Source organism: Pseudomonas fluorescens, assembly GCF_002022275.1.
Taxonomy (GTDB): Bacteria; Pseudomonadota; Gammaproteobacteria; order Pseudomonadales; family Pseudomonadaceae; genus Aquipseudomonas; species Aquipseudomonas fluorescens_AJ.
Genome location: NZ_MSDF01000014.1, coordinates 88,099 through 202,328, shown reverse-complemented (window position 1 = coordinate 202,328; position 114,230 = coordinate 88,099). Strand labels below are relative to the sequence as shown.

General features: G+C 60.2%; 99 protein-coding genes, 2 pseudogenes and 1 riboswitch (1 of these 102 running past the window's edge). Of the genes and pseudogenes, 45 read left to right on the top strand and 56 right to left on the bottom strand.

Going from position 1 to position 114,230, the window contains the following annotated elements; all coding sequences use genetic code 11:
• The 4 genes from BFW87_RS09080 to ahcY all read right to left on the bottom strand — a co-directional run.
• Positions 1-1,757 carry the 5' portion of a DEAD/DEAH box helicase gene (locus tag BFW87_RS09080; protein ID WP_078739533.1) on the bottom strand. Its footprint begins 148 nt before the window's first position, so 1,757 of the gene's 1,905 nt are visible here — the first part of the coding sequence; it begins with the start codon at positions 1,755-1,757; its stop codon lies beyond the left edge, outside the window.
• Positions 1,758-1,978: 221 nt separating this feature from the next.
• Positions 1,979-2,770, bottom strand: coding sequence for a substrate-binding periplasmic protein (locus BFW87_RS09075; RefSeq protein WP_078739532.1), 792 nt, complete (start codon positions 2,768-2,770; stop codon positions 1,979-1,981).
• A gap of 117 nt (positions 2,771-2,887) precedes the next feature.
• Complete coding sequence (gene metF / locus BFW87_RS09070) at positions 2,888-3,733, bottom strand: methylenetetrahydrofolate reductase [NAD(P)H] (protein WP_078739531.1); 846 nt, start codon at positions 3,731-3,733, stop codon at positions 2,888-2,890.
• Positions 3,734-3,899: 166 nt separating this feature from the next.
• Positions 3,900-5,309, bottom strand: a complete 1,410-nt coding sequence (gene ahcY / locus BFW87_RS09065; RefSeq protein WP_078739530.1) for an adenosylhomocysteinase — start codon at positions 5,307-5,309, stop codon at positions 3,900-3,902.
• Positions 5,310-5,330: 21 nt separating this feature from the next.
• Positions 5,331-5,437: riboswitch (S-adenosyl-L-homocysteine riboswitch) on the bottom strand.
• A gap of 198 nt (positions 5,438-5,635) precedes the next feature.
• On the opposite strand from ahcY, the gene BFW87_RS09060 reads away from it, so the two are divergent.
• The 3 genes from BFW87_RS09060 (at position 5,636) to BFW87_RS09050 (ending at position 8,994) form a co-directional block, all read left to right on the top strand.
• Positions 5,636-6,028 (top strand): acyl-CoA thioesterase, encoded by a 393-nt coding sequence (locus BFW87_RS09060; RefSeq protein WP_016977737.1) that lies wholly within the window; start codon positions 5,636-5,638, stop codon positions 6,026-6,028.
• A gap of 99 nt (positions 6,029-6,127) precedes the next feature.
• Positions 6,128-8,038: a patatin-like phospholipase family protein gene (locus BFW87_RS09055; protein WP_078739529.1), complete on the top strand. Its 1,911-nt coding sequence runs from the start codon at positions 6,128-6,130 to the stop codon at positions 8,036-8,038.
• A 68-nt stretch (positions 8,039-8,106) separates the two neighbouring features.
• On the top strand, positions 8,107-8,994 hold the full coding sequence (locus tag BFW87_RS09050) for a formate/nitrite transporter family protein (RefSeq protein WP_078739528.1): 888 nt from the start codon (positions 8,107-8,109) through the stop codon (positions 8,992-8,994).
• On the opposite strand, the gene BFW87_RS09045 is transcribed toward BFW87_RS09050, so the two are convergent.
• Complete coding sequence (locus BFW87_RS09045) at positions 8,988-10,247, bottom strand: cation:proton antiporter (protein WP_078739527.1); 1,260 nt, start codon at positions 10,245-10,247, stop codon at positions 8,988-8,990. The genes BFW87_RS09050 and BFW87_RS09045 overlap by 7 nt on opposite strands.
• A 194-nt stretch (positions 10,248-10,441) precedes the next feature.
• Between BFW87_RS09045 and BFW87_RS09040 the strand changes: the two genes are divergently transcribed.
• Positions 10,442-10,828, top strand: a complete 387-nt coding sequence (locus BFW87_RS09040) for an MAPEG family protein (RefSeq protein WP_078739526.1) — start codon at positions 10,442-10,444, stop codon at positions 10,826-10,828.
• Between the two features lie 135 nt (positions 10,829-10,963).
• On the opposite strand, the gene mltA is transcribed toward BFW87_RS09040, so the two are convergent.
• Positions 10,964-12,148, bottom strand: coding sequence for a murein transglycosylase A (gene mltA, locus BFW87_RS09035; protein ID WP_078739525.1), 1,185 nt, complete (start codon positions 12,146-12,148; stop codon positions 10,964-10,966).
• 129 nt (positions 12,149-12,277) lie between these two features.
• Here mltA and BFW87_RS09030 point away from each other — a divergent pair, with 129 nt between their 5' ends.
• Entirely contained in the window at positions 12,278-12,727 is a 450-nt protein-coding gene (locus BFW87_RS09030) for a c-type cytochrome (RefSeq protein WP_078739524.1), read from the top strand.
• 6 nt (positions 12,728-12,733) lie between these two features.
• On the opposite strand, the gene BFW87_RS09025 is transcribed toward BFW87_RS09030, so the two are convergent.
• From BFW87_RS09025 to BFW87_RS09005, 5 genes are all read right to left on the bottom strand, one after another.
• Positions 12,734-13,129, bottom strand: a complete 396-nt coding sequence (locus BFW87_RS09025; protein WP_078739523.1) for a DUF1090 domain-containing protein — start codon at positions 13,127-13,129, stop codon at positions 12,734-12,736.
• Between the two features lie 71 nt (positions 13,130-13,200).
• The gene (gene ligB, locus BFW87_RS09020) at positions 13,201-14,865 is read right to left on the bottom strand and encodes an NAD-dependent DNA ligase LigB (protein ID WP_078739522.1); all 1,665 of its coding nucleotides are present in this window, start codon (positions 14,863-14,865) and stop codon (positions 13,201-13,203) included.
• A gap of 95 nt (positions 14,866-14,960) precedes the next feature.
• Positions 14,961-15,311 (bottom strand): hypothetical protein, encoded by a 351-nt coding sequence (locus tag BFW87_RS09015; RefSeq protein ID WP_078739521.1) that lies wholly within the window; start codon positions 15,309-15,311, stop codon positions 14,961-14,963.
• Between the two features lie 212 nt (positions 15,312-15,523).
• Complete coding sequence (gene metK, locus BFW87_RS09010) at positions 15,524-16,714, bottom strand: methionine adenosyltransferase (RefSeq protein WP_078739520.1); 1,191 nt, start codon at positions 16,712-16,714, stop codon at positions 15,524-15,526.
• A gap of 19 nt (positions 16,715-16,733) precedes the next feature.
• Positions 16,734-17,729 (bottom strand): ArsR/SmtB family transcription factor, encoded by a 996-nt coding sequence (locus BFW87_RS09005; protein WP_078739519.1) that lies wholly within the window; start codon positions 17,727-17,729, stop codon positions 16,734-16,736.
• Between the two features lie 259 nt (positions 17,730-17,988).
• Between BFW87_RS09005 and tkt the strand changes: the two genes are divergently transcribed.
• The 6 genes from tkt to fba all read left to right on the top strand — a co-directional run bounded on the left by tkt (position 17,989) and on the right by fba (position 24,370).
• Positions 17,989-19,986 carry a transketolase gene (gene tkt, locus BFW87_RS09000; RefSeq protein WP_078739518.1) on the top strand — a complete coding sequence of 666 codons (1,998 nt, stop codon included), beginning with the start codon at positions 17,989-17,991 and terminating at the stop codon, positions 19,984-19,986.
• A 159-nt stretch (positions 19,987-20,145) separates the two neighbouring features.
• Positions 20,146-21,201, top strand: coding sequence for an erythrose-4-phosphate dehydrogenase (epd, locus tag BFW87_RS08995; protein WP_078739517.1), 1,056 nt, complete (start codon positions 20,146-20,148; stop codon positions 21,199-21,201).
• A 17-nt stretch (positions 21,202-21,218) separates the two neighbouring features.
• A complete protein-coding gene (locus BFW87_RS08990) occupies positions 21,219-22,382 on the top strand; it encodes a phosphoglycerate kinase (protein ID WP_078739516.1) in 1,164 nt (387 codons plus the stop codon).
• A gap of 29 nt (positions 22,383-22,411) precedes the next feature.
• Positions 22,412-22,639 carry a hypothetical protein gene (locus BFW87_RS08985; RefSeq protein WP_078739515.1) on the top strand — a complete coding sequence of 76 codons (228 nt, stop codon included), beginning with the start codon at positions 22,412-22,414 and terminating at the stop codon, positions 22,637-22,639.
• A gap of 61 nt (positions 22,640-22,700) precedes the next feature.
• Positions 22,701-23,036, top strand: coding sequence for an MliC family protein (locus tag BFW87_RS08980; RefSeq protein WP_078739514.1), 336 nt, complete (start codon positions 22,701-22,703; stop codon positions 23,034-23,036).
• Positions 23,037-23,305: 269 nt separating this feature from the next.
• A complete protein-coding gene (fba, locus tag BFW87_RS08975; RefSeq protein WP_003177554.1) occupies positions 23,306-24,370 on the top strand; it encodes a class II fructose-bisphosphate aldolase in 1,065 nt (354 codons plus the stop codon).
• Between the two features lie 60 nt (positions 24,371-24,430).
• Here the strand turns inward: fba and BFW87_RS08970 are convergent, their stop codons facing one another.
• Together BFW87_RS08970 and BFW87_RS08965 are read right to left on the bottom strand one after the other, a co-directional pair.
• Positions 24,431-24,724: a fructose-bisphosphate aldolase gene (locus BFW87_RS08970; RefSeq protein ID WP_078739513.1), complete on the bottom strand. Its 294-nt coding sequence runs from the start codon at positions 24,722-24,724 to the stop codon at positions 24,431-24,433.
• A 477-nt stretch (positions 24,725-25,201) separates the two neighbouring features.
• Positions 25,202-25,867 carry a polysaccharide lyase family 7 protein gene (locus BFW87_RS08965; RefSeq protein ID WP_078739512.1) on the bottom strand — a complete coding sequence of 222 codons (666 nt, stop codon included), beginning with the start codon at positions 25,865-25,867 and terminating at the stop codon, positions 25,202-25,204.
• Positions 25,868-26,177: 310 nt separating this feature from the next.
• Here BFW87_RS08965 and BFW87_RS08960 point away from each other — a divergent pair, with 310 nt between their 5' ends.
• From BFW87_RS08960 to BFW87_RS08950, 3 genes are read left to right on the top strand one after another with little or no spacing between them, the layout of a single operon-like run.
• The gene (locus tag BFW87_RS08960; RefSeq protein ID WP_078739511.1) at positions 26,178-28,283 is read left to right on the top strand and encodes a putative bifunctional diguanylate cyclase/phosphodiesterase; all 2,106 of its coding nucleotides are present in this window, start codon (positions 26,178-26,180) and stop codon (positions 28,281-28,283) included.
• Positions 28,284-28,325: 42 nt separating this feature from the next.
• Positions 28,326-28,826, top strand: coding sequence for a M48 metallopeptidase family protein (locus BFW87_RS08955; RefSeq protein ID WP_078739510.1), 501 nt, complete (start codon positions 28,326-28,328; stop codon positions 28,824-28,826).
• A gap of 19 nt (positions 28,827-28,845) precedes the next feature.
• Positions 28,846-29,142 (top strand): winged helix-turn-helix domain-containing protein, encoded by a 297-nt coding sequence (locus BFW87_RS08950; protein WP_078739509.1) that lies wholly within the window; start codon positions 28,846-28,848, stop codon positions 29,140-29,142.
• A 106-nt stretch (positions 29,143-29,248) separates the two neighbouring features.
• On the opposite strand, the gene BFW87_RS08945 is transcribed toward BFW87_RS08950, so the two are convergent.
• On the bottom strand, positions 29,249-29,701 hold the full coding sequence (locus BFW87_RS08945) for a GNAT family N-acetyltransferase (RefSeq protein ID WP_078739508.1): 453 nt from the start codon (positions 29,699-29,701) through the stop codon (positions 29,249-29,251).
• 196 nt (positions 29,702-29,897) lie between these two features.
• Between BFW87_RS08945 and BFW87_RS08940 the strand changes: the two genes are divergently transcribed.
• Positions 29,898-30,635: a substrate-binding periplasmic protein gene (locus BFW87_RS08940; protein ID WP_078739507.1), complete on the top strand. Its 738-nt coding sequence runs from the start codon at positions 29,898-29,900 to the stop codon at positions 30,633-30,635.
• Positions 30,636-30,723: 88 nt separating this feature from the next.
• Here BFW87_RS08940 and yccS read toward each other — a convergent pair whose 3' ends face one another.
• The 10 genes from yccS to betI form a co-directional block, all read right to left on the bottom strand.
• On the bottom strand, positions 30,724-32,907 hold the full coding sequence (gene yccS / locus BFW87_RS08935) for a YccS family putative transporter (RefSeq protein WP_078739506.1): 2,184 nt from the start codon (positions 32,905-32,907) through the stop codon (positions 30,724-30,726).
• A 203-nt stretch (positions 32,908-33,110) separates the two neighbouring features.
• Positions 33,111-34,289, bottom strand: a complete 1,179-nt coding sequence (locus BFW87_RS08930) for an NAD(P)/FAD-dependent oxidoreductase (protein WP_078739505.1) — start codon at positions 34,287-34,289, stop codon at positions 33,111-33,113.
• 132 nt (positions 34,290-34,421) lie between these two features.
• Entirely contained in the window at positions 34,422-35,759 is a 1,338-nt protein-coding gene (gene dbpA / locus BFW87_RS08925) for an ATP-dependent RNA helicase DbpA (protein WP_231999012.1), read from the bottom strand.
• 130 nt (positions 35,760-35,889) lie between these two features.
• Positions 35,890-37,317, bottom strand: coding sequence for a multidrug transporter subunit MdtD (gene mdtD, locus BFW87_RS08920; RefSeq protein ID WP_078739504.1), 1,428 nt, complete (start codon positions 37,315-37,317; stop codon positions 35,890-35,892).
• A gap of 36 nt (positions 37,318-37,353) precedes the next feature.
• On the bottom strand, positions 37,354-38,244 hold the full coding sequence (locus BFW87_RS08915) for an alpha/beta fold hydrolase (protein WP_078739503.1): 891 nt from the start codon (positions 38,242-38,244) through the stop codon (positions 37,354-37,356).
• 405 nt (positions 38,245-38,649) lie between these two features.
• Positions 38,650-39,966 (bottom strand): TldD/PmbA family protein, encoded by a 1,317-nt coding sequence (locus BFW87_RS08910; RefSeq protein ID WP_078739502.1) that lies wholly within the window; start codon positions 39,964-39,966, stop codon positions 38,650-38,652.
• Positions 39,966-41,408: a TldD/PmbA family protein gene (locus BFW87_RS08905; protein WP_078739501.1), complete on the bottom strand. Its 1,443-nt coding sequence runs from the start codon at positions 41,406-41,408 to the stop codon at positions 39,966-39,968. Before BFW87_RS08905 ends, BFW87_RS08910 begins: the two co-directional genes overlap by 1 nt.
• A gap of 179 nt (positions 41,409-41,587) precedes the next feature.
• Complete coding sequence (gene betA, locus BFW87_RS08900) at positions 41,588-43,282, bottom strand: choline dehydrogenase (RefSeq protein WP_078739500.1); 1,695 nt, start codon at positions 43,280-43,282, stop codon at positions 41,588-41,590.
• 195 nt (positions 43,283-43,477) lie between these two features.
• Complete coding sequence (gene betB, locus BFW87_RS08895) at positions 43,478-44,950, bottom strand: betaine-aldehyde dehydrogenase (protein ID WP_078739499.1); 1,473 nt, start codon at positions 44,948-44,950, stop codon at positions 43,478-43,480.
• 110 nt (positions 44,951-45,060) lie between these two features.
• The gene (betI, locus tag BFW87_RS08890; RefSeq protein ID WP_078739498.1) at positions 45,061-45,654 is read right to left on the bottom strand and encodes a transcriptional regulator BetI; all 594 of its coding nucleotides are present in this window, start codon (positions 45,652-45,654) and stop codon (positions 45,061-45,063) included.
• A gap of 378 nt (positions 45,655-46,032) precedes the next feature.
• On the opposite strand from betI, the gene BFW87_RS08885 reads away from it, so the two are divergent.
• Positions 46,033-47,967 (top strand): BCCT family transporter, encoded by a 1,935-nt coding sequence (locus BFW87_RS08885; RefSeq protein ID WP_254865872.1) that lies wholly within the window; start codon positions 46,033-46,035, stop codon positions 47,965-47,967.
• A gap of 187 nt (positions 47,968-48,154) precedes the next feature.
• Here the strand turns inward: BFW87_RS08885 and choV are convergent, their stop codons facing one another.
• The 3 genes from choV to BFW87_RS08870 all read right to left on the bottom strand — a co-directional run bounded on the left by choV (position 48,155) and on the right by BFW87_RS08870 (position 51,192).
• Positions 48,155-49,333, bottom strand: a complete 1,179-nt coding sequence (gene choV / locus BFW87_RS08880) for a choline ABC transporter ATP-binding protein (protein ID WP_078739496.1) — start codon at positions 49,331-49,333, stop codon at positions 48,155-48,157.
• The gene (gene choW / locus BFW87_RS08875; protein WP_078739495.1) at positions 49,330-50,175 is read right to left on the bottom strand and encodes a choline ABC transporter permease subunit; all 846 of its coding nucleotides are present in this window, start codon (positions 50,173-50,175) and stop codon (positions 49,330-49,332) included. Before choW ends, choV begins: the two co-directional genes overlap by 4 nt.
• A 69-nt stretch (positions 50,176-50,244) precedes the next feature.
• Positions 50,245-51,192, bottom strand: coding sequence for a choline ABC transporter substrate-binding protein (locus BFW87_RS08870; RefSeq protein ID WP_078739494.1), 948 nt, complete (start codon positions 51,190-51,192; stop codon positions 50,245-50,247).
• A 414-nt stretch (positions 51,193-51,606) separates the two neighbouring features.
• Between BFW87_RS08870 and BFW87_RS08865 the strand changes: the two genes are divergently transcribed.
• Together BFW87_RS08865 and BFW87_RS08860 are read left to right on the top strand one after the other, a co-directional pair.
• Positions 51,607-52,983 (top strand): L-serine ammonia-lyase, encoded by a 1,377-nt coding sequence (locus BFW87_RS08865; RefSeq protein WP_078739493.1) that lies wholly within the window; start codon positions 51,607-51,609, stop codon positions 52,981-52,983.
• 509 nt (positions 52,984-53,492) lie between these two features.
• A complete protein-coding gene (locus BFW87_RS08860; protein ID WP_003216915.1) occupies positions 53,493-54,596 on the top strand; it encodes a GlxA family transcriptional regulator in 1,104 nt (367 codons plus the stop codon).
• Between the two features lie 95 nt (positions 54,597-54,691).
• Here BFW87_RS08860 and BFW87_RS08855 read toward each other — a convergent pair whose 3' ends face one another.
• From BFW87_RS08855 to BFW87_RS08830, 6 genes are all read right to left on the bottom strand, one after another.
• Entirely contained in the window at positions 54,692-54,955 is a 264-nt protein-coding gene (locus tag BFW87_RS08855) for a hypothetical protein (RefSeq protein WP_078739492.1), read from the bottom strand.
• 365 nt (positions 54,956-55,320) lie between these two features.
• Positions 55,321-56,481 (bottom strand): gamma-butyrobetaine dioxygenase, encoded by a 1,161-nt coding sequence (locus tag BFW87_RS08850; RefSeq protein ID WP_078739491.1) that lies wholly within the window; start codon positions 56,479-56,481, stop codon positions 55,321-55,323.
• A 12-nt stretch (positions 56,482-56,493) separates the two neighbouring features.
• Positions 56,494-56,970, bottom strand: coding sequence for a thioesterase family protein (locus BFW87_RS08845; RefSeq protein WP_078739490.1), 477 nt, complete (start codon positions 56,968-56,970; stop codon positions 56,494-56,496).
• Positions 56,971-57,087: 117 nt separating this feature from the next.
• Positions 57,088-58,053: an L-carnitine dehydrogenase gene (locus BFW87_RS08840; protein WP_078739489.1), complete on the bottom strand. Its 966-nt coding sequence runs from the start codon at positions 58,051-58,053 to the stop codon at positions 57,088-57,090.
• Between the two features lie 146 nt (positions 58,054-58,199).
• The gene (locus BFW87_RS08835) at positions 58,200-59,087 is read right to left on the bottom strand and encodes a 3-keto-5-aminohexanoate cleavage protein (RefSeq protein ID WP_071484923.1); all 888 of its coding nucleotides are present in this window, start codon (positions 59,085-59,087) and stop codon (positions 58,200-58,202) included.
• Between the two features lie 78 nt (positions 59,088-59,165).
• Positions 59,166-60,110 carry a choline ABC transporter substrate-binding protein gene (locus tag BFW87_RS08830; protein ID WP_078739488.1) on the bottom strand — a complete coding sequence of 315 codons (945 nt, stop codon included), beginning with the start codon at positions 60,108-60,110 and terminating at the stop codon, positions 59,166-59,168.
• A 193-nt stretch (positions 60,111-60,303) separates the two neighbouring features.
• Between BFW87_RS08830 and BFW87_RS08825 the strand changes: the two are divergent.
• The 4 genes and pseudogenes from BFW87_RS08825 to BFW87_RS31450 all read left to right on the top strand — a co-directional run bounded on the left by BFW87_RS08825 (position 60,304) and on the right by BFW87_RS31450 (position 65,159).
• Positions 60,304-61,268, top strand: a pseudogene (locus BFW87_RS08825) (GlxA family transcriptional regulator).
• Positions 61,269-61,343: 75 nt separating this feature from the next.
• Positions 61,344-61,775, top strand: coding sequence for a pyrophosphatase (locus BFW87_RS08820; protein ID WP_078739487.1), 432 nt, complete (start codon positions 61,344-61,346; stop codon positions 61,773-61,775).
• On the top strand, positions 61,762-62,934 hold the full coding sequence (locus tag BFW87_RS31455; protein ID WP_139372413.1) for a hypothetical protein: 1,173 nt from the start codon (positions 61,762-61,764) through the stop codon (positions 62,932-62,934). The genes BFW87_RS08820 and BFW87_RS31455 overlap by 14 nt, the downstream gene beginning before the upstream one ends.
• Positions 62,934-65,159: a hypothetical protein gene (locus BFW87_RS31450; RefSeq protein WP_139372412.1), complete on the top strand. Its 2,226-nt coding sequence runs from the start codon at positions 62,934-62,936 to the stop codon at positions 65,157-65,159. Before BFW87_RS31455 ends, BFW87_RS31450 begins: the two co-directional genes overlap by 1 nt.
• A gap of 61 nt (positions 65,160-65,220) precedes the next feature.
• On the opposite strand, the gene BFW87_RS08815 is transcribed toward BFW87_RS31450, so the two are convergent.
• From BFW87_RS08815 to BFW87_RS08805, 3 genes are read right to left on the bottom strand one after another with little or no spacing between them, the layout of a single operon-like run.
• Positions 65,221-65,637 carry a DUF3010 family protein gene (locus BFW87_RS08815; protein WP_078739486.1) on the bottom strand — a complete coding sequence of 139 codons (417 nt, stop codon included), beginning with the start codon at positions 65,635-65,637 and terminating at the stop codon, positions 65,221-65,223.
• Between the two features lie 40 nt (positions 65,638-65,677).
• Positions 65,678-66,160 (bottom strand): hypothetical protein, encoded by a 483-nt coding sequence (locus BFW87_RS08810; protein WP_078739485.1) that lies wholly within the window; start codon positions 66,158-66,160, stop codon positions 65,678-65,680.
• A gap of 40 nt (positions 66,161-66,200) precedes the next feature.
• A complete protein-coding gene (locus BFW87_RS08805) occupies positions 66,201-66,602 on the bottom strand; it encodes a lysozyme inhibitor LprI family protein (protein WP_078739484.1) in 402 nt (133 codons plus the stop codon).
• A gap of 220 nt (positions 66,603-66,822) precedes the next feature.
• On the opposite strand from BFW87_RS08805, the gene BFW87_RS08800 reads away from it, so the two are divergent.
• The 6 genes from BFW87_RS08800 (at position 66,823) to etfB (ending at position 74,462) form a co-directional block, all read left to right on the top strand.
• Entirely contained in the window at positions 66,823-67,800 is a 978-nt protein-coding gene (locus tag BFW87_RS08800; RefSeq protein ID WP_078739483.1) for a dipeptidase, read from the top strand.
• 76 nt (positions 67,801-67,876) lie between these two features.
• Positions 67,877-68,407 carry a DUF5943 domain-containing protein gene (locus tag BFW87_RS08795; protein WP_016972865.1) on the top strand — a complete coding sequence of 177 codons (531 nt, stop codon included), beginning with the start codon at positions 67,877-67,879 and terminating at the stop codon, positions 68,405-68,407.
• A gap of 15 nt (positions 68,408-68,422) precedes the next feature.
• Positions 68,423-70,483, top strand: coding sequence for a dimethylglycine demethylation protein DgcA (dgcA, locus tag BFW87_RS08790; protein ID WP_078739482.1), 2,061 nt, complete (start codon positions 68,423-68,425; stop codon positions 70,481-70,483).
• Positions 70,484-70,517: 34 nt separating this feature from the next.
• Positions 70,518-72,461: a dimethylglycine demethylation protein DgcB gene (gene dgcB, locus BFW87_RS08785; RefSeq protein WP_078739481.1), complete on the top strand. Its 1,944-nt coding sequence runs from the start codon at positions 70,518-70,520 to the stop codon at positions 72,459-72,461.
• Positions 72,461-73,681, top strand: coding sequence for an electron transfer flavoprotein subunit alpha (gene etfA, locus BFW87_RS08780; RefSeq protein ID WP_078739480.1), 1,221 nt, complete (start codon positions 72,461-72,463; stop codon positions 73,679-73,681). The genes dgcB and etfA overlap by 1 nt, the downstream gene beginning before the upstream one ends.
• Before the next feature lie 10 nt (positions 73,682-73,691).
• Positions 73,692-74,462 carry an electron transfer flavoprotein subunit beta gene (gene etfB, locus BFW87_RS08775; RefSeq protein WP_078739479.1) on the top strand — a complete coding sequence of 257 codons (771 nt, stop codon included), beginning with the start codon at positions 73,692-73,694 and terminating at the stop codon, positions 74,460-74,462.
• 845 nt (positions 74,463-75,307) lie between these two features.
• Here etfB and gbcA read toward each other — a convergent pair.
• Positions 75,308-76,603 (bottom strand): glycine-betaine demethylase subunit GbcA, encoded by a 1,296-nt coding sequence (gbcA, locus tag BFW87_RS08770; RefSeq protein ID WP_078739478.1) that lies wholly within the window; start codon positions 76,601-76,603, stop codon positions 75,308-75,310.
• Between the two features lie 284 nt (positions 76,604-76,887).
• Between gbcA and gbcB the strand changes: the two genes are divergently transcribed.
• Positions 76,888-77,988, top strand: a complete 1,101-nt coding sequence (gbcB, locus tag BFW87_RS08760) for a glycine-betaine demethylase subunit GbcB (protein ID WP_078739477.1) — start codon at positions 76,888-76,890, stop codon at positions 77,986-77,988.
• 289 nt (positions 77,989-78,277) lie between these two features.
• Here the strand turns inward: gbcB and BFW87_RS08755 are convergent.
• The 3 genes and pseudogenes from BFW87_RS08755 to BFW87_RS08745 all read right to left on the bottom strand — a co-directional run bounded on the left by BFW87_RS08755 (position 78,278) and on the right by BFW87_RS08745 (position 80,315).
• Positions 78,278-78,811: pseudogene (locus BFW87_RS08755) on the bottom strand (REP-associated tyrosine transposase).
• 89 nt (positions 78,812-78,900) lie between these two features.
• Positions 78,901-79,101 (bottom strand): hypothetical protein, encoded by a 201-nt coding sequence (locus tag BFW87_RS08750; protein ID WP_078739476.1) that lies wholly within the window; start codon positions 79,099-79,101, stop codon positions 78,901-78,903.
• 173 nt (positions 79,102-79,274) lie between these two features.
• On the bottom strand, positions 79,275-80,315 hold the full coding sequence (locus tag BFW87_RS08745; RefSeq protein ID WP_078739475.1) for a threonine aldolase family protein: 1,041 nt from the start codon (positions 80,313-80,315) through the stop codon (positions 79,275-79,277).
• 90 nt (positions 80,316-80,405) lie between these two features.
• Here BFW87_RS08745 and BFW87_RS08740 point away from each other — a divergent pair, with 90 nt between their 5' ends.
• From BFW87_RS08740 to fdhA, 8 genes are all read left to right on the top strand, one after another.
• Positions 80,406-81,134, top strand: coding sequence for a TraX family protein (locus BFW87_RS08740; RefSeq protein WP_078739474.1), 729 nt, complete (start codon positions 80,406-80,408; stop codon positions 81,132-81,134).
• A gap of 258 nt (positions 81,135-81,392) precedes the next feature.
• On the top strand, positions 81,393-82,646 hold the full coding sequence (glyA, locus tag BFW87_RS08735) for a serine hydroxymethyltransferase (RefSeq protein ID WP_078739473.1): 1,254 nt from the start codon (positions 81,393-81,395) through the stop codon (positions 82,644-82,646).
• Between the two features lie 22 nt (positions 82,647-82,668).
• Positions 82,669-83,919, top strand: a complete 1,251-nt coding sequence (locus tag BFW87_RS08730) for a sarcosine oxidase subunit beta (protein ID WP_010207084.1) — start codon at positions 82,669-82,671, stop codon at positions 83,917-83,919.
• Positions 83,920-83,934: 15 nt separating this feature from the next.
• A complete protein-coding gene (locus tag BFW87_RS08725) occupies positions 83,935-84,237 on the top strand; it encodes a sarcosine oxidase subunit delta (protein ID WP_073525868.1) in 303 nt (100 codons plus the stop codon).
• The gene (locus tag BFW87_RS08720; RefSeq protein ID WP_078739472.1) at positions 84,234-87,251 is read left to right on the top strand and encodes a sarcosine oxidase subunit alpha; all 3,018 of its coding nucleotides are present in this window, start codon (positions 84,234-84,236) and stop codon (positions 87,249-87,251) included. Before BFW87_RS08725 ends, BFW87_RS08720 begins: the two co-directional genes overlap by 4 nt.
• A gap of 130 nt (positions 87,252-87,381) precedes the next feature.
• Positions 87,382-88,014 (top strand): sarcosine oxidase subunit gamma, encoded by a 633-nt coding sequence (locus tag BFW87_RS08715; RefSeq protein ID WP_078739471.1) that lies wholly within the window; start codon positions 87,382-87,384, stop codon positions 88,012-88,014.
• A gap of 120 nt (positions 88,015-88,134) precedes the next feature.
• A complete protein-coding gene (gene purU / locus BFW87_RS08705) occupies positions 88,135-88,992 on the top strand; it encodes a formyltetrahydrofolate deformylase (RefSeq protein WP_049711205.1) in 858 nt (285 codons plus the stop codon).
• A 185-nt stretch (positions 88,993-89,177) separates the two neighbouring features.
• A complete protein-coding gene (gene fdhA / locus BFW87_RS08700) occupies positions 89,178-90,377 on the top strand; it encodes a formaldehyde dehydrogenase, glutathione-independent (protein ID WP_078739470.1) in 1,200 nt (399 codons plus the stop codon).
• Positions 90,378-90,427: 50 nt separating this feature from the next.
• Here fdhA and BFW87_RS08695 read toward each other — a convergent pair whose 3' ends face one another.
• The 5 genes from BFW87_RS08695 to BFW87_RS08675 form a co-directional block, all read right to left on the bottom strand.
• Positions 90,428-90,793: a hypothetical protein gene (locus BFW87_RS08695; protein ID WP_078739469.1), complete on the bottom strand. Its 366-nt coding sequence runs from the start codon at positions 90,791-90,793 to the stop codon at positions 90,428-90,430.
• Between the two features lie 138 nt (positions 90,794-90,931).
• The gene (locus BFW87_RS08690) at positions 90,932-91,192 is read right to left on the bottom strand and encodes a hypothetical protein (RefSeq protein WP_254865861.1); all 261 of its coding nucleotides are present in this window, start codon (positions 91,190-91,192) and stop codon (positions 90,932-90,934) included.
• Positions 91,193-91,481: 289 nt separating this feature from the next.
• The gene (locus tag BFW87_RS08685) at positions 91,482-91,877 is read right to left on the bottom strand and encodes a DUF3757 domain-containing protein (protein ID WP_078739467.1); all 396 of its coding nucleotides are present in this window, start codon (positions 91,875-91,877) and stop codon (positions 91,482-91,484) included.
• 330 nt (positions 91,878-92,207) lie between these two features.
• Entirely contained in the window at positions 92,208-92,885 is a 678-nt protein-coding gene (locus tag BFW87_RS08680; protein WP_078739466.1) for an anti-sigma factor, read from the bottom strand.
• On the bottom strand, positions 92,882-93,508 hold the full coding sequence (locus BFW87_RS08675; protein WP_078739465.1) for an RNA polymerase sigma factor: 627 nt from the start codon (positions 93,506-93,508) through the stop codon (positions 92,882-92,884). The genes BFW87_RS08680 and BFW87_RS08675 overlap by 4 nt, the downstream gene beginning before the upstream one ends.
• A 151-nt stretch (positions 93,509-93,659) precedes the next feature.
• On the opposite strand from BFW87_RS08675, the gene BFW87_RS08670 reads away from it, so the two are divergent.
• The gene (locus BFW87_RS08670) at positions 93,660-94,232 is read left to right on the top strand and encodes a DUF2780 domain-containing protein (RefSeq protein WP_078739464.1); all 573 of its coding nucleotides are present in this window, start codon (positions 93,660-93,662) and stop codon (positions 94,230-94,232) included.
• Here the strand turns inward: BFW87_RS08670 and BFW87_RS08665 are convergent.
• On the bottom strand, positions 94,229-95,116 hold the full coding sequence (locus BFW87_RS08665; protein ID WP_078739463.1) for an acyltransferase: 888 nt from the start codon (positions 95,114-95,116) through the stop codon (positions 94,229-94,231). The genes BFW87_RS08670 and BFW87_RS08665 overlap by 4 nt on opposite strands.
• A 278-nt stretch (positions 95,117-95,394) precedes the next feature.
• On the opposite strand from BFW87_RS08665, the gene rloA2 reads away from it, so the two are divergent.
• The 4 genes from rloA2 to creD are packed head-to-tail and all read left to right on the top strand — an operon-like array spanning position 95,395 to position 99,436.
• Positions 95,395-95,895: a retropepsin-like aspartic peptidase RloA2 gene (rloA2, locus tag BFW87_RS08655; RefSeq protein WP_078739461.1), complete on the top strand. Its 501-nt coding sequence runs from the start codon at positions 95,395-95,397 to the stop codon at positions 95,893-95,895.
• 8 nt (positions 95,896-95,903) lie between these two features.
• The gene (gene creB, locus BFW87_RS08650) at positions 95,904-96,572 is read left to right on the top strand and encodes a two-component system response regulator CreB (RefSeq protein WP_078739460.1); all 669 of its coding nucleotides are present in this window, start codon (positions 95,904-95,906) and stop codon (positions 96,570-96,572) included.
• Positions 96,572-98,011 (top strand): two-component system sensor histidine kinase CreC, encoded by a 1,440-nt coding sequence (gene creC, locus BFW87_RS08645; protein WP_078739459.1) that lies wholly within the window; start codon positions 96,572-96,574, stop codon positions 98,009-98,011. The genes creB and creC overlap by 1 nt, the downstream gene beginning before the upstream one ends.
• Before the next feature lie 51 nt (positions 98,012-98,062).
• Positions 98,063-99,436 (top strand): cell envelope integrity protein CreD, encoded by a 1,374-nt coding sequence (gene creD, locus BFW87_RS08640; RefSeq protein ID WP_078739458.1) that lies wholly within the window; start codon positions 98,063-98,065, stop codon positions 99,434-99,436.
• A 162-nt stretch (positions 99,437-99,598) separates the two neighbouring features.
• On the opposite strand, the gene BFW87_RS08635 is transcribed toward creD, so the two are convergent.
• The 8 genes from BFW87_RS08635 to BFW87_RS08600 all read right to left on the bottom strand — a co-directional run bounded on the left by BFW87_RS08635 (position 99,599) and on the right by BFW87_RS08600 (position 108,617).
• Entirely contained in the window at positions 99,599-100,228 is a 630-nt protein-coding gene (locus tag BFW87_RS08635) for a glutathione S-transferase (RefSeq protein WP_078739457.1), read from the bottom strand.
• Between the two features lie 166 nt (positions 100,229-100,394).
• On the bottom strand, positions 100,395-100,577 hold the full coding sequence (locus BFW87_RS08630) for a hypothetical protein (RefSeq protein WP_078739456.1): 183 nt from the start codon (positions 100,575-100,577) through the stop codon (positions 100,395-100,397).
• On the bottom strand, positions 100,574-101,677 hold the full coding sequence (locus tag BFW87_RS08625; RefSeq protein ID WP_078739455.1) for a PepSY-associated TM helix domain-containing protein: 1,104 nt from the start codon (positions 101,675-101,677) through the stop codon (positions 100,574-100,576). Before BFW87_RS08625 ends, BFW87_RS08630 begins: the two co-directional genes overlap by 4 nt.
• Positions 101,678-101,739: 62 nt before the next feature.
• Positions 101,740-104,148, bottom strand: coding sequence for a TonB-dependent siderophore receptor (locus BFW87_RS08620; RefSeq protein ID WP_078739454.1), 2,409 nt, complete (start codon positions 104,146-104,148; stop codon positions 101,740-101,742).
• A gap of 208 nt (positions 104,149-104,356) precedes the next feature.
• Positions 104,357-105,319: a FecR domain-containing protein gene (locus BFW87_RS08615; protein WP_078739453.1), complete on the bottom strand. Its 963-nt coding sequence runs from the start codon at positions 105,317-105,319 to the stop codon at positions 104,357-104,359.
• A complete protein-coding gene (locus BFW87_RS08610; protein WP_078739452.1) occupies positions 105,316-105,834 on the bottom strand; it encodes an RNA polymerase sigma factor in 519 nt (172 codons plus the stop codon). The genes BFW87_RS08615 and BFW87_RS08610 overlap by 4 nt, the downstream gene beginning before the upstream one ends.
• A gap of 156 nt (positions 105,835-105,990) precedes the next feature.
• Positions 105,991-106,698, bottom strand: coding sequence for a 3'-5' exonuclease (locus tag BFW87_RS08605; RefSeq protein ID WP_078739451.1), 708 nt, complete (start codon positions 106,696-106,698; stop codon positions 105,991-105,993).
• Positions 106,695-108,617, bottom strand: a complete 1,923-nt coding sequence (locus BFW87_RS08600) for a putative nucleotidyltransferase substrate binding domain-containing protein (RefSeq protein WP_078739450.1) — start codon at positions 108,615-108,617, stop codon at positions 106,695-106,697. Before BFW87_RS08600 ends, BFW87_RS08605 begins: the two co-directional genes overlap by 4 nt.
• 245 nt (positions 108,618-108,862) lie before the next feature.
• Between BFW87_RS08600 and BFW87_RS08595 the strand changes: the two genes are divergently transcribed.
• Both BFW87_RS08595 and BFW87_RS08590 read left to right on the top strand, forming a co-directional pair.
• Complete coding sequence (locus BFW87_RS08595) at positions 108,863-109,309, top strand: response regulator (protein WP_078739449.1); 447 nt, start codon at positions 108,863-108,865, stop codon at positions 109,307-109,309.
• 120 nt (positions 109,310-109,429) lie between these two features.
• Positions 109,430-109,846: a hypothetical protein gene (locus BFW87_RS08590; RefSeq protein ID WP_078739448.1), complete on the top strand. Its 417-nt coding sequence runs from the start codon at positions 109,430-109,432 to the stop codon at positions 109,844-109,846.
• A 111-nt stretch (positions 109,847-109,957) separates the two neighbouring features.
• On the opposite strand, the gene BFW87_RS08585 is transcribed toward BFW87_RS08590, so the two are convergent.
• Positions 109,958-112,135 (bottom strand): malate synthase G, encoded by a 2,178-nt coding sequence (locus BFW87_RS08585; RefSeq protein WP_078739447.1) that lies wholly within the window; start codon positions 112,133-112,135, stop codon positions 109,958-109,960.
• A gap of 388 nt (positions 112,136-112,523) precedes the next feature.
• Here BFW87_RS08585 and BFW87_RS08580 point away from each other — a divergent pair, with 388 nt between their 5' ends.
• Positions 112,524-113,036 (top strand): glycine cleavage system protein R, encoded by a 513-nt coding sequence (locus BFW87_RS08580; protein WP_078739446.1) that lies wholly within the window; start codon positions 112,524-112,526, stop codon positions 113,034-113,036.
• A gap of 223 nt (positions 113,037-113,259) precedes the next feature.
• Here the strand turns inward: BFW87_RS08580 and rarD are convergent, their stop codons facing one another.
• Positions 113,260-114,144, bottom strand: a complete 885-nt coding sequence (gene rarD, locus BFW87_RS08575) for an EamA family transporter RarD (RefSeq protein ID WP_078739445.1) — start codon at positions 114,142-114,144, stop codon at positions 113,260-113,262.
• Between the last annotated feature and the right edge of the window lie 86 nt (positions 114,145-114,230).

The following is a 114,230-nucleotide window of genomic DNA, read 5'->3' as shown; positions in this document are numbered from 1 at the left end:
GGCTCGGACGAACGAGGCTGGTCGTCACGGGCCGGACGACGGTTGTTGCTGTTGCGCGAGTCTTCACGACGTGCCTGACCGTCACGCGGTGCGCCGTTACGCGGGCCGCTGCGCTTGGCAGGCGGCGTACCGGTGGTGCCGCCGCTGCTGTTGCGCGGGCCGTTCTGACGGCCGCCCTGTGGCTGGCCGCCACGTGGGGCGCCGCTGCCAGTACCGGCACCTGCGCCTTGTGCCGGAGCACCCGGACGACGACCACGGCCCTGGGCCGGTTTGGCCTGTGGCACGTAGTCAACGCGGTTACCGAAGTTATCCACGTCGTCGTCAAGGAACTCGTCCGGCGCGCGGTCGGCGGCGGCACGTGGTGGCTGGCTCGGCTGGCGCTGTTCGCGGGCCGGGGTGCCTTCACGGGGCTTCTGCTCGCGGGCCGGGCGTTCGCCACGGCCGCTGTTGGCAGGCGCTTTTTCTTTGCCGCCCTTGTCTTTGCCCTTGTCGCGACGACCACCGCCACCACCGCCGCCATTCGGGCCATCGCCCTTCGGACCGCGTGGGTTGCGTGGGTTACGCACGTCCGGACGCTCGCGCGCTTCAGGCTTTTCAGCCTCCACGGAACTGGCATCGAAGCCCATCAGGTCGCCGTCGGCGATTTTCTGCTTGGTCATGCGCTCGATGCTTTTCAGCAGTTTTTCTTCGTCCGGTGCAACCAGGGAGATGGCCTCACCCGAACGACCGGCACGGCCGGTACGGCCGATACGGTGCACATAGTCTTCGTCGACGTTTGGCAGCTCGAAGTTGACTACGTGTGGCAACTGGTCGATATCCAGGCCGCGGGCGGCGATATCGGTAGCAACCAGGATGCGCACGGAGCCGGCCTTGAAGTCGGCCAGGGCTTTGGTGCGCGCGTTCTGGCTCTTGTTGCCGTGGATGGCGACGGCGGTGAGGCCGTGCTTGTCCAGGTACTCGGCCAGACGGTTGGCGCCGTGCTTGGTGCGGGTGAACACCAGCACCTGTTCCCAGGCGCCTGCGGTGATCAGGTGGGCCAGCAGCGAGCGCTTGTGGCTGGCGGCCAGGCGGAAGACGCGTTGTTCGATACGCTCGACCGTGGTGTTCGGCGGCGTGACTTCGATGCGTTCCGGGTTGTGCAGCAGCTTGCCGGCCAGGGCGGTGATGTCTTGAGAGAACGTTGCCGAGAACAGCAGGTTCTGACGTTTGGCCGGCAGGCGGGCGAGGACCTTTTTCACGTCATGGACAAAGCCCATGTCGAGCATGCGGTCGGCTTCGTCCAGCACGAGGATTTCCACGTGGGACAAGTCGACGCTGCCTTGGCCGCACAGGTCGAGCAAACGACCCGGGCAGGCTACCAGCACGTCCACACCACGGGACATGGCCTGAACCTGTGGGTTCATGCCGACGCCGCCGAAGATGCAGGCGCTGACGAACTTCAGGTCGCGGGCATACAGCTTGAAGCTGTCGTGCACCTGGGCGGCGAGTTCGCGGGTAGGGGTCAGGACCAGTACGCGCGGTTGGCGCGGGCCGTGACGCTGGGATTTGTCCGGGTGACCATTGGGAAACAACCGCTCCAGAATCGGGAGGGCGAAGCCGCCGGTTTTACCAGTACCTGTCTGAGCCGCAACCATCAGGTCGCGACCTTGCAACACGGCGGGAATGGCCCGCTGTTGCACCGGAGTAGGCTCGGTATAGCCCGCTGCCTCGATGGCGCGGACTAAAGCCTCGGAGAGACCGAGGGAAGCAAAGGACATGAGTAATCCTGTTTTAGTTAGGGCTTGGCCCAAAGGGATAATCTTGCCGGGCGTGAATGGCGCTTAGGGGAGCGAAATCCCGTCCGGTCCTGCTGCGTCTGGCGGGCACTCCACCGGCTCGCGCGGGCTGAAAGCTGCGCAGTAGCTGGGTTGGGTGCCTTTTTCAAGACCTCAGCGGCCGGGCGTAAGCCTGGCGGAAAGGCCGGAGTATAACAGAGCAATCACGGCGCGCCGCTTTCCTGCTGCTCAACGGTGTGTTCTGACGCGGTAATGGCCTGGATTCCACCATATTTGGCACTCAAGACAGCGTACGCCGGTTCCTGTTTGAAGCGTTTGAGCTCGGCGGCAAAGCGCTGCACCAGCAGGTCCATGCCGGCGCCACGGCGCACGGCGAGAAATTGCTGCTGGCGGCTGACCACCAACGGCGCCTGGCTGATCTTGCCTTCCAGGCCCAGGGCCTTGATGACATGCTGGCCGACTCGGCGATCGGTGATCACCAGGTCGATGCGCCCCAGCGCCAATTTGCCGAAGTTCGCCTCATGGCTGGGCGCCGGCTCGCGGTTGAACAGGCTGGATTCGCTGAACGCTTCGCCGTACAGGTAACCTGGCGACGTGCCGACAGTCAGGCCGCGCAGGTCGTCGAGCGTCTCGACCGGATGCGGGCGTTCGTTGGCGTAGAACAGCGCAAATTCAACGTCTGACAGCGGTTCGCTGGGGTACAGCAACAGGGTGTCGCGGTCGTGGCTGTGGAAAATATCCAGTGCGCCATCGGCATGGCCTTGGTCGAGCATCGCCAGGCAGCGTTTCCAGGGCAGGAATTGCCATTCGACTTCAACACCCAAGCGCTGAAACACAATCACCGTGGTTTCATAATCCAGCCCGCGCATGGTGCCTTTGTCTTCGTACACATAAGGCGCCCAAGGCTCAGTGACAATGCGCAGTTTCTCGCCGAAAGCACTGAGGCTCAGGAGAGTAAAAAGCACGGCGGTCAACAACTTGAGAATGACGGGCATGCCCTGAGATTACGACGGCCTTGCCTTAAAGAGAAGCTCTGGCATGCGCATTGGCGGGCAGGGGCGGAACAAAAAGGCCCTCGTCGAGACGAGGGCCTGGGCACTGGCGGGAAAACCTCAGCGTGGCAGCTTGAGATTGTTCCAGATAGCCAGGCTCGGCTCAGCCTGGTTCAGGGTGTAGAAGTGCAACCCTGGCGCGCCGCCTTGCAGCAGGCGCTCGCACATTTCGCTGATGACCTGCTCGCCGAATGACTGGATGCTTTTGACGTCGTCGCCATAGGCTTCCAGTTGCTTGCGCACCCAGCGTGGGATTTCAGCACCGCAGGCGTCGGAAAAGCGCGCCAGCTTGCTGTAGTTGGTGATCGGCATGATGCCCGGCACGATCGGAATGTTCACGCCCATCGCCCGTACACGCTCGACGAAGTAGAAATAGCTGTCGGCGTTGAAGAAGTACTGGGTGATCGCGCTATTGGCGCCAGCGTTGGCCTTGCGCACGAAGTTCTGCAAATCGTCTTCGAAGTTGCGCGCCTGGGGGTGCATCTCCGGGTAAGCCGCCACTTCGATGTGGAAGTGATCGCCGCTTTCTTCGCGGATGAAGCTCACCAGGTCATTGGCGTAGCGCAGCTCACCGCTGGCCATGCCCATGCCGGACGGCAGGTCGCCACGCAGGGCGACGATGCGCTTGATACCGGCGCCTTTGTATTGGGTCAGCAGGCTGCGCAAGTCGGCCTTGCTGTCACCCACACACGACAAGTGCGGAGCGGCAGGCACTTTGACCTGGCTTTCCAGCTGCAGCACGGTGTTGATCGTGCGGTCACGGGTCGAGCCGCCGGCGCCGTAGGTGCAGGAGAAGAAGTCGGGGTTGTAGCTGGCCAACTGCGTGGCAGTGGCCATCAGTTTTTCATGCCCAGCATCGGTCTTGGTCGGGAAGAACTCGAAGCTGTAGCGACGGTCTTGGGACATGGTAATACCCTTGGGAACTCGAAAGCCTGTGAGGCATGTGGGCGCCTGGCTTTTGTGGGAGCCGGGCTTGCCCGCGATGCAGGCACCTCGGTATTTCAGGTATACCGAGGTGATGCTATCGCAGGCAAGCCAGCTCCCACCTTAAAGCTGGCGCCTACAGGGCTGCTTAGTAGCGGTAAGCGTGCGGCTTGAACGGACCTTCAACGGTCACGCCGATGTAGTCGGCCTGGGTCTTGGTCAGTTGAGTCACCACGCCGCCGAAGCCGCGGACCATTTCCAGGGCCACTTCTTCGTCGAGTTTCTTCGGCAGTACTTCCACGGTCAGGCGCTCGGCTTTCTGAGCGGGCGACAGGTCGGCGTATTTCTGTTCGAACAGGAAGATCTGCGCCAGTACCTGGTTGGCGAACGAGCCATCCATGATGCGGCTTGGGTGGCCAGTGGCGTTACCCAGGTTAACCAAGCGGCCTTCAGCCAGCAGGATCAGGTAGTCGTCGTTCTGTGGGTCGAAATCGCCAGCGCCGGTACGGTGAACCTTGTGTACCTGTGGCTTCACTTCTTCCCATGCCCAGTTCTTGCGCATGAAAGCAGTGTCGATTTCGTTGTCAAAGTGGCCGATGTTGCAGACAACAGCGCGCTTTTTCAGGGCTTTGAGCATGTTTGCGTCGCAAACATTCACGTTGCCGGTGGTGGTCACGATCAGGTCGATCTTGCCCAGCAGGGCTTTGTCGATGCTGGCTTCGGTGCCGTCGTTGATACCGTCGATGAACGGCGAAACCAGTTCAAAGCCGTCCATGCAGGCTTGCATGGCGCAGATCGGGTCAACTTCGGAAACTTTAACGATCATGCCTTCCTGACGCAGGGACTGGGACGAACCCTTGCCCACGTCACCGTAGCCGATCACCAGGGCTTGCTTGCCCGACAGCAGGTGGTCGGTACCGCGCTTGATGGCATCGTTCAGGCTGTGACGGCAGCCGTACTTGTTGTCGTTCTTGCTCTTGGTCACCGAGTCGTTGACGTTGATGGCCGGGATTTTCAGCTCGCCCTTGGCCAGCATGTCCAGCAGGCGGTGCACGCCCGTGGTGGTTTCTTCGGTCACGCCGTGGACGCGGTCCAGAATCTGCGGGTATTTCTTGTGCAGCAGCTCGGTCAGGTCGCCGCCGTCGTCGAGGATCATGTTGGCATCCCATGGCGCGCCATCTTTCAGGATGGTTTGCTCCAGGCACCACTCGTACTCTTCTTCGGTCTCGCCTTTCCAGGCGTAAACCGCGATACCGGCGGCGGCGATAGCAGCAGCGGCCTGGTCTTGAGTCGAGAAAATGTTGCAGGACGACCAACGCACTTCGGCACCCAGGGCAACCAGGGTTTCGATCAGCACGGCAGTCTGGATGGTCATGTGGATGCAGCCGAGGATTTTCGCGCCCTTGAGCGGCTGCTCACCGGCGTATTTGCGGCGCAGACCCATAAGGGCAGGCATTTCGGATTCGGCGATGAAGGTTTCGCGACGGCCCCAGGCAGCGAGGGACATGTCGGCGACTTTGTAGTCGGTAAAACCAGCAGGCGTGTTGACAGCGCTCATGAAGAGCCTCCATTCGTAGTGTGCGAATGGGCGCCGTTGTGCGTTTAGTATCAGGCCGAATACACCAGGCCGGACAACGCCCCATCCGAGCCTGACAGGTTGAACCTGCTGCAGCGCCCCTCGGACAGGTGGCGGGAGAACGGTATCAATGGGAGATGACCGTTTTGAAACGGTGGCGATTATAGCCGTGTACGCGGCACTTCCCAAGCCTTTCTGTCGGCCGGATGAAGATCGCTCATGGGCGTGATAGGCAATGGCTCATAGAGCTTGCGCCCGGGCTCTGCCATGATGTCTCCCATCATTTCGCAAGACGCTTTGGAGTGACCATGAACTTCCACACCCGCAAATGGGTAAAACCCGAAGACCTCAACCCCAATGGCACCCTGTTCGGTGGCAGCCTGCTGCGCTGGATCGACGAAGAAGCGGCCATCTACGCGATTGTCCAGTTGGGCAACCAGCGTGTAGTAACCAAGTACATCTCCGAAATCAACTTCGTCAGCGCCTCGCGCCAGGGCGACATCATCGAGCTGGGCATCACCGCCACCGAGTTCGGCCGCACCTCCATCACCCTGACCTGTGAAGTGCGCAACAAGATCACCCGCAAAAGCATTCTGACCGTGGAAAAAATGGTCTTCGTCAACCTGGGTGAAGACGGCTTGCCCGCGCCCCATGGCCGTACCGAAATCAAATACGTGAAAGACCAGTTTCAGGATGAGTAACGCTGTCGCGGTTTGATTTGCGTAACCAAATCATTCTGCGCGGATCCTTCCCAGGCCCTCTCGTCACTCAGGACTACATCCTGATGAGAGTGCCTTTGTATGAGTATTTCCAGCCCGGTCATTTCCCGGCCTTCGATTGGTGATACGCCGACGCAGCGCCCCGTCCAGCAAGAAGCTGCGAAAACGCTTCTGCTGCACGAAGCCGGTGAGCGCAAGGTCACCCTCAACCGTGACGATAGAGGCCGGATCGATCTGACGTTGTCGCCGCCACCAGTTACGCAGTTGGTACTCAGCGGCGGCGGCGCCAAGGGGGTTGCCTACCCGGGGGCCGTCAAGGCCTTGGAGGAAAACAACGCGTTGACGGGGATTCAGAGTGTTTCCGGATCGTCGGCGGGCGCTATCTCGGCCGCACTCCTGGCCAGCGGCATGACAGCGGATGAGTTCACTGAGCTGTCGAACAGCCTTGACCTGTCCGCGCTGATGAACAGTAACAATCCGATAGTGCGCAAGCTTCAAGAGATCAGTTCAACCGCCGGTAAGTGGTTTGGCAAGTTCAGCGAAAAAATCCAGACAGCGCTCACGGTTCTTCCGCGCTTGGGAACCGAGGCGGAGCGGTTGGAAGAGTTGGTCAGGAGCCAGTCACGCGCCACAGTGCTCGCGCGTATTGGCGAAGCGCCCTCCAAGGCGAGCCTGCCCGAGGTGAAAGCCATCGCTGACAAGCTCAATGCCGGTGGCGCAGTGACATTTATGGATTTGCAGGTGTTGAGCCGACATATTCCGACCATCAAGGCACTCAATATCACCGGTACCGGTACGTTTGAGGGGCGCTCACAATTGGTGGTCTTCAATGCCAGCCTGACCCCGGATATGGATATTGCGCGGGCTGCGCATATTTCTGCGTCCTTACCGGTGGTGTTCAAGGCGCCCGTTGAACAAGGGCACGGGTTTCAGGCCAGCGGCGAGACCACCGCTTTCCAGGACGGCGGCCTGATGCTCAACACGCCGGTTGATGGCCTTTACCAGCGCCAGTTCCCGGATAGCCCGCTGAGCCGCACTGAGCAACTCATTCTGACATTCGAAACCATGCCGCTTCAGTCCCGCGGCGGCTATGGCAGTGCCGCCGCAGACTCGGCGCTGGGCGTGAACTTCGCCGCGAATGAACAACTGAACCAGGCAAGGCTGAAAAAAGTCTATGCCGATCAGACGGTGCAGATGCCCCTGAAGACGGAGCAGGGTGACTACAGCGGGTTTTTCAGCGGGACTGTCAATTTCGCCCTGCCGGACGCCGCCAAAAAAGACCTGCAAGACAACGCGCATAAAGCCGTGAGCGGGCATCTGCAGCAGCGGTCCCAAGCTCGCGAAGCGCATAGGTTTGATTCCATCGAGTATGCCGTGTTGGCGATGGACGATGAGCTGTTCGCCAGTGTCGAAGGCACATTGGCTGAGGATGACGCCTCGCGTGATGTGCTGCGTTTCAGGCGAGAGGCCAAAGAGCTGCTGGCGCAGGTCAATCAGGCGATAACCGAAGCGAACCAGACCAGTGACCGCCTGGAAATCACGCCGCGCCTGGCGTCTGCACTGCGTAATCTGGATGCCCTTATCACTCATCCGGCGTATGCGCAGTGGCTGGCCAAGCAGCTTAACGCGCCAGATAGCGCCAACTTCCAGCAACTGTTGCAGGTCGCCGCCAAGCTTCCACGCGATACGGTGTCGCGGGTACTGCTCGGTGCGGTGGATGAAATGCAGAGGCGGAATGTTGCGGTTGTCGCCTTCAATTTCATTCGGGATGTGATTTACCCCGCGTTGTTTCAACCGGGCCAGCCCGACTCAAATGTCGAGTTGCTGCGACGTGCAGAGCGTGATCTGGGCCGGGCGACCACGGCCGAGGCGGTTAACCGGGTGCTTGACGAGCTGGTTGAACGCTACGCAGCGCGCAGCAAAGCGTCGGAAAACCTGTCGCCCTCCACCGTGGTGAGCAGAGCGAAAGCCTGGCGCATGCGGGTTAAGTGAACGGGCCACTGAACAGCCATCGTCGCGGCGTGTCGTAGCTACAGGCACCCCTCGGACTCTGGTACATCATGGCCACTCAAGCAGACGGCAAAACCCCCAACCTGTCGCAGGAAGAACAACAGGACGTGGACAAAAACCAGCCGCCCCGCGCGGCTGTGCTCCATGAAATCATCCGCACCCAGGGCGACCAGGAGCTGGAGCGCAATGTGGCGGCGCTGTGGTGGTCGGCGCTGGCTGCCGGGCTGACCATGGGCCTGTCGCTGATGGGCATGGGTTTGCTCAACTCACGCTTGCCCGATGGCGAAGGGTTCAAGGTGATCGCCAGCTTCGGCTACTGCGCGGGGTTTCTCGCGGTGATCCTGGCGCGCCAGCAACTGTTCACCGAAAACACCCTGACCGCCGTGTTGCCGGTGATGAGCAAACCGACGCTGGCCAATGCCGGGCGGCTGTTGCGGCTGTGGACGGTGGTATTGGTGGGCAACCTGTGCGGCACCTTGCTGGTGGCCTATGTGATGCTGCACTTGCCGATCTTTGATACGAAGACCGATCTGGCCTTTCTTGAAATCGGTCGCAAGGTCATGGAAAACGACCCCGGTCAGATGTTCGCCAAGGGCATTATTTCCGGCTGGATGATCGCCACGATGGTGTGGATGATCCCGTCCATGGAAAGCGCCAAGATGTTCATCATCATCCTGATCACCTACCTGATGGCGCTGGGAGACTTCACCCATATCGTCGTCGGCTCGGCGGAAGTGTCCTACCTGGTGTTTGCTGGCGAATTGCCGTGGAGGGACTTCTGGATGGTGTTCGCCGGGCCGACCCTGGCGGGCAATATCATTGGCGGCAGTTTTATCTTCGCGCTGATCAGCCACGCGCAGATTCGCAGTGAAAGCAGCCTGCCAGGGAAAAAGGCTGCGGACCCGAGGCATCCGCAGCAGATAGACAAGGGTCAGTGATGCTCCGGCGTGGCCTGGGGCTCGTCCCGGGTCACGCGCTTGACCAGCTTGCCGATGCTCAACCCCTGCAACAGGATCGACGACAGCACCACGATGTAGGTGATGCTCAGTAGCAAGTCGCGCTCCGGGCCCAGCGGCAGGGCCAGCGCCAATGCTACCGACACACCGCCGCGCAACCCGCCCCAGGTGAGGATACGGATAGTGCCACGCGGCACCGTGCGCCAGCGGCGCAGCAGCAGAATCGCGGGGGCCACCGTGAGCAGGCGTGACAGCAGGATCGCCACGGCCAGCAAGCTGGCGGCAAACACGTGCAGCCAGTTGAACGGCAACAGCAGCAGCTCCATGCCGATCAGCGCAAACAGCAGGGCGTTGAGCATGTCGTCGAGCAACTCCCAGAAACCGTCCAGGTAGCGCCGTGTCATGTCGTTCATCGCCAGCTTGCGGCCCAGATTGCCGATGATCAAACCGGCGACCACCATCGCAATCGGTGCCGAAACGTGAAGTTCGGTGGCCATCGCCGAGCCGCCGATCACCAGCGCCAGGGTCAGCATTACTTCAATCTGATGCTGCTCGATGCTCTTGATCATCAGGTACACCAGGTAGCCGATCAGGCCGCCGAACACCACGCCGCCCACTGCCTCGTGAACGAACAGCATCGCGGTAGCGCCTACCGTCGGCGTCTCGCCCAGCTGTGCGATGCCGAGCAACACGGTAAACACCACCACGGCGGTGCCGTCGTTGAACAGCGATTCACCGACGATGGTGGTTTTCAACGGTTTCGAGGCATTGGCGGTTCGCAGCACACCGAGTACGGCGATCGGGTCAGTGGGCGAAATCAGCGCACCGAACAGCAGGCAGTAGAGGAAGCTCACGTGCCAGCCAAACAAGGCAAAGATGTAGTACGCCAGGCTGCCGATCACCACGGTGGCGATCAATACGCCGAAGGTCGCCAGCAAACCGATGGGCCAGCGATAACTGCGCAGGTCGCTGAGGTTGACGTGCAAGGCGCCGGCGAACAGCAGGAACGAGAGCATCCAGTTCATCAGCAAGTCGCCGAAGTCGATCTGGCCGATCAGTTGCTGGATGCGCTCCTCCAGGCCCGGGTAGCCGATAAAGCTCAGGCCTTGCAGGATCAGCGAAAACAGCAGGGCGGTGACCATCACGCCGATGGTCGGCGGCAGGCCGATGAAACGGTAGTTCACATAGGTGAGCAGGGTGGTAAGGCAAATGAAGGCGGCGACAAGTTCAAGCATCCGGGGTCCTTGGAAGTTGGGGTGAAACGGTCAATATGGGGGGATGGACCGCAATAGCGGCCTGATGTTGCAAGGTTTACGCAAAAGCCTGATAGAACCTTTCTGTATGCAGTCGCTCATAGCGGGTGAGTGCGGCGTGACGCTATTAGTGCTAAAACTCTAACTTCTGACTAAAACGACAAAAGGAATCAGTGATGACGGTCGCTTTCTGGTGTGTATTGATCGCAATTTTCCTGCCTTATTTGTGCACAGGGGTGGCCAAGTTCAGCGGCGGCAAGTTCGGGCCACGGCACAACCACGACCCGCGGGCGTTCCTCGATACCGTCGAAGGCGTCGCCAAGCGCGCGCACAACGCGCAACTCAACAGCTTTGAAGTGACGCCAGCGTTTGCGGCGGCGGTGATCATTGCGCATCTCGCCGGTACGGCTTCGCTGGTGACCATCAATGTGCTGGCGGTGCTGTTTATCACCAGTCGCCTGCTGTACATCATTTGCTACCTGGCGGACTGGGCGATGTTTCGCTCGCTGGTGTGGGCGGTGGGCATGGCGCTGATTGCGAGCTTCTTTTTTGTGTCGATCTGACGGTTGACGCAGAACCTCTGTCAAGATCGTTCCCACGCTCTGCGTGGGAATGCCGCCCTGGACGCTCTGCGTCCGCTTGTGACGCGGAGCGTCACGGTATGCATTCCCACGCGGAGCGTGGGAACGATCAGGGTGTCAGGTTCCGGCAGGTGCATCCGGCACGTGCGGCAACGCCGCACCTTTTGGCCACAACATCCAGATCTGCCCCTGCTGCTTCATGTTCCCCGCCAGTTCCCCGGCCGCCTGGCCGGTGCCCCAGAACAAGTCCGCACGCACTTCACCGGTGATCGCGCCGCCAGTGTCCTGTGCGGCAACAGGTCTAGTGATCGGCGAGCCATCCGGCTTGCTCGTCGACAACCACAACAGGCTGCCCAGCGGAATCACTTTGCGGTCCACCGCCACGCTGTAGCCGGCGGTCAGCGGCACGTTCAGCGAACCGCGTGGGCCTTCGTTGCTGTCCGGGCGGGCGCTGAAGAATACGTAGCTCGGGTTACTCGCCAGCAGTTCAGGAATGCGTTGCGGGTTGGCCTTGGCCCAGGCGCTGATGGCGCCCATGGTCACGTCTTCTTTCTTCAATGCGCCTTGCTCCACCAGCCAACGGCCGATAGGACGATAGGGGTAGCCATTCTGGTCGCCATAACCGATGCGCAATTGGCGACCGCCCGCCAGTTGAATGCGGCCTGAGCCCTGGATTTGCAGAAACTGCAGGTCCATCGGGTCGGTCAGCCAGGCAATCGGCTTGGCGCTGGAGCCTTGACCGTTGATGGTGCTCGCATCGTCATAAGGCTTGAGCACGCGGCCTTCCAGGCGACCCCGCAGGCGCTTGCCCTTGAGTTCGGGGTAGATGCTTTCCAGGTTGACGATGATCAGGTCATCCGGCACGCCATACACCGGCACGTGGGCGGTGGCGGTTTCGGTCAGGCTGCCGGGGTAGACCGGTTCGTAGTAGCCGGTGATCAAGCCGTTCGGCGTGTTGTCGGCCGAGCGCAGGCCAAACACATCCAGGCGCTCTTTGAGGAAGCCGCGCACCGCCACGGCATTGCCCGGTACTGCGGCCGCTGCTGCGCAGGTTGCGCCCCAGACGGGGTCGGCCTTGAGGCGTTGGCAGGCGCTGCGCCAGGATTCAAAACCCGCCAGCAAGTCGCTGTCGGAGACGGCTGGCAGGGCTTCCCATGGAGCACTTACATAAGTGGCAACCGCATGGGGTTTTACAGTTTCATCTTTGCCGGTGTCCTTGCCGCCATCGCAGCCGGCCAGCAGCGCGATCATGGGTAGAGCCCACGCCAGGCGGCGGCTCCAGGGTTTCAACGTGACATTCATACAAATAATTCCTGAAGCGATTGCCCGCGTGTTCACGCGCTCGGGCAACCCTTATTATTAATAGGGCTATTGGTCTTTGCGGGCGGGGCGAGGATACTGGCCGCCGTTTCCCGTGACCCTGAAGCCGACATGACTGTTAAACGACTGACCGTAGTATTGCTGGCCTGCCTGACACTGTCCGCCTGCGGCGGCGTCGATCCGAATTCGCCCCTGGGTCAGCGCAAGGCGATCTTCAAGCAAATGCTCAAGACCGGCGAAGACCTGGGGGGCATGCTGCGTGGGCGCATTCCTTTCGATGGCGCCCGGTTCGCCGAGGGCGCGGTCAAGCTTGACGCGTTGTCCCATGAGCCCTGGAAACACTTTCCGAGCGTTCGCGAAGAAGACCACACCAGCGCCAAAGACGCGGTGTGGCAGCAACAGGCACGCTTTCAGGAACTGGCGCGAAACCTCGAAGCGGCCACCGGTGAATTGGTGATCGCAAGCCAGGTCCAGCCTTACAAGGCCAGCAACCTGGGGCCAGCCGTGCAGAAAGTCGAAGATGCCTGCACCGCCTGCCATAAACAATTTCGCGACCACTGACCGGTTTTACTCGTCGAGTTGTTCGACAGCGTCCTGCAACTCTTTGCGCGATTGTGCGAGCTTGTCTTTGCGCTTGTTGATCTTGTCCGCGTCGCCTTTTTTCATCGCCTTGTCGAGGTCTGCCTGACGGCGGCTGACTTCATGCTTGGCATCCAGCACCTTGTTTTCGCGCTCTTTGCGCAAGGACGCATCGGTGCAGTTGGCGGTGACTTCACTCAGGGCTTTTTCCAGGCCAGCTTGTTGCTCACTGTTGCCGTGGGCCTTGGCCTGTTCGATCTGAGTGTTGATGGCTTGGCGTTTGGCGGCGCAGCCGGTGAGTTGAGGGGCTTCTTCGGCCGCCAGCAACGGCGTGGACATGAAGCTTGCGACGGTCAGCAAAGCAAGTGGGGCGAGAAATTTCATGTAGAGCTCCAGTGTCGCAATCGAAAGGCAGGGTGACTTCTGCCGATGGTTTAAAGGTGATCGGGCCGGGATTAAAACCCGTCTACTCCCGCCACGCGTAATGTTTCAGCCAATGCCTGTACGTGTGGGTCGCGAAAAAAAGCGCTCAGTTGCGCTGCGCGACCCGGGCCGATGCCGTCAGTGGCCAGCCAGGCTTGGGTGTCTTTGGAGGCCAGCGTCTGCCAGTCGCCTTCCAGGTTGTTACGGGCCGCAGGCGGCACGCCCAGGGCCTTGAGCCATTGTGCAAAGGGCCGTTGCCGCGCGCTCTGAAGGCTGTCGAGCACCCGCGCACGGCTGCGGTCGCCGAAGCCTTCAATGTTAGCAAGCTCTGCCGCATCCAGGGTTAACCAATCGAGAAAGCCTGCGATCAGACCGGCCTGGATCAATACGTTCCAGGTCTCGCGGCCCATATGCGGCAGGGCCAGGCCCTGATTTCCACTGAGCCACGTCAGGCGCGACAGTAATTGCTCCTCACAGCCCGGGTCCAACTGCCAGCAACTGAGGGCGTGATAGGCCCGGGCATCGGGTGCTTGCACCTCAACCCGTGTGGCGTTGCGCAGAATCACCTGGTCGAGCCGGGGAATTACCTGGCCGGCCAGGCTGATGGACACCTGATCGCCCGGGCGTATATCCAGCGTCTGCCAGCGTTTCAGCGAGCCGACGCTGACGCGGCTGATCTGACGATCGTCCAGGCGCACCGGTTCCAGCTCCAGAATGGGGGTGATGCGCCCGGTACGGCCAATCTTGAAATTCACCTTGCGCACCAGGGCCAGTGCCTTGGCGGCCGGGTACTTCCAGGCGACGGCCCAGTAAGGTGTGCTGGCTTGCCAGCGCTTGGCGGGTGCGCGCAGGGCCTGGTGCAACACCACGCCATCACTGGCGAAAGGCAGGGCGTGGTTGTACCAGTAAGTACGCCAGTGCGCGGCGTCGGCGATGTTCTGGATGGGTTGGCTGTAGCGTTGGCTGTCGGTGAAACCCAAGCGGGCGAGGGTGGCCAGTTGTTCGGCGAAGTCGGCCGGACCGTCGGGCCAGGCCCAGACGAACAAACCGATCCCGGCCGCCTCAACGTCGCTTAACTCCAGACGGTTCATCAACCCGGCAACTTTGCTGCGGGCATTCAGCCCGCCGGTTGCGGACTGCACCTGCTCGTGGAGGCGCCAATAGAGTTCGCCTTGCAGCGTCAGGTCGATGGGGGCCGGCAGTTGCTGGACGATGCCGGGAATCTTGCGTGCAGCGGCTGACCAATCCTGGCCGAGCAGGCCGTCGCCCCGGCTGATGACCTGGCTCAAGAGGCCCTGGCGATAGACCAGGGTCACCGCAACGCCGTCGACCTTGGGTTGAATCCATACGTCGTGCCGTGTGCCAAGCCAGTCGGCAACGGCCGATTCATCCAGCAGTTTATCCAGGCCGGTATGCGCCACGGGATGAGGCTGCGTGCCGCGTGAACTCGCCAATGGCTTGTCAGCCTGGGGCGCCGCCTGCGCAAAGCATTCGCGCCAGCGGGCTAGGCGCTGGCGGGCCTGGTCGTAGAGTTCGTCACTGACGGGCGATTGGCCGAGCCGGTGGTAGCTGTCATCCCACTGTTTGATCTGCCCGGCCAGGCTGGAAACCTGAGACCGGTCTTCTTCCGGGCAGCCTTCAGCCCAGGCCAGAAGAGGCAGGGCGCTGAATAAAAGAGCAATCAGTAAACGCATCATGAGCATCCTTGCTCGGAAAGGGTGCTCAGCCTAAGTGATCCATGCGGCCACAAAAAAGCCCCGGCGGGGCGGGGCTTTTTACCGGGTGTTTCTGCTTACTTGAACAGGCCACCCAAGGCTTTCACTGCGTCGTTGTTTTGCGCCTTGGCCTGCTGCTTTTGCTGGCTGGCGTCCACCTTGGCCTGGGACTCGGCGATTTTGTTGCAACCTTTGTTGACCTGCTCCAGTGCGGCTTCATACGCCTTCACTTTCAACAGATCGTTCTTGGCGTTGGCCGCGTTGATCTTTGTTTGCAGGTCTTTGGCTTGTTGCTGGCAGTCGCCGGAATTGCCGCCGCCCAATTGAGACGTCAGGGCGCCACCCAGTGCGCTCAGGTCGGCAGCGTGAGCCGGCAGGGCAAACAGGCTGAGCAAAAGGGCGGCAGGGGCGAGCGTGGAAATGCGCATGAAAAACCTCACTGTTCGATTGCCTGCGCACATGTCTATCCCGGGCTGGCGCAGGGCAATATCCAAATAGGTAAGGGCCCGAGAGGGCGCGGATTCTAGAGGGCCACTATTTGGCCTGCAAGGTTTGGATCCAAAAAAACCGAAAACACGTCCATGGGGCATAAAAAAGCCCCGCCAGGCGAACCTGGCGGGGCTGTGTGTACCGTGAGCGTTTACAGGCCGGCGGCGGTGCGCAGGTCGTTGGCGCGGTCGGTTTTTTCCCAGGTGAACGTGGTGAAAGTGTCGTCGCCGACAGTCTTCTGCGCAGGGGTACGACCGAAGTGGCCGTAGGCTGCGGTTTCCTGGTACATCGGGTGCAGCAGGTCGAGCATGGTGGTGATGGCGTACGGGCGCAGGTCGAAGATCTCACGCACCAGCTTGACGATCTTGTCATCGCTGATCTTGCCGGTGCCGAAGGTATTCAGCGAGATCGACGTAGGCTGGGCCACGCCGATAGCGTAGGAAACCTGAATCTCGCAGCGCTCGGCCAGGCCGGCTGCGACGATGTTCTTGGCCACGTAACGACCGGCGTAGGCGGCCGAGCGGTCAACCTTGGACGGGTCTTTACCCGAGAACGCGCCACCGCCGTGACGGGCCATGCCGCCGTAGCTGTCGACGATGATCTTGCGACCGGTCAGGCCGCAATCGCCTACCGGGCCACCGATGATGAACTGGCCGGTCGGGTTGATGTGGAACTGGGTGTCTTTGGTCAGCAGTTCGGCAGGCAGCACGTGCTTGACGATCAGCTCCATCACGCCTTCGCGCAGGTCGTTGTAGGACACGTCCGGGTTGTGCTGGGTCGACAACACCACGGCGTCGATACCGACGACTTTGCCGCCTTCGTAACGGCAGGTTACCTGGGACTTGGCGTCCGGGCGCAGCCACGGCAGCAGGCCGGATTTACGGGCTTCGGCCTGGCGCTTCACCAACTGGTGGGAGAAGGTGATCGGCGCCGGCATCAGCACTTCGGTTTCGTTGCTGGCGTAGCCAAACATCAGGCCCTGGTCGCCGGCGCCCTGGTCTTCAGGTTTGGCGCGGTCCACACCCTGGTTGATGTCCGGGGACTGCTTGCCGATGATGTTCATCACCGCGCACGTCGCGCCGTCAAAGCCCACGTCGGAGCTGGTGTAGCCGATGTCGGTGATCACATCACGAACGATCTGCTCAAGGTCCACCCAGGCGGATGTGGTGACTTCACCGGCGATGATCGCCACGCCCGTTTTCACCAGAGTCTCGCACGCCACACGGGCGAACTTGTCTTCAGCAATGATGGCGTCCAGCACCGCGTCAGAAATCTGGTCGGCGATTTTGTCCGGATGCCCTTCAGACACGGACTCGGAGGTGAAAAGGGAGTATTCGCTCATCTCGATGTTTTCCTGATATTTACCGATGGTGAGTGTCGCCAGCCGGTCGCTGAAAATGGCGGACCTGAATCTGGAAACCATTACGTAAACCTACATAGAGGCTTTCCCCGGGAACGAGTCCCGCAGCGGTGGCCCAACGGGCCAGATCGTCCTGTTCAAAACCCAACCAGAGATCACCGCAGGCCTCCTTGGCCCAATTCTGGTTGTGGCTGCATAAATCCGTAACCAGCAGGCTACCGCCGGGGTGCAGCAACCCGGCCATTTGCTTGAGGGCGTCGGCGGGGGCGGCGAAATGGTGCAAGACCATGTTCAGCACCACGCAATCGGCCCGCAGGCTGGTGTCATTCAGGGCGTCGGCCAACTGCAGGCTGACATTGCCCAGCGCTTCGCGCTCACACAGCTGGCGCGCCAGTTCAAGCATCGCCGGGCTGTTGTCGAGTGCCGTGACCTGCTGAAAGCGGCGCGCCAGTTCCGGCAGAAAACCGCCGTCGCCGGGGCCGACTTCCAGCGCGGTCGCCTCATCACTGAAGCTCAGCTTGTCCAGCAGCGCCAGTACGCTTTCGCGGTATTGGGCCAGGCCCGCAATCAGGTCCTGTTGGGCGCGAAACTTCTCTGCGACCCGTGAGAAAAAGTCCTGGCTGGCGGCAGCGCGTTGCCCGTGAACCTGTGCGATGCGCGATTGCACGTCACTCGGCAGGCTCAGGCTGTCCACTTCTTCAAGCAGGGCAGCGTGCAACTTGCCGCCGAGCAGCTCGGTGTGGGGCAGGGCGCGGCGGTAAAAAATCGCATTGCCTTCGCGGCGGGTGGCCACCAGGTCTGCCTGTGCCAGTACCTTCAAGTGGTGGCTCATGCCGGACTGGCCGATGGCGAAGATCTGCGCCAGTTCCAGTACGCCAAAGGAGTCGTTGGCCAGTGCGCGCAACACGTTCAAACGCAACGGATCGCCAGCGGCCTTGCACAAGGCTGCCAGTTCATCGCCGTCATCGGGACGCAGGGAGGGCACGGGTAAGTTCATAAGGCCAGCAGTCTAGAGACGGGGGGAAATCCCTGCAAGGCCAATATCAAAAAGTTTTGATATTGATCGATAAGTGGCGGTTATAAGCCGCCGCTATAACCTTTAGACGAACCGGTCGGCCCTTTCTGCAGGGGATTGCTGGGCAAACGGCAGGAAAAACACCCTCAAGTGACTATCTGTCATTGCCCGCAGGCGGTGGCTGAGGGAAAATGCCGGTCCTTTTTTCCGTTTCTTTTATTCAACCTCCAGGAGATCAGCGATGCCCAGCCGTCGTGAGCGTGCCAACGCCATTCGTGCCCTCAGCATGGATGCCGTGCAAAAAGCCAACAGCGGCCATCCCGGTGCCCCGATGGGCATGGCGGATATCGCCGAGGTACTTTGGCGTGACTACCTGAAACACAACCCGAGCAACCCGTCGTTTGCTGACCGTGACCGCTTCGTGCTGTCCAACGGCCACGGCTCGATGCTGATCTACTCGCTGCTGCACCTGACCGGCTACGACGTCACCATTGATGACCTCAAGAGCTTCCGCCAGCTGCACAGCCGCACCCCGGGCCACCCGGAATTCGGCTACACCCCGGGCGTCGAGACCACCACCGGTCCCCTGGGCCAAGGCCTTGCCAACGCCGTGGGCTTCGCGCTGGCTGAAAAAGTCCTGGCGGCGCAGTTCAACCGTCCTGGCCACAACGTTGTCGACCACCACACCTACGTGTTCCTGGGTGATGGCTGCATGATGGAAGGCATTTCCCACGAAGTGTCGTCCCTGGCCGGTACCCTGGGCCTGGGCAAGCTGATTGCCTTCTACGATGACAACGGCATCTCCATCGACGGCGAAGTCGAAGGCTGGTTCACCGACGACACCCCGAAGCGTTTCGAAGCCTACAACTGGCAAGTGATCCGCAACGTCGACGGTCACGACCCGGAAGAAATCAAGACCGCCATCGAAACCGCGCGCAAAAGCGAGCAGCCGACCCTGATCTGCTGCAAAACCACCATCGGTTTCGGCTCGCCGAACAAGCAAGGCAAAGAAGACTGCCACGGCGCCCCACTGGGTGACGCGGAAATCGCCCTGACCCGCGAAGCGCTGAAGTGGAACCACGGCCCGTTCGACATCCCGGCCGACATCTACGCCGAGTGGAACGCCAAGGAAAAAGGCCTGGCCGCCGAAGCCGAGTGGGACCAGCGTTTTGCTGCGTACTCCGCGCAATTCCCTGAGCTGGCCAACGAGCTGGTACGTCGCCTGGCCGGTGACCTGCCTGCCGACTTCGCCGAGAAGTCCGCTGCCTACATCGCTGAAGTCGCGGCCAAAGGCGAAACCATCGCCAGCCGTAAAGCCAGCCAGAACGCCCTGAATGCGTTCGGCCCGCTGCTGCCGGAAATTCTCGGCGGTTCGGCTGACCTGGCCGGTTCCAACCTGACCCTGTGGAAAGGTTGCAAAGGTGTGTCGGCGGAAGACGCCAGCGGCAACTACATGTACTACGGTGTGCGCGAGTTCGGCATGAGCGCCATCATGAACGGCGTGTCGCTGCACGGCGGCCTGGTGCCTTACGGCGCGACCTTCCTGATGTTCATGGAATACGCACGTAACGCGGTACGTATGGCGGCGCTGATGAAGAAGCGTGTGATCCATGTGTACACCCACGACTCCATCGGCCTCGGCGAAGACGGCCCGACGCACCAGCCGGTCGAGCAACTGACCAGCCTGCGCACCACGCCGAACCTGGACACCTGGCGCCCATCCGACGCCGTCGAATCGGCGGTGGCCTGGAAACACGCCATCGAGCGCAAGGACGGCCCTTCGGCGCTGATCTTCTCGCGTCAGAACCTGCAGCACCAAGTGCGTACCGACGCGCAAATCGCCAACATTGCGCGTGGCGGTTATGTGCTGAAGGACTGCGACGGCGAGCCGGAACTGATCCTGATCTCCACCGGTTCCGAAGTGGGCCTGACCGTTCAGGCGTACGACAAACTGACCGAGCAAGGCCGCAAGGTCCGTGTGGTGTCGATCCCTTGCACCAGCGTGTTCGAAGCCCAGGACGCCGGCTACAAGCAATCGGTGCTGCCGTTGCAGGTCAGCGCGCGTATCGCCATCGAAGCGGCTCACGCCGACTACTGGTACAAGTACGTGGGCCTGGAAGGCCGCGTGATCGGCATGACCACCTACGGTGAGTCGGCGCCGGCGCCAGCGTTGTTCGAAGAGTTCGGCTTCACCCTGGAAAACATCCTGGGTCAGGCTGAAGAGCTGCTGGAAGACTAAGGCTGTAAATTGGGGTGGCTGGACTGGCCTCTTCGCGAGCAAGCCCGCTCCCACACTTGACCGAGTTCCAGCATGAGAATGCGGTCAAAATGTGGGAGCGGGCTTGCTCGCGAAAGCGATCTGACAGCCACCCCTTTACCCAAGGTAATCGAGAACCCCATGCCTCAACCGCGTCCCTACAAAGTTGCACTCAACGGCTACGGCCGCATTGGTCGTTGCGTCTTGCGTGCTCTGTTCGAGCGAGGGGCGGCGGCCGGGTTTGAAATTGTGGCAATCAACGATCTGGCTGACATGGCCAGCATCGAATACCTGACACGCTTTGACTCCACCCACGGCCGTTTTCCCGGCGAAGTGCGGGTTGAAGACGACTGTCTGCATATTAATGGCAACTGCGTGCAGGTCTTGCGCAGTGCCACCCCCGAAGGCATCGACTGGAAAGCACTGGGCGTCGACCTGGTGCTGGAATGTTCCGGTGTCTACCACACCCGTGCCGATGGCCAGCGTTTTCTCGACGCCGGCGCACCGCGTGTGCTGTTTTCCCAGCCGATGGCCAGCGAGGCGGATGTCGACGCCACCATCGTCTACGGCATCAACCAGGATTGCCTGACCGGCGCTGAGCTGCTGGTGTCCAACGCCTCCTGCACCACCAACTGCAGCGTGCCGCTGTTGCGCCTGTTGGATCAGGCGATCGGCCTGGATTACGTGTCGATCACCACGATTCACTCGGCGATGAACGACCAGCCGGTGATCGACGCCTACCACCACGAAGACCTGCGTCGCACGCGTTCGGCGTTCCAGTCAGTGATTCCGGTGTCCACCGGCCTGGCCCGCGGCATCGAAAGATTGTTACCGGAACTTGCCGGGCGAATTCAGGCCAAAGCCGTACGGGTGCCGACGGTGAACGTGTCCTGCCTGGACATCACCATGCAAACCGTCAGCGACACCGATGCGACGGAGGTCAACCGGATCCTGCGCGACGCCGCTACCAGTGGCCCGCTCAAGGGGCTTTTGGCCTACACCGAGTTGCCCCACGCCAGTTGTGATTTCAATCACGACCCGCATTCGGCGATTGTCGATGCCAGCCAGACCCGCGTTTCCGGCCCACGGCTGGTGAACATCCTGGCGTGGTTCGACAACGAATGGGGTTTTGCCAACCGCATGCTGGATGTTGCGGAACATTATCTGCACATCGCCTCCAAACAACCTCAACAGTAATTCAGGAACTGCGACCCATGACCGTGTTGAAGATGACCGACCTCGATCTGCAAGGTAAGCGCGTACTGATTCGCGAAGACCTCAACGTCCCAGTCAAGGACGGTGTTGTCACCAGCGATGCGCGAATCCTGGCCTCGCTGCCGACCATCAAGCTGGCCCTGGAAAAAGGCGCGGCCGTGATGGTCTGCTCCCACCTGGGTCGCCCGACCGAAGGTGAGTTCTCCGCCGAAAACAGCCTCAAGCCTGTCGCCGAATACCTCAGCAAAGCCCTGGGCCGCAACGTGCCGCTGGTGGCTGACTACCTGGGCGGCGTTGACGTGAAAGCCGGCGACATCGTGTTGTTCGAAAACGTGCGCTTCAACAAGGGCGAGAAAAAGAACAGCGACGAACTGGCCCAGCAATACGCGGCCCTGTGCGACGTGTTCGTGATGGACGCTTTCGGCACCGCACACCGCGCTGAAGGCTCGACCCACGGCGTGGCCAAATTCGCCAAGGTTGCAGCGGCTGGCCCACTGTTGGCGGCTGAACTGGATGCACTGGGCAAAGCCTTGGGCGCTCCGGCGCAACCCATGGCCGCCATCGTTGCCGGTTCCAAGGTTTCCACCAAGCTCGACGTACTCAACAGCCTCAGCACTATCTGCAACCAGTTGATCGTCGGCGGCGGCATTGCCAACACCTTCCTGGCTGCAGCCGGTCACCCGGTGGGCAAGTCCCTCTACGAGCCGGACCTGCTCGACACCGCCCGCGCCATCGCCGCCAAGGTCAGCGTGCCATTGCCGGTGGACGTGGTGGTTGCCAAGGAATTCGCTGAAAGCGCCGAAGCCACCGTCAAGCTGATTGCTGACGTGGCTGCCGACGACATGATCCTGGATATCGGCCCGCAAACTGCAGCGAACTTCGCCGAGCTGTTGAAAGCCTCCCAGACCATTCTGTGGAACGGCCCGGTCGGCGTGTTCGAGTTCGACCAGTTTGGCAACGGCACCAAAGTGCTGGCTAAAGCCATTGCAGAAAGCTCGGCGTTCTCCATCGCCGGCGGCGGTGACACCCTGGCGGCCATCGATAAATATGGCGTTGCTGACCAAATCTCCTACATTTCTACCGGTGGCGGCGCATTCCTTGAATTCGTCGAAGGCAAAGTGTTGCCAGCCGTTGAAGTCCTGGAAACCCGAGCCAAGGGCTGAGGCTCGCGATCAGGAAAAGGAGCATTCCCATGATCAAGTCGTTGGCACTGGTGATCGCAGCGGGCCTGTTGGCCGGCTGCGGCAGCACGCCAAGCGCTGTGCATGAGGCTGAAACGCCAACGCCTGCGCAGAAAAAAAGCTGCTACCAGGCTGACTGGCAAGCCGAGACCATGCCGGTGATCAACAAGCGCATCGGCAACGAGCGGCTCGAGAAATACGACGCCGCGCCCAACGGTCAGGAACAGGGTTGCCCTTGATGGGTCTGATCAACTAACCGACAGCAGTGGCGGCCCTTGGGCCGTCGTTCGAGGATTGGCAATGAAAGGCGTTTTCGCCCTGGCAGCCCTGGCCCTTTTGGCCGGTTGCAGCAGCATGAACATGTTCAACAAGGCAGAACCGGCCGCCGACAAGTGGACCACCTGGACCTGCGACAGCAAGGCCGAGGTCAACTGGCGCTTTGCCAATGCGGCCCGCAACGAGGTGGATGTACGCCTCGGCGGTTCCGATCAGGTGTACCGCCTGAAACAAGACATTGCCGCCTCGGGCGTGCTGTACAGCGACGGCCAGTTGGCGTTTCACACAAAAGGTGAGGAAGGCCTGGTTTACTGGGTCGCCACCGATGATTTGATTGGGCGCGGCTGTAAGGCCCAATAGTGAGCCCAATGAAGATCCAATGTGGGAGCGGGCTTGCTCGCGAAAGCGGTGGTTCAGCAGGCGAATTCGGTAACTGACACACCGCCTTCGCGAGCAAGCCCGCTCCCACAGTAGATCCGGTTCCAACGTGACATGGATTTTGGATCGGACACTGCAATAACGATTCAGCAGCTCAAGCCTTAACCCCTTGATCTGCAATAACTTGAATAGCAGCCGCCGCTACGGCAGGCTTGCACGATTAACGACCCTCTACCGGGAGAGACAACACAATGGCACTTATCAGCATGCGTCAAATGCTGGACCACGCAGCCGAGTTCGGCTACGGCGTCCCAGCTTTTAACGTCAACAACCTTGAGCAGATGCGCGCCATCATGGAAGCCGCTGACAAGACCGACTCCCCCGTGATCGTCCAGGCCTCGGCCGGTGCCCGCAAATACGCCGGTGCACCGTTCCTGCGCCACCTGATCCTCGCCGCTATCGAAGAATTCCCGCACATCCCGGTGTGCATGCACCAGGACCACGGCACTAGCCCTGACGTGTGCCAGCGCTCCATCCAGCTGGGCTTCAGCTCGGTCATGATGGACGGCTCCCTCGGCGAAGACGGCAAGACCCCAACCGACTACGAGTACAACGTACGCGTTACCCAACAAACCGTGGCCATGGCTCACGCCTGCGGCGTGTCGGTTGAAGGCGAGCTGGGCTGCCTGGGTTCCCTGGAAACCGGTATGGCTGGCGAAGAAGACGGCATCGGCGCCGAAGGCGTGCTGGATCACAGCCAAATGCTGACCGACCCGGAAGAAGCCGCTGACTTCGTGAAAAAGACCCAGGTTGATGCCCTGGCCATCGCCATCGGCACCAGCCACGGCGCCTACAAGTTCACCAAGCCGCCTACCGGCGACGTGTTGGCTATCGACCGCATCAAGGAAATCCACAAACGCATCCCGAACACCCACCTGGTGATGCACGGTTCCTCCTCGGTCCCGCAAGAGTGGCTGGCGATCATCAACCAGTACGGCGGCGACATCAAAGAAACCTACGGCGTGCCGGTTGAAGAAATCGTTGAAGGCATCAAGTACGGCGTGCGCAAGGTCAACATCGACACCGACCTGCGTCTGGCATCCACCGGTGCGATGCGTCGCCTGATGGCCACCAACCCAAGCGAATTTGACCCGCGCAAATTCTTCGGCGCTACCGTGACGGCCATGCGTGACGTGTGTATCGCTCGCTACGAAGCGTTCGGTACTGCCGGCAATGCTTCGAAGATCAAGCCGATCTCGCTGGAAGCGATGTACCAGCGTTACCTGAAAGGTGAGTTGAACGCCAAGGTGAACTAAGCCTCAGGCGTTTAAAAAGAAGCCCGCAGTGATGCGGGCTTTTTTGTGGGCGGGATTTGATCAGGCGGCGTCAGGTGTGCCGAAACCCCGGTGTTCGATCACGCAGAACACATCGCTCACATCCTGCACCAGAATGCGTGCAATGTTGGTTACGTTATTCAGGTCGCGCTCGGCGAAGTCCGGCAGGCTGGAGCAGGCCATCAGGTTGAGGTGTTCGAGGGCGGCGTTGAGGCGTTCGCGCAGGCAGGCGTGGAGGTCGGGCAGCGGGGCTTCGCTGTCGATTAACAGCACGGGGGAATCGGTGGCGGTTTCGGTGCACGGGTAGAAGCGGCGGGGCGGTAGTTGGTTCTTCATGGACAATCCTTAACTCGAGAGAAGAATGGCCACCGTTTGCTGCGAAACAAATGAGGTGGCAGCTGTACGCGGGTTCGCAGACCGAGGAGTTAAGACCCGGCAGACCCGAAGGTCTCCCACGCACAGCCGCCATAACAAAGACGGCCGTCGGCGAGAGCCTAGGCTGTTTTTGACGGGTGCGGAATTAACTCTGTAGGGCTGCGAAACCCTATCGCCGATCACTGCCGGCGACGGGGCGAACTATAAGCGGCGATTTGGCTTGTCGCAACGGCCCTGTAGGACGCAGAACCACTGTGGGAGCCGGGCTTGCCCGCGATGGCGGCGTGTCTGGCGCCACAAATGTTGGCTGATACACCGCCATCGCGGGCAAGCCCGGCTCCCACAGTGATTAGTGGTGTGTTTAAACAGCTGAATGACTCAGCGAATAATCCTCGCAACCACAGGAAGCTGCCTACTCGGAGTAAGGCAAATCAGCATTCACTCGTGATCAATATCCAGCTTCGCAAACGTCACCCGCGCGCCTTCCTTGCTGTTGCCACTGTTGTCCTGCACATACACCCCCGCCTTGAAATACAGCTGCTTGGCGCCCCACGCTGCGCCAATGCGCTCGTTCCATTCGCCATCAGCGGCATACACACTGAGCAGCCCGGCCTTGTTGAGGTTGATCACGTAGGTGAAGCTTTTTTCCAGCGGCACATTCGACGCCACGGTGATCACGCGGCCTTCGCCATCGTCCGGGTGCATGCGCACTTTGGCGACGATGTTGCCGGCCTGGGTCTTCTCCTTGAATTGGTATTCGAGCTTGATCAGCGGCTTCTGGCTGTCGTAGGCATGAATTTGCCCGATCACGATCTTGCCGGTGGAGGGCACTTGGTTGACCGTCAGGGTGGCCCGCAAAAAGTTGTCGGCATCCGGGTAGGCCCAGTTTCGCAGGCGCCCGTCGGCGTAGGTTTCGCGCAATTCGCTGCGCGGGTAGATGGCGTTTTCGGTGCGGGTGCCGGTCACGGGGGTCCAGAATTGCACGTTGCTGCCTTCGGCCTGGAAATACTGGTCTTTAAAGCCGCTCAGCAACTTTGGCGTGTTGATGGTCGCGGGCGGTGAGCCGACCGGGATGCTCAGGTTCCAGGTGGAAAGGTCGATCATGGCGTTGGCCTTTTACAGAGGGTGAAAGCTTTAGCCCGGGGGCCTTACAGGTTCTTTATAGGCGGTGATCGTCCGGTTGTTAAACAATTGCTGGCATTTTATTGGCGTCAGAGGAATGCCAAAAAGCCATGTTTCCCATGGTACGGGGGCTGCAGGGCCTTACCGTTAGTCGGCTTCCTGAGCTTTGGCGCAATGATGGCACCCACGTCACTTCTGCTTTTTTAGAACCGGGGCTAGAGTGAGGCCTCAGCGTTTGTCCGGTCTTTTTATCAGAAGTGACCGGTGCAGTTTCTTAAGGAAGAGACGTAGCATGGATTGCGCTCTACAACTCGGCGATGGCAGTTCGGTTCTTCTGGTGGTCGATGACTACCCGGAAAACCTCATCAGCATGCGCGCGCTTTTGCAGCGGGAAGATTGGCGGGTGCTCACCGCAAGCTCAGGCCTGGAGGCGTTGGAGCTGTTGCTCGAACACGACGTGGACCTGGTGCTGCTGGACGTGATGATGCCCGGCATGGACGGATTTGAAGTCGCACGCTTGATGCGCGGCAGCCAGCGCACGCGCATGACGCCGATTATTTTCCTGACGGCCAATGCCCAATCGCCCGCCGCGGTGCTGGAAGGCTATGCCAGCGGCGGGATTGACTACCTGTTCAAGCCCTTCGATCCGAATATCCTCAAGCCCAAAGTCCAGGCCTTGCTGGAGCACCAGCGCAACCGCCGGGCCTTGCAGCGCCTGAGCCATGACCTGGAGTCCGCACGCGCCTTTAATGCCTCGGTGCTCGACAACGCCGCCGAGGGCATTCTGGTGGTGGGCGAGGGCAGTGTGATTCAGTACGCCAACCCGGCCATTTCGCGGCTGCTCAATGCCACGATGGCGGAGTTGCAGGGCGAGAGCTTCCTGAGTTTCCTGCAAAAACCCCATGTGCCCGCCTGGCTCAGCTTCCCGATGTACGAGGCGTACCGCAAGGGCGAAACCTGGCGCCAGCACGACGCCATTTTGCGCACGGGCCGTGGCCAACAGGTGCCGGTGGCGCTGTCCAGTGCTCCGTTGCCCGCCGAACAGAAGGCCATGGTGGTGACGGTGCTGGACATGTCCGAGGTGCGCCACCTGCACCAGCAACTGGAGTTCCAGGCGGTCACCGACCCGTTGACCGGGTTGTTGAACCGGCGCGGGTTCCATCAGGCCGTGGAAAACACTTTGCTGCGCAGCGAACGTAACGAGCACTCGCTGGTGCTGCTGTACCTGGACCTCGACGGGTTCAAACGGGTCAACGATTCGTTGGGCCACGACGCCGGGGACCGGGTGTTGCGCTGGGTCTCGGAGCAGATGCAGGCGTGTTTGCGCTCCTACGACATTCTTGGGCGCATGGGTGGCGATGAATTCACCGCGTTACTGGAGCTGGAATTCCCGGAGCAGGCGGCGAAAATTTCGGAAAAACTGATCGAGCGCGTGTCGGTGTGCCAGCAGGTCGACGGGCTGGATGTGATGCTCGGCGCCAGCATCGGTATTGCGACCTTTCCGGACTGTGGCTCGGACCTCAATGGCCTGCTGCGCGCAGCGGACATCGCCATGTACGAAGCCAAGCGCGCTGGGCGTCAGCAATATCGCTATTACGATCAGGAAATGAACGGCCGCGCCCGCTCGCGCCTGATGCTGGAAGACAGTGTGCGCACCGCCATCCAGAACAAGGACTTCACCCTGGTGTATCAGCCCCAGGTCTCGCTCGACGATGGGCGCTTGCGCGGGGTCGAGGCGCTGTTGCGCTGGCAGCACCCCAGCGTCGGCGACGTGCCGCCGGGGTTGTTTTTGCCGCTGTTGGAGGAGGCGCGGTTGATCAGCCAGTTGAGCGCCTGGATCTACCAGCAAGTCGCGCTCCAGCGCCAGGCCTGGCAAACCACATTTGATGAAGAGCTGGTACTGAGCGTGAGCTTGAGCAGCAGCCAGTTCAACATGCCCAATCTGGCCGCCCAACTGCAGCAGGTACTCGAGCGACATGGGTTGCAGGGTCGGCAACTGGAGGTGGAGATCAGCGAAGACAGCCTGATGAGTAACCTTGAGGAGTCGACCAAGCAGCTCAAGCAACTGCGGCAGATTGGCATCCGTACCGCCCTGGATGACTTTGGTCTGGGGCATTGCTCCCTGGCCCACTTGCGCGACCTGGCGTTCGATACGCTCAAGCTTGACCCGCAATTGGTGGGGCGCCTGCCAGGTTCAGCACGGGATGCGGCCATGGCCCGCAGTATCATTCAGCTGTGCGGCCATTTCGATGTGGTGGTGATCGCCGAAGGCGTTGAAACGCACGAGCAGGCCCGCTGGCTCAAGGCCAATGGTTGCTCGTTTGTTCAGGGACCCTGGGCGGCGCAGCCGTTGAGGCCCGAGGAATTGCTCGCCTGGTCGCACCCCCGTCTGCTTTGAATTCGCTACACTGGCGCCCATTCGAACCCTGTTGCAGACCCCATGACCGCGCTGAAATACCTCCAGGCTTACCCCGCAGCGCTCCAGGAGCAAGTGCGCCAACTGATCGCCAAGGACCAGTTGGGCGCTTACCTGGAGCAGCGTTACCCCGAGCGCCATGGCGTACAGAGCGACAAGGCGCTATACAGCTACGCCCTGGCCCTGAAGCAGGAACACCTGCGCAACGCGCCGGCCATCGACAAGGTGCTGTTCGATAACCGCCTGGACCTGACCCATCGCGCCCTCGGCTTGCACTCCACGATCTCGCGGGTGCAGGGCGGTAATCTCAAATCCAAGAAAGAGATTCGCATCGCCTCTCTGTTCAAGGAGGCGGCGCCGGAGTTTTTGCGCATGATCGTGGTGCACGAGCTGGCGCACTTCAAGGAATCGGACCACAACAAGGCCTTCTACAAACTCTGCGAATACATGATGCCCGGCTACCACCAGGTGGAATTTGACCTGCGGGTGTACCTCACGTATCGCGACTTGCAGGGCAAGCCCTAACCTCAGCAGGCGACCCACCATGGATGTGAGCAAGACCAAAAGCAGTTTCTACCGCCGCCTGTATGTGGCGTATTTGATTGATAGCCAGTTGGCCAGCAGCGTACCCGCCTTGACCGACGCCACCGGCATGCCCCGGCGCACGGCGCAGGACACGATTGCGGCGCTGGCTGACCTGGACATTGTGTGTGAGTTCGAGCAGGAAGACGGTGCCCGCAACCATGCGGGGCATTATCGGATTCGCAGCTGGGGGGCGATTGATCGCGGGTGGATTGAGGCGAATCTGGTGGTGATCAAGCAGGTGTTGGGTTACCCGTGATTCATGGGGTGATCGGGCTGACGCCATCGCAGGCAAGCCAGCTCCCACATTTTTGACCGTGTGAGCCCGATCCAGTGTGGGAGCTGGCTTGCCTGCGATGAGGCCCTCAAGCCCGACGCATTCCGATATGTGGAATGTCATCCTCCAGGTATTCCTCACCCGCCACCAAAAACCCATACCGCCCGTAATATCCCTGCAAATGCGCCTGGGCTGACAGAAAGATCGGCATCTGCGGCCAGATATCGTCTATCTGCTTGAGGGCTTCTTCCATCATCTGATGCCCCAACCCGGTGCCGCGCGCCACCGGTGCCACGATCACCCGGCCCACCACCACATCGCCGCCCTGAGTCTCCGGGTCCAGCAGGCGCAGATACGCCACCAGTTCATCGTTTTGCCAAGCCATCAGGTGATGGGTGTCGCCCGACAGGTCCTGCCCGTCGAGATCCTGATAAACGCATTTCTGTTCGACGACGAACACCTCGTTGCGCAGACGCAAAATGGCGTAAAGCTGCTCTTTGCCAAGGTCATCGTGATGTTTGCAGACCCATTCAACGGTCATGGTGTGCTCTCTTGTGATGTCTGTGCCGATAGTAAGCGTGACGGGCATTCCTGTCTAAATTGAGCATTTTTGTGAATGCCGTCAATTTGCCATCATTCAATCCGATCGGCGCCGGCTTCTTTGTGTAATCTCCAGTGCAAGCTCATTGATGAGCTACTGTTATCAGGCCATCGCCTGCCCGCCAAGGACCTTGAGCATGCCGCGATTCTCTCGTGCCGTTGCTTTGATCGCAGTGTTATTGCTGGCCCAGCCCGCTCTGGCACAACGCTTGCGCCTGGTTGCGGATGCCTGGCCACCCTTTACCGACTCCACGTTGGTGAATGGCGGGTTGGCCACCGATATCGTCACCACTGCCCTGGGCCGGGCGGGGTATGCCAGTGACTTCGAGCAAGTGCCGTGGGCGCGCGCGCTGATGGGTGTTGGCGATGGCCGCTATGACGTGCTGATCAATGCCTGGTACGACGATGCCCGCACGCAGTTGGGGCAGTTTTCCGAAGAATACCTGCTCAACCGCGTGCGTTTTATCAAGCGCCGCGACGACCCCATCGACTATACAAACCTTGCGCAACTGCACGACGAGTCCATTGCCGTGGTGCGCGGCTATGCGTATTCGGCGCCCTTTGATCAGGACACGCAGTTGAACAAAATCCCGGTGCATAACTTCGCCATGGCCGTGCGTATGCTGGCGGCGCAGCGCGTTCGGCTGACGTTGGAGGATGAATATGTTGCGCGGTATTACCTGGCGCGTGAGTCGCCCCGGGTGCGCAATTCTGTGGAGTTTTTGGACAAGCCGTTGAGTGAAAACAGCCTGCATATTCTGGTCAGCCTGAAGAACCCCGAGCATGCGCAGATCGTGGCCAGTTTTGACCGGGAGATTGAGAAGATGAAGGCGGATGGGAGTTATGCGCGGTTGATGAAGGCGCATGGGATGTAGGGTTCTTCAGGGCCCCATCGCAGGCAAGCTCCCACACTTGAAGGTATTCACAATTCAAACTGTGGGAGCTGGCTTGCCTGCGAGCGATTCAAGCCTCGCCGGTATCCTTGATCAAATGCGCCGCCAGCGTACGCAACGGCCCCAACTGCCGGCAAATCAACGCCAACTGCGTCTGCACCAACCGCTGCCCTTCATCGATCTCATCCGGCATCTGCTCAAGGTCTGCCGCCAGTGCTTCTTCGGCATCACTCTGAATCGCGATCGGCTGCTTGTTCGCCAGCCCCGTGGCGATTTCATCGATGCTCGCCGCCAGGGAATTACCGGCGCCATCGATCAAATGCTCACGCACTTCAGCCGGCAATTGCGTTTCGCGGTGTGCACCCAGCCCTGACAAATAACTGAGCAACGTGTGCGAGAGCACCAGGAAGCGAAAGCCCACATCCGCCTCTTTGCGAAAGTGCCCCGGCTCCATCAGCATGTTCGCCAGGGTGGTGGACAGCGCTGCATCCGCGTTATGCGCGTTGCGCCGCGCCAGGCGGTAAGCGAGGTCGTCGCTTTTGCCGGCGGCGTATTGCTGCATGATCTGGCGCAGATAGATGCTGTTGCAGGTCAGGGTGTTGGCCAGCACCTTGTTCAGGCGGCGGCCTTGCCAGTCCGGCAGGAACAGGAATACCGCCAGGCCTGCGATCAGGCTGCCGAGCAAGGTATCGAACAGGCGCGGCAAGAACAGCCCGTAACCGTCGCCCACCTGGTTGAAGCAGAACAACACCATCAAGGTGATTGCCGCCGTCGCCAGGGTGTAGCGCGTGGTGCGGTTGATAAAGAACACCAGGCCGGCGGCGATGGCGAACATTGATTGCACCAGCGGGTTGGGGAACAGATCGAATAACGCCCAGGCCACGGTCAGGCCGATGGCGGTGCCGACGATCCGCTGGCCAAGCTTGCGCCGCGTGGCGCCGTAGTTGGGCTGGCATACAAAAAGGGTGGTGAGGATGATCCAGTAGCCTTGGGACGGGTGGATCAAGTGCACCATCCAATAGCCAATCATCAGCGCCAGCGGCAGGCGCAGGGCGTGGCGGAACAGCAAGGACGTCGGTGTCAGTTGAGTACGCAGGCGCGTCCACATTTCACTGAGGTTACGGGGTGCGCGGTCCAGCAGGCTGCTGTCGGTGGCATCGGCCAGGGCGTCGGGGTTGCTCGCGTCACCCAGCAAGCGGTCGAGTGTGGACAGGTTGGCCGCCAGGGCGCGCAACGAGCGCAGCAGACCGCGCCAGGCGGGGTTGCTCTGGATGCGCAGGTGTTCCAGCGAGGCGTTCAGGTCGCCCAGGGCTTCGGCGAAGCTGTCGTCATAAATGAACGGTTGGCGCAGCTGGATCGATTCGGCGAGGGTCTGACAGGCCTTGCCTTGCTGGCGCAACAGGCGCTGGCAGCGGAACAGCACGTCGCTGTGGAAGAAGGCTTCGGTCAGCGCGTTGTAAGGATAGTGCGACGAGCTGGCGCGCTCGTGGATGTCCTGGGCGAGGAAGTACAGCTTCAAGTAGCGGCTGACTTTCGAGCCCGGTCGGCCATTGCCCACGCGGTGCAGGATGATTTCCTTCGCCGCATTCAGCGCCGCCACGACCCGGCCATTCTGCTTGGCCAGCTCCAGGCGGCGTGCTTCCACGTCCAGCAGGCGGATGGGTTCAAACAGCGACGACTTGAGCTTGAGGTAACGCCCTAATTCGCGAAACAACCGCGCCAGGCTCTGCTGCACCGGCTGGTTGGAAAACAGTGCCTGCCACAGCACCGACAGCACGCCATACCAGGCGGCACCGGCTACCAGCAGCAGCGGCTCGTGCCAGAAATCGGTAACGGCGCCGCCGCGCTGGTCCACGCCGATCATGGTGTAGACCGACAGAATCAGCGTCGCTGAAGCAATGGCGCCATAGCGCTCGCCCAGCGCGCCGAGCATCGTCAGGCAGAAGCTGGCCAGCGCCAGGGCAATCGCGAAAATCCAGGGGTAAGGGAACAGCAACTCCACCGACAGCGCGGCGACGCTGAAACACACCAGCGTCACCGCCAGGGCATTGAGACGGCCTTGCCAACTGTCATCGGTCTCGGCCAGGGCGCTGGCGATAATCCCCAGGAACAGCGGGATCAGCAGCGTCATTTCATCCTGATACCAGCACAGCGCCATGCTGCCGGTGAGGGCGATGAATACCCGTACGCTGTAACTGAATTTATCCAGCGCCCACAGGCGCCGCATGGACTGCTTGAACGAGGTCGATGACATGAAGTCTGGAGTCTTCCGGGACGATGCCGCTAAATTGAGCCATCAGTGACGTCACGGCAAGCCTGGGAATCACAAATACTGGATGATCGTTCCCACGCTCTGCGTGGGAATGCCGCCATGGACGCTCTGCGTCCGCTCTTGGGACGCGGAGCGTCCCGGGATGCATGCCCACGCGGAGCGTGGGAACGATCAATCCGAGTGTGTCAGGCGTATTGGGCGGCGGCGTAGCCTGAGGCCCACGCCCACTGAAAATTGAACCCGCCCAGGTGACCGGTCACATCTAGCACTTCGCCAATAAAGTACAACCCCGGGCTTTTCAGCGATTCCATGGTCTTGGATGACACTTCGCGCGTATCCACCCCGCCCAGCGTCACTTCGGCGGTGCGATAGCCTTCAGTGCCCGCCGGTACCAATTGCCAGCTACCCAGTTTCTGCGCGATATCAGCGATTTCGGCGTGGGTGTACTGCTTCATCGGCTTGGACATAAACCAGGTGTCCGCCAGCAGGTTGGCCATTTTCTTGGTGAAAATCTCGCCCAGCAGGGTTTTCAGCTCACTGTTCGGGCGCTCGGCCTGTTGCTGTTGCAGCCAGTCGTGGGCGTCGTGGTCGGGCAGCAGGTTGATCTCCACCGTGTCGCCGGTTTCCCAGTAAGAGGAAATCTGCAGGATCGCCGGGCCGCTGAGGCCGCGGTGGGTAAACAGGATGTTCTCGCGAAAGCTCTGGTCGTTGCAGCTGACCAGGCAATCCACGGAGGTGCCGGACAACTCGCCGCACATATCCTTGAGCTGGTCGGTGATGGTGAACGGCACCAACCCTGCGCGGGTCGGCAGCAGTTCGTGGCCGAACTGTTTGGCAACCTGGTAACCAAAACCGGTGGCGCCCAGGGTCGGTATCGACAGCCCGCCCGTGGCGATCACCAGGGACTCGCAGCGCAACTCACCCAACGTGGTCTGCAACTGATAGCCACCTTCGACTTTGGCGATTTCTTCGATCGAAGTGTCCAGGTGCAGGCTCACGCCGGTCTGGATGCACTCGTCGAGCAGCATGCCGAGGATGTCGCTGGACTTGTTGTCGCAGAACAGCTGGCCGAGTTTCTTCTCGTGGTACGGCACGCCGTGCTTGGCCACCAGCCCGATGAAGTCCCACTGGGTGTAGCGCGCCAGGGCGGACTTGCAGAAATGCGCGTTGTGCGAGAGGAAGTTGGCGGGCTCGGTGTACATGTTGGTGAAATTGCAGCGGCCACCGCCCGACATCAGGATCTTCTTGCCGGCCTTGTTGGCGTGGTCGATCAACATCACTTTGCGCCCACGCCCGGCGGCGGTCAGTGCGCACATCAAGCCTGCGGCGCCGGCGCCAATGATCACAACTTCGGTCGAGCGCAAAACGGTGTCCTCATGTTCATCAGATCGTTCCCACGCTCTGCGTGGGAATGCCGCCATGGACGCTCTGCGTCCGCTTTGTGACGCGGAGCGTCACGGTATGCATTCCCACGCAGAGCGTGGGAACGATCAGGGTCAGAGGATACGCACGCGCAACGAGCGGCCTTTGATCTTGCCGTCGTTCAAACGCTGCAACGCCTGCTTGGCGATCCCGCGTTCCACGGCCACGAAGGCCTGGAAATCAAAGATCGCAATCTTGCCCACCTGGGCACCCGGAATACCGGCATCACCGGTCAATGCGCCGAGGATGTCGCCCGGGCGAACCTTGTCTTTACGGCCGGCAGCGATGCACAGGGTGCTCATCTGCGGCAGCAGAGGCCCACCGCTTTGCGGCTTGAGGTTGTCCAGTTGGTCCCAGTTCAGCGGCGACTTCTGCAGTTGCTCGATGGCTTGGGCGCGGTGCGCTTCGGACGGCGCGACCAGGCTGATAGCAATGCCAGTCTCACCGGCGCGGCCGGTACGGCCTACGCGGTGAATGTGGATTTCCGAGTCGCGGGCCAGTTCGACGTTGATCACCATGTCCAGCGAGTCAATGTCCAGGCCGCGTGCCGCAACGTCAGTGGCAACCAGTACCGAGGTGCTGCGGTTGGCGAACATGGCCAGTACCTGGTCGCGGTCGCGCTGTTCCAGGTCGCCATGCAGGCCGACGGCGGAAATGCCTTTGGAGGTCAGGTGATCCACGGTTTCCTGCACTTGCTGCTTGGTAAAGCAGAACGCTACGCAGGAGGCCGGGCGGAAGTGCGCCAGCACCTTGGTCACGGCGTCCATGCGCTCTTCCGGCGAGATTTCGTAGAAACGCTGCTCGATCTGGTCGTCGGAGTGGAATGCTTCAGCTTTGACTTGCTGCGGCGCACGCATGAATTTTGAGGCCAACTGCTTGATGCTCACCGGGTAAGTGGCCGAGAACAGCAGGGTCTGGCGGCGCGGCGGGGTCTTGCTGATGATGTCTTCGATAGCGTCGTAGAAGCCCATGTCGAGCATGCGGTCGGCTTCGTCGAGGATCAGCGTGTTCAAACCGTCGAGTACCAGCGAACCCTTGCGCAGGTGCTGCTGGATGCGGCCCGGGGTGCCGACGATGACGTGGGCGCCGTGTTCCAGCGAGGCGATCTGCGGGCCGAGGGACACGCCGCCGCACAGGGTCAACACCTTGATGTTATCTTCGGCACGCGCCAGACGGCGGATTTCCTTGGCAACCTGGTCGGCCAGCTCACGGGTCGGGCACATCACCAGCGCCTGGCAACCGAAGTAGCGCGGGTTGATCGGGTTTAACAGGCCGATGCCGAAGGCGGCGGTCTTGCCGCTGCCGGTCTTGGCCTGGGCAATCAGGTCCAGCCCCTTGAGGATCACCGGCAAGCTTTGCGCCTGGATCTGCGTCATCTCGACATAACCCAGCGAGTCGAGGTTAGCCAGCATGGCGGCGGACAGGGGCAAAGTATTAAAAGCGGTGGCGATGGTAGTCACGGGACTGGCTCTGCAAAACAAAATGTCGCGCAGTGTACCAGTCCTGTGGGATTTTCCCCGCAAGTTCTAGACGAGAAGCCTGTTAATGCTCGATATCGTGCTCGCGGCTGACCGCCCGTTTGCCATCGGTGGGCGACAGTTGCAGGAAGATTGCCGCCGCCAGCATCGCCATGATGCCCACGGTGAGGAAGGTCAACTGGAACGCGCCGAGCACCGTGCTCACGCCGTCGTTGCCCGCTTCAGCGGTAAAGCCGCCGAGCAGCGCACCGGCGCAGGCCACGCCCAGGCTCAGGGACAATTGCGCCACCACCGACAGCAAGCTGTTGCCGCTGCTGGCCTGGGCGTCGTCGAGGTCGATCAGGGTCACGGTGTTCATCGCGGTAAATTGCAGCGAGTTGATCGCCCCCAGCACCGCCAGCATGCACAGCAGCAGCGGGTAGGGCGTGTGCTCGCTGACCAGGCCCATGCTGGCGAGCATGATGCCGAGGAACAGGGTGTTGCCGGTCAGCACTACGCGGTAGCCCAGGCGCTCAATCAGCGTGCGCGCGATGGATTTGGCAAACATCGCCGCCGCCGCCAGCGGCAACATGCTCATCCCTGCTTCGGAGGGTGAGTAGCCCAGCGCCACCTGCAGCAGCAGTGGCACTAGAAACGGCAGGGCGCCGCTGCCCAGCCGCGCGAACAGGTTGCCGAGGATGCCCACGGCAAAAGTGCGGGTTTTGAACAGCACCGGCGAAAACAGCGGGTTGTCGATATGCCCGGCGCGCAGCCAATACGCCGCCAGGCACGCCAGCCCGCCGAACAGCAGCAACATCACCCGCAGGTGCGGCAGGTGCAGTTCGCCCAGGCCTTCCATGGCGATGGTGATCAGCACCATCGCTGCGCCAAACAGCAAAAAACCCACGCTATCAAAGCGCGTGCGCTCACTGCCGCGCAGGTCGGGGATGAGTTTCCACACGGCGTAGCAGCCGATCATGCCCACTGGCAGGTTGATCAGGAAGATCCAGTGCCAGGTCAGGTATTGCACCATCCAGCCGCCCATGGTCGGGCCGAGCAACGGGCCGAGCAGGCCGGGAATGGTGATAAAACCCATGATGCGCACCAGTTCGGAGCGCGGGTAAGCCCGTAGCACCACGAGCCGCCCGACCGGCAGCATCAACGCGCCGCCCAGGCCCTGGATCACCCGCGCGCCCACCAGCATGGTCAAGCTGCTGGACAGCGCGCACAGCAGCGAGCCGATGGTGAACAGCATGATCGCGCCAAAGAAGATCTTCTTGGTGCCGAAGCGGTCGGCGACCCAGCCCGAGGCCGGGATGAGCAAAGCGACGGTGAGCATGTAGGCGATCACCACCCCCTGCATGCGCAGCGGGTTTTCCGCAAGGTCCCGGGCCATGGCCGGCAATGCCGTGTTCAGAATCGTCCCATCCAGCGATTGCATGAAGAAGGCAATCGCTACCACCCAGGGCAACCAGCGGGCGGTCTTGGCATCGAGCGGGACGCGATTCGGCATGGAGAACCTTTTTGTTAGCAGGCTATGTGTCGGCGATTATGCGCCATCCATCGCTCCTTTTCCCACAGTCGGTTCGTCTAAATCTGACAACTTTGCGTGCTTGCCCACCAGAAAATCCAACAGCGCCCGGTGCACCGACAATGCCGCTTCGCGTGACTCCAGATCGAGCAGGTGGCCGGTCTGTTCGGCGACGGCAAACGTGCTGCGGCCCACGTACTCTTTGAACCGCTGGGCGTCAGCGGCGGGGGTGTAGTCGTCGAGCGTGCCGTTGAGGAAATGCACCGGTGTTTCAATCTGCTTGAGCGCCGGCAGGTAGTTACCATCGCCCAGGCCCAGCACCTGGTGGATATGAAAACGCGCCTGGCGGTACTCGGTGGTGGCCATGTTCGACAGGTGCCGGTGGTTATTGCGCTTGAGGCGCGGCGACAGGTATTTGCCCACCGTCTCGTTGAGCAAATGGCCGACGGCAGACTTGTCGTCGGCCTCGATCAGCACGCGTACGCGTTCTACGTAATCAAGCATGGCCTTGTTCAGGTTGGGCGCCAGGGCCATCACCACCGAGCTTTCGATGGAAGGCGGGTTGTGGGCGAGGGTCAGCAGGGTGGAGATGCCGCCCCAGGAGGCCGACACCAGGTGGTTGACCTGGAAGCGCTCCACCAGCGCGCGGAGCATTTGCACCTCGTCGTCCTTGGTCACCAGGTCGAGGTCGGTGTTGTGCTCGCGGGAATAGCCGGAGAACGGCAAGTCGAACAGCAGCACATTGAAGTGTTCGGCCAGGCACTTACTGGTGCGGGCAAATGAGCGGGTGGTGGACAGTGCCCCATTGACCAGCAGGACGGTTTTCCTGTTCGGGTCGTTGCCCAGTCTTTCGATGTGAACGTTGTAGTGCTTGAACAGCCTTTCAATGACAAAACTTCCATGGTTCATGTCAACGCTCCAGCTTGCCCTATCCTGAGCAAGGTCGTGCACACGCGCATGCACGTGGGTGAGATGGCGGGATGCCACTAACCGTTATAGCGAGGTTTTTTACAGGCGACAACTGGCCTTGTACGCAGGCAGAGAAGTAGAGAAAGGGCGGTAGGACTGGGAGGAACAACGATGTATGAATGCGGCGAGAACCCCTGTGGGAGCGGGCTTGCTCGCGAAGGCGGTGCATCAGTTAACAGATCCATGATCGTTCCCACGCTCCGCGTGGGAATGCTGTCCTGGACGCTCCGCGTCCCGAAATCGGCGGGTAGTTAAAGTCCTGCGCTAGGTGACGCAGAGCGTCTCAGGATGCATTCCCACGCAGAGCGTGGGAACGATCGGTAACACACAAGCAGGTTTGTGTGTTTACAAAGTGAGTGTGAGGCGTTTTACCAACGCGCCCGGCAACAAGTTCGAGGCCGTATTGCGCTGGCTATACGTACTCGCCGACAACAACAGTTCCCGCTCAGCCGTCAGCGCTTCCAGTTGTGAACCGAGCAGGCTGTAAACGCTGTCATCAAAGCGCATGGTGCTGACCGGCGCCTTGATCTCGCCGTCTTCCACCCAGAACGTGGCGAAGCGCGTCATGCCGGTCAGGCGGGCGGCGGGCAGGTCGGAGTAGTTCAGGTACCACAGGTTGCTGATGTACAGCCCGGTGCCGAGTGCCTTGAGAATATCCGCCTGGGCCAAATTGCCCGCCGCCACTTGCAGGGCGCTGGGAGATTCATCGCTGCTGGCGCCGTTGGTGCTCAGCCCGTACTCAGCGGCGCTGCGCGAGTTGATCAACTGGCCCTCGGCCTTGCCCGCCTTGATCAGCGTGACGTCACCGCGTGGGTAGCCTTCGGTGGAAAACCCCTGGCTCAGGGAACCGCTGATCTGTTCGCTGACGGTCACCAGCGGGCTCAACGACTGCTCACCCGCGTACAGCTTTTGCAGGGAGCTGCCTTTGCTGGCGATGGCCTGGGCGGAAAAACCACCCCAGGTGATGATGCTGAAAATTTCTTCCAGCGCCGCCGGGGCGAGGTAGGCGCGGTATTGGCCCGGCGCCAGTGTGTGCAGCGGGCGGCCGAGGAATTCCAGCTGTTCGCGCGCCTGCTGGAAGCGTGCGGCGAACTCGGTGCTGTCCCAGGTGTGCCCGGCGTAGCTGGCTTTTACCGCCTCGCCGTTGGCGTGGAACAGGCTGAAATCGAAGTTGAAGCTGTTCGCGCGGTGCCATCCGAATGCGCCGTCCGAGCTGGCAAAACCACGGGTGATCGGGCCTGCGGCGTAGAAACCGACCATGTCCACGCCGTCGGCGGCGCGGCTGATGTCTTCCAGCACCTGAGCCAGTTCCGGCAACGGCCGGGTCTGTTCATTATTACTTTGCCAGGCGCTGTGGTTCAGCAGCAGGTACGGGTCCCGTGGCAGCAACGGCAAGGTTTCGCGCAGTTGTTGCAGGCCGTCGGCGAGGCGTTGGCGGTCCAGTTCCGGCTCGCCGGAGAGGGTAATGCCGAGGTCGGCGTGGCGGCCGTCGTCGATCAGTTTCAGGTTGAGACTGGCCTGTTGCACCTGCCCGGCCTGACGCACCTGAGCGTGGTTGAAACGCACGAATTCGGACGCTTCATCGGCGTAGCCCAGCTGAAACTCTTCCTTGTCGGTGACGGCGTGCTTGAGCCATTCCACCAGTGCCTTGAAGTTGTTCATCAGGCATCTCCCCCAAATACGTCGACGTTACTGAACACACAGGCCGGCGAGGCATGGCCCACGCGGATCACCTGGTTCGGCTCGCCCTTGCCGCAGTTCGGCGTGCCCAACACCTTGAAAGTGCTGGCGTCGCCGACGGCGCTGAGGTTGCGCCAGAATTGCGCGGAAATCGCACGGTAGTTCGGGTTTTTCACCACGCCCTTGAGCTCGCCGTTTTCAATCAACTGGCCCCATTCGCAGCCGAACTGGAATTTATTGCGCGCATCGTCGATGGACCACGAGCGGTTGGTCGACATCAGAATGCCGTTTTCGATACCGCCCACCAGTTGCGCCAGGCTCTTGTCGCCGGCCTCGATATTCAGGTTGGCCATGCGATCGATCGGCGGGCGGTTCCAACTGCTGGCGCGGCTGTTCGCTACGCCGCTCATGCCCGAGCGAAATTGCGACAGCGCGCCGCCCAGCGGTTTGAGCAACAGCCCTTCGCGGATCAGGAACTGCTTGCTGGCGGCCGTGCCTTCGTCGTCATGGCCGTAGCTCGCAAGTTGTTCGGGAATGTCCGGGTCGAAGGTCACATTGAGCAAGGGCGAGCCGTATTGCAGGTGGCCGAAGTCGCTGGCCTTCACAAAACTGGTGCCGGCGTAGTTGCGCTCGTCACCGAGGATGCGGTCGAGTTCCAGCGGGTGGCCGATGGATTCGTGGATCTGCAGGATCATCTGGTCGGGCATCAACAGCAGGTCGCGCGGGCCGTTCGGCGTGTTCGGCGCGAGCAGCAGTTGCAGGGCTTCGTCGGCAATACGCGGCGCAGCGCCCACCAGGCCGAAACGGTTGATCACCTCAAAGCCGCCTTGCTGGCCGAAGTTGCTGCCGCCCAGGGTGCGAGTCTGGCTGTCATTGCCGTCGTAGGCGGTGACGTTAACGCCGGGGAACACAAAACGCTGGGCCTGGCGCAGTTCGGCGCCGGCACTGTTGAGGTAGATCTGTTCGACGTGGGTCAGGCCCAGGCTGACTTCCCAATTCACCAGGCGCTCGTCTTTGGGCACGGCGGCGGATTCGCTGCCGAGCAATTGGTAGCAGTCGCTCAAGGAAGGGAAGGGCTGGTCGAGGTCGGGCGACAGGTAGTCGGCGACGTCGCTGGACACGTGCTGCGTCTGCAGGTCGAGTAGCGCGTGAGGTTTGATCAGCCGGGCTTGCGTTTCGGCGCGCTCAAGGGCGGCTTGCAGGCCGGCCAGGGAAATGTCGTTGGTCGCGGCGTAGGCTTCCACGCCGTTGAGACGCACGGTGAGCATCGCGCCTTCGTCGTGGTTCAGGTGGGGCGGTTCGGCGACGTTTTTGCGTACGGCCAGGTAGTGGCCTGATTCGCGCACGTAACGCAGCGAGAAGAATTCGGCACGGGTGCGCAGGGCGCTGAAGTGCTGTTTGAGTGTGGCGTGTTTGTCGAACATGGGGCCTTCCTTGTGGGCGGCTCGTCGCGGGCAGGCAGACAGAGTAGCTGATCAAGGAGGGATTTTGCATTGGCTTGTCGGGCCTCATCGCGGGCAAGCCCGCTCCCACATTTTGAAGGTGTTCACACATCAAATGTGGGAGCTGGCTTGCCTGCGATGGGAGCGCAGCGGTGTTTCAGTTACTGCGCAATTTCCCGCATCGGCTTGCCACGCACGGGCGCATCGCCTGCCACGTAGTAGTCGGCGGTGCTGCGCGGCAGCGGCTGGCGGCCACGGATCTTGTCGGCGATTTTCTCGGCGATCATGATCGTTGGCGCGTTCAGGTTGCCGGTGGTGATGATCGGCATGATCGACGCATCCACAACGCGCAGACCCTGCATGCCATGCACGCGGCCTTCGCCATCCACAACGGCCATGTCGTCGGTGCCCATCTTGCACGAGCAGGACGGGTGGAACGCGGTTTCGGCGTGCTCGCGGATGAACTTGTCCAGCTGCTCATCGGTTTGCACTTCAATGCCCGGGCTGATTTCGCGGCCTCGGTACTGGTCCAGCGCCGGCTGCTGCATGATTTCACGGGTCAGGCGGATGCCATCGCGGAATTCCTGCCAGTCCTGCTCGGTGGCCATGTAGTTGAAGAGGATGCTCGGGTAGTCCCGTGGGTTCTTCGACTTCAACTGGATGCGACCACGGCTCGGAGAACGCATGGAACCCATGTGCGCCTGGAAACCGTGCTCTTTTACACCGTTGCTGCCGTTGTAGTTAATCGCGACCGGCAGGAAGTGGTACTGGATGTTCGGCCAATCGAATTCTTCACGGGTACGAATGAAACCGCCCGCTTCGAACTGGTTGCTGGCGCCGATGCCGGTGCCGTTGAACAGCCATTCGGCACCGATCGCAGGCTGGTTGTACCAGAGCAGCGAGGGGTACAGCGACACCGGTTGGGTGCAGGCGTATTGCAGGTACAGCTCAAGGTGATCCTGCAGGTTTTCGCCGACGCCGGGCAGGTCGTGGACCACCGGGATGTCGAGGCTTTCCAGCAGTTTCGCCGGGCCAACGCCGGAGCGTTGCAGCAGTTGCGGCGAGGCGACTGCGCCGCTGCACACCAATACTTCCTTGCGCGCGCGGGCTTCAACGCGTTCTTCTGCATCACCCACCAGGTAACGCACACCCACAGCACGCTTGCCTTCGAACAAGACTTTGTCGGTCAGGGCATGGGTGACGATGGTCAGGGTCGAACGCTTTTTAGCCGTGTCCAGGTAACCGCGTGCGGTGCTGGCGCGACGGCCGTTTGGCGTGACGGTGCGGTCCATCGGGCCGAAGCCTTCTTGCTGGTAGCCGTTCAAGTCTTCGGTGCGCGGGTAACCGGCCTGTACGCCTGCTTCAACCATCGCGTGGAACAGCGGGTTGTTGCCGGCTTTGGGCGTGGTCACGCTGACCGGGCCATCGCCGCCGTGCCAATCATTCGGGCCGATGTCGCGGGTTTCGGCTTTGCGGAAATACGGCAGGCAGTCCAGGTAGGTCCAGTTTTCCAGACCCGGCAGTTTCGACCAGTTGTCGTAGTCCATGGCGTTGCCACGGATGTAGCACATGCCGTTGATCAGCGAAGAACCACCGAGGCCCTTGCCGCGACCGCATTCCATCCGGCGGCCGTCCATGTGTGGCTCTGGATCGGTTTCGTAGGCCCAGTTGTAGCGGCGGCCTTGCAACGGGAACGCCAGGGCGGCTGGCATTTGCGTGCGGAAGTCGAGACGGTAGTCAGGGCCGCCGGCTTCCAGCAGCAGAACGGTGACGCCTTCGTCTTCGGTCAGACGGGTCGCCAGGGTGTTACCGGCGGAGCCGGCACCCACAATGATGTAGTCGTATTCTTGGGACATGAAATGCACCCTCTTTGGAGATGACTCCGGTCGCTGTTGTGGCGAGGGGGCTTGTCCCCCGTTCGGCTGCGAAGCAGTCGTAAGATCAGCGATAGAGATTTATCTGAAAATTTGCGGTGTCTGGAATGGGGCTGCTTCGCAGCCCAACGCGGGGCAAGCCCGCTCGCCACATTGGCCACTCCAGACTTCAGGTTCTTAGAACACCGAGGCGTAGTCGCCCAGCTCAACCTGTACCGATTTGATGCGGGTGAAGTTGTTCAGCGAGCTGATGCCGTTCTCACGGCCAACACCCGATTGCTTGTAGCCGCCGACCGGCATTTTCGCGTCGGACTCGCCCCAGGCGTTGATCCAGCAAATACCTGCTTCCAGCTGATGAATCACGCGGTGAGCGCGGTTCAGGTCTTTGGTGACCAGGCCAGCAGCCAGGCCGAAGTCGGTGTCGTTGGCGCGGCGGATCACTTCTTCTTCGGTTTCATAGGTGAGGATGCTCATCACCGGGCCAAAGATTTCTTCACGGACGATGGTCATTTCGTCGGTGCAGTCGGTGAACACGGTCGGGGCCACGAAGGCGCCTTTGGCGAACTCGCCGTCGGTCAGGCGGTCGCCGCCGCACAGGACGCGGGCGCCTTCTTCCTTACCTTTGGCGATGTAACCCAGCACGCTTTCCATGTGGGCAAAGCTGACCAGCGGGCCGAAGTTGGTGTTCTCGTCTTGCGGGTCGCCAACGCGAATGCGCGCAACACGCTCGGCGATCTTGGCTTCAAAGGCCGCTTGCAGGTGCTTGGGCACGAACACGCGAGTGCCGTTGGTGCAGACCTGACCGGAGCTGTAGAAGTTGGCCATCATCGCGATGTCGGCGGCGCGGTCGAGGTCGGCGTCGTCGAAAATGATCAGCGGGGACTTGCCGCCCAGTTCCATGGTCACTTCTTTGAGCGAGGAGCTCGACGCGCTGGCCATGACTTTCTTGCCGGTGTCGGTGCCGCCGGTGAAGGAGACTTTCTCGATGCGCGGGTGCTCGGTCAGCCAGGTGCCGACTTCACGGCCGCTGCCGGTCAATACGTTGAACACGCCATCCGGAACGCCGGCTGCGGTGTAGATCTCGGCCAGTTTCAGGGTGGTCAGCGAAGTGACTTCGCTGGGCTTGAAGATCATCGCGTTACCGGCAGCCAGGGCCGGTGCGGATTTCCACAGGGCGATCTGGATCGGGTAGTTCCACGCGCCGATACCGGCGACCACGCCCAGCGGCTCGCGGCGGGTGTAGACGAAGGAGGTGTCGCGCAGTGGGATCTGCTCGCCTTCAATGGCTGGCACCAGGCCTGCGTAGTATTCCAGCACGTCAGCGCCGGTGACGATGTCGACGTATTGGGTTTCGGAGAAGGCTTTGCCGGTGTCCAGGGTTTCCAGCGCGGCCAGCTCATCGTTGCGCTCGCGCAGGATGTCGACGGCACGGCGCAGGATGCGCGAACGCTCCATGGCGGTCATCGCGGCCCAGATTTTCTGGCCCTTTTCAGCGCTGACCACGGCACGTTCAACGTCTTCTTTCGTAGCGCGTTGCACTTGGGCGAGAACTTCACCGTTAGCCGGGTTGATGGCTTCGAAGGTGGCATCGCTGCCAGCGTCGCTGTAGCCGCCGTCAATGTAGAGTTTTTGCAGTTCGAAACGGGCCATAAAGTCCTCGCAAGTGCATAAGTGGTTGGCGTTAACCGCCGAAAAGTGGGCCATAAGGGTCTGGCAACACTGAGCGACAGCAGTTCAGGGGTTGAGCGGTTATGTGTGCTCTAACTCACCTGCTTGGCCAATTGGAAATCCATGTATTCGTAAGCGATCCGTTGCGCCTGCTCCGTGTCGAAAGCGTCTCCCGACAGGGCGCCGCGCAACCACAAACCGTCGATCAAAGCTGCCAGGCCCCGGGCTGCGCTGCGTGCATCTTCAAGCGGCAGCACACGGCGGAACTGGCAGCACAGGTTGGAATACAGACGGTGATCGTTGATCCGCTGCAACCTGTGCAAAGACGGGTGGTGCATGCTGGTGGCCCAGAAGGCCAGCCAGGTTTTCATTGCCGGGCCGTTGACCTGGCTCGCGTCGAAGTTGCCGCCGATGATCACCTGCAGGTGGGCACGGGGGCTGTCGTCCTTCAACGCGTGCCTGCGTTCGTGGACGTTCTCGATCAGCACATTCATCAAGTACCGCATCGTCGCGGCGATCAGGCCGTTCTTGTCCTGAAAGTAGTGACTGATGATGCCGTTCGAAACGCCGGCCAAACGGGCGATCAGCGCAATGCTGGCATCCCCCATTCCGACCTGATCGATGGCCGTCAAGGTGGCTTCGATCAACTGCTGGCGGCGTATGGGTTGCATACCGACCTTGGGCATGTAGCACCTCTCCTTAGGCCTGCCGATGGGCGATGAACGTCCGTCGGCTTGAGGGCCAGTCTATTTTGTTTTGATTGAACGTTCAATCAACAAAGAATAAGCTCTGCGACAAATGGTCGCTGCCTACGGATATTTCCTACCCGTGAGCAGCGACCTATGACACCTGCAAAACCCTTGAACAGCCCGAGCCATGGCTTTGGCGGGGTTCAGGAATTTTCGGGGTGTCTTTATAACACCCGTCCGTCGACTGCCGAAAAATCGATGTCCCGGGATAACCGTTGCCTTGTGTTTCTCTCTCGCACTGCCCGGAGCATCTGCGCCATGAGTTCTGCCTCTCTTATAAAGACCCCGCCGGAAAAGGTGCGGGTCAACGGTTGGGTGTTTTACACCTCCACCGCGCTGATTCTGTTGTTGACTGCCATTCTGATCATCGCCCCGCAGGAGGCCGGGCGCATGCTCGGTGTCGCCCAGGCGTGGCTCTCGAAAAGCTTTGGCTGGTACTACATGGTGGTCATCGCCGCTTACCTGGTGTTCGTGGTGGGCCTGGCGTTTTCGTCCTACGGTAAATTGAAACTGGGCAGCAAGGACGACACCCCGGACTTCAGCTACGGCGCCTGGGCCGGCATGTTGTTCTCGTCCGGCATCGGTATTTCGCTGCTGTACTTCGGCGCCTCCGAGCCGCTGGACCACTACTTCAACCCGCCCGAAGGCGCCGCCGCCAGCAATGGTGCGGCGCGTCAGGCGTTGCAGCTGACCTTCCTGCATTGGGGCCTGCACGGCTGGGCGATCTATGCGCTGGTCGGCCTCGCTGTGGCGTATTTCGCGTACCGCCATAACCAGCCGCTGGCCCTGCGTTCGGCACTCTACCCGCTGGTGGGCGAGCGCTGGGTGAAAGGTGCGGCCGGCCACGCAGTGGACGGTTTCGGCATGTTCGTGACGCTGCTGGGCCTGGTGACCAACCTGGGGATTGGCTCGATGCAAGTGTCGTCGGGCCTTGAAAACCTGTTCGGCATGGCGCACAGCAATACCAACCTGCTGATCGTGATCATCGTGATGAGCACCGTGGCGACCATCGCCGCCGTGTCGGGTGTGGAGAATGGCATTCGCCGCCTGTCCAACCTCAACATCGTGCTGTTCAGCGGTTTGCTGATTTTCGTGCTGCTGTTCGGCCCGACCTTGCACCTGCTTAACGGCCTGGTGCAGAACACCGGCGATTACCTCAACGGCATCGTGCTGAAAACCTTCGACCTCTATGTGTACGAAGGCGACGCCGACAAAACCGAACGCTGGATGGGCCTGTGGACCCTGTTCTACTGGGCGTGGTGGATTTCCTGGGCGCCATTTGTGGGCATGTTCATCGCGCGTATTTCCCGTGGTCGCACCGTGCGTGAACTGGTGGCGGGCGTGCTGCTGATTCCGCTGGGCTTCACCCTGGCGTGGTTGTCGATCTTCGGTAACTCGGCGCTGGACCTGGTGCTGAACCACGGTGCCGTGGAGTTGGGCAAGACGGCGCTGGAACAACCGTCCATGGCCATCTACCAATTGCTTGAGCATTACCCGGCGTCGAAAATCGTGATCGGCGTGTCGATCTTCGTGGGATTTGTGCTGTTCCTGACCCCGGCGGATTCCGGCGCGGTGATGATGGCCAACCTTTCCTGCAAAGGCGGCAACGTGGACGAAGACGCGCCGCACTGGCTGCGGATCTTCTGGTCGGCGGTGATCACGCTGGTGACCATCGGCCTGCTGTTTGCCGGCAACTTCGAAGCCATGCAAACCATGGTGGTGCTGGCGGGGCTGCCGTTCTCGGTGGTGCTGATTCTGTTCATGTTCGGTTTGCACAAGGCCATGCGCCAGGACGTCGCAATCGAACAGGAGCAGGCGCAATTGGCCGAGCGTGGCCGTCGTGGTTTCAGCGAGCGGTTGACCGCGCTGGACCTGCAACCGAGCCTGGGCACTGTGCAGCGTTTTATGGACAAGCACGTTACGCCTGCGCTGGAAGAAGCGGCGGTTGCGTTGCGCGATCAGGGCCTGGAAGTGCAGACCTTGCTCGGCAAATCCAAGCGCTGCATTGGTGTGCGCATCGAGATGGAGGAGGGCAACCCGTTTGTCTATGAAGTGAGCCTGGATGCTTACTCGTCGGCGCCGAGCGACCTGCCCGAAGAAGAGCGCACCCGCTACTACCGTGCCGAGGTTTACCTGCACAACGGGCCTCAGGAGTACGACCTGATGGGCTTTGCCCAGGAACAGATTACCCGGGACGTGCTCGATCAGTTTGAAAGCCATCGGCAGCTCCTTGGCCGTGTCTATAGCTGATGGTTGAGCGGGACGGCGCCGTCACTGGCGCCGCTTTTTTAATGTGTAAACAGATCAAAAATGTGGGAGCGGGCTTGCTCGCGAATGCGGTGGATCAGTGACAGATGTGTTGACTGACACACCGCATTCGCGAGCAAGCCCGCTCCCACATTGACCCCGTTTCTTCAGTGGGGTTTGGGGTGTTGGCTTAGCCCAGGTTCTTGCCCAGCAAGGCGTGGTACAGCTCGCTGTCCCCCAAAATCCCCACCACCTGGTTGTTGTTGTGCAACACCAGCTTGTTCCCCGTGTGATACCGAATCTGCAACGCATCGCGCATGCCGATATTCGAATCCACCAGTGTCGGTACCCGGCCCAGACCTTCCACCGGTTGCCCCGGTGCCCAGTTCTGCAGGTTCAACGGCGTGCCATTCTGGCGTGCGCCTTTAATCACATTGCCTTCCGTCAGGTCCAGCCACGAATCACCACCCGGGTCCAGGCTGATGGAGCCGTTGACGTGGGTGCAGTTCTCCACGGTACGCATCAGACTGCGGCCGCACAGCACGTTCAGCGGGTTGGTATGGGCGACGAAGGTGCGCACATAGTCATCCGCCGGGTTCAGCACGATCTCTTCCGGCACGCTGTACTGGATGATCTTGCCGTCTTTCATGATCGCGATACGGCTACCCAGCTTGAGTGCCTCATCGAGGTCGTGGCTCACGAATACGATGGTCTTGCTCAGCTTGCGCTGCAGTTCCAGCAGTTCATCTTGCAGGCCTTGGCGAATCAACGGGTCGAGGGCGGAGAAGGGTTCGTCCATCAGCAGAATGTCGGCGTCCATCGCCAGCGCGCGGGCCAGGCCGACACGCTGCTGCATGCCGCCAGACAGCTCGTCAGGCTTCTTGTTACGCCACTGGGTGAGGCCCACCAGCTCAAGTTTGTCGTCGACCAGCTTGCGCCGTTCTTTTTCCGGGCGGCCCTGCATTTCAAGGCCGAAGCTGATGTTCTCGCGCACCGTCAACCACGGCATCAGGGCAAACTTCTGGAACACCATGGCGATGCGCTTGGTGCGCATCATTTTCAGCTCTGCAGGCGTGCAGGAGGCGATGTCGATCTGGCGCCCTTCATGCTCCACAAACAACTGGCCACGGCTCACGGTGTTAAGGCCGTTGATGCAACGCAGCAAGCTGGATTTGCCGGAACCCGACAGGCCCATCAGCACGCAGATTTCGCCTTTCTCCACATCCAGGCTGGCTTTTTCAACGCCGACAATCTGGCCGGTTTTTTTCAGGATCTCGTTACGGCTCAGGCCTTGGTCCAGCAGCTTGAGCGCTTCGCGTGGGTCTTTGGAGAAGATCACGTCGACATTGTCGAATCGGATAATGCTCATGCATCACCCCCTACTTTAGCGTCGGGTTGTTTGCAGATGCGGTCGAGCATGATGGCCAGCAACACGATTGCCAGGCCGGCTTCAAAGCCCAGGGCGATGTCGGCAGTGTTGAGTGCGTTGACCACCGGCTTGCCGAGGCCGTCGGCGCCTACCAGGGCCGCGATCACCACCATCGACAACGACAGCATGATGCATTGAGTAATGCCGGCGGCAATGCTCGGCATGGCGTGGGGCAGTTCAATGCGCGAGAGCAACTGACGGCGCGAGCAGCCAAAGGCTTTGCCGGCGTCCATCAACTCTTGTGGAACATCGCGGATACCCAGGTAGGTCAGGCGGATAGGCGCGGCAATCGCGAACACCACCGTGGAAATCAACCCGGGCACCACACCCAGCCCGAAGAGGGTCAGGGTAGGGATGAGGTAGACGAAGGTCGGCACGGTCTGCATCAGATCGAGCACCGGCCGCATCATGGTGTAGAACAGCGGTTTGTGCGCGGCAACAATGCCCAGCGGCACACCGATGACCACGCAGACCAGGGTGGCGAACAACACCTGCGCGAGGGTTTCCATGGTTTCCTGCCAGTACCCCAGGTTCAGGATCAGCAGGAAGGAGGCGATGACAAACACCGTCAGGCCCCATTTGCGTTGAATAAAGTGAGCCAGCAGCGCAATCAGACCGATCAAAGCCAGCGGATTGAACCAGGTCAGCGCAAACGTCACGCCGTGGATCATCGTTTCCAGGGTCGATGCGATTGCGTCGAAATAGTTGGCACCGTGTTGGGTCAACCATTCGACGAAGGCAGCGATGTACTGGCCTAGTGGGATTTTATGTTCAGTCAGCATGGTAGTGAATGTCCACATGCGAAGGGGAAAACATCCCGGGCCAGCGCACCGGCCCGGGGTCAGCGACTACTATTTGGCGAGATAAGCTTTAACGGCCTCCAGACCTGGTTTGCCATCAACGGTGGTTACACCGGCGAGCCAGGTGTCGAGCACTTGCGGGTTGGCTTTGAGCCACGCCTTGGCGGCGACGTCAGGTTTTTGTTTGTCGTCCAGGACTTTACCCATCAGGGTGCTTTCCATGTTCAAGGTGAACGACAGGTTTTTCAGCAACTGGCCCACGTTGCTGCATTCCTGGGTGTAACCCTTGCGTACGTTGGTGTAGATGGTGGCCTGGCCGTAATTCGGGCCGAACGAATCGTCACCCCCGGTCAGGTACTTCATCTTGAAGCGGGTGTTCATCGGGTGCGGTTCCCAGCCGAGGAACACGATGGCCTGGTCGCGTTTGGTGGCGCGTTCCACCTGCGAGAGCATCCCGGCTTCGCTGGACTCGACCACTTTGAACCCTGCGGTTTTCAGGCCGAAGGCGTCTTTGTCGATGAGGGTCTGGATGGTGCGGTTGCCGTCGTTGCCCGGCTCGATGCCGTAGATCTTGCCGCCCAGCTCATCCTTGAATTTGACGATGTCGGCGAAGTCTTTAAGGCCCTTGTTGTACAGCGCTTCGGGGACGGCCAGGGTGTACTTGGCGTTCTCGAGGTTGGCGCGTACGGTTTCCACGGTGCCGGCATCACGGTACTGCTTGATGTCGTTTTCCATGGTCGGCATCCAGTTGCCGAGGAAGATGTCCATGTTCTTGCCGTCAGCCAGCGACTTGTAAGTCACCGGTACCGAAATCATCGTGGTGCGCGGCTTGTAGCCCAGGCCCTTGAGGACTTCGCTGGTGGTTGCAGTGGTGACGGTGATGTCGGTCCAGCCGACATCGGAGAAGTTAACGGTCTGACATTGTGCCGGTTCTGCAGCGTGCGCCAGGACTGGCAGACTCAGCATGGCGGCCAACAACAACTGGGGTGAACCTTTCATGGGGCTAGACTCCTGTGTTTTTTCTGGCGGCCTGCGCCGCGCTTTATAAGTGTTGCGGTTGGTGCGTGCGATGAGGCGACGGCACGGTGCCTTGCAAACGAGTCGAGACTGATCATGTACCAGTGAAAATCTGACGCCTACAGGGGGCGTCGTATCCAGTACAGGGATGGTCGTATCCAGTGTCGGTGACGTCGCTTACAGATTTTTCCAATGGCAAAACTACAGTTTTTGCCAATCTGCACCGCTAAAAACGGCCAAAACGCCGCATCGCCCGCGAGCGACGCTGGTGAGCATGGTTACGTCGGTGTGAGACGCCGTGATGACGGATAAAAGCTTGATGATGCCGCCATCTGGGCGATCTGAGCGTAGCAGCTCGTTGGTGCCAGGCCTGTTCACCTGCGGAGTTGCACGGCAATGGCTATCAGCGTTTTCGACCTGTTCAAGATCGGCATTGGGCCTTCGAGTTCTCACACCGTCGGTCCCATGCGCGCCGCGGCGTTGTTCGTTCAAGGGTTACGTGAACGTGATGTGTTGGAGCAAGTGCGGCGCGTCGAAGTTCAGCTGTATGGCTCGTTGTCGGCCACGGGTATCGGCCACGGCAGCGACACCGCGACCATCATGGGCCTGATGGGCGAGTGGCCGGACGCGATCGATCCGTCGCAAATCGGCCTGCGCATTCACACCCTGCGTGAAACCGACACCTTGCTGCTCGACGGCTACCTGCCGGTGCCCTTCATCTGGGCGCGCGACATGCGTTTGCTCGACGAAAACCTGCCGTTCCATCCCAACGCCATGACCCTGGTGGTGTACGGCGATGACGGCGAATTGCATCGCGACACTTACTACTCCGTCGGCGGCGGTTTTGTAGTGGATGAAGCCCAGGCGCAAAGCGGTGTGGCCGACATGGACCGCACCGAGTTGCCCTATGACTTTTCCAGCGCAGCAGAGCTATTGCAGCTGTGCAAGACCCACAACCTGCGCGTCGCAGAGTTGATGCTCGCCAACGAGAAAACCTGGCGCTCCGAAGAAGAGATCCGCAGTGGTTTGATGAAGCTCTGGCGCGCCATGCAAGATTGCGTTGAGCAGGGCCTCAAGCACGAAGGCATCCTGCCCGGCGGCCTGAATGTGCGCCGCCGCGCCGCCAAGTTGCACCGCAGCTTGCAGGAGTTGGGCAAGCCGAATGTGATTGGATCGACATTGAGCGCCATGGAATGGGTCAACCTGTTCGCCTTGGCGGTGAACGAGGAGAACGCGGCGGGCGGGCGCATGGTTACGGCGCCTACCAATGGCGCGGCGGGGATCATCCCGGCGGTGCTGCACTACTTTATGAAGTTCAGTGAAGAAGTCACTGAAGCCAACGTGGTCGACTACCTGCTCGGCGCGGCAGCGGTGGGGATTCTGTGTAAAAAGAACGCCTCAATCTCGGGCGCTGAGGTCGGCTGCCAGGGTGAAGTCGGTTCGGCCTGCGCTATGGCCGCCGCTGGCTTGGCCGAGATCCTCGGCGCCACGCCGGAGCAGCTGTGCAACGCGGCGGAAATCGGCCTGGAACATAACCTCGGCCTGACCTGCGACCCGGTGGGCGGCCTGGTGCAAGTGCCGTGTATCGAGCGCAATGCGATTGCGGCAGTGAAGGCGATCAATGCGGCGCAAATGGCGTTGCGGGGTGATGGCCAGCACTTTATCTCGCTGGACCGGGTGATCCGCACCATGCGCGATACCGGGGCGGATATGCATGACAAGTACAAAGAGACCTCGCGGGGCGGTTTGGCGGTCAGTGCCGTTGAGTGCTGAGACCGAGTCGACTGCATCGCAGGCAAGCCAGCTCCCACATTTGAATGTGTTCACAAATCAAACTGTGGGAGCTGGCTTGCCTGCGATGACGGTGGTTCAGGCACTACTGCTCATAAAGTGAACACCCGGATCCAAACGCGCCACCTTTTAGCGCGTCGCAAACAGATAAGTAGCTTGCAAACGATTCAGCACCTGACCACCCGTCACCCGTGCGGGCGGTGACAGACTTCTCCCACACCCGCAAAGCGCCTTCCCACAAGTGCTACCGATCTGCTCACGCCCCCTGAGTCAGCCTGCTCCTGCGTCCATTTCGGGCCATATCCCGCACTTCCGGCGCGGGCTTATATAGACGCGTCATCAGGTCGTTTTCAGGAGTTATTGGACGGCCATTCAACTTTAGGCATGGCATTTGCTCTATCAATTCAAAGCCTCACTCCTCGCTGGAGCCGAGCGCAATAACAAGAGCCTCGCCTGAGGCCATCACCCGCTTTGTGTGAGGAGATACCGCGATGACGTCGTTCAACTCAGGGGCCCAACCCCAGAACCGTGCGCCTCAATCCATCGGCTTTTTGCTGTTGGACAATTTCACGCTGATTTCCCTGGCGTCGGCCGTGGAACCGCTGCGCATGGCCAACCAGCTGTCCGGCCGCGAGCTGTATCGCTGGACGACCCTGAGTGTCGACGGCAACCAGGTGTGGGCCAGCGACGGTCTGCAAATCACCCCCGATGCCTCCATGCACAAAGCCCCGGCCCTGGACACTGTCATTGTGTGCGGCGGCGTGGGTATCCAGCGCACCGTTACCCGCGAACATGTGTCTTGGCTGCAAAGCCAGGCGCGTCAGTCCCGTCGCCTCGGTGCGGTGTGCACCGGCAGTTGGGCGCTGGCCTGCGCCGGTTTGCTCGATGGCTTTGATTGCAGCGTGCACTGGGAATGCCTGGCGTCGATGCAGGAAGCCTTCCCCCGCGTGGCCATGAGTACACGCTTGTTCACCCTCGACCGTAACCGCTTCACCAGTTCGGGCGGCACCGCGCCGCTGGACATGATGCTGCACCTGATCAGCCGCGACCACGGCCGTGAATTGTCGGCGGCCATCTCGGAGATGTTCGTCTACGAACGCATCCGCAACGAACAGGATCACCAGCGCGTGCCGCTCAAGCACATGCTGGGCACCAACCAGCCGAAGCTGCAGGAAATCGTTGCGCTGATGGAAGCCAACCTGGAAGAGCCGATCGACCTGGATGAATTGGCGGTGTACGTCGCCGTGTCACGTCGTCAGCTGGAGCGGCTGTTCCAGAAATACCTGCATTGCTCGCCGTCGCGTTACTACCTTAAGTTGCGCCTGATCCGTGCGCGGCAGCTGCTTAAACAAACGCCGATGTCGATCATCGAAGTGGCGTCGGTGTGCGGGTTTGTGTCTACGCCGCACTTCTCCAAGTGCTACCGCGAATACTTCGGCATTCCGCCACGGGATGAGCGCGTAGGGTCCAACACTACCCAGCAAGTGGCGATGATGCCGATTCCGCAGGCGCTGGTGTTGTCACCGTTGTCGGGGCCGTTGTCGGCGTTGAGTCAGGCCAGGAATGAGTCGACTTTCGCCAGTGTAAGGCTCTAGACCGAGGGGGATTCATCGCAGGCAAGCCAGCTCCCACATTTTGAATTGTGAACACCGTCAAATGTGGGAGCTGGCTTGCCTGCGATAGCGATCTATCAGGCACCAGAGCTCTGCTTGAACTGCACCAAAGCCGGCAACAACTGCTTATCGATCGCCTGCCTCACCGCCGGCAAAATCGTCGCACTGCCGGTGTACATCTGCTCCACCATGCCCTTGAGGGCCTTGGCCCGGGCCGCGCTCAAACCGCGTACTGCGCACTCGCAAGCCTGTTCGGCAGTGGCGCCGCTGGACACTTCAAAACCCAGCGAGCGCAGGTGGCCCAGCAGGTCATCCTGGTCAATCAAATCCGCGTGCATCATGACGTTTATCCTGGTGTAGGGAGCGGGGTCTGAATGGATTCTGGTAGGCCCCCGGCCGGTCGGCAAGGGCAGAATCAACGAATGGCTCAGATGGCTATGAGCATGTCGTTTTCGGGTCATTTACCGATAGAAGTAATAGGCACACTGAATGCCAGCAAGCAGCTTGAAGGTTTGGTCACCCTCGGGATGTCACGCTCACACAAAGCACTCTGCCCCGATCTTGTCACGGCTTGATCGGGGCTTTTTTTGTCTGATTTTTGGGGTGGATGTACTGGCCTCATCGCAGGCAAGCCAGCTCCCACCTTTGACTGCGTGCACAAATCAAACTGTGGGAGCTGGCTTGCCTGCGATGGCCGCAACTCGGTCTACCGCTGCAACACCAGAATCCTGGAGAGCAACTCATCCCGATCGATATAACACCCCTGAAAATGCCGCGCCCCCGAAGCCGGGTCAAACGCATTGCGCGCATGCAAAGTCCGGCGGTTATCAAAGCACCACAATTCGCCCGGATTCAAACGTTGGACAAGACGGAAACGCTCCTCCCGCGTCATCGCAATAAACCGTCGATAGGCCCGGTACAGCAACGGCATCTGTTCCACGCTGGCTTCAAACGGGCCACGCAGAAAGTTAGCCATGCGAATCTCCGCCACATCACCCAAAGCATCCAGCGCGATGATCGGCGCTACGCGGCGATAATCGCTGTGCCGGTCTTTATTGCGAAACTCCACGGGGATTTCACACAGCGCGTGAAACGCCTCGGCATCCTCCGTACGCAGCGCATTGGCGATGGCAAACCCATCAACAAAAATACTCTCGCCGCCGTCAGCATCATTCACCAGGCAATGCAGAAATTGCAGCCCCGGTTGCAACTCCCGTGTCGGCAAATCGCTGTGCAGTGGCAGGTTGAAAGCGGTGTAGGCATTGCTGTCGGCATCGGCCTTGGATTGCACGTTGAACAGCACGCCAAAGTTGCTCTCGCGGATAAACGAAATGCGCCGGGCGATCAGCGCCAGGGAACCGGGTTCGGTGGGCACGCCACGGATTTGCGTAAGCCCTGTGTCGCGCAACGCCAGCAGCCATTGCAGCAAAGCCTGTGGGTCTTCCATCACGGCGGCATAGTCGAAAACCGGTAGCGTAAAGGTGTGATCCCACAGCGCGGATTTGGGCTTGGCCGCCCGGCGCTCGGCGCGTGACTCATCGTCGTAAGCGTGGGCCCGCAGCCAGCCGGGGTCGTACCGGCTGCTGTGGCCGCCGCGCCATTGCACGCTGAGAAAACCCTGGTCGATGTGCGCGCTGACGGCGCTGAGGTGTTCTTCCACATCGACAATTTCCAGCACCTGTTCACGGGTCACGCTGTACACGCATTGCGCGCACGGGCAGTTGTCGCGCAGCCACTGATGATGAAACGGGCTGACCCTGCCGTCGGCCCACTGCACACGGATTTGATCGTCCAGCACTCGCGCATCCGCGAGGTCGCTGATCTTCGGGTAGGTACGGAAATCGGCAATGGCGGCGGCGGTTTGCATAGCGGCTCCTGGTTATTTTTTAGGCGGCAACCCAATCACTCGGCCGAGCAGGGCAGGGCGCAGCAGGTCAGCTTGTTCGGCGCTGATCGCCGTGAGTTTTTCCAGCGTGGTCTCGGTAAACGGCGCCGAATGCGGACCGGCGAGGTCGACGTGCAGCAGCATCTGCTCGTTGCCTGCCAACTCTTTGTCGTCACCCACCAGATGCAGGCTGTGATAGAGGTGCAAGCGCTTGGCGTCATGGGCGATCAGTTGGGTGTGCACCTGCACCTCGGCACCGAGTTTCACTTCGTGCAGGTAGTTCAGGTGCAGCTCCAGGGTGAACAGCGAGTGGCCGCTGGCTTCGCGGTTTTCACTGTCCAGCCCGAGTGTGTCCATCAAGGCGTCTGTGGCGTAGCTGAAGATCAGCAGGTAGAACGCGTCGCGCAGATGGCCGTTGTAGTCGACCCAGTCGGGGAGGATTTTGGTGGTGTAGGTGGTCAGTGCAGGCATGTCTGGGTTTCCGGATCAGTACTCGGTCAACTGTGGGAGCTGGCTTGCCTGCGATGGCGGTGGTGAATCTTGCATCGCTATCGCAGGCAAGCCAGCTCCCACAGAGATCAACAGCGGTTATTCAGCGAAGCTCATGCCGTGTTTTTCCTTGGTGGTTTTCACGGCCTCCAGCACCGCCAGCAGGCAATCATCACGATAGCGCTCCAGCGCCGAAATGCTGTGCTTGCCCAACTGATCGCTGGTGCCATCCACCACATCATCAATCAACTTGTCGGTCAGCTCTGGCGCTGGCAGGTAGGTCCACGGCAACTGCAACGCCGGGCCGAACTGCGCCATGAAGTGCCGCATACCGGCATCGCCACCCGCCAGGGTGTAGGTCAGGAAAGTACCCATGAACGACCAACGCAGCCCGGCGCCAAAACGAATCGCGTCGTCGATTTCGCCGGTGGTGGCCACGCCGTCATTCACCAGGTGCAGCGCTTCACGCCACAGCGCTTCAAGCAGGCGGTCAGCGATAAAGCCCGGCACTTCCTTGCGCACATGCAAAGGGCGCATGCCGAGGGATTCGTACACCTTGATCGCCGCTTGAATCGCTTCGGGCGCAGTGTGCTTGCCGCCGACGACTTCCACCAACGGCAGCAGGTAAACCGGGTTGAACGGGTGGCCGACCACGCAGCGTTCCGGGTGGGTCGAGCCCTCGTAGAATTCACTCGGCAACAGGCCCGAGGTGCTTGAGCCGATCAACGCATTCGGCTTGGCCGCCGCGCTGATCTTGCTGTGCAATTCGAGTTTCAGCTCCAGGCGTTCCGGGGCGCTTTCCTGGATGAAATCGGCGTCTTTCACGCATTCTTCAATCGTGGCGACAAAGCGCAGACGGTCTTGGGAGGCGCCGGGCGCGAGGCCTTGTTTCTCAAGCGCGCCCCAGGCATTGGCGACGCGTTTGCGCAGGGCGGCTTCGGCACCGGGCGCAGGGTCCCAGGCGACTACATCCAGGCCGTGGGCGAGGGCGCGGGAGACCCAGCCGCTGCCGATGACACCGCTGCCGAGGGCGGCGAAGGTTTTGATTTCGGTGATAAAGCTCATGGCGACAATCCTGAATAATGTGATGTACCCATGTGGGAGCGGGCTTGCTCGCGAATGCGGTGTGTCAGTTAGTGCATTCGGTGACTGATTCACCGCATTCGCGAGCAAGCCCGCTCCCACATTTTTGATCCGGTTTCGGCAGGGAGTTAACCGCGTTTGGTCAGGCCCATCTTCACGCGACCTTCCGCCGGGGTCATGACCCGCGCACCCAAGCGGCTGAGGATTTCACTCGCGCGCTCCACCAACTGGCCATTGGTGGCCAGCACGCCTTTGTCCAGCCACAGGTTGTCTTCCAGGCCGACCCGCACGTTGCCGCCCAGCAGCACCGCCTGTGCGGCCATTGGCATTTGCATGCGGCCGATGCCGAAGCCGGCCCACACCGCGTCGGCGGGCAGGTTGTCGACCATGGCTTTCATGGTGGTGGTGTCGGCCGGTGCGCCCCACGGAATGCCCAGGCACAGTTGGAACAGCGGGTTGTCGAGCAGGCCTTCCTTGATCATCTGCTTGGCGAACCACAGGTGGCCGGTGTCGAAAATTTCCAGCTCGGCCTTCACGCCCAGCTCTTGAATGCGTTTGGCGCCAGCGCGCAGTTGCGCCGGGGTGGACACGTAAATGGTGTCGCCGTCGCCGAAGTTCAGGGTGCCGCAGTCGAGGGTGCAGATTTCCGGCAGTAGCTCTTCCACGTGGGCCAGGCGGGTCAGCGGGCCGACCAGGTCAGTGTTGGGGCCGAACTCCATCGGGTTCTCGCCGCCGCCGATCTCCAGGTCGCCACCCATGCCGGCGGTGAGGTTGACGATGATGTCGACGTCCGCCTCGCGGATGCGCTCCATCACCTCGCGGTACAGGGCCACGTCGCGGCTGAACTTGCCGGTTTCAGGGTCACGCACATGGCAGTGCACAACCGTTGCACCGGCCTTGGCAGCTTCCACCGCGGCGGCGGCTATTTGTTTGGGAGTGACCGGCACGTGCGGGCTTCGGCTGGTCGTGTCGCCAGCACCGGTGAGTGCGCAGGTGATGATGACGTCGTGATTCATGAGGCAGGTTCCTTACAGGCGGGCGTAGTGATGCCGCTCGCAGCCAACAGCGGCTGCGACACGGTGAGTCGATTCAGGTTATTTGGCGGTCAGTTGCAGGTTGGCTGCAGCCGGTTTGCCGTCGAAGGTGGTCACGCCTTCCAGCCAGCGAGCCTGGTCTTGCGGGTGATCCTTGAGCCACTGCTTGGCGGACTCGATGGCGTCCTTGTGATCCAGCAACGGCTGCATCATCCGGCTCTCGTCGGCGGCGGTGAAGGTCAGGTTGGTCAGCAGTTTGTGGATGTTGGGGCACTGTTCGGCGTAGGTCGGCGAGGTCACGCTCCACACGGTGGCCATGCCTTCGTTCGGGCCCAGCGCGTCGTCGCTGCCGGTGAGGTAAGTCATGGCGACGTTGACGTTCATCGGGTGCGGCGCCCAGCCGAAGAACACCACGGCCTCTTTGCGGCGCACGGCGCGGTCGACGGCGGCGAGCATGCCGGCTTCGCTGGACTCGACCAGCTGGAATTTGCCCAGGCCGAACTGGTTCTTGGCGATCATCGCCTTGATCTGGGTGTTGGCGCCCGAGCCTGGCTCGATGCCGTAGATTTTGCCGCCCAACTCTTTTTCAAACTTGGCGATGTCGGCGAAGGTTTTCAGGCCCTTGTCCGCCAGGTAAGTCGGCACGGCGAGGGTGGCGCGAGCATCTTCCAGGCTCGGCTTGTCGAGGACTTTGACTTGCTTGGCGTCGACAAACGGGGTGATGGTCTGGGTCATCAGCGGGTTCCAGTAGCCCAGGAACAGGTCCAGGCGCTGGTCGCGGATACCGGCGAAGATGATTTGCTGGGAGGCGCTGGTTTGTTTGGTTTTGTAGCCGAGGCCGTCGAGCAACACTTGGGTCATGGCGCTGGTGGCGATTACGTCGGTCCAGTTCACCACGCCCATGCGCACGTTCTGGCAAGACGCCGCGTCGGCGGCCATCACGTTGGTGCTCAAAATGGCGCTGGCGCTGAGTGCAAGCACGCAGCGGCTGATCAGTCGGTTCATGGTGGATCCCTCGGCAGGTCGTTATTGTGGGGTCCGGCGTCTTTGTGCGCCGTGAGGCCAAGTTACGTACCTTCGAGGGTGACAAAACGCACGGCGGCGACCAGCTCTTGCACTGCAGCGACCTGCCCCCTTGAATCCACCCGGGAACGGGAGTATCACAGTGCCACGCTGCCCGTCCTACGAGAGCGCCACCATGTCCCAGGATTTCTATTTTTTGCTGATGCCGGGCTTCTCGGCCATTGGTTTTATCTCCGCGCTGGAGCCCTTGCGGGTGGCCAACCGCTTTCGCGGCGAGCTCTACCGCTGGCACGTATTAAGCGCCGATGGCGGCGCGGTGCTGGCGAGTAATGGCATGTCGGTCAACGCCGACGCTGCGCTGGAACCGCTGAAAAAGGGCGCGACGCTGATGGTGGTCGCCGGCTTCGAACCCTTGAAGTTCGCCACCCCCGCGCTGGAACACTGGCTGCGCCGTCTTGACCACGACGGTGTGACCCTCGGCGCCATCGACACCGGCGCCTGCGTGCTGGCAGAAGCAGGTTTGCTCGACGGCCACCGCCTGACGCTGCACTGGGAAGCCATCGATGCCTTCAAGGAGTCCTATCCCCAGCTCACCGTGACCCAGGAACTCTTCGAAATCGACCGCCGCCGCATCACCTGCGCCGGCGGCACCGCGTCTATCGACTTGATGCTCGACCTGATCGCCCAGTCCCACGGGCCCGAGCTGGCCATTCAGGTGTCCGAGCAGTTCGTGCTCAGCCGCATCCGCCCGCGCAAAGACCACCAGCGCATGCAGATCGCCACGCGCTACGGCATCAACAACAAGAAACTGGTGCAGGTGATCGGCGAGATGGAACAGCACACCGAGCCGCCGTTGAGCACGCTGGCGCTGGCCGACGCGATCAAAGTCACCCGTCGCCAACTGGAACGGCTGTTTCGCCTGCATCTAAATGACACACCGAGCAACTTTTACCTCGGCCTGCGCCTGGAAAAGCCCGGCAGCTATTGCGCCAGAGCGATCTGAGCGTGCTGGAAGTGAGCATTGCGTGCGGGTTTGAGTCGCCGTCGTACTTCACTCGCAGCTATAGAGCAAGGTTTGCGAAATGTCCTAGAGAGGATCGGCAAAGTTCGGAGGAACACGTGAGAAATAAAACTTGTTAGTCAGGTTGTTTTAAAAGAGTTATTCTGGACTTTAAGGTTTAAATTAACAATGTTGATAATTGAAGAGGAGGTCGTATGGGCGAAGATTTTAAAGAGCGAATTCGATTGATGAATTCTATGTACAAGCTTCCAGTGAAAGAAAGTCCTGCTGTTGGCGGTGATGTTGCTGAAAGACTTGTTAAGTTTAAAGCGACTTTAGTTGATGAGATCAATGAGGTAGACGATATAGTTGATATGTTACGCAAGGGTGGGGGGGGACTCGATGTACTGGTGTCTATTGCTGATCTTTTGGGTGATATAATTGTTTATTGTCGTTCGGAAGCTATGAAGTACGGATTGCCGCTAGAGGAAGTTTTGAGTGTTATTATGGATAGCAACGAGAGCAAGCTTGGCAGTGACGGGAATCCAATATATGACTCAAATGGAAAGTTTTTAAAAGGTCCAAACTATTGGAAGCCGGAGCCTAAAATCAAAGAATTGCTCGGAAGCTTAGTTGGCGAAGAATAAGGAGGTTGTTTTGGTGGAGTTAACGAAAACTGTGATTGGGGATTTGGAGTCGCTCGAGAGCATAGAACATGCGATATCGCTCGTCTGCAAAGCACCTTCAGCTCCGCTGCAAGTTCCCAAGGACGCGGTCAATAAATATAAAGGCGCAATGCACGATGCATCCCGTCTTCAAATGCTTACCACATGGGCGCGGGTCGCGGATTCGTCTATATTGAATTTCCATAAATCTAATAGCGCTAAATCTGTGCTGGCTGATCTTGGTACATACTCTCCTGGTATAGCCGTTGCGAGGCTCGCAATGGGTATAAAAGTCGGTGATGAGTATATTTCCCGAAGAGAAGCATTGCGCAGTGCTACCACTAAAATGATAAACACGGATGTGGGTAATATGAATAATATTATCCACGGGCGCACAATTGATTTGCCTTGTGTTAGCGGCGTTAATGTACAGTATTTGAAACCACTTTTTGCCGCGCGCGACAAAACGGCTGTTCGCGATAAATCTGGCATGAGAGAAATGCTTGGCCAATTATTTGGGATAATAAATAAAAAGGATGCAGGCCTTATTCCAGATACATTTATTGATGCTTGTAGCATATTTACAAGCGAACTTTTTCTAAATACTCAAGAACATGCTACTACTGATCATCGAGGTGAACCCTATGATGGCCATGTTGAGGGTATGATTGTAAGTTGGGATGAGATGGAGGCGCGTTTTTTTAAGAAGGATTTTGAAGGTCATCAAAGATTGCGTGAGTTTTGGGAAAGGGAAAAAGTTACTATTCGAGGTTCAGAAGGGATCAGATGTCTACAATTAAGCTTTTTTGATACAGGGCCTGGTTTTGCCAGTCGGCATTCTGGGCTGGACGTTGATGATCTTAGCATTGCTGAAGAACGCACGTATCTATCTAAATGTTTGTTGAAAAATATAACAACAAAAAACCAAACGGGTTCAGGTGGAGGGCTTGCTCTTGTATTAGAAGAGTTACGCACCATAGGTGGCCTAATTCGAATTCGTTCTGGTCGGCTAAGCATTTTTAACTGCTTTCGAAAAGATCAGCTAGATAGTATTCATTCTTTTGATGATTGGAGCGATAAGGGGTTAGGTAAAGTGTCTGGCGCCCTGGTATCAATTTTAGTGCCTCTGAGGAGACAGTGATGGATCGTGTGTTCTCTTATACAGCGTCAGGAGTTTGTAGCAAGTTAAACCTTGAGTTTGATGCGCTTTGCGTTTATTTCAGTGATCGAGATGATCTTGACCAGTTTCAGTTTTATTCCGATCTGGAGCGTTCTCTAAAGTCAGCGAGTTTGTTGCCTGATTGTGTTGTTATAATTGCAAGTAAAAAATTCTGTGAAAGTATTAGTCTTCATTGGGAAAATACGGTTCTGAGAAATTCCTTTATTTCTCGAGGGGAAAAGTCTGGAAGGCCGTTTGTGAAATTTTACTATCTGTACAGCTGGGAAAAAACCGGTTTTACAGAGGTTTTTTCCAGTTGTTCCGACGCGGATTTGAAACCATGTTTTTCCCTGCAAATTAATGCCCTAGTTGAGCAGGGTCTATATGAGCTTGTTAATTGTAATAGTGTTGTTCAGGTAGCGCCTGTTGGGCACTTGTTTAAACATCCTTCAGGTACAAGAAATAGTATATTTGTTCAAGCGCGCGAACTGGCAAAGACCGAGCCTGAGTTGTGTTTTGTGGGGCGATCAATAAGTTTGTTACTAGGGTGTGACAGCTTTTTTCAATTATCTGTTGTTTATATAGACAGTATGGGGATCTACCCGTTTGTTCGAGAAGCGCTAGATTTTTGCGGCATCGACGCTAGAATACATAGTTTTCATTCGTACGACGAAATGAGGAAGCTGACGCCACCAGCAGCTAATTATTTAGTAGTCATCTCTGCATCTACATCCGGAGGGATGGCACGAGACTTACAGAAACAGCAGAGTTTCGAAAATGAAAAAATTATTACGCTTGTCGATAGGACTGACCGTAATCGAAGTGGAAAAATATTGATTTCGCTCGACAGGGTAGATCTAGGGATTTTAAAGTTCGAAGCTGAAAATTTTGAGACGGAAATTGAGCTTGTTGGAGAGCATTTTTCTTCTAAGGCAAAACCACCAAGAGCGGTAACATTAGGAAAGCCTCATGTTCCTGCTAAATTAAAAGATTTTCTTGAGGAGTTTGGTCGTGAAGGATTAAATCCGCTTAATAAAATGATAAATGGTCAACCTAGAGCTTTATCTTTGACTACTGAGGCTGTAGCAGATAATTTGTCGTTTGTTAAATGGCTTACAGAAGAAATAAATTGGAATCTTTCAGTGGCCATTGATGCTCTCGTATGCACTAATGATGTTGGGTCTATTAGTATTGCTAATAGGGTGGCCGATCTGATTGTGGAGCGCAGAAAAGGTGGGCTTCGTCCAATTGTTTGTGTTTACAATGACGAAATAGCTTGGGGTTCAATATCAAACTCGACGGGTGTATTGATTGTTACAGCTGTTGCAAGAGATGGTGGTTTGTTGAGGGAGATAAGTAGAGATCTAAGAGAGCACCTAAATCCAGAAATTGATTGTCCCCGTCACTATTTGAGCGCAGTAGGGCTGCCGCAGAGCAAAGAGTCTTGGATTCGTCTAAAGCAATTTTTACAAAGGAATGCGTCTGATAGATTATATGGTTTTTCCGAGTGGTTAGTTTTGCCAATCGGCTCGGATCGTCAAAGTAATCATTGGACTGCTCTTGCTAAGTTAGCAAGCGAATCACAAGTTTTAGATATTAAAATTGGTGATGTTGATAAAGACATCGTTGAAAGTTCTTTGGATATGGCGTCGGCTGCTATAAAAGATAACTTTGATGACTTCTTGCCTAAGTCAAGTGGGGAAAGTTTATCGCTATCTTCAGGGTTTATATATTTTGGTACAGTATTTCAAGATGACCTTGAGTCAGCCCTCCGTGCGACTACTTATTTAGCAATATCTTCCGCGCTTCAAAAGGCAAGAGATATTGATGATGCGGCAAATCAGCTGCGATCCACCGGTTACGAGTCTGTGATTCTGTCGCCCGAATGCTTTCTTAGATTTAACGACAACATATTGCATGCCTGTATTATCAGGGGATGCAGGATGGGGGAGTTGGATTATTCTTCAAGTCCGCATCATAGTAAGTTGATGGGTGAATTCTTGATAAAAGTTTTTTCAAGGCATGAATTGCCATATGGCGCTGCTGCTGTTGAATTTGCAGCCGCAATGGCAACACAGAGGTTGAAGCTTAAAAAGAATGACCAGGAAAAAGTAGTTTTACATGCGATTGAAACCTTAAAAGGCAAACCTTCTGCTTTGTTAGGTTTCCTGCTTATGACTGCTGCGCCTAGAGCGAGTTTGTTTTAGGTTTGTCATGAAATGAAACAGAGGCCTGTTGGTCTCTGTTTTTAAATTATTTCTGCCGTTTTTATAAAATTGTTGACTTTGCACACGCGGCCTTGAAGGCTTCATGCTGATACTTGTTCAGCGTCCCCGGCAGCTCAAAGCCGTGCTTCTTGTACTGCGCATTAATGGTCTGCGGCGACAGCAACGTCACCTCAACACCTTCCAGCAGCTGAAACACCCCTTCAATCTTGAACGTGGTCGGGCCACCGGCGAACTCGCCCTTTTTGCTGCGCTTCTTGATCGCAATGCGGGTGATGGCATGTGCCTGCACAAACGCCTTCACCTGGGCGGCGAAGGTTTTGACGTTGGCCGCTTCATCGTCGTCTTCAAGCCCGATTTTCTTGGTGGCCAGGGCAACGTGCGTCAGCGCCCCGTTGTCGAGCGAGGCGACGGCGATGATGGCTTCGCTGCCTTTGATTTCGATACCGCAAATGGTCATGCAATAGCCTATTGAGGGAGAGGGGGCGAGTGGGACCTTATCAGTAATGGCGATCTTCTTCCTTGTGCCGATAGATCTGGCTCAACGTCCAGAACATCCCGATCTGGCACAAAAGTATCAAGGCCACGCTCGCGCTCATGATGTAGAAGTTCCACGAACCTGTTCTGAAGTTCTCCTTTATGTTGTGAACTTCAGGAAACCACTTTGAGTATACCACTTGCACCGGGCTGCCGACTTCATACACCGGGCCGCCGGCATAGCCGCTGGTGCTGACCATGCCTTCTTCGTTTTGATCGCCGTGTTTGAAGCTGTAATACACATTGATAATCTTGCCCCAGTTGCCGATCTCTTCCAATTGAGTGACTTGACCGGTCGTCTCTACGGAGGCCGCCTTGATCAAGGCGTAAGGCGCACCCCGGTCTTTGGACAGAAACAGCATCAGTGCCAGTACCAGCGTGGCCACAAACAGCATAGTTGCGCGCGTGAACAGAAAGTCCCGCTGCGCCTCGCGTGGGTAGTACATATGAATTCCTTTTCAATGGTTTATGCAGCGTGAAACCTGATTACTCCTGCCCGATCGACTCCAAAAACTCCGACCGCTCATCACTCATCCGCGCCAGGCAGTCATTCTGCTGGATCGCATATTCCTTGCTGCCCGTCACCGCCGGGAAGGTGTCCACTGCGCAATCGGCATCGCGCAATTTTTCCCATTTTTGCTGGGCATCCTTCAGACGAGCGGTAATGTCGGCCAGTTGCGACTTGTTGCTGCCATAGGTCGAACCCATGCGTTCGAGCAAGCCTTGATAGTTATCTTTGAGCAATTGGTCTGCGGTGGTCTTGTTGAAGGTGGCGCATTCCAGGGTTTGCTTGTCGTTTTCGATGCCGTCGCACGGCGTGCTGTCGGTGTCTTCGGCCGCGTGGACGCCGGTTGCGATGAGTGCCAAAGCCAGGAAAATCGATTTCATTGCGCCGTCTCATATCAGGTGATGACGCAAATTCTGGCTCAAGCGTGGGACAAAGAACAGACGCCAGTGGGAGATGTCATGTAGGCCTTTGTCGCGGATTGACGCTTTCGGCAATTCCCCTGTCGTTTTTGCACCCGGTTCGTTCAGCCCCTGGGCATATGCTGGCCCCAAAGCGCCGGCAGACGATTCGGCGCATGAATCGCCTACAAGGGGACGCCTGATGAGCCCAGCCGAATTGCACGCCGACAGCATCGTTATCGACGGGCTGATCATTGCCAAGTGGAACCGCGACCTGTTCGAGGACATGCGCAAAGGCGGCCTCACTGCCGCCAACTGCACCGTGTCGGTGTGGGAAGGCTTCCAGGCCACTATCAATAACATTGTGGCCAGCCAGACCCTGATCCGTGAGAACAGCGACCTGGTGATCCCGGTGAAAACCACCGCCGACATCCGCAAAGCCAAGGAATTGGGCAAAACCGGCATCATCTTTGGCTTCCAGAACGCCCATGCGTTTGAAGACCAGTTGGGCTACGTCGAGATCTTCAAGCAGCTCGGCGTTGGCGTGGTGCAGATGTGCTACAACACCCAGAACCTCGTGGGCACCGGTTGCTACGAGCGTGATGGCGGCCTGTCGGGCTTTGGCCGTGAAATCGTTGCCGAGATGAACCGCGTCGGCATCATGTGCGACTTGTCCCACGTTGGCTCCAAAACCTCCGAAGAAGTCATCCTCGAATCGAAAAAACCGGTGTGCTACTCCCACTGCCTGCCGTCCGGCCTTAAAGAGCACCCGCGCAACAAGTCTGATGAAGAACTCAAGTTCATCGCCGACCACGGCGGTTTTGTCGGCGTGACCATGTTCGCGCCGTTCCTGGCCAAGGGCATCGATTCGACCATCGACGACTACGCCGAAGCCATCGAATACACCATGAACATCGTCGGCGAAGACGCCATCGGCATCGGCACCGACTTCACCCAGGGTCATGGCCAGGATTTCTTCGAAATGCTGACCCATGACAAGGGCTACGCCCGCCGCCTGACCAGCTTCGGCAAGATCATCAACCCGCTGGGCATCCGCACCGTGGGCGAGTTCCCCAACCTCACCGAGACCCTGCTCAAGCGCGGCCACCCTGAGCGCGTGGTACGCAAGATCATGGGCGAGAACTGGGTCAACGTGCTTAAGGACGTTTGGGGCGAATAAGCCACCACTGACACTTCTTTTCCCCCGGTCATCCGTGCCGGGGGCATCCAAACGAATTTTCTGGAGTTAAGTTTCCATGGCCAAAATCGCCCCGCAATTGCCTATCGAAGTCGACAGCGAAACCGGTGTCTGGACTTCCGACGCCCTGCCAATGCTCTACGTGCCGCGCCATTTCTTCGTCAACAACCACATCGGTATCGAGGAAGTGCTGGGCGCTGATGCCTACGCCGAGATCCTCTACAAAGCCGGCTACAAGTCCGCCTGGCACTGGTGCGAAAAAGAAGCTGAGTGCCACGGCCTGGAAGGTGTTGCGGTGTTCGAGCACTACATGAAGCGCCTGTCGCAACGCGGCTGGGGCCTGTTCAAAATCCAGGACATTGACCTCGACAAAGGCACTGCCAGCGTCAAGCTCGAACACTCGGCGTTTGTCTACGTGTACGGCAAGGTCGGGCGCAAAGTCGACTACATGTTCACCGGCTGGTTTGCCGGCGCCATGGACCAGATTCTGCAAGCGCGCGGCAGCAAAATCCGCACAGTGGCCGAACAAGTCTACGGAGGCTCCGAAGAGGGCCACGATGACGGCCTGTTCACCGTCAAGCCGTTGTAAGCCGAGGACCGTGCCATGGCTTTCGAAGCAATGTTCCAGCCGATCCAGATCGGCAAACTGACCATCCGCAACCGCGTGCTCAGCACTGCCCACGCCGAGGTGTATGCCACCGACGGCGGCATGACCACCGACCGCTATGTGAAGTATTACGAAGAGAAAGCCAAGGGCGGCATCGGCCTGGCGATCTGTGGCGGCTCCTCCGTGGTGGCCATCGACAGCCCGCAGGAATGGTGGAGTTCGGTGAACCTGTCCACCGACCGCATCATCCCGCACTTTCAGAACCTCGCCGACGCCATGCACAAGCATGGCGCCAAGATCATGATCCAGATTACCCACATGGGCCGCCGCTCGCGTTGGGACGGGTTCAACTGGCCGACGCTGATGTCACCGTCCGGCGTGCGTGAGCCGGTGCACCGTGCCACCTGCAAAACCATTGAGCCGGAAGAAATCTGGCGCGTGATCGGCAACTACGCCAGCGCCGCCAAACGCGCCAAGGCCGGTGGGCTGGACGGCGTGGAACTGTCCGCCGTGCACCAGCACATGATCGACCAGTTCTGGAGCCCGCGCGTTAACAAGCGTACCGACGAATGGGGTGGCACCTTTGAAGGCCGCATGAAGTTCGGCCTGGAAGTCTTGAAAGCCGTGCGTGCTGAGGTCGGTGACGACTTCTGCGTGGGCATGCGCCTGTGCGGTGACGAATTCCACCCGGACGGCCTGTCCCACGAGGACATGAAGCAGATCGCCAAGTATTACGACGACACCGGCATGCTCGATTTCATCGGCGTGGTGGGCTCGGGTTGCGACACCCACAACACCCTGGCTAACGTTATCCCCAACATGAGTTACCCGCCGGAGCCGTTCCTGCACCTGGCGGCCGGTATCAAGGAAGTGGTCAAGGTTCCGGTGCTGCACGCGCAGAACATCAAGGACCCGAACCAGGCTACGCGCATTCTGGAAGGCGGCTACGTGGACATGGTCGGCATGACCCGTGCGCACATCGCCGACCCGCACCTGATCGCCAAGATCAAAATGGGCCAGATCGACCAGATCAAGCAGTGCGTCGGCGCCAACTACTGCATCGACCGTCAGTACCAGGGCCTGGACGTGCTGTGCATCCAGAACGCCGCGACCTCCCGTGAATACATGGGCGTGCCGCACATCATCGAGAAATCCACCGGGCCAAAACGCAAAGTCGTGGTGGTGGGTGCCGGCCCGGCCGGGATGGAAGCCGCGCGCGTTGCCGCTGAACGTGGCCACGACGTGACGTTGTTCGAAAAGAAAGAGTTTATCGGTGGGCAGATCACTACCGCCTCGAAAGCCCCGCAACGTGACCAGATCGCCGGTATCACGCGCTGGTTCCAGCTGGAGCTGGCGCGCCTGAAAGTCGACCTGCGCTTGGGCGTGGCCGCCGATGCCGACACCATCCTGGACCTGCGTCCGGATGTGGTCGTGCTGGCAGTGGGCGGCAATCCGAACGTTGAACAGAACGAACACTGGGGTGCGGCCGAAGGCTTGATCGTCAGCAGCTGGGACATACTCGACGGCAAGGTGGCGCCGGGCAAAAACGTGCTGGTGTACGACACCATCTGCGAATTCACCGGCATGTCGGTGGCGGATTTCCTCGCGGACAAAGGCAGCCAGGTCGAGATCGTCACCGACGACATCAAGCCGGGCGTGGCCATCGGCGGTACGTCGTTCCCGACCTACTACCGCAGCATGTACCCCAAAGAAGTGATCATGACCGGCGACATGATGCTGGAAAAGGTCTACCGCGAAGGCGACAAGCTGGTGGCGGTGCTGGAGAACGAATACACCGGTGCCAAAGAGGAGCGGGTGGTTGACCAAGTGGTCGTCGAAAACGGCGTGCGCCCGGACGAGGCCATCTACTACGCCCTCAAGGAAGCGTCGCGCAACAAGGGCCAGATCGACGTCGAGGCGCTGTTCGCGATCAAGCCGCAGCCTTGCCTGAGCGAGCCGGGCGACGGGTATTTGCTGTTCCGCATCGGTGACTGTGTGGCGCAGCGCAATACCCACGCTGCGATCTATGACGCCCTGCGCTTGTGCAAGGATTTCTGACGAGGTGAACTCGGTCAAATGTGGGAGCTTCACCATGTTGAACACCCTGCTTCCTATTCTCTTATTTGCCGCCCTGGGCCTTGCCGTCCTCGGCGCCCTGCGCCGGGTGAACATGTGGCGCCGTGGCCGCGCGGCCAAAGTCGATCTACTCGGCGGTCTGCTGGCCATGCCCAAGCGCTACATGGTCGACCTGCACCACGTGGTCGCCCGCGACAAATACATCGCCAACACCCACGTCGCTACCGCCTTGGGCTTTGTGCTGTCGGCCTTGCTGGCGATTCTGGTGCACGGCTTCGGCCTGCATAACCGCATCCTTGGCTACGCCTTGTTGCTGGCCTCGGTGCTGATGTTTGTCGGCGCCACCTTCGTCTACCTGCGTCGCCGCAACCCGCCATCGCGTCTGTCGAAAGGCCCGTGGATGCGCCTGCCGAAAAGCCTGATGGCGTTCTCGGTGAGCTTCTTCCTGGTGACCTTGCCAGTGGCCGGGATCCTGCCGGCTGACTTTGGCGGCTGGCTGCTCGCTGCCTTGCTGAGCCTGGGCGTGCTGTGGGGCGTGTCCGAAATGTTCTTCGGCATGACCTGGGGCGGCCCGATGAAGCACGCCTTCGCCGGTGCCCTGCACCTGGCCTGGCACCGCCGCGCCGAACGCTTTGGCGGCGGCCGCTCCACCGGTTTGAAACCGCTGGACCTCACCGACAAATCCGCGCCGTTGGGCGTGGAAAAACCGGTGGATTTCACCTGGAACCAACTGCTCGGTTTCGACGCCTGCGTGCAGTGCGGCAAGTGCGAAGCGGCGTGCCCGGCGTTCGCCGCCGGCCAGCCGCTGAACCCGAAAAAGTTGATTCAGGACATGGTCGTCGGCCTGGCCGGTGGCACCGACGCCAAGTTCGCCGGCAGCCCTTATCCTGGCAAGCCCGTGGGCGAACACGGCGGCAATCCGCATCAGCCGATCGTCAATGGTTTGGTGGACGCCGAGACCCTGTGGTCGTGCACCACCTGCCGCGCCTGTGTGGAAGAGTGCCCGATGATGATCGAGCACGTGGACGCCATCGTCGACATGCGCCGCCACCTCACGCTGGAAAAGGGCGCTACGCCGAACAAGGGCGCCGAAGTCCTCGAAAACCTGATCGCCACCGACAACCCGGGCGGCTTTGCGCCGGGTGGCCGGTTGAATTGGGCGGCAGATTTGAACCTGCCCTTGCTCAGCGACAAAGGCACCACCGACGTGCTGTTCTGGGTCGGTGATGGCGCGTTCGACATGCGCAACCAGCGCACGCTGCGCGCGTTCGTCAAAGTGCTGAAAGCGGCCAAGGTCGACTTCGCCGTGCTCGGCCTGGAAGAACGCGACAGCGGTGACGTGGCTCGCCGTTTGGGCGATGAAGCGACCTTCCAGCTGTTGGCTACGCGCAACATCCAGACCCTTGAGAAATACTGCTTCAAGCGCATCGTCACCTGCGACCCGCACAGCTTCCACGTGCTGAAAAACGAGTACGGCGCCTTCAACGGCAACTACCTCGTGCAGCACCACAGCACCTTCATGGCCGAGCTGATCGGCGAAGGCGCGCTGAACCTGGGCCAGCACAAGGGCGATAGCGTGACCTATCACGACCCGTGTTATCTCGGCCGCTACAACGGCGAATACGAGGCGCCGCGCCAGGTGCTGCGTGCGCTGGGCATTGAGGTCAAGGAAATGCAACGCTCGGGCTTCCGTTCACGCTGCTGCGGCGGTGGTGGCGGCGCGCCGATCACTGACATTCCCGGCAAACAACGTATCCCCGATATGCGCATGGACGACATCCGCGAAACCGGCGCCGAGCTGGTGGCTGTGGGGTGCCCGCAGTGCACGGCGATGCTTGAAGGTGTGGTTGAACCGCGTCCGTTGATCAAGGACATCGCCGAGTTGGTTGCTGACGCGTTGCTTGAAGACGTCGCACCGGCCAAAGCCCCTTTAAAGCGTGAACCTGCGGAGGTGCATTGATGAGCGACATTATCCGCCGCGACCCACGGGCCGAATGGATCGCCCGCAACCGCCTGCACCCGCTGCATGCGGCGATGCAGCCGGTACAACAGAGCTGGATGGGGCCGAACGGCGTCATCCGCAAAAACGTGCACGGTGTCGGCTTTATCGGCCCCAACGGCATCAAACGCATCGACCGCAGTGGCGCCCAGCAGGGCGGCGCAGCCAAACGCACGGCAGCGGTGGAAGTGCAATTGCCGCTGCATCAGGTCGCGGCGCCGGCGTTCTACATCAACGTGGTACCGGACATGGTCGGCGGCCGCCTGAGCAGCCACGACCGCGACTTGCTCGGCCTGGCACGCCAGTTGGCGGGCAGCGACGGCGCAGTACTGGCCGTGGTGTTTGGCGAACACAAGGAAAGTGCCTTTGCCACGGCCGGTGTTGATCGCCTGCTGGTGCTGGAAGGGCACGAGTTTGATGGTTATTCACCTGAGCAGCGCGTTCAGGGCCTGCGGGCTGTGGATAACCAGTTCAACCCGCGTCATTGGTTGCTGCCGGACAGCCGCAGTGGCGGCGGTGAACTGGGTCGGCGTTTTGCCGCCAGCCTCAAGGAACGCCCGGCCACACGCGTCTGGCAGATCAAGGGCGAGGAGTGCGTCGGCCGCGCCGGTGCGGGCCAGGAAGACTTGGCCCGGCCACTGCCGCGCCTGATTCTGGCGGCGGTGGAATGCGCCGAACCGGTCAGCGAAACCCGTCACGAAGTGTTGCCCGTTGAGTTATCCACAGCCCTGGCGCGCAGCCTGCCGCGTATTGAAGACCTCGGCGCGGTGGCGGTCGACCCGGCTGCGATTCCGATGGCCGAAGCCGAGTTCATCTTCTCCGGCGGCAATGGCGTGAAGGACTGGGCGCTGTTCCACCAGACCGCCGCCGCGCTGGGCGCTACCGAAGGCGCTTCGCGCGTGGCCGTGGACGACGGCTTTATGGCCCGCGACCGCCAGGTCGGCGCCAGCGGCACCTGGGTCACGGCGCGGGTGTACGTGGCCGTGGGGATTTCCGGGGCGATCCAGCACCTGCAGGGCATCGGTGCCTGCGACAAGGTGGTGGCAATCAACCTCGACCCGGGCTGCGACATGATCAAGCGTGCCGACCTGTCGGTGATCGGCGAAAGCGCCGCAATCCTGCACGCCTTGATCGCAGCGGTGGAAGCCTACCGCAACGGCGCCAAGCGCGATGCAGCTTAAGGATATGGCCATGACCACGAATGTAATCAGCCTGGTGTCCATCGGCGCTCACCCGACTTCGGGGCGCCCGCGCCGCGCCGAGCAGGACGCGCGCGCTGTCGAGCTGGGCCTGCAAATGGCTGGGGCTAAGTTGCAGGTGCTGCACGCCGGCAACATCCACGAACCGACACTGCGCAGCTACCTGGGCATGGGCTTGCCGCAACTGCACGTGTTAGAACAGCCGGCGGGCAGCGATGCGTTGCCGGTGCTCAGCGAGTATCTGCGTGAGGCGGGCGCCCAGGTGGTGCTCACCGGCAGCCAGGCCGAGACCGGCGAAGGCTCGGGCATGTTGCCGTTTCTGTTGGCTGAACAGCTGGGCTGGCCGCTGATTGTCGGGCTGGCGCAGGTTGAATCCATCGACGGTGGCGTGGCGCACGTGCTGCAAGCCTTGCCGCGTGGCCAGCGGCGGCGCTTGAAGGTGCGCTTGCCGTTTCTGGCGACGGTGGATAACGCCGCGCCCAAGCCCCGCCAAAGCGCCTATGGGCCTGCGCAGCGCGGTGAACTGGCGGCGCATGAAGTCGAGATCGAACAGGACGAGTTATTCACAGGCGCGGTGCTGCAACCGGCCAAGCCTCGGCCCAAGCGCCTTAAGGTGATCAAGGCCAAGAGCGGCGCGGATCGGATGAAGGCTGCGACCGCCAAGGCCAGTGGCGGCGGCGGGCAGGTGCTTAAGGGGCTGACTCCTGAAGCCGGCGCCGAAGCGATCCTCAAGCTGCTCATTGAAGAAGGCGTCGTACGCTGATCAAAAATGTGGGAGGGGGCTTGCTCCCGATGGCGGTGTGTCAGTCAGCTCATCTGTAGCTGAGCCACCGCTATCGGGAGCAAGCCCCCTCCCACATTGGTTTTTGCAGTGCTCAAGGGATTACCCACAATCCCTGTTGACCCACCTGTGGATAACCTGTTCGCGCTTGTCCACACCCCCTGTGAATCAAGCCCTCCAGCCCTCTGTACGAAAAACAACCAGGCTAACTGACGGTTTTTCCTGGGTTTTTGCACTGAATAACGTTGAGCGCTTGTACAGACTTGCCCCCAAAGTCTGTTGGCGCTTCTGTGGATAAGATGTTCGCTACTGACTACAGCCCTTGTAAACAGAGGCTTTAAGTGAGTTGGTTGAAATATGACCAATTCGTGGTTTTGATCGACTTTAATCGCTGAATACCCCGGTTTATGCAGGTTTGAGGCGGTTTTCCACAGCATGGTCAAAGTTGCCCCCAAAGTCTGTTGGTGCTTCTGTGGATAAGGTGTTCGCGTACTGCTACAGGGTACGTATACCGTGGCTTTCAAGGTATTGATCAATAAATGATCAGATGTGTTCAAATACCGCCAACTTGAATAAGTCACGGATTTTCTTCATTTAATTTTGAGGGGAGGGCGCACTTGCCCACAATTGCTGTGGGTGGCTCTGTGGATAAGTTGTTGGGTAAAGGCTGGAGGGCTTGCCGCTTCAGGGCTGTAACAGTATTGATTAGATTATGAGCAATGTGGCGATCCAAATGTGGGAGCTGGCTTGCCTGCGATGGCTGCAGTGAATTCACCGCCGCCATCGCAGGCAAGCCAGCTCCCACAGTTTGGTCTGTGGTGTGTCAGTTACTCATGTACCGCCACACCTTTGAGATAAGGCGCCGGCGCCGCCCCCAAATTGCTCAGCAAACGCTCGCTGTACCAATCCACAAAGTTCACCACACCAAACTCGTATGTCTTGGAGTACGGTCCAGGCTGGTAAGCCGTGGAGTTGATCCCGCGCTGGTTTTCTTCGGCCAGGCGACGGTCCTGGTCGTTGGTGGCGTCCCACACCTGGCGCATGCGGTCGACGTCGTAGTCCACGCCTTCCACGGCGTCCTTGTGCACGATCCACTTGGTGGTGACCATGGTTTCCTGGGCGCTGATCGGCCACACCGTGAACACAATGATGTGGTCGCCCATGCAGTGGTTCCACGAGTGCGGCAGGTGCAGGATGCGCATCGAGCCCAGGTCCGGGTTTTTGATGCGGCCCATCAGCTTGTTGCAGCCTTGTTTGCCGTCCAGGGTCATCGACACGGTGCCCTTGAGCAGCGGCATGCGCACGATGCGGTTACGCAGGCCGAAGCTGGCGTGGGCGTAAGGGATTTTCTCTGCATCCCAGGCGGCTGCGGAAGCGGCGACGTGATCCTTGAACGCCTGGTCGGCGCGCGGGTCGGTGACGTCGTCCCATTCCAGCAGGGTTTTCAGCAGTTCAGGGTGCGACGCGTTGCAGTGGTAGCACTCGCGGTTGTTTTCCAGCACCAGCTTCCAGTTGGCTTTTTCGAACAAGGTGGTGGTGATGGCCACCTTGGTGTTCTCCATGTCGTACGGCTCCATGTAATGGTTCAGCGTCGACAGGAAGTCATCAATGGCCGGCGGGTTTTCCGACAGGCTGATGAAAATGTAACCACCCGCGGTTTTCACGTTTACCGGCTTGAGGCCGTATTGCTTCATGTCGAAGTCGGCGCCCATCTCGGTGCCGGCGAACAGCAAGCGGCCGTCCAGTTCGTACGTCCACTGGTGGTAGTGGCAGACGAGCTTGGCAACCTTGCCCTTGTCGCTGGTGCACAAGCGCGAGCCACGGTGGCGGCAGACGTTGTGGAACGCATGCACCACGCCCTCGGCGCCACGGATCACGATGATCGGGTTCTTGCCGATTTGCAGGGTGATGTAGTTGCCCTTGGTCGGGATTTCGCAGGTCATGCCGGCGATCAACCACTCTTTCTGGAAAATTTCCTGCATGTCGATATCGAACAGCCGCTCATCAGAGTAAAACGGCTGCGGCAGCGAAAAGGTGCGCTCGCGCTCTTGCAGCATTTGCGCGGTGGCCTTGCGTGCGGGTTCCAGCGGATCGCCCAAGCTTAAGGTTGCGGTGACGTCCATCGTGTGTGTCCTCATGGCCATTCTGTGTGGCCGGCGAATAGTGGCTACGGTTGTCGCTTTGCAAGGCGTAAAGAAAGCGTCTGTGTTGTGAGCGAGTGTGGGGCCGGCGAACACCAGAACCTTGTCCATTAGCGACATGGCCCACTCTGATCCCGACGCGCAAGCCCCGTGGTATGGGGGCTGGTCGCGATAAGTATGTGAATGTCGCAGATAGGTAAATGGGCGGTTCGCGCGTTACGCAGAATCGCCACCATAAGGCCGAGCATCGGCGGTGGAGAGTAAGCATGTCCAATAATTTCCTGAACCCGGTAACCACCCAGACCTGGGCCAATGGTCGGCACATCGTCCGTTGCGTCAAAGTCATCCAGGAAACCTGGGACGTGCGCACCTTCTGCTTCATGGCCGACCAGCCGATCCTGTTCTTTTTCAAGCCCGGGCAGTTCGTCACGCTGGAGCTGGAAATCGAAGGCCAGCCGATCATGCGTTCCTACACCATTTCCAGCTCTCCGTCGGTGCCGTACAGCTTTTCGGTGACGATCAAACGGGTGCCGGGCGGGCGAGTTTCCAACTGGCTGCACGACACCTTGCATGAAGGGCAAGAGCTGGCGGTGCACGGGCCGGTCGGGTTGTTCAACGCCATCGACTTTCCAAGCCCGAAAGTGCTGTACCTCAGCGGCGGCGTCGGTATCACGCCCGTCATGTCCATGGCGCGCTGGTTCTACGACACCAACGCCAACGTCGACATGACGTTTATCCACAGCGCCCGCTCGCCCAAAGACATCATTTACCACCGCGAGCTGGAACACATGGCGTCGCGGATCGACAACTTCAGCCTGCACCTGATCTGCGAGAAACACGGCCTGGGCGAACCCTGGGCGGGCTATCGCGGTTACCTGAACCACAAGATGCTCGAACTGATGGTGCCGGACTTCCTCGAGCGCGAAGTATTCTGCTGCGGCCCGACGCCGTACATGAACGCGGTGAAGCGCCTGCTGGAAGCGGCCGGGTTCGACATGGCGCGTTACCACGAAGAATCCTTCGGCGCGACGCCGCCGGAAGCGCGTGCCGACGCTGTAGAGCAAGCCGAACAAGCCGCCGATGCGCCGGAAATCGACCTGGCGGACCTGCACCAGGTGGAATTCATTGCCTCGGGCAAAAGCATCCGCGTGGCCCCGGGCGAAACCGTGCACGCCGCGGCAGCCAAGCTCGGCCTGCTGATCCCGAAAGCCTGCGGCATGGGCATTTGCGGGACGTGCAAGGTGATGAAGCTGGGCGGGGAAGTCGAGATGGACCACAACGGCGGGATTACCGAGGAAGACGAAGCCGAGGGTTACATCCTCTCGTGCTGCAGCGTGCCGAAAGGCGACGTGCGCATCGAGTTCTGACCGCTGATCGTTCCCACGCTCCGCGTGGGAATGCCTCCTGGGACGCTCCGCGTCCCGCTTTCGCGCACGACTCATGCCTTACGCATGTTGTGACGCGGAGCGTCACGGGCTGCATGCCCACGCAGAGCGTGGGAACGATCTGCTAGGCGAATTGCTCGTTCCCATGCTCCGCGTGGGAATGCCTCCTGGGACGCTCCGCGTCCCGCCTTCACGCACGACTTATGCCTGGCGCACGTTGTGACGCGGAGCGTCACGGGCTGCATGCCCACGCAGAGCGTGGGTAGGATCTTTAGAGCCAGCGCTGGATGTCGATCAGGCCTTCCATTCCGGCGTAGTTGCGAGCGCTGGAGTAGCGCCAGTGTTCGGCCAGGTCCACGTAACCCCGCTTTACCGGGTTGTGGTGGATGTAATCAAGCTTTTGACGCATCACTGCCTCGCTGTACACCAACTCGGCATGTGAACCCTCCTGCCATAGCTGGTACACCCGATCCGCCTTGTGCGCGCGTTTGCTGAAGCGCAGGCGTTGCAACACGCGCTCGGCGCCTTTGGTTTGCAAGTCATTGATGATGGTGCGGGCGGTAAAGGATTTGAATTGGCTGACGCATTTGCCTAGGTCAGGCGCCTGGGCGACGAAGTGCAGGTGATTTTCGAGGACGACATAGCCGTAGAGGTTTAGCGCTTCATGACGTTGTTGATAGCGCCAACACTCCTATAGATGACCAACGATGTAATCGCGGGTAAACAGCGGTAGCCATTCCATGACGGTGCAAGTCAGGAAATGAGGTTTTTCGGGTTCGGTGATGGTGTAGCGGCTTCTGCCCATGCGTTCATCCTTGAACCGGGGTGCGGCCTGGACGCGGAGCGTCCGGGGAGGCGTTCCCACGCAGAGCGTGGGAACGATCAGTTGAGGGGTTACTGGGCGTAGACGTGGACAACGAAGTGCTGGCCGGATGCTGTCAATTCATAGACTTTATCGTAAACCCGCAACGTTCTTGATGGCTCGCGGATGGTGTCGCCGACTTTGGCGTATTTGCGGAACTCATCCCAGTCGATGACGGTGGTGCTGACAGTGCCGTCGCTTTGCAGGGTGTTGCTGTTGCTCTGATATTCCATGGTTTTGCTCTCTGCTGGATTTCCGTTTCCGGCCGAACATTCGGCAGGCAGGTGTACCCGAAAGGTGGCCGCTGCAGCGGCCTTTTCCTTTCGGGTTCCAAGAGGCTAGTCAATGAAAGTGCAGCGTGCTGCTGTCAGAAATATCAAATAACAGACTCGGCGTTACGCCAGTATCAGGCGCCCATCACTTCGCGAATATCCGCCGCCAATTCTCTTACACGCTCTTCCTCGGTATCCCATGCACACATGAACCGCGCGCCGCCTTTGCCGATGAAGGTGTAGAAGCGCCAGCCCTTGGCTGTCAGTGCTTCGATGGCGGCTTCCGAGAGTTGCAGGAACACGCCGTTGGCCTGCACCGGGAACATCAGTTCCACGCCGGGAATATCCGCTACCAGGCTGCTCAACAATTGCGCGCAGCTGTTGGCGTGGCGTGCGTGTTTGAGCCAGGCGTCGTTTTCCAGCAAGCCCACCCACGGGGCGGACAGGAAGCGCATTTTCGACGCCAGTTGGCCGGCCTGTTTGCAGCGGTAATCAAAGTCTTCGGCCAGTTTGTGGTTGAAGAACAGGATCGCTTCACCCACGGCCATGCCGTTTTTGGTGCCGCCAAAGCACAGCACGTCCACACCGGCTTTCCAGGTCAGGTCGGCGGGCGAGCAACCGAGGAAAGCGCAGGCGTTGGAGAAGCGCGCGCCGTCCATGTGCAGGTTCAGACCGAGTTCCTTGCAGGTGACGCTGATGGCGCGGATTTCATCGGGGGTGTACACGCTGCCGACTTCCGTGGCCTGGGTCAGGGTGACCACGCGCGGTTTGGGGTAGTGGATGTCCTGGCGCTTGAGGGCGATCTCGCGGATCGATTCCGGGGTCAGCTTGCCGTTTTCGGTGCGGGCGACTAGCAGCTTGGAGCCGTTGGAGAAAAACTCCGGCGCGCCACATTCGTCGGTCTCGACGTGGGCAGTTTCCGAGCAAATCACGCTATGGTAGCTCTGGCACAGGGACGAAAGCGCCAGCGAGTTGGCGGCGGTGCCGTTGAAGGCGAAGAATACTTCGCAGTCGGTTTCGAACAGGTTGCGGAAACCGTCAGCGGCGCGGTGGGTCCATTCATCATCGCCATAGGCGCGTTGATGGCCCTGATTGGCGAGTTCCATGGCGGCCCAGGCTTCCGGGCAGATGCCGGAATAGTTGTCACTGGCGAATTGTTGGCTCTTGTCGGTCATGGCCCATTCCTGTGGTCGATGTTGGTGCGCACTGTAACCAAGATCGTTGGGGGTGCGCACGCACTGTAAATGCAAAGTCACTGGGGAATTATGCACGGTACCGAAACCTTGCCTGTCGGACGCGTCCGCGATGGCGCTCTGGATTTGCTCAAGTGGCTGGCGCTGCTGAGCATGGTGCTCGATCACCTGCGCTATGTGGGCTTGAGCCTGGATGGCCTGTATGTGCCGGGGCGCCTGGCGTTTCCGTGGTTTTGCCTGGCGATTGCGGCGAATTTGCACCGGGTAAGGCATGCTCCGGTGACGGGGCAATGGCGCTACTTGGGTTGGCTGCTGCTGTTTAGCGTGATCAGTGAAGTGCCCTATCGAGTGTTTATCGAGGATGCCGATACGTTGAACGTGTTGCCGACCTTGGCGCTGGGGTTGCTGGTTGCGCGAGGATGGCAGCAGAAGGCGGTTTTTGATCGAGGATTGGCGCTGATCGCCCTCGCAATTGCCGCTGTGTTTTCGACCCATCTGATGTTCGGTTTTTTCGGTGTGTTGTTGCCGCTGGCGATGCTGGTGGTGTTTCGTCGGGCTTGGTATTTCAGCGTGTTGCCGGGGCTGGTTTGCCTCGCCGCCAACCAATGGCAGATTCTGCTCAATAGCGGCACGCCTGTCGCTTTATTGGGGTTGGCCGCATGCTTGATTGCGCCATTGGCTGGTTTGGTCTTATTGCGACATGCCAAAAACGCCTCGCCACCGGCCATGCGTCGCTGGGCTTACACCCTCTATCCCCTGCATTTCCTGCTGCTGCTACTCGTCCGTCAGATCAGCGCGTAACCCTTGTGGGAGCTGGCTTGTCGGGCCGCCGCATCGCTGCGATGCAGACACCTCGGTCTGTCAGCAAAACTGCGGTGATGCCATCGCAGGCAAGCCAGCTCCCACACAAGCCCACATTTGTTCTGCGTTGTTCGCTCCATGTCGTAAACGCACCTTTGCGTGGCGTGCGTAGGCATTTGACCTGCCAGCGCCAGCCCTACCATCGCATCAAAGGGCCCTGCACGGGCCTCAACAATACGAAAGGCTGGGAGAGACGCGATGTTCAGCAAAAAAGACCAGATCCAGGGATATGACGACGCCTTGCTGGCGGCCATGAATGCCGAGGAGCAGCGTCAGGAAGATCATATCGAGCTGATCGCGTCAGAGAACTACACCAGCAAACGTGTGATGGAAGCGCAGGGCAGCGGCCTCACCAACAAATACGCCGAAGGCTACCCGGGCAAGCGCTATTACGGCGGCTGCGAGCACGTGGACAAGGTTGAAGCCCTGGCCATCGAGCGCGCCAAGCAGCTGTTTGGCGCTGATTACGCCAACGTGCAGCCGCACTCCGGCTCGTCCGCCAACAGCGCCGTGTACCTGGCCCTGATCAATGCAGGCGACACCATCCTCGGCATGAGCCTGGCCCACGGCGGCCACCTGACCCACGGCGCCAAAGTGTCGTCCTCGGGCAAGCTGTACAACGCAGTGCAATACGGCATCAACACCGACACCGGCTTGATCGACTACGACGAAGTCGAGCGCCTGGCCGTTGAGCACCAGCCGAAAATGATCGTGGCCGGTTTCTCTGCCTACTCCAAGACCCTGGATTTCCCACGCTTTCGTGCCATCGCCGACAAGGTTGGCGCGTTGCTGTTCGTCGACATGGCCCACGTTGCTGGCCTGGTTGCCGCCGGCCTGTACCCGAACCCGCTGCCGTACGCCGACGTGGTGACCACCACCACCCACAAGACCCTGCGCGGTCCGCGTGGCGGCCTGATTCTGGCCAAGGCCAACGAAGCGATTGAAAAGAAACTCAACGCAGCCGTGTTCCCCGGCGCCCAGGGCGGCCCGCTGATGCACGTGATCGCCGGCAAGGCCGTGTGCTTCAAGGAAGCTCAGGAGCCCGGCTTCAAGGTTTATCAGCAGCAAGTCATCGATAACGCCCAGGCCATGGCCGATGTGTTTATCAAACGCGGCTACGATGTAGTGTCCGGCGGCACCGATAACCACCTGTTCCTGGTCAGCCTGATCCGCCAGGGCCTCACTGGCAAAGACGCGGATGCCGCCCTCGGCCGCGCCCACATCACCGTCAACAAGAACGCCGTGCCGAATGACCCGCAGTCGCCGTTCGTGACCTCGGGCCTGCGCATCGGCACCCCGGCGGTGACCACGCGCGGTTTCAAAGTGCCGCAGTGCATCGAACTGGCGGGCTGGATCTGCGACATCCTCGACAACCTCGGCGACGCTGATGTCGAGGCCAATGTTGCCAAGCACGTGTCTGCCCTGTGCGCTGATTTCCCGGTTTATCGCTGAGCGCGGTTTTGGAGTAATGACTATGCAACGCTACTCGGGCTTCGGCCTCTTCAAGCACTCACTCAGCCACCACGAAAACTGGCAGAAGATGTGGCGCACGCCGACCCCGAAAAAGGTCTACGACGTGGTCATCGTCGGCGGCGGCGGGCATGGTCTGGCGACCGCCTACTACCTGGCCAAGGAACACGGCATCACCAACGTGGCCGTGGTCGAGAAAGGCTGGCTGGGCGGCGGTAACACCGCGCGCAACACCACCATCGTGCGTTCCAACTACCTGTGGGACGAGTCGGCGCACCTGTACGAACACGCGATGAAACTGTGGGAAGGCCTGTCCCAGGACCTGAACTACAACGTGATGTTCTCCCAGCGCGGCGTCTACAACCTGTGCCACACCCTGCAAGACATCCGTGATTCCGAGCGCCGCGTGAGTGCCAACCGCCTCAACGGCGTGGACGGCGAACTGCTCAATGCCAAGCAAGTGGCCGACGAGATTCCGTACCTCGACTGCTCGAAAAACACCCGCTATCCAGTACTCGGCGCCACCGTGCAACGTCGCGGCGGCGTGGCCCGTCACGATGCCGTGGCCTGGGGCTTTGCTCGCGCGGCTGACGCCCTCGGCGTGGACTTGATCCAGCAGACCGAAGTGATCGGCTTCCGCAAGGAAAACGGCGTGTGCATCGGTGTGGAAACCAACAAGGGCTTTATCGGCGCCAAGCGCGTCGGTGTGGTCACCGCCGGTAACTCCGGGCACATGGCTTCGCTCGCGGGCTTTCGCCTGCCGATCGAATCCCACCCGCTGCAAGCGTTGGTGTCAGAGCCGATCAAGCCGATTATCGACAGCGTGATCATGTCCAACGCCGTGCACGGTTACATCAGCCAATCCGACAAGGGCGACCTGGTGATCGGCGCCGGTATCGACGGCTACAACGGCTACGGCCAGCGTGGCTCGTACCCGGTGATCGAGCACACCATCCAGGCCATCGTCGAGATGTTCCCGGTGCTGTCGCGCGTGCGCATGAACCGTCAGTGGGGCGGCATCGTCGACACCACGCCGGACGCGTGCCCGATCATCTCCAAGACCCCGGTGCCAAACATGTTCTTCAACTGCGGTTGGGGCACTGGTGGCTTCAAGGCCACGCCGGGCTCAGGCAACGTGTTTGCCGCGAGCCTGGCCAAGGGTGAAATGCACCCGTTGGCGGCACCGTTTTCCATCGACCGTTTCCACAACGGTGCACTCATCGACGAACACGGCGCTGCGGCCGTCGCCCACTAACAGGAGAAATTCCCTATGTTGCATATCTTCTGTCCTCACTGTGGCGAACTGCGCTCCGAAGAGGAATTCCACGCGTCCGGCCAAGCGCACATCCCGCGCCCGCTGGACCCGAATGCCTGCACCGATGAGCAGTGGGGCGACTACATGTTCTTTCGCGATAACCCGCGCGGCCTGCACCACGAGCTGTGGATTCACGCTGCCGGTTGCCGCCAGTATTTCAACGCCACGCGCGACACCCTGACCTACGAAATTCTTGAAACCTACAAGATCGGCGAGAAGCCGCAATTCACCGCCAAGGCCTCTGGAGAGAAGGTATGAGCCAGATCAATCGCCTGTCCAACGGTGGCCGCATCGACCGCAATAAAGTCCTGACGTTTACCTTCAACGGCCAGAGCTACAAGGGCTTTGAAGGCGACACGCTGGCCGCAGCCTTGCTGGCCAACGGCGTCGACATCATCGGTCGCAGCTTCAAGTATTCGCGCCCTCGCGGCATTTTTGCAGCCGGCGCCGAAGAGCCGAACGCGGTGCTGCAGATCGGCGCCACCGAAGCCACGCAAATCCCGAACGTGCGCGCCACGCAACAGGCGCTGTACCAGGGCCTCGTCGCCACCAGCACCAACGGCTGGCCGAACGTCAACAATGACGTGATGGGCATTCTCGGCAAGGTCGGCGGCAAGCTGATGCCGCCGGGTTTCTACTACAAAACCTTCATGTACCCGCAATCGTTCTGGATGACCTACGAGAAGTACATCCGCAAAGCCGCTGGCCTTGGCCGCTCGCCGACCGAGAACGACCCGGACACCTACGACAACTTCAACCATCACTGCGACGTGCTGATTGTGGGCGCAGGCCCTGCCGGTCTGGCGGCGGCCCTGGCGGCTGCACGCAGCGGCGCGCGGGTGATCATCGCCGACGAGCAGGAAGAATTCGGCGGTTCGCTGCTGGACTCGCGCGAAAGCCTCGACGGCAAGCCAGCGACCGAATGGGTTGCCAGCGTCATCGCTGAATTGAAAGCCTTGCATGACGTGGTGCTGTTGCCGCGCGCCACGGTCAACGGCTACCACGACCATAACTTCCTGACCATCCACGAACGCCTCACCGACCACCTCGGCGACCGTGCACCGATTGGCGTGGTGCGCCAGCGTATTCACCGTGTGCGCGCCAAGCGCGTAGTGCTGGCGACCGGTGCGTGCGAGCGCCCGCTGGTGTACGGCAACAATGACGTGCCGGGCAACATGCTTGCCGGTGCCGTCTCGACGTACGTGCGCCGTTACGGTGTGGCGCCGGGTAAAAAACTGGTGCTGTCGACCAACAACGACCACGCCTACCGCGTTGCGCTGGACTGGTTCGACGCTGGCCTCAACGTGGTCGCCGTGGCAGATGCGCGCCACAACCCACGCGGCGCTTTGGTTGAAGAGGCGCGCGCCAAAGGCATTCGCATCCTCACCGGCAGCGCCGTGATCGAAGCCCGTGGCAGCAAGCACGTGACCGGCGCCCGCGTGGCGGCGATTGACGTCAAAGCCCATAAAGTCACCAGCCCCGGCGAGTGGCTGGACTGCGATTTGGTCGCCAGCTCCGGCGGCTACAGCCCGGTGGTTCACTTGGCTTCGCACCTGGGCGGCAAGCCGACCTGGCGTGAAGACATCCTCGGTTTTGTACCGGGCGAAGCGCCGCAAAAACGCGTGTGCGTCGGCGGCATCAATGGCGTCTATGGCCTTGGCGATTCCCTGGCGGATGGTTTTGAAGGTGGCGTACGCGCTGCCAGCGAAGCCGGTTTTGCCCCAGTGGAAGGCACGCTGCCAAAAGCCTTGAGCCGCTTGGAAGAGCCAACCCTGGCGCTGTTCCAGGTGCCGCACGAAAAAGCCACCGCACGGGCGCCGAAGCAATTTGTCGACCTGCAAAACGATGTGACCGCCGCCGCCATCGAACTGGCGACCCGCGAAGGGTTCGAGTCGGTCGAGCACGTCAAACGCTACACCGCGCTGGGCTTCGGCACCGACCAGGGCAAGCTGGGTAACGTCAACGGCCTGGCCATTGCCGCGCGCTCGTTGAACGTGACCATCCCGCAGATGGGCACCACCATGTTCCGCCCGAACTACACGCCGGTGACCTTCGGCGCCGTCGCGGGCCGTCACTGTGGGCACATCTTCGAACCGGTGCGTTACACCGCGCTGCAAGCCTGGCACGTGAAGAACGGCGCCGAGTTTGAAGACGTCGGCCAGTGGAAACGCCCATGGTATTTCCCACGCAACGGTGAAGACCTGCACGCCGCGGTGAAACGCGAATGCCTGGCCGTACGCGACAGCGTCGGCCTGCTCGATGCGTCGACCCTCGGCAAGATCGACATTCAAGGCCCGGACGCGCGTGAGTTCCTCAACCGCATTTATAGCAACGCCTGGACCAAGCTCGACGTGGGCAAGGCGCGCTACGGCCTGATGTGCAAGGAAGACGGCATGGTCTTCGATGACGGCGTAACCGCCTGCATCGCCGACAACCACTTCCTGATGACCACCACCACCGGCGGCGCCGCTCGCGTGCTGCAGTGGCTGGAGATCTACCAACAGACCGAATGGCCAGACCTCAAGGTGTACTTCACCTCGGTCACCGACCACTGGGCGACCATGACCCTGTCCGGCCCCAACAGCCGCAAGCTGCTGGCGGAAGTCACCGACATCGACCTGGACAAGGACGGCTTCCCGTTCATGACCTGGAAGGAAGGCCTGGTCGGCGGCGTACCGGCGCGGGTGTTCCGTATTTCGTTTACCGGTGAGCTGTCGTACGAAGTCAACGTGCAGGCCGACTACGCCATGGGCGTGCTGGAACAGATCGTCGAGGCGGGCAAAAAGTACAACCTGACCCCGTACGGCACGGAAACCATGCACGTACTGCGCGCCGAGAAGGGCTTCATCATTGTTGGCCAGGACACCGACGGCTCGATGACCCCGGACGACTTGAACATGGGCTGGTGTGTAGGGCGTACCAAACCGTTCTCGTGGATCGGCTGGCGCGGGATGAACCGTGAAGACTGCGTGCGTGAAGAGCGTAAGCAGCTTGTAGGACTTAAACCGATTGATCCGACAGTGTGGCTGCCGGAAGGCGCGCAGCTGGTGCTGGACCCGAAGCAGTCGATCCCGATGAAGATGGTCGGCCACGTCACCTCAAGCTATGCCCACAACTCCCTTGGTTATTCGTTCGCGATGGCCGTGGTGAAGGGCGGCTTGAAACGCATGGGTGAGCGGGTGTTTTCACCCCAGGCCGATGGCCGCGTGATCGAGGCGGAGATTGTGTCTTCGGTGTTCTTTGACCCGAAAGGCGAACGCCAGAACATCTGATGGACCGAGTCGCCTGCATCGCAGGCAAGCCAGCTCCCACCTTTGAGGGTATTCACAATTCAAAAGGTGGGAGGGGGCTTGCCCCCGATGAGGCCAGAACAGTCACAACAGAATTCAGAACAGGTGCTTTATGACAGCAGCCAATGTGTACCAACAACGCCCCACCACCGGCGCCAAGGCCGAGTCGTCGCTGCACCATGCCGACCTCGCCAGCCTGGTCGGCAAGGGCCGCAAAAACGCCGGCGTGACCGTGCGTGAAAAGAAACTCCTCGGCCACCTGACTATTCGTGGCGATGGTCATGACGCGGCCTTCGCGGCCGCTGTGCACAAGGCCCTGGGCATCGAACTGCCCGGCGCCCTGCAAGTCGTCATCAAGGGCGAAACCAGCCTGCAATGGCTCGGCCCTGATGAGTGGTTGCTCATCGTGCCAAGCGGTGAAGAGTTCGCCGCCGAGCAAAACCTGCGCGCGGCCCTCGGCGACCTGCATATCCAGATCGTCAACGTCAGCGGCGGCCAGCAGATCCTCGAGCTCAGCGGCCCGAACGTGCGCGACGTATTGAGGAAGTCCACCAGCTACGACGTGCACCCCAACAACTTCCCGGTAGGCAAGGCGGTGGGCACGGTGTTCGCCAAGTCACAGCTGGTGATTCGCCACACGGCCGAAGACACCTGGGAACTGGTGATCCGTCGCAGCTTCTCGGATTACTGGTGGTTGTGGTTGCAGGACGCCTCGGCCGAGTTCGGTCTGAATGTCGTTGCATGATCGTTCCCACGCTCTGCGTGGGAATGCATCCCGGGACGCTCCGCGTCCCAAGAGCGGACGCAGAGCGTCCACGGTGGCGTTCCCACGCAGAGCGTGGGAACGATCAAGGAGTCACGCACAATGAGCCGCGCACCTGATACATGGATTTTGACTGCCGACTGCCCCAGCGTGCTCGGCACGGTGGACGCGGTCACCCGCTACCTGTTCGAGCAGGGTTGCTACGTTACCGAGCACCACTCGTTCGATGACCGGCTTTCGGGTCGGTTTTTTATCCGCGTGGAATTCCGCCAGCCCGACGGTTTTGACGAGCAGGGTTTTCGCGATGGCCTGGCCTCGCGCGGTGAAGCCTTTGGCATGATCTTCGAGCTGACGGCGCCGAACTACCGGCCAAAAGTGGTGATCATGGTCTCCAAGGCCGATCACTGCCTCAACGACTTGCTGTACCGCCAGCGCATCGGCCAACTGTCGATGGACGTGGTCGCGGTGGTGTCCAACCACCCCGATTTGAAACCGTTGGCCGACTGGCACCAGATTCCCTACTACCATTTCCCCCTCGACCCCAACGACAAACCGTCCCAGGAGCGTCAGGTGTGGCAAGTGGTGGAAGACACCGGCGCCGAACTGGTGATTCTTGCGCGCTACATGCAAGTGCTGTCACCGGAGCTGTGCCGCAAGCTGGATGGCAAGGCCATCAATATTCATCACTCGTTGTTGCCGGGGTTCAAGGGCGCCAAGCCGTATCACCAGGCGTACAACAAAGGGGTGAAGCTGGTCGGCGCCACGGCGCATTACATCAACAACGACCTGGACGAAGGCCCGATCATCGCCCAGGGCGTGGAGGTGGTGGATCACAGCCACTATCCCGAGGATTTGATTGCCAAGGGGCGCGATATTGAAGGGCTGACGTTGGCGCGGGCCGTTGGGTATCACATTGAGCGGCGGGTTTTTCTCAACGCCAACAGGACTGTGGTGCTTTGACGGCCGCCATCGCAGGCAAGCCAGCTCCCACATTTTGATTTGTGAATACTTTCAAATGTGGGAGCTGGCTTGCCTGCGATGAGGCCCTCAGCAACAACGCAAAAACAGCATCTGTAACCCGAGCACTTTAACGCGCTGCCTGCCTGGGCAACGCGGTTCCATAAAAACAACAGCGAGGTGAAAGCATGTCTGGTAATCGTGGTGTCGTGTATCTCGGCAACGGCCAAGTCGAAGTACAGAAAATCGACTATCCCAAAATGCAGGACCCCCGTGGCAGGAAGATTGAACACGGCGTCATCCTGCGCGTGGTCTCCACCAACATCTGCGGCTCCGACCAACACATGGTGCGCGGCCGTACCACCGCCCAGACCGGCCTGGTGCTCGGTCACGAAATCACCGGCGAAGTGATCGAGATGGGCAGCGGCGTCGAAAACCTGAAAATCGGCGACCTGGTCTCGGTGCCGTTCAACGTCGCCTGCGGCCTCTGCCGATCCTGCAAGGAACAACACACCGGCGTGTGCCTGAGCGTCAACCCGGCCCGCCCGGGCGGTGCTTACGGCTATGTCGACATGGGCGACTGGACCGGCGGCCAAGCCGAATACGTGCTGGTGCCCTACGCCGACTTCAACCTGCTCAAACTGCCGGACCGCGACAAGGCCATGGAGAAAATCCGCGACCTGACCTGCCTCTCCGACATTCTGCCGACCGGCTACCACGGCGCCGTCACCGCAGGCGTTGGCCCCGGCAGCACCGTCTACATCGCCGGCGCGGGCCCTGTCGGCCTTGCCGCTGCCGCCTCTGCACGCCTGCTCGGCGCGGCGGTGGTGATCATCGGCGACGTCAACCCGATCCGTTTGGCCCACGCCAAGGCGCAAGGGTTTGAAATTGCCGACCTGTCCACAGATACCCCACTGCACGAACAAATCGCCGCCCTGCTGGGCGAGCCGGAAGTCGACTGTGCCGTCGACGCCGTGGGCTTCGAAGCCCGTGGCCACGGCCATGAAGGCGTGAAAGCCGAAGCCCCGGCTACCGTGCTCAACTCACTGATGGGCGTGGTGCGTGTGGCGGGCAAGATCGGTATCCCGGGCCTGTACGTGACAGAAGACCCAGGTGCTGTGGACGCCGCCGCAAAAATGGGCAGCCTGAGCATTCGCTTCGGTCTGGGCTGGGCCAAATCCCATAGCTTCCACACCGGGCAAACGCCGGTGATGAAGTACAACCGCCAACTGATGCAGGCGATCATGTGGGACCGCATCAACATTGCTGACATCGTCGGTGTGCAAGTGATCAGCCTGGATGACGCGCCGCGTGGGTATGGCGAGTTTGATGCGGGTGTGCCGAAGAAGTTTGTGATTGATCCGCATAAGTTGTTCAGTGCGGCATAAGGCAAGAGGCTGAAAAAATGGCGACCCTGAAGGTCGCCATTTTTTATGGGTTATTTAAGTGTCGTCAGCCGCAGATAGGGATCCGTCACCTCGCCATTTTTTATCAGGCGCTTGCCGCCGTAATCGCAATGGACCTTGCCGTTTTGCTCGTTGATTTCCTCCGCCTTGAGTTCGTACTCCGGGCTTAGGAAGTCGTCGCTTGTCGCGGCGGTTTGCCCGGTCCATGTCTTGTTACGGGTGGTGGCTGTGTATTGATAGCCCTCGCCATACGGCGGGGGCAGGTCGGGGTCGGTGTAGGGTGTTGATTGAATGTCGCGGGGGGCAGGGCATTGGCCCAGGTCGATGGCCTGATTGCGCGGTTGCTGGCTGTTGATGGCGCTGAATACAGCAAAAAAGTTAGGGATCAATCCGATCATGGGGGTTACAGCTCCTGAGTAGGGTTGCCTGGTAGAGGCTGCCTTGGGTGGGCTGTAACGACGCTTGGGTTCCGGGGAATCGGGTGCCTCGGGAATGGGAAAGGGCGACACGACGTCGCCCTTTTTTGCCTCTACGGGTTAAGCCTGCAAGCGCCGGCTGATCACATCCAGCAAGTCGCAGCCGTCGCGTAACGGAATGGCGCAGAGCAGGGCGAAGTCCTGGAGGACGAGGGTGTCGGTGTGCAGGCCCTCGCGAAACGCGAGGTTTTCCATGACTTGAGTGACCGCGCGGATGCGGTAGACGGCGGCGTCGTGGAGCACGTCAAGCGGGACTTGGGTGTCGATAAGCAGGGACGGGGTGGTGCTGTCGTGGCCGGTGAGCGGCATGTATCGGTTCATGTTGTAACCTTATTCCAGAGAGTGAGGCTGCTACTCAAACGTCGCCAAACGAATGGGTGGCAGCTGTACGCAGGTTGGCGAACCGGTGAAATAAGGCAAAGGCCGGCAGACCCGAAGGTCTCCCACGCACAGCCGCCATAAAGCAGCTTTACGCGTGCAAAAAAACCTGCAAAGAAGCAGGTGCTTTTGCATGCCTAATTTCACCCGAGTCGCCAAACCCGTGTCGCCATATGGACGACCGCCGAACTATAAGCGCCATCCTCCGCCGGGAGCAAGTCGCCTCGCCCATTCATTGGTGCTGAAATGAACACTTGGAAACATCCGGATTTTCGCAATACGTGCCCCTCCAGTCGCCGACGGGCCTGAGGTTCCAACCTGGCACGGGTTTGAGCGAGACCGAAAAGCTTGCGTCGTTACCCATTGGCCCTTTGTAGGTGCAAATAACGGCTGCGTTCTGTGCATCGTATCGGGCATCGTGAAATGTCGCGTCAGCCAGGTAGGACGCTAACGCCAACGGGTTATCGTCTTTCCACAGACGCCCGTCGGGCTGTGTTGCCTCATAGCGATAACCGCCAGATGGCAGTTGAGTTTGCGTGATGCTTTGGATCGGCGGGCACGTGGTGGTTGCCGCAACGGAATTTGCCATGATCATTGGCAACATAGCTGACAGGATGGCGCGCTTCATGGACCCTCTCCCTGGCGTGCAGAAGAGTCATGGTGCGGGCGGTGAACGGCGGTGGCTACTGTTAGAGATGACAGTTGCTTAGAGCCGATTCTGCGTGAGTTGGTACTGGTTATTTCGATAAGTACCGAACGGGCACCGTTACTATGGCCAGTGGGCTGTTGTGGCGAGCGGGCTTGCCCGCGTTGGGCTGCGCAGCGGCCCCAAAACCCGACACGGTGAACGGCCTGAAAAAACGCGGTGATCCTACTGGGGCCGCTACGCGGCCCAACGCGGGCAAGCCCGCTCGCCACAACCACAACCACAACAGCTGCTCCACTCCCCAGGTGTGTGTCAGCGGGTGGCCAGTGCGCCTTGGTACAGCACAGGGCCTGTTGGCTGCCCGGTCGGCGAACCGCCTCGCGGCTCGAGGCTGACAGCGAGGGTCAGTGGGGCAGTGAGTAATGCTTGCTGCTCCTTGCTCAACGGAATCCGGCCTTTGCCCGAATCAGGCATCAGGCCCAGGGAAATTGGCTTACCTCCGGCCGGAACGGCCCACAACTCCATGGCTCGCGTGGGTTCCAGCACCACGGTCGTCAGCGGCTCGACTTGCAAGTAATCGGCAAACGCCTGAATGCGCAGCGCCGGTTGCTGGCTGGCGTTGACCAGGGTGGCGTTGTACTGCGCGGTGTTATCGCGCTGGTAAAGCACGCCGACAAACAGCGCCAGCACCACGGCGCACGCCGCCGCGAGCAGGCGGAAATTCATCCAGAACGGTTTCTTCGCCGGTACATGCAGCACCTGCGGCTCAATCCGCGCTTTGATACCTGCCCACACGTGATCAGGCACCGGCCGCTCAGGCAACGTGCCGGTCAGGCTGGCCAGAGCATCCTGCCAATGGCCGAGTTCGGTGCGCAGCGCCGCGTCGTCCAGCAGCAGGTGTTCAAAGCGCTTGCGCGCCGTGGCGGGCATCAAGCCGATAGCGTAATCGGCGGCGAGGGCTCGGCGCAGGGTGGTCGTTTGATAGTTCATGATTCAAGGCACCTGCGCAGGCGCTCCATGCCGCGACGAATCCAGGATTTGACCGAGCCCAGGGGCGCCGCCAAGTGGTCAGCCAGTTCCGAGCACGACAGGCCCTGGAAGTAAGCCACGGTGATCGACTGGCGTTGCATGCCGTCGAGGGTGTCGAGGCAGCGGTTGAGGGCGCGTGCTTCGCGCTCACTGTCGAGTTGTTCATGGGCGCTGGGGCTGTCGTCGAGCAGGGCGTCCTGCTGGCCGTCAGCCAAGGGCTGTTCGCGGTGTTTGCGCAGTTGGTCGATGGCCAGGTTGCGGGTGATGTTGACCATCCAGGTCATCGGCGCCGCCAGGTGCGGTTCGTAGCGCGAGGCGTTGTACCAGATGCGCACGAACGCTTCCTGCAACACTTCTTCGGCCAGGTCCGAACGCCCCATGAAACGGAACGCAACACCGTGCAATCGCGGCGACACGCTGCGGTAGAGGGTTTCGAACGCCTGGCGGTTGCCCAGGGCGCATTGGGCCAGCAAGGGCCGCAACAGGTCAGCATCGTGGATGGAAATAGGGCTTCTCCAGGCTCTCGATCGAGGGCGACGGGACTGCGCACGGTAGGCAGAGGGTAGTCCAGCTTGAACATTCATTCCATCCATCTCCGGGCGGTGCATGCCTGATATACGCGGGGGAGGGGGATCTGGATGCAGCTTTTTCTGAACTATTCTGCGTGTGGGAACATTCCTCCGGGACTGTCAGTCAAACGCCTGCTTTTAGCTCCTACATTCAGAGGTTGTCTTGATGAAGATTTCACGCGGTTTCGCCCTGTCCTGCCTGTTGACCGTGGCTGCCAGCCCGGTGTTTGCCGCAGGTTTCAGCCTGGGCGACGTGGCCAACGCCGTTTCCGGCGCCCAGGGCAGCAACAACAAGGCGGCTGCCGCAGCGCCGAGCTCCCAGACCGCCGGTTTGCTGAGCGCCCTGACCTCGCAACTGAACGTCACTCCCGAGCAAGCCGTCGGCGGCACCGGCGCCATGCTGGGCCTGGCCAAGAACCAACTGAGCAGCACTGACTATTCGCAACTGGGCAAGAGCGTGCCGGGCCTGGATCAACTGTCGGGGAGCAACTCCCTGGGCAGCCTCGGCGCCTTGAGCGGCTTGCTCGGCCAGACCGGCGGCAGCAAGACCAGCGGCCTGGACAGCGTGCTGGGTAACGTGAAGAACACCAATGACCTGAACACCGCGTTCAGCGCACTGGGCATGGACAGCGGCATGGTCGGCCAGTTTGCGCCGGTGATCCTGCAATACCTCGGCGGCCAGGGCGCCAATCAGTCGGTGCTGGGCAAGCTGGCCTCGGCCTGGGGCACTGGCGGCTAACGCCCCTCTGCGCGCAGCTGTTCGATGCGCGCATCCTTTTCCATCCAGAGCTGGTTGACCCAGTTCTGGACGGTCTGGCGAAACGCCGGGTCGTTCTCGTAATCCCCTTGCCACAACGCCGGGTCCAGCTCGCGCGTGCGGATATCAACGATCACCGTCGGCACTGCGCCGCTGATCAAGTCCCAAAACCCCGGAATCTTTGGCTGCGGATAGACCACGGTCACGTCGAGGATCGCGTCCAGCTGTTCGCCCATCGCCGCCAGCACAAACGCTACGCCGCCTGCTTTGGGCTTGAGCAAACGCTTGAACGGTGAGCCCTGCTGCAAACGCTTGGCCTCGTTGAACCGCGTGCCTTCCAGGTAATTAACCACCGTCACCGGCTGGCGCTTGAACAGCTCGCAGGCCTCTTTGGTGATCTTCAAATCCTGCCCCGCCAGCTCCGGGTGCTTGGCCAGGAACGCTTTGCTGTAGCGCTTCATGAACGGGTAATCCAGCGCCCACCAGGCCAAACCCAGGAAAGGCACCCAGATCAGCTCTTTCTTCAGGAAGAATTTGAAGAACGGCGTGCGCCGGTTGAGGGCCTGGATCAGCGCTGGAATGTCCACCCAGGATTGGTGGTTGCTGATGACCAGATAGGAGGTGTCGCCGCGCAGGTCGTCGCCGCCACGAATGTCCCACCGGGTCGGGATGCACAGCGCAAAGATCAGCTTGTCGATCTCGGCCCAGGTCTCGGCGATCCACATCACCGCCCATGAAGCCCAGTCCCGCGAGCGCCCGGGGGCCACGAGCTTGAGCAGGGCAAACACCATCAACGGCCCGATCAGCACGAGCGTATTGAGCAATAACAGCAGTGTGACAAAACAGCCGGTGAGCAGGCGGCGCATAAGTAACTCTTGAAATCAGGTGGGCGGGCCATGATAAGAGAGGTGAGTCTAGAGGCCAAATCCCAATTCGCCCGACGAATGTTTCACAATGTTCCCCGTAGGCTTTTGATCGTTCCCACGCTCTGCGTGGGAATGCAGCCCTGGACGCTCCGCGTCCGCTTTAAAGGCGTGACGCAGAGCGTCACAGGAGGCGTTCCCACGCAGAGCGTGGGAACGATCTAACTAAGCAGTGCTTTTGCGGTCTAGAATCCGCCTACTTCTTTCGAGGAAATCACTTCGTGAAATTGCTCCTTGCCGCGTTCGCCCTGGTTGCCTTGCCCGTCATGGCCGCCGAACCGACTCTTTACGGTCGCTACGAATACATTCAACTGCCGGAGATCGGCCAAACCTTCAAGGCCAAGATGGACACCGGCGCGCTGACCGCCTCGCTGTCGGCCCGTGACATTGAAACCTTCCAGCGCGACGGCGACGACTGGGTGCGCTTCCGCATCGGCGGCAAGGACGCGAGCGACAAAGTCTACGAGCACAAGGTCTCGCGCATCAGCAAAATCAAAAGCCGCGCCGACGAAGACGACGACAAGGACGAAGCCACCGTGGCCAAGCGCCCGGTCATCGACCTGGAAATGTGCCTGGGCGACGTCAAGCGCACGGTCGAGGTCAACCTTACCGATCGCAGCAGTTTCAACTACCCGCTGCTGATCGGCGCCAAAGCCCTGCGTGAATTCGGCGCAGCGGTGAACCCGGCCCGTCGCTACACCGCTGACAAACCGGACTGCTGATTGAACCCATGCCGCATATCCTGATTGTCGAAGATGAAGCGGCGATAGCCGACACGCTGATCTTTGCCCTGCAAGGCGAGGGCTTCACCACCACCTGGCTGAGCCTTGGCCAGGAGGCGCTGGCGCATCAGCGCCAAACCCCGGCCGACTTGATCATCCTCGACATCGGCCTGCCGGATATCAGCGGTTTTGAAACCTGCAAGCAGTTGCGCCGGTTCACCGAAGTGCCGGTGATGTTTCTCAGTGCTCGCGATGGCGAGATCGACCGTGTGGTGGGGCTGGAGATCGGCGCCGACGATTATGTGGTCAAGCCGTTCAGCCCACGGGAAGTGGCGGCGCGGGTCAAGGCGATCCTCAAGCGCGTCGGCCCGGGCGTGGCTCCGGCCTTGTTCCAGGTTGATCTGGAGCGCATGCAGATCAGTTATCGCGGGCAGTCTTTAAGCCTGACGCGCCATGAGTTTCGCCTGCTGCAAAGCCTGCTGGAGCAACCCGAGCGGGTGTTCAGCCGCGAGCAATTGCTCGACGCGGTAGGCGTGCCCGCCGATGCGGGTTACGAGCGCAACATCGACACCCACATCAAAAGCCTGCGCGGAAAATTGCGCAATGTGGCCGCCGATGCCGAGCCGATCCAGACCCATCGCGGGCTGGGCTACAGCTACAGCCCGAGCAACAGCTGATGCGCCTGGGGCTGCGGATTTTCCTGGTATACGCGCTGTTTATCGGCCTGACCGGTTACTTCGTGCTCAACACGGTGATGAAGGAAATCCGCCCCGGCGTGCGCCAGTCCACCGAAGAAACCTTGGTGGACACCGCCAACCTCTTGGCCGAAATCCTGCGCGATGACGTGAAAAACGGCACCCTCGGCCAGAGCCACTGGCCGGAATACTTGAAGGCGTACGGCACTCGCCAGCCCGGCGCGACTATCTGGGGGCTGCCGAAAAACCAGGTCAACCATCGCATCTACGTGACCGACGCCAAGGGCATCGTGTTGCTCGACTCCACGGGCGAAGCGGTGGGCCAGGACTATTCCCAGTGGAACGACGTGTACCTGACCTTGCGCGGCGAATACGGCGCCCGCTCCACCCGCAGCGAGCTGGATGACCCGACGTCGTCAGTGATGCACGTGGGTGCGCCGATTCGTGACAACGGCCAGATTATTGGCGTGGTCACCGTGGCCAAACCCAACAGTTCGCTGCAGCCTTATGTCGACCGCACCGAGAACCGCCTGCTGTGGTACGGCGCAGGTTTAGTGAGCCTGGGCCTGTTGCTGGGCGCGCTGTTGTCGTGGTGGCTGAGCGTTGCGTTAAGGCTATTGACCGCCTATGCCGAGGCCGTCAGCGAAGGCCGGCGTGCCGAGTTGCCACATTACCGGGGTGGTGAACTCAAGCAGCTGTCCACCGCCGTTGAGCACATGCGTACGCAGCTGGAAGGCAAGGCTTACGTCGAGCATTACGTGCACACACTGACCCATGAATTGAAAAGCCCGCTGGCGGCGATTCGCGGCGCGGCGGAGCTGTTGCAGGGCGACATGACCCGCGAGCAGCAGCAGCGCTTCGTGGGCAATATCGACAGCGAAAGCGCGCGCCTGCAGCAGTTGATCGAGCGCCTGCTCAATCTGGCGCAAGTGGAGCAGCGCCAGGGTCTGGAAGAGCAGGTGAGTATCCCGTTGGCCGCGATGGTCGACGAGGTGCTCAAGGCGCAATGCGCGCGCATTGAAGGCGCCGGTTTGCAGGTCGAACAGACGATTGGCGCGGATGTGAGGGTGTTTGGCGAACCGTTCCTGTTGCGTCAGGCCTTGGGCAATCTGCTGGATAACGCGCTGGATTTCACGCCACCCGGCGGGGCGTTGAAATTCAATGCGCTCACGCAGCACAGCGACGTGCAAGTCACGCTGTTCAATGAAGCCGCCGCGATTCCCGACTATGCATTGCCGCGCCTGAGCGAACGTTTCTACTCACTGCCACGCCCGGCCAGCGGGCGCAAAAGCACCGGCCTGGGCCTCAACTTTGTCGAGGAAGTGATGAAGCTGCATGGCGGCGCTTTGCAGATCGGCAACGTGCCAGGCGGTGTGCAAGTGGTGCTGCAACTCCACACAGTCTCCACATCCCCCACATAAATCGCCCATACGGGCTGCGCAGACTCTCCCCATCAAAACAGGGAGAGACCCATGAACCGCAGCCTGCTTTTCAAACTTGGCGCGATTGCGCTGCTGATTCTGCTGTTGCTGATTCCGTTGCTGATGATCAACGGCATCATCGCCGACCGCCAGTACGCTCGCGACAGTGTGCTGGAGGATATCGCCCGTAGCTCCAGCTACAGCCAGCGCCTCACCGGCCCGGTGATGGTGGTGCCTTATCGCAAGATCGTCCGCGAGTGGAAACTCAATGAAAAGCTCAACAGACGCTACGAGGAAACCCGTGAAGTGCGCGGTCGTCTGTATTTCCTGCCGGAGCGTTTTGAGCTCGACGGCCAGGTGCAAACCGAACTGCGTGCACGGGGCATCTACCAGGCGCGGCTGTTCCATGCCGACAACCGCATCAGCGGGCGCTTTGTTCTGCCTGAGCAGCTGGGTATCAAGGAAAACTTCGCTGATTACACCTTTGAGCCGGCCTTTCTGGCGGTGGGCATCAGCGATATTCGCGGCATTGAAAATGCGCTGAAACTGGAACTCGGCGGCCAGCACCTGGAGTTCTCGCCGGGTACCCAAGTGGCCTGGCTGGGAGAGGGCGTACACGTGGCGTTGCCGGAACAGGACAGCAAAAAACCAGCCGCCCTGGACTTCGCCTTCGACCTGCGCCTGCAAGGCACCGAACAACTGCAAGTGGTGCCGGTGGGCAAGATCAGCCAGGTGTCACTCGCCTCCAATTGGCCGCACCCGAGCTTCATCGGTAACTTCCTGCCGGCGCAACGCGAAGTGACCGACAAGGGGTTTACCGCCAACTGGCAGACCACGTTCTTCTCCACCAACCTGGAAGAAACCCTGCACGGCTGCTCGGTTGACAAAGTCTGTGACGATTTCAACAGCCGCAGCTTTGGCGTGAACTTCATCGACCCGGTGGACCAGTACCTCAAGAGTGACCGCGCGATCAAATATGCACTGCTGTTTATCGCCCTGACCTTTGCCGGTTTCTTCCTGTTCGAAGTGCTCAAGGGCCTGGTGGTGCACCCGATCCAATATGCCCTGGTGGGCGTTGCCCTGGCGTTTTTCTATCTGCTCTTGCTGTCGTTGTCCGAACACATCGGCTTCGCCCTGGCGTACCTCATCTCGGCGAGTGCCTGTGTGCTGCTGATTGGTTTCTACGTGTGTCATGTGCTGCGCAGCATTGCTCACGGCCTCGGGTTTTCCGCAGGGTTGGCGGCGTTGTATGGCTTGTTGTACGGGCTGTTGAGCGCCGAAGACTATGCGCTGTTGATGGGCTCGCTGTTGCTGTTCGGCCTGCTGGGCACGGTGATGGTGCTGACGCGCAAGCTGGATTGGTATGGCGTGGGCAGGCGCAAGTCGGCAGAGCCCTTGCAGTTTGATCTGGAGGCGGTGCAATGATCGGGTTGCGTGAGGATCAGCAGATGAGGGTGCGGTTGGTCGACTTCCTCAACTTTGCCACCGGCCTCTGTGGGAGCGGGCTTGCCCGCGATAGCCGTGGATCAGAAACAAATGTGTTGAATGACACACCGCTATCGCGGGCAAGCCCGCTCCCACAGGGTGTTAAACCTGCGGTTGGGTCTGCTGCATCGAGGGCCGCTGGCTGACCTCGGCATGCCACGCCGCGAGCTTTGGATTGGCCAGGCGCCATTGCAGGTCCGGGTGACGGAAATCCAGATAAGCCAAGGCACAGGCCACGCCGAGTGCTGCGATATCGAAGTGGCCGCTCAGCTCGGCAACGGCGTCCTGCTCCAGCTCGGCCACACTACGGCGGATCTTGTTGCGCTGCTCAGCCAGCCACTGGTCCCAGTGCTTGTCCGCCGGGCGCAACGCGGTCTCGTAACGTACCAGCACCGCGGCGTCCATGATGCCGTCGGCTATCGAGGCCAGGGTCAGGCGGCGCCAGCGGGCCGGGCCGTCGCGGGGGATCAGCGGGGTGCCGAGGTGCTGGTGGTCTAGGTAGTCGAGGATCACCCGGCTGTCGTGCAACACGCTGCCATCGGCAAGGCGCAGGGCCGGGATCTTGCCCACGGGGTTGTCCTGCAGCAGGTGCGCATCCGGGTTGACCGGCGTGGTCGTGCAGCTGCGCAGCGTCACCCGGTCCAACAGGCCGGTTTCGATCAGTACTACGTGAACCTTGCGAACAAACGGGGAAGCGGGGCTGTGAAACAAGGTCATGCTGGGCGCGGACATGGGCATTCCTCGAAATGGGCTGGGGCTAGCCTAGAGGGTTGCCGGGTGGCTGGCGAGGGGGATTTTCGGTGTTTTTGAGGGCGCTATCGCAGGCAAGCCAGCTCCCACACTTGAGCGGGTTCACAGATCAAAAAGAGTGGGAGCTGGCTTGCCTGCGATGAGGCCCTCAGCCCCGCCGCTTAACCATCCCCCAAACACCAATCACTGCAGGAATCCCCAACCCCACCCAACTGAGCGAATCCCACAGCCCATCCCCCAGCAACGCCGCAAACAATCCCGCCGCACTCAGCAGGCCAATCCCCAGCGGAATGCCAAACACTTTCCAGAAATTCGACTGACGCGGCTTCATGCGCGGGCCGCCTTGCGCCGCACGATCCACAGGTAAACCCCGCTGCCCAGCACGATGATGGTCAGCACATCCAGCACCGCCCAGAGGATCTTCATCGGCATGCCGCCGTAGTCGCCAAAGTGCAGTGGCTGCGACATGCCCATCGCGTCCATGTACCACGGCCGTTCGGCGATGGCGGTGACGGCCAGGGTGCTGGCGTCGATCAGCACCGGCGTGAGCAAGTGCGAGGTCAAATGCGTGCTGCCCTTCATGAACACCGCGTAATGGTGCTCGCTGGAAAAACGTGTGCCGGGGAAGGCGATAAAGTCGGGCTGCATGCCCGGCGCGGCTTTGGCGGCGATGGTGAGCAAATCAGTCGCCGGTGCCCGCAGGGTCAGCGGCGGGGCGTTTTTGTAGGGTTCGATCATCGCGCTGAGGCTGTCCTGACGCCAAGCGGCGATGATCAGGTCGGCGCAGGCGCTGATCACGCCGGTCACGCCCACTACCAGCGCCCACGTCAGGGTAACCACGCCGATCAAGTTGTGCAGGTCGAGCCAGCGCAGCCGCGTGGATTTGTCCTGGCGCACGGTGGCGAACTTCAGCCGGCGCATGAACGGCAGGTACAGCACCGTGCCCGAGACAATCGCCACCACGAACAAAATGCCCATGAACGCGAGCAGCAATTTGCCCGGCAGCCCGACGAACATATCGGTATGCAGGCGCAGCAGGAACAGCGTCACCCCGCCATTGGCGGCCGGGGTTTCCACCGCCTCACCGGTGCGCGCATCGAGCATGAACGTGTGGGACGAGTTGGGCTCGGTGCCAGCCGTGGCAGCCATGATTGCGATCACGCCGTTCTTGTAGTCTTCGTCCCAGGCCAGGTATTGCAGGGCCTCACCTGGGCGATGCGCCTGAGCCTTGGCCACAAGCTGCTCAAGGTTGAGCTGCGGTGTGTCGGCGGGCATCTGAGCGAGTTCTGGCTCATTGCCCAGCAGGTGATCGATCTCGTGGTGAAACACCAGCGGCAGGCCGGTGAGGGCCAGCAACAGGAGGAATACCGTGCAGATCAGGCTGGTCCAGGTGTGGATGAAGGACCAGCGGCGGATGGTTTTGCTTTTCATGCTTCATCCAAATGCAAAAGGGTCACGGCGAACCGTGACCCTTGGGTGGCCGTGTCAGTGGCTTACCACTTGTAATTTACAGCCGCTACGACATTGCGTTCATCGCCGTAGTAGCACCAGGCTCCGTCGCACGTCGACAGGTAGTCTTTGTTGAAGATATTTTTGGCGGTGACATCCACTGAAACACCCGCAAGTACAGGGTTTAGGCGGCTCAAGTCGTAATGCACCGCGGCGTCGTACACGGTGTACGAGCCCACATGACCATTGGCAGTGTTGGCGGTGTTGCCATAAGTGTCGCCTACATACCGCACGCCAGCACCCATACCGAAACCGTCCAGCACGCCCGAGTGCCAAGTGTAGTCAGACCACAGTGAAGCCTGGTTGCGTGGCACCAGTTTCATGCGGTTGCCCTTGTCGTCTCCCTTGAGGATTTCGGTGTCGGTGTAGGTGTACGAACCTACCAGTTTCAGATTGTCGGTCACTTCCGAGGTGGCTTCCAATTCAAGGCCGCGCACACTGATTTCGCCGATCTGGCTGGTGATGTTGTTCTGTGTCACCGAGACATTCTGCTGGCGCAGGTCAAACACCGCGGCGGTCAGCAGAGTCTTGCTGCCCACGGGTTGGTATTTCACACCGACCTCGGTCTGTTTGCCTTCGGTGGGTTTGAATGATTCGGTAGCGCTGGCGCTGGCACCGGCGGTGGGTTGGAACGACTCGGTGTAGGAAATGTACGGAGTGATGCCCGAATCGAATACATAGCTCAAGCCTGCGTTGCCGCTAAAGGCTTTGTCACGCTGAGTGTTGGTCGCATCGTTCATGTTGAAGAAGGTGGTGCCGGTGTGAATCCAGTCCTCACGCCCGCCCAGAGTCAGGCGCCATTTATCCAGGGCAATCTGGTCCTGGATGTAAAGGCCGGTCTGCACAGTCTTCTGGTTGTAGTCGTAGAAGGTGAATGGCGCGCCCGCCGGGCGTGGCTGGTTATAGATCGGGCGGTTCGGGTTGATGCTCGCCGCGTTGCCTTCGACCCAGTGGTAATCGGTGTTGGAACGCTGGTGATCCAGGCCGAGCAACAGGGTATGGCTCAGCGCGCCGGTCTGGAAGTCGGCCTGGAAATTGTTATCTAAAGCGAGTTGCGCGATGTCTTCGTCGACCTTGTCGTAAATGCGTTTGAGCATGCCATCTGCTCCGACTGCGGTGTCGCCGTAGCTGGAATAGGTGGTGTTGAAAGCCAGCTCGCTCTTGGTGTAACGCAGGTTTTGCTTGAACTGCCAGACATCGTTGAAGCGATGGTCAAAGGCATAACCCAAAGCGTAGTAAGTGCGGTCGTAGTAGTCCTGATCCGGTTCGCCGAGGTTTTTATGGTGGGAAATCTTGCCTGCCGGCGAACTCAACTTGGTGCCTTGCAGCGGCAGAAACTGACCACTGATCCCGGTGTCATCGCGGGTAAATTGCGAGAGCAGGGTCAGGTGAGTGTCATCGTTAATGTTCCAGGTCAAGCTGGGCGCGATGTTGTAACGCTTGTCGTCTACATGATCGATCGGCGAGCCGCTGTCGCGAACCACGCCATCAACGCGGTAGAGAAACTCGCCTTGGTCATCAATCTTGCCGGTGCTGTCGAAGCTGATCTGTTTACGGTTGTTGCTGCCGACTTCGGCGCGTACGGCATTGCTGCTTTCAGCCTGAGGGCGACGGCTGATCATGTCGAGCATACCGCCGGGAGGGGTTTGGCCGTAAACCGAGGAGGCAGGGCCGCGCAACAGTGTCACGCGGTCCAGGTTCCAGGTTTCCTGTTTCGGGTTGGCGTAGGAGCCCTTGGGCAACGGCAGGCCGTCAAGGAATTGGGTCGGCTCGAAGCCGCGCACTCGTAGCCAGTCGGCACGTGAGTCACTGCCGTAGCTGCTGGCAATCACGCCGGGCATGTAGCGCACGGCGTCATCCAGGTTTTGCACGCCACGGTCCTCCATCTGTGCACGCGTAACCACAGACATCGAGCGAGGCGCCTCAATGATCGGCGTGTCGGTCTTGGTACCTGCAGCAGTGCGCGTTGCGACATAACCGTCTACGGGGCCCCATGCGCTTTCATAGCTGCCTTGACCAGTAATGCTGGTCTCCGGCAACGCCACTACCCCCTCCGGAATCGCCACCAGCGTAAACGTCCCCGCGCTGCTCTGCTCCAACTGCAACCCTGTCCCACGCAAGGCTTCACGCAATGCGCCTTGTGCGTCGAACTGACCTGTGACCGGGGCCGAGGTTTTGCCTGAGGCCAGCGACGGGTTGAGCGTCAGCGCGAGGCCGGCCTGGCTGGCGATCTGGTTCAACGTGGTGGCCAACGGCGCCGCCGGCAGGTTGTAGGCGCGCACGCTGGAGGCCTGTTCGGCGGCGATCAGCGAGGTGCTGGCCAGCGGGGCGCTGAGGGCGATGGCCAGGGTTAACAGGCTGGGGCGCAACAGGGTGTCGAGCGTGCGGGACATGGGGACGGCTCCTGAATGGAAATATTTCTCAATTGCCTAGGTGCCGAGCGAGAATTGAAAAGTGATAGGGCGGGGTGAAAATATTTTTTTGGGGTGTTCTTCAGGGCCTCATCGCAGGCAAGCCAGCTCCCACATTTGACGGTATTCACAAATCAAAAATGTGGGAGCTGGCTTGCCTGCGATAGCAATAACCGGAGTACCGCAGCCCCTAAGGTTTACCCTTGACCGTCACCCACCACGGCGTGTGCTGCTCGATCTGCACCGGCAATGTCGGCAGCAGCGCATTCAACGCCAGCGTCGTGTCATGCAGCGGAAAGCTACCGGTGATGCGCAAATCTGCGACGTTTTTATCCACACCCAGGTAGCCGGTGCGGTATCGACCCAGCTCCTCGACCACATTGCCCAAGCGCGCGTTGTCGACCACCAGCATGCCGCGCGTCCAGGCGTCGGTGGCGGGGCTGACGGCCAGTACCGGGCCGAGGCCGTCGCTGCGCATCAGCACTTGTTGGCCTTCCTTGAAAATCTGTTCCTGGCGCAGCGCCTCAGGCTGCGCGGCCACGGCCGACTGCAACACGCTCAGGCGCGTGGCGTCGTCCTCACGCTTGACGATAAACCGCGTGCCCAGCGCCCGCAGGCTGCCGTCGCGGGTTTGCACATAAAACGGCCGCGCATCGTTGTGGCCGGTTTCGACGAGGATTTCGCCTTCCTGCAACACGATCAACCGGCGCTTTTCATCAAAACGCACGTCAATGGCGCTGTGGGTGTTGAGGTTGATCAGCGTGCCGTCCGCCAGTTTCAGCGTTCGCTGCTCGCCGGTGGCGGTGCGTTGGTCGGCCAGCCAATAGTGAATTGGCACGTAGCGTTCACCGGCAAACAACCCCAGGCCTATCACCAGCGCCACACTTGCCAGGCCACTGCCCAGCTTGCGCACACGCTGGCGAATGCCTTCACGCGACTGCAACAACGCCGCCCGTGCCGGGCCCGAGGCCGCGCTGAAACGCTGGTCAAGCATGCCCAGCTGGCGCCAGGCGCGGGCGTGTTCTTCGTCTGCTGCCAGCCATTTGTCGAACTCTTCGTGCTCAATGGCGCTGCCATCGCCCGAATCGAGGGACAGTTGCCAGGCAATGGCTGCATCCAGCACGCGTGCCGACACCGGTTTGGAGCCTGTCACAGCGGCTCGCCATACAGCGCGATGTAGCACTGGCGAATGCCTTGGGCCAGGTACTGGCGTACGCGCGGTACCGACACGCCGAGGCGCTTGGCGATTTCGGCGTGGCCCAGGCCATCGAGGCGGTTATAGAGGAAGGCGGTTCGGGCCTTGCTCGAGAGCTTGCCGAGCAGGCGGTCGATGGCCTTGAGGTCTTCGAGGATCAATTGCTGTTCTTCGGGCGAGGGGTGCTCGCTTTCCGGGATCAGCATCAGTTCGGTGAGGTAGGCCTGCTCCAGCGCCGCGCGACGGAAGTAGTCGAACAGCAAGCCTTTGGCGATCGCCACCAGAAACGCCCGGGGTTCGCGGGGTTCGCGCAGCTCGTCACGGCCCAGCAGGCGCATGAAGGTGTCCTGGCTCAGATCTTCGGCGCGGCTCGGGCAGGCTACGTTGCGCCGCAGCCAGGCCAACAGCCAGCCACGATGGTCGCGATACAACGCGCCAACAAGCTCACTGTGTGGGGTCTGGACCGACGACAAGGCATCACCGAATAAACTGAAGGTTTAAACTAACGAGAATTATTCGCGATTGTGTCAGAGGCGCAGGGCGTAAGCAATTGGCGTCTGTCGGTTAAAACGCCCGTAGCCACTGTTGATGGTAGTGAGCTGGCTTGCCACACAAGCCTGCTCACTACATTAGAAGGTGGGAGATTGTTTACGCCGTTTCCATTGGCTTAAACGCTCTTGCAGCGCTTGCGGGCTGTCGATTTGCTGGTGTTTGGCGCGGCTGAACAGGATGAGCATCAGCTCGGCCGTGGCCAGGGCATCGGCGCTGGCGTGATGGCGCTCGCCCACGTGCAGTTTGAAGTGGTTGATCCAGTCGTCGAGCCCGGCTTCACGGATGTTGGCCTCGGGGCACAGCAACGGGGCGATGTCGGCCACATCGAAAAATGGATGAGCCAGGCGGTAACCCAGGCTGTCCTTGAGTGCCCTGCAGAGCATGTGTTGATCGAATGGCGCATGGAAGGCCAGCAAAGGGCTGTCGCCGACGAACGCCATGAAGTCCAGCAAGGCTTCGACCGGGTCGCTGCCGGCGGCAATCGCACTCGGGCCCAGGCCGTGGATCAACACGCTGGGGCTTAGCTTTGTTTCGGCACGTTGCAGGGTGCGCTCAAACAGCTGGGAAAAGTCTACAGCGCCGTCCTCGATCACCACGGCGCCAATGGACAGCACTTGGTCACGGTTAAGGTTCAGGCCGCTGGTTTCCAGATCCACCACCACCCAGCGCTGGCTGCGCAATGGCCCGCCGCCGAGCACACCGGGTGCGCGCAGCTGGCCCAGGCGCTGCAATTGCGCCGCGTCGAGCCCGGGTTTTTTCGCACGCAGCCATCCGAATAAACTCACAGTTGATACCGCAAGGTCAGGCTGCTTTGCAGGCGTTGGGCCTGGCGCAGGGATTCACGCAGGATGCGCCGGTCCAGGTGGTTGAGGCTGTCGGGGTCGACGCGGTTGGAGTACGGCTGGTTCTCGCGGGTTTGCAACTGGTGCTGCTGCATGCGGGTTTGCTGGATGAAATGGTAGGCCTCCTCATAGGCGGCGCCGTCCAGCGGTTCGATCACTTCCTTGTCTACCAATTGGCGCAGGCGTTCCAGGGTGTTGTTGGCGTGAATGCCATTGGCCAGGGCCAGCAGGCGCGCGCCGTCGACAAAGGGCGTCAGGCCTTGCACTTTGAGGTCCAGCGTGGCTTTTTCCGTGCCTTTGCGGGCCAGCACAAATTCGCGGAAGCGCCCCACCGGCGGGCGCTGGCGCAACGCGTTTTCGGCGAGCATGCGCTGAAACAGACGGTTATCCGCGACCTGATCGAGGATACCCTGGCGCAATTGCTCGCAGCCATGTTCGTCGCCCCATACCACCCGCAAGTCGAAATAGATGCTCGACCCCAGCAAGTTCTCCGGGGTCGCCTCGCGGATAAATGCCGAGAAACGCCGCGCCCATTCGGCCCGCGACAGGCACAGCTCGGGGTTGCCGGCCATGATGTTGCCCTTGCACAGGCTGAAGCCACACAGCGCCAGGCTTTGATTGATCTGCTGCGCCAGCGGCAACAACCGCGCGCGAATGTCGGCGGCTTCGGCGGCGTCCTTGGCCTCGAACAGAATGCCGTTGTCTTGGTCGGTATACAGCGTTTGCTCACGGCGCCCTTCGCTGCCGAAACACAGCCAGCTGAAAGGCACGCCGGGGTCGCCTTTGTCGGCGAGGGTCAGCTCTATCACCCGGCACACCGTGTGGTCGTTGAGCAGCGTAATGATGTGGGTGATCTGGGTCGACGAGGCGCCATGGGCCAGCATGCGTTCCACCAACTGGCCGATCTCGCCGCGAATCGCCACCAGGTTTTCCACCCGTGGCGCGTTGCGGATGGTGCGGGCCAAGTGCACCAGGTCCACGCGTTGCAGGGAAAACAGGTCGCGCTCGGACACCACGCCACACAGGCGCTGGTCCTTGACCAGGCACACGTGGGCGATATGGCGCTCGGTCATGGCGATGGCGGCGTCGAAGGCGCTGTGGTCAGGCGTCAGGAAGAAAGGCGCCTGGGTCATATGATGTTCGATGACCTGATTGAAATCCTGAGTGCCGTCGGCGACCACTTGGCGCAGGTCGCGCAGGGTGAAGATGCCCAAAGGCGCCTTGTGCTCATCCACAATCACGATGCTGCCGACCTGTTGCTCGTGCATCAGCGTCACCGCCTCGCGCAGCGGCGTATCCGGGCTGCAGGAGACCGGGTGGCGCATCGCCAACTCGCCCAGGCGGGTATTCAGCGAGTACTGGGTGCCGAGGGTTTCCACGGCTTTTTGCTGCACTTGCTGGTTAACCTGGTCCAGCAAACTGCTGACGCCGCGCAGGGCAAAGTCGCGAAACGGGCTGGACAGCGCGAACAGCTTGATAAAGGCCGGCTTGTTCAGTTGTAGGCAGAAGGTATCTTCGGCGGCCTTGTGCTCGGTGCGGGTTGCGCGCTCACCCAGCAACGCGGCGAGGGGGAAGCACTCACCGGTGGTAATTTCGAAGGTGGCTTGCGTGGAGTCAGGCCGTTCACCGACCACTCGGCCTTGCTTGACGATATAAAAGTGTTCGACCGGCCCGCCCGACGGTTTGAGGATGCTGTCGCCCGGCCCGTAGAAACGCAGTTGGCACTGTTCCACCAGAAACGCCAGGTGCGCGTTTTCCATCTGGTTGAAGGGCGGGAAGCGTTGCAGGAATTGCAGGGTGCCGTGGATGTTCTGCAACACGGCGGTTTTTCCCGCCTGTGTGAAAGCATCAGCTTTACTCATAACAGTGACCGCAGTTTTTTGTCGTTATCGTTCCTCATGGTCGACTTCCGCGAGGCGGGTGCCCATTGGACGTAAGTCTAGGTCGAGGAAAATCGCGCCGAACTAGGGAAAAACCTTACATGGCTATTGTGCAAACCCCGTAGAACGCCCACTAGGCAAACTTTCCGACGAAGTGCACATTGTTCGCCCTTCCGCAGATGTCTGACGAGTGTGCTGGGAGATTGATGAGAACTGCTGAGAAACGTATGTCCGACCACGATATTTTGAGTGATGCCGAGCGCGAGGCGCTGAGCGCCGTGATGCTGGAGCCTGATTTACCGCCACAACGCGTGTTGATTGTTGACGATGACAAGGACGCGCGTGAACTGCTGGCGGAAATCCTGGGCCTGGACGGTATTCGCTGCATGACCGCCGACAGCGGCGAATCGGCGTGGGACTTGTTGAGCTCCAGCAGTTCCATCGGCTTGTTGATCACGGATTTGCGCATGGCGCCGAGCAACGGCCTGGAATTGATCCGCCAAGTGCGCAGCTCTACCCGCGCGGCATTGCCGATCATCATTATGTCGGGGGACGCAGAAGCGCCGGATGTGATTGATGCGATGCATTTAAGCGTGGTGGATTTTCTGCTTAAGCCGATCGACAGTGTGAAATTGGCGAAAATGGTCAAGCGCGAGCTGGGGATGGCGCAGTAGTGACCGCTGGTCGAACCTGTCAACGTTGACAGTAGGCAGGAAAGTGGGAGGGCGGTGTACTGGGTTGGAGCGTTCTGGAGTGTTGCCAGTGGCTCATAACCTGTGGACAAGGAGCTCACCATGACGACTGCTGCGGAAACTAAAGCGAAGACCGCCAAAGAGTTGGAAGGCACGTTCTGTTTGATAAAGACGGACGACGCACCCGAGGCCCGGGTTCTTAAAATTAAAAACGTCTCGGGTACGCCCAAGAGAACCAAGATCTCGGGCGAAGGCTCTGAAAAAATCGAAATAACCTATGCCGAATCGTTTAACTCGGGTTCAAAGATAGTTACCACCGGGTCACCCGACAATATTAGTTATACCGATAGCAGTGGCCAGACGTTTGATACTCAAGGGGCAGGTGGGCTGCTTCGATTAGGCATTGAACAGGTTGGCGAGCTCCGAGTGCAGAAGGGGGACTTGGAAAATGTGCGATTGGAGAGTGCGACAGGAGGAAGTGTCTTGTTAAATGGTGCGTTCTTTGCCTACTCATCCTGACTGGTCGTCGTAAGAAATCTCAATTTTGGTGCGTTTAAACAGCACACTTAGTGGATTGTCATAAAAAAGCCCTGATCTTCCGATCAGGGCTTTTTCATGAGCGCTGCTTATTCAAAGACCATTTTTAGCCTTGAACTCCCGACGCCGACGATGCAACACCGGCTCGGTATAACCATTAGGCTGTTTAGTCCCTTCAATCACCAACTCCACCGCTGCCTGGAACGCGATGTTGCTGTCGAAATCCGGTGCCAGTGGCCGGTACAGCGTGTCACCGGCATTCTGACGGTCCACCACCGGCGCCATGCGCTTGAGGCTTTCCATTACCTGATCTTCGTTGACGATGCCGTGGCGCAGCCAGTTGGCAATGTGCTGGCTGGAGATGCGCAGGGTGGCGCGGTCTTCCATCAGGCCGACGTCGTTGATGTCCGGCACTTTCGAGCAGCCCACGCCTTGGTCGATCCAGCGCACCACGTAGCCGAGGATGCCCTGAGCGTTGTTGTCCAGCTCGTTGCGGATTTCTTCGTCGGACCAATCGGTGTTGGTGGCCAGAGGAATCGTCAGGATATCGTCCACCGACGCGCGCTCGCGCTTGGCCAGCTCCGCTTGGCGGGCGAACACGTCAACCTTGTGGTAGTGCAGCGCGTGCAGCGCCGCCGCGGTCGGCGACGGTACCCAGGCCGTGTTGGCGCCGGCCAGTGGGTGGGCGATTTTCTGTTCAAGCATCGCCGCCATCAGGTCGGGCATGGCCCACATGCCTTTACCGATCTGCGCACGACCTTGCAGGCCGGTGCTCAAGCCGATATCGACGTTCCAGTTTTCGTAGGCGCCGATCCATTTCTCGGCCTTCATGGCAGCCTTGCGCACCATCGCGCCGGCTTCCATGGAGGTGTGGATTTCGTCGCCGGTGCGGTCGAGGAAGCCAGTGTTGATAAACACCACGCGCTCGCTGGCGGCCTTGATGCAGGCCTTGAGGTTGACCGTGGTGCGGCGCTCCTCGTCCATGATCCCGACTTTGAGCGTGTTACGTGGCAGGTTCAGCACGTCTTCGATGCGCCCGAACAGCTCGTTGGTGAAGGCGGCCTCTTCCGGGCCGTGCATCTTTGGTTTCACGATGTAAACGGAACCGGTGCGGCTGTTCTTGCGGCTGCTGGTGCCGTTGAGGCTGTGGATCGCCGCGAGGCTGGTCAGCAGGCCGTCGAGAATGCCTTCCGGTACTTCGTTACCGTCTTTGTCGAGTATCGCATCGATGGTCATCAAGTGCCCAACGTTGCGCACGAACAACAGCGAACGGCCGTGCAGGGTCACGTCCTGGCCATCGACGCCGGTGTAGACGCGGTCGGCGTTCATGGTGCGGGTGAAGGTCTTGCCACCCTTGGCCACTTCTTCGGCCAGGTCGCCCTTCATCAGGCCGAGCCAGTTGCGGTAGATCACCACTTTGTCGTCGGCATCGACGGCGGCGACGGAGTCTTCGCAGTCCATGATGGTGGTCAGCGCGGCTTCCATCAGCACGTCTTTGACGCCGGCGGCGTCGGTCTGGCCGACCGGGGTGCTGGCGTCGATCTGGATTTCGAAGTGCAGTCCGTTGTGCTTGAGCAGGATGGCGATCGGCTCGGCCGCAGGGCCCTGGAAACCGATCAACTGAGCGTCGTCACGCAGGCCGCTGTTGCTGCCACCTTTGAGGCTGACGATGAGGATGCCATCGACGATCTTGTAACCGGTGGAGTCAACGTGGCTGCCGGCGCTGAGCGGTGCGGCTTCGTCGAGGAAAGCGCGGGCGAAAGCGATGACTTTGTCGCCACGCACCTTGTTGTAGCCTTTACCTTTCTCGGCGCCGTCGGCTTCGCTGATGGCGTCGGTGCCATACAGCGCGTCATACAGCGAACCCCAGCGCGCATTCGAGGCGTTGAGGGCGAAACGGGCGTTCATCACCGGCACGACCAACTGAGGGCCGGCCATGCGGGCAATTTCGTCATCGACGTTTTGGGTCGTGGCCTGGAAGTCTGCGGCTTCTGGCAGCAGGTATCCGATGTCTTGCAGGAAGGCTTTGTAGGCCACCGCGTCGTGAGCCTGGCCGGCGTGCGTTTGATGCCAGGTATCGATGCGCGCTTGGAAATCGTCGCGTTTGGCGAGCAGGGCTTTGTTCTTCGGTGCCAGGTCGTGGATGACCTTGTCGGCGCCGGCCCAGAACTGGTCGGCCGTGATGCCGGTGCCGGGAATGGCTTCGTTGTTCACGAAGTCGAACAGGACTTTGGCGACCTTAAGGCCACCGACTTGAACGTGTTCAGTCATCTCTTGCCTCACTCTGCGGAGCTTATGCGCTTTTCAGCTTTTCAATTTACCAATGAAGCCTCTGGCCATTTAAACCACGAACCCGATCCCCCGGTACATGCCGTAAAAGGCGGCTGGGCTGGCGGATTGCGCGATACGTTGGTGCCTTGGCAGACATCGACCTAACGTTATGTAGTGCGCGATTGGGCATACTACATGATGACTTGCGGTTGTGAAAATTTGACTAAATACGTCGTTTAGCGACCCTCCTGTGACATTCGGTCACAGTGGGGAATGGGATGTTCTCAAAAAACTATCGGATTGTTCCAGATAAATATAAAAATGGTACACGATTTGTTTTCGAGGGCTCCCGAGTCCACCTTGTAGATTGAATTCAGAGGGCTTCGCCATGGACCATCTTGTACTCACAATTATCGCCGCCGACAAACCCGGGCTGGTTGAACGCATCGCACAGAACATCGCCGCCCACGGTGGCAACTGGCTGGAAAGCCGTATGGCGCACATGGCCGGGCAGTTTGCCGGGATTCTGCGGGTCAGTGTGCCTGCCGAAAACCGTCATGCGCTGGTGGGCGCGCTGGAAGATTTATCCACACACGGCATCCGTGTGCTGGTGGGGGAGGGCAGCACAGGTCAGGCCGCAGCTTCCAAGTCGATCCTGATGACGCTGGTGGGCAACGACCGCGCGGGCATCGTGCGCGAGATTACGGCGCTGCTGAGCCAGCAGGGCGTGAACCTGGGAAGCCTGAGCACGGACGTGCGTCCGGCGCCCATGAGTGGTGACCCGTTGTTTACCGCCGAGGCATTGTTGCAGGTGCCAGCAGCGTTATCCCTGGATACCTTGCAACTGTCCCTGGAAACCCTGGCCGATGACTTGATGGTGGAGCTGCACCACGAGGAGTGATTTGCCCACAGGGTTATGCATGGAAATCTTGCATGGGCCTGTGGATAACCTGTAGAGACACCGCGCCAGGCCACGCTGGCCGGCCTTCTCCGCCAGCTGAGCAAAAAACGAGCAGTTTCAAAGGCTTGTGCACAAATGGCGGGGATCAGGCTGTGGATAACCTTGGGGCTGATGGCTGCAAGCCACGCGGGATGGGGCTTGCAGAGGTTTGTACGTTATTTGATCAGCGTTTGCGCACGGTCAGCCAGGCGTCCAGGCTGTAGATCACCAGCCCCGCCCAGATGAAGGCAAAGGCGATCAGGGTGCTGGTTGCCAGCTGTTCACCGAACAGGAACACGGCCTCCAGCAGCACCAGCGTGGGGGCGACGTACTGTAAAAAGCCCAGAGCGGTGTAGGGCAAATGCCGCGCGGCGGCGTTGAAACATACCAGTGGAATCAACGTGATCGGGCCTGCGGCCACCAGCCACCAGGCTTCGGACGTACTCCAAAATGCCAGCTGCGCACTGTGGGCCGACGGGTTGAACAACAACCACGCCACGGCAATCGGCACCAGCATCCAGGTTTCCACTACCAGCCCCGGCAGTGCCTTGACCGGTGCCTGCTTGCGGATCAACCCGTAAAAGCCAAAGGTCAACGCCAGCACCAGCGACACCCACGGCAAACTGCCCACTTGCCACACCTGTTGCGCCACACCGATCGCCGCCAGCCCGACGGCAAACCATTGCAGACGCCGCAAGCGTTCGCCAAGGATCAGCATGCCCAGCAACACATTCACCAGCGGGTTGATGTAGTAACCCAGGCTCGCTTCCAGCATGCGCCCGCTGTTCACCGACCACACATAGGTCAGCCAGTTGGCCGCGATCAACGAACCGCTGAGTGCCAGAATCGCCAGGCGCTTGGGGTTGTCGCGCAGTTCGCGAAACCAGCCGGGGTGTTTCCACACCATCAACAGCAAACCGCCAAACAGCGCGGACCACAGCACGCGGTGCACGATGATCTCGGCGGCGGGCACACTGGCGATGGCTTTGAAGTAGAGCGGGAACAGGCCCCAAGTGATATAGGCGCTCAGGCCCAGGATGTACCCCTTGCGGGGGTTGGCGGCGTGCATTGCAGAATCCTTGCTTAGGCAGCTAACAAAGCGCGATTGTAAGGATATTTGCCAGCCAACGGGTGGTGCTTTTCTGTGGGAGCTGG

What these genes read in the sequence shown, in the direction of transcription:
- BFW87_RS08585 (WP_078739447.1), bottom strand. Translation starts at nt 112,135, where the DNA reads ATGACTGAACACGTTCAAGTCGGTGGCCTTAAGGTCGCCAAAGTCCTG.
- metK (WP_078739520.1), bottom strand. Translation starts at nt 16,714, where the DNA reads ATGAGCGAATACTCCCTTTTCACCTCCGAGTCCGTGTCTGAAGGGCAT.
- BFW87_RS08795 (WP_016972865.1), top strand. Translation starts at nt 67,877, where the DNA reads ATGGCCAAAATCGCCCCGCAATTGCCTATCGAAGTCGACAGCGAAACC.
- BFW87_RS08845 (WP_078739490.1), bottom strand. Translation starts at nt 56,970, where the DNA reads ATGCCTGCACTGACCACCTACACCACCAAAATCCTCCCCGACTGGGTC.
- BFW87_RS08905 (WP_078739501.1), bottom strand. Translation starts at nt 41,408, where the DNA reads ATGTTCGACAAACACGCCACACTCAAACAGCACTTCAGCGCCCTGCGC.
- etfB (WP_078739479.1), top strand. Translation starts at nt 73,692, where the DNA reads ATGACCACGAATGTAATCAGCCTGGTGTCCATCGGCGCTCACCCGACT.
- BFW87_RS09055 (WP_078739529.1), top strand. Translation starts at nt 6,128, where the DNA reads ATGAGTATTTCCAGCCCGGTCATTTCCCGGCCTTCGATTGGTGATACG.
- BFW87_RS09050 (WP_078739528.1), top strand. Translation starts at nt 8,107, where the DNA reads ATGGCCACTCAAGCAGACGGCAAAACCCCCAACCTGTCGCAGGAAGAA.
- yccS (WP_078739506.1), bottom strand. Translation starts at nt 32,907, where the DNA reads ATGTCATCGACCTCGTTCAAGCAGTCCATGCGGCGCCTGTGGGCGCTG.
- BFW87_RS08815 (WP_078739486.1), bottom strand. Translation starts at nt 65,637, where the DNA reads ATGACCATTTGCGGTATCGAAATCAAAGGCAGCGAAGCCATCATCGCC.
- creD (WP_078739458.1), top strand. Translation starts at nt 98,063, where the DNA reads ATGAACCGCAGCCTGCTTTTCAAACTTGGCGCGATTGCGCTGCTGATT.
- BFW87_RS08690 (WP_254865861.1), bottom strand. Translation starts at nt 91,192, where the DNA reads ATGAACCGATACATGCCGCTCACCGGCCACGACAGCACCACCCCGTCC.
- BFW87_RS08960 (WP_078739511.1), top strand. Translation starts at nt 26,178, where the DNA reads ATGGATTGCGCTCTACAACTCGGCGATGGCAGTTCGGTTCTTCTGGTG.
- BFW87_RS08590 (WP_078739448.1), top strand. Translation starts at nt 109,430, where the DNA reads ATGACGACTGCTGCGGAAACTAAAGCGAAGACCGCCAAAGAGTTGGAA.
- BFW87_RS08810 (WP_078739485.1), bottom strand. Translation starts at nt 66,160, where the DNA reads ATGTACTACCCACGCGAGGCGCAGCGGGACTTTCTGTTCACGCGCGCA.
- BFW87_RS08980 (WP_078739514.1), top strand. Translation starts at nt 22,701, where the DNA reads ATGAAAGGCGTTTTCGCCCTGGCAGCCCTGGCCCTTTTGGCCGGTTGC.
- BFW87_RS08865 (WP_078739493.1), top strand. Translation starts at nt 51,607, where the DNA reads ATGGCTATCAGCGTTTTCGACCTGTTCAAGATCGGCATTGGGCCTTCG.
- BFW87_RS08940 (WP_078739507.1), top strand. Translation starts at nt 29,898, where the DNA reads ATGCCGCGATTCTCTCGTGCCGTTGCTTTGATCGCAGTGTTATTGCTG.
- BFW87_RS08685 (WP_078739467.1), bottom strand. Translation starts at nt 91,877, where the DNA reads ATGAAGCGCGCCATCCTGTCAGCTATGTTGCCAATGATCATGGCAAAT.
- fdhA (WP_078739470.1), top strand. Translation starts at nt 89,178, where the DNA reads ATGTCTGGTAATCGTGGTGTCGTGTATCTCGGCAACGGCCAAGTCGAA.
- BFW87_RS08990 (WP_078739516.1), top strand. Translation starts at nt 21,219, where the DNA reads ATGACCGTGTTGAAGATGACCGACCTCGATCTGCAAGGTAAGCGCGTA.
- tkt (WP_078739518.1), top strand. Translation starts at nt 17,989, where the DNA reads ATGCCCAGCCGTCGTGAGCGTGCCAACGCCATTCGTGCCCTCAGCATG.
- epd (WP_078739517.1), top strand. Translation starts at nt 20,146, where the DNA reads ATGCCTCAACCGCGTCCCTACAAAGTTGCACTCAACGGCTACGGCCGC.
- BFW87_RS08630 (WP_078739456.1), bottom strand. Translation starts at nt 100,577, where the DNA reads ATGAAGCCGCGTCAGTCGAATTTCTGGAAAGTGTTTGGCATTCCGCTG.
- gbcA (WP_078739478.1), bottom strand. Translation starts at nt 76,603, where the DNA reads ATGGACGTCACCGCAACCTTAAGCTTGGGCGATCCGCTGGAACCCGCA.
- BFW87_RS08860 (WP_003216915.1), top strand. Translation starts at nt 53,493, where the DNA reads ATGACGTCGTTCAACTCAGGGGCCCAACCCCAGAACCGTGCGCCTCAA.
- BFW87_RS08725 (WP_073525868.1), top strand. Translation starts at nt 83,935, where the DNA reads ATGTTGCATATCTTCTGTCCTCACTGTGGCGAACTGCGCTCCGAAGAG.
- choW (WP_078739495.1), bottom strand. Translation starts at nt 50,175, where the DNA reads ATGCTGACTGAACATAAAATCCCACTAGGCCAGTACATCGCTGCCTTC.
- BFW87_RS08855 (WP_078739492.1), bottom strand. Translation starts at nt 54,955, where the DNA reads ATGATGCACGCGGATTTGATTGACCAGGATGACCTGCTGGGCCACCTG.
- BFW87_RS08985 (WP_078739515.1), top strand. Translation starts at nt 22,412, where the DNA reads ATGATCAAGTCGTTGGCACTGGTGATCGCAGCGGGCCTGTTGGCCGGC.
- betB (WP_078739499.1), bottom strand. Translation starts at nt 44,950, where the DNA reads ATGGCCCGTTTCGAACTGCAAAAACTCTACATTGACGGCGGCTACAGC.
- dbpA (WP_231999012.1), bottom strand. Translation starts at nt 35,759, where the DNA reads ATGCTGGCTAACCTCGACTCGCTGGGTTATGTCGAGATGACGCAGATC.
- BFW87_RS09060 (WP_016977737.1), top strand. Translation starts at nt 5,636, where the DNA reads ATGAACTTCCACACCCGCAAATGGGTAAAACCCGAAGACCTCAACCCC.
- BFW87_RS08670 (WP_078739464.1), top strand. Translation starts at nt 93,660, where the DNA reads ATGAAGATTTCACGCGGTTTCGCCCTGTCCTGCCTGTTGACCGTGGCT.
- BFW87_RS08970 (WP_078739513.1), bottom strand. Translation starts at nt 24,724, where the DNA reads ATGAAGAACCAACTACCGCCCCGCCGCTTCTACCCGTGCACCGAAACC.
- BFW87_RS08680 (WP_078739466.1), bottom strand. Translation starts at nt 92,885, where the DNA reads ATGAACTATCAAACGACCACCCTGCGCCGAGCCCTCGCCGCCGATTAC.
- BFW87_RS08740 (WP_078739474.1), top strand. Translation starts at nt 80,406, where the DNA reads ATGCACGGTACCGAAACCTTGCCTGTCGGACGCGTCCGCGATGGCGCT.
- BFW87_RS08800 (WP_078739483.1), top strand. Translation starts at nt 66,823, where the DNA reads ATGAGCCCAGCCGAATTGCACGCCGACAGCATCGTTATCGACGGGCTG.
- BFW87_RS08620 (WP_078739454.1), bottom strand. Translation starts at nt 104,148, where the DNA reads ATGTCCCGCACGCTCGACACCCTGTTGCGCCCCAGCCTGTTAACCCTG.
- BFW87_RS08955 (WP_078739510.1), top strand. Translation starts at nt 28,326, where the DNA reads ATGACCGCGCTGAAATACCTCCAGGCTTACCCCGCAGCGCTCCAGGAG.
- BFW87_RS31450 (WP_139372412.1), top strand. Translation starts at nt 62,934, where the DNA reads ATGGATCGTGTGTTCTCTTATACAGCGTCAGGAGTTTGTAGCAAGTTA.
- BFW87_RS09075 (WP_078739532.1), bottom strand. Translation starts at nt 2,770, where the DNA reads ATGCCCGTCATTCTCAAGTTGTTGACCGCCGTGCTTTTTACTCTCCTG.
- BFW87_RS08730 (WP_010207084.1), top strand. Translation starts at nt 82,669, where the DNA reads ATGCAACGCTACTCGGGCTTCGGCCTCTTCAAGCACTCACTCAGCCAC.
- etfA (WP_078739480.1), top strand. Translation starts at nt 72,461, where the DNA reads ATGAGCGACATTATCCGCCGCGACCCACGGGCCGAATGGATCGCCCGC.
- BFW87_RS08805 (WP_078739484.1), bottom strand. Translation starts at nt 66,602, where the DNA reads ATGAAATCGATTTTCCTGGCTTTGGCACTCATCGCAACCGGCGTCCAC.
- purU (WP_049711205.1), top strand. Translation starts at nt 88,135, where the DNA reads ATGAGCCGCGCACCTGATACATGGATTTTGACTGCCGACTGCCCCAGC.
- ahcY (WP_078739530.1), bottom strand. Translation starts at nt 5,309, where the DNA reads ATGAGCGCTGTCAACACGCCTGCTGGTTTTACCGACTACAAAGTCGCC.
- gbcB (WP_078739477.1), top strand. Translation starts at nt 76,888, where the DNA reads ATGTCCAATAATTTCCTGAACCCGGTAACCACCCAGACCTGGGCCAAT.
- mdtD (WP_078739504.1), bottom strand. Translation starts at nt 37,317, where the DNA reads ATGCCGAATCGCGTCCCGCTCGATGCCAAGACCGCCCGCTGGTTGCCC.
- BFW87_RS08965 (WP_078739512.1), bottom strand. Translation starts at nt 25,867, where the DNA reads ATGATCGACCTTTCCACCTGGAACCTGAGCATCCCGGTCGGCTCACCG.
- choV (WP_078739496.1), bottom strand. Translation starts at nt 49,333, where the DNA reads ATGAGCATTATCCGATTCGACAATGTCGACGTGATCTTCTCCAAAGAC.
- BFW87_RS08950 (WP_078739509.1), top strand. Translation starts at nt 28,846, where the DNA reads ATGGATGTGAGCAAGACCAAAAGCAGTTTCTACCGCCGCCTGTATGTG.
- BFW87_RS08600 (WP_078739450.1), bottom strand. Translation starts at nt 108,617, where the DNA reads ATGAGTAAAGCTGATGCTTTCACACAGGCGGGAAAAACCGCCGTGTTG.
- BFW87_RS09030 (WP_078739524.1), top strand. Translation starts at nt 12,278, where the DNA reads ATGACTGTTAAACGACTGACCGTAGTATTGCTGGCCTGCCTGACACTG.
- BFW87_RS09025 (WP_078739523.1), bottom strand. Translation starts at nt 13,129, where the DNA reads ATGAAATTTCTCGCCCCACTTGCTTTGCTGACCGTCGCAAGCTTCATG.
- BFW87_RS08850 (WP_078739491.1), bottom strand. Translation starts at nt 56,481, where the DNA reads ATGCAAACCGCCGCCGCCATTGCCGATTTCCGTACCTACCCGAAGATC.
- BFW87_RS08695 (WP_078739469.1), bottom strand. Translation starts at nt 90,793, where the DNA reads ATGATCGGATTGATCCCTAACTTTTTTGCTGTATTCAGCGCCATCAAC.
- BFW87_RS08750 (WP_078739476.1), bottom strand. Translation starts at nt 79,101, where the DNA reads ATGGAATATCAGAGCAACAGCAACACCCTGCAAAGCGACGGCACTGTC.
- creB (WP_078739460.1), top strand. Translation starts at nt 95,904, where the DNA reads ATGCCGCATATCCTGATTGTCGAAGATGAAGCGGCGATAGCCGACACG.
- creC (WP_078739459.1), top strand. Translation starts at nt 96,572, where the DNA reads ATGCGCCTGGGGCTGCGGATTTTCCTGGTATACGCGCTGTTTATCGGC.
- glyA (WP_078739473.1), top strand. Translation starts at nt 81,393, where the DNA reads ATGTTCAGCAAAAAAGACCAGATCCAGGGATATGACGACGCCTTGCTG.
- rarD (WP_078739445.1), bottom strand. Translation starts at nt 114,144, where the DNA reads ATGCACGCCGCCAACCCCCGCAAGGGGTACATCCTGGGCCTGAGCGCC.
- dgcA (WP_078739482.1), top strand. Translation starts at nt 68,423, where the DNA reads ATGGCTTTCGAAGCAATGTTCCAGCCGATCCAGATCGGCAAACTGACC.
- BFW87_RS08625 (WP_078739455.1), bottom strand. Translation starts at nt 101,677, where the DNA reads ATGAAAAGCAAAACCATCCGCCGCTGGTCCTTCATCCACACCTGGACC.
- dgcB (WP_078739481.1), top strand. Translation starts at nt 70,518, where the DNA reads ATGTTGAACACCCTGCTTCCTATTCTCTTATTTGCCGCCCTGGGCCTT.
- fba (WP_003177554.1), top strand. Translation starts at nt 23,306, where the DNA reads ATGGCACTTATCAGCATGCGTCAAATGCTGGACCACGCAGCCGAGTTC.
- BFW87_RS08595 (WP_078739449.1), top strand. Translation starts at nt 108,863, where the DNA reads ATGTCCGACCACGATATTTTGAGTGATGCCGAGCGCGAGGCGCTGAGC.
- BFW87_RS08910 (WP_078739502.1), bottom strand. Translation starts at nt 39,966, where the DNA reads ATGAACAACTTCAAGGCACTGGTGGAATGGCTCAAGCACGCCGTCACC.
- betA (WP_078739500.1), bottom strand. Translation starts at nt 43,282, where the DNA reads ATGTCCCAAGAATACGACTACATCATTGTGGGTGCCGGCTCCGCCGGT.
- BFW87_RS08635 (WP_078739457.1), bottom strand. Translation starts at nt 100,228, where the DNA reads ATGTCCGCGCCCAGCATGACCTTGTTTCACAGCCCCGCTTCCCCGTTT.
- BFW87_RS09005 (WP_078739519.1), bottom strand. Translation starts at nt 17,729, where the DNA reads ATGAACTTACCCGTGCCCTCCCTGCGTCCCGATGACGGCGATGAACTG.
- BFW87_RS08835 (WP_071484923.1), bottom strand. Translation starts at nt 59,087, where the DNA reads ATGAATCACGACGTCATCATCACCTGCGCACTCACCGGTGCTGGCGAC.
- metF (WP_078739531.1), bottom strand. Translation starts at nt 3,733, where the DNA reads ATGTCCCAAGACCGTCGCTACAGCTTCGAGTTCTTCCCGACCAAGACC.
- betI (WP_078739498.1), bottom strand. Translation starts at nt 45,654, where the DNA reads ATGCCCAAGGTCGGTATGCAACCCATACGCCGCCAGCAGTTGATCGAA.
- BFW87_RS08675 (WP_078739465.1), bottom strand. Translation starts at nt 93,508, where the DNA reads ATGAATGTTCAAGCTGGACTACCCTCTGCCTACCGTGCGCAGTCCCGT.
- BFW87_RS08715 (WP_078739471.1), top strand. Translation starts at nt 87,382, where the DNA reads ATGACAGCAGCCAATGTGTACCAACAACGCCCCACCACCGGCGCCAAG.
- mltA (WP_078739525.1), bottom strand. Translation starts at nt 12,148, where the DNA reads ATGAATGTCACGTTGAAACCCTGGAGCCGCCGCCTGGCGTGGGCTCTA.
- BFW87_RS08945 (WP_078739508.1), bottom strand. Translation starts at nt 29,701, where the DNA reads ATGACCGTTGAATGGGTCTGCAAACATCACGATGACCTTGGCAAAGAG.
- BFW87_RS08830 (WP_078739488.1), bottom strand. Translation starts at nt 60,110, where the DNA reads ATGAACCGACTGATCAGCCGCTGCGTGCTTGCACTCAGCGCCAGCGCC.
- BFW87_RS09015 (WP_078739521.1), bottom strand. Translation starts at nt 15,311, where the DNA reads ATGCGCATTTCCACGCTCGCCCCTGCCGCCCTTTTGCTCAGCCTGTTT.
- BFW87_RS08665 (WP_078739463.1), bottom strand. Translation starts at nt 95,116, where the DNA reads ATGCGCCGCCTGCTCACCGGCTGTTTTGTCACACTGCTGTTATTGCTC.
- BFW87_RS08745 (WP_078739475.1), bottom strand. Translation starts at nt 80,315, where the DNA reads ATGACCGACAAGAGCCAACAATTCGCCAGTGACAACTATTCCGGCATC.
- BFW87_RS08915 (WP_078739503.1), bottom strand. Translation starts at nt 38,244, where the DNA reads ATGAACCATGGAAGTTTTGTCATTGAAAGGCTGTTCAAGCACTACAAC.
- BFW87_RS09040 (WP_078739526.1), top strand. Translation starts at nt 10,442, where the DNA reads ATGACGGTCGCTTTCTGGTGTGTATTGATCGCAATTTTCCTGCCTTAT.
- BFW87_RS08840 (WP_078739489.1), bottom strand. Translation starts at nt 58,053, where the DNA reads ATGAGCTTTATCACCGAAATCAAAACCTTCGCCGCCCTCGGCAGCGGT.
- BFW87_RS08720 (WP_078739472.1), top strand. Translation starts at nt 84,234, where the DNA reads ATGAGCCAGATCAATCGCCTGTCCAACGGTGGCCGCATCGACCGCAAT.
- BFW87_RS09045 (WP_078739527.1), bottom strand. Translation starts at nt 10,247, where the DNA reads ATGCTTGAACTTGTCGCCGCCTTCATTTGCCTTACCACCCTGCTCACC.
- BFW87_RS08870 (WP_078739494.1), bottom strand. Translation starts at nt 51,192, where the DNA reads ATGAAAGGTTCACCCCAGTTGTTGTTGGCCGCCATGCTGAGTCTGCCA.
- ligB (WP_078739522.1), bottom strand. Translation starts at nt 14,865, where the DNA reads ATGATGCGTTTACTGATTGCTCTTTTATTCAGCGCCCTGCCTCTTCTG.
- BFW87_RS08820 (WP_078739487.1), top strand. Translation starts at nt 61,344, where the DNA reads ATGGGCGAAGATTTTAAAGAGCGAATTCGATTGATGAATTCTATGTAC.
- BFW87_RS08580 (WP_078739446.1), top strand. Translation starts at nt 112,524, where the DNA reads ATGGACCATCTTGTACTCACAATTATCGCCGCCGACAAACCCGGGCTG.